106 protein-coding genes, 1 pseudogene and 1 riboswitch (1 of these 108 running past the window's edge) are annotated in these 114,302 nt (G+C 69.7%); of the genes and pseudogenes, 49 read left to right on the forward strand and 58 right to left on the reverse strand.

The window, feature by feature from the left end; genetic code table 11:
* Positions 1-253 precede the first annotated feature (253 nt).
* The 4 genes from AB0B90_RS34400 to AB0B90_RS34415 all read right to left on the reverse strand — a co-directional run bounded on the left by AB0B90_RS34400 (position 254) and on the right by AB0B90_RS34415 (position 3,226).
* A complete protein-coding gene (locus AB0B90_RS34400) occupies positions 254-775 on the reverse strand; it encodes a hypothetical protein (RefSeq protein WP_350945336.1) in 522 nt (173 codons plus the stop codon).
* A gap of 100 nt (positions 776-875) precedes the next feature.
* Positions 876-1,127, reverse strand: a complete 252-nt coding sequence (locus AB0B90_RS34405; protein WP_362899910.1) for a hypothetical protein — start codon at positions 1,125-1,127, stop codon at positions 876-878.
* Between the two features lie 41 nt (positions 1,128-1,168).
* Positions 1,169-2,203: a 1-acyl-sn-glycerol-3-phosphate acyltransferase gene (locus tag AB0B90_RS34410; protein ID WP_350945338.1), complete on the reverse strand. Its 1,035-nt coding sequence runs from the start codon at positions 2,201-2,203 to the stop codon at positions 1,169-1,171.
* 189 nt (positions 2,204-2,392) lie between these two features.
* On the reverse strand, positions 2,393-3,226 hold the full coding sequence (locus tag AB0B90_RS34415) for a patatin-like phospholipase family protein (RefSeq protein ID WP_350945339.1): 834 nt from the start codon (positions 3,224-3,226) through the stop codon (positions 2,393-2,395).
* A gap of 176 nt (positions 3,227-3,402) precedes the next feature.
* Between AB0B90_RS34415 and AB0B90_RS34420 the strand changes: the two genes are divergently transcribed.
* Genes AB0B90_RS34420 through AB0B90_RS34430 form a run of 3 tightly spaced genes read left to right on the forward strand, consistent with a single transcriptional unit; the run spans position 3,403 to position 6,216 of the window.
* Positions 3,403-4,335 carry an ABC transporter ATP-binding protein gene (locus tag AB0B90_RS34420; protein WP_362926385.1) on the forward strand — a complete coding sequence of 311 codons (933 nt, stop codon included), beginning with the start codon at positions 3,403-3,405 and terminating at the stop codon, positions 4,333-4,335.
* Positions 4,304-5,107 (forward strand): ABC transporter permease subunit, encoded by an 804-nt coding sequence (locus AB0B90_RS34425; RefSeq protein ID WP_362926386.1) that lies wholly within the window; start codon positions 4,304-4,306, stop codon positions 5,105-5,107. Before AB0B90_RS34420 ends, AB0B90_RS34425 begins: the two co-directional genes overlap by 32 nt.
* Entirely contained in the window at positions 5,107-6,216 is a 1,110-nt protein-coding gene (locus tag AB0B90_RS34430) for a helix-turn-helix domain-containing protein (protein ID WP_350945352.1), read from the forward strand. The genes AB0B90_RS34425 and AB0B90_RS34430 overlap by 1 nt, the downstream gene beginning before the upstream one ends.
* Before the next feature lie 159 nt (positions 6,217-6,375).
* Here AB0B90_RS34430 and AB0B90_RS34435 read toward each other — a convergent pair whose 3' ends face one another.
* The 7 genes from AB0B90_RS34435 to AB0B90_RS34465 all read right to left on the reverse strand — a co-directional run bounded on the left by AB0B90_RS34435 (position 6,376) and on the right by AB0B90_RS34465 (position 13,804).
* Positions 6,376-7,338 (reverse strand): quinone oxidoreductase, encoded by a 963-nt coding sequence (locus AB0B90_RS34435; protein WP_350945353.1) that lies wholly within the window; start codon positions 7,336-7,338, stop codon positions 6,376-6,378.
* 62 nt (positions 7,339-7,400) lie between these two features.
* Positions 7,401-9,149 carry a serine/threonine-protein kinase gene (locus tag AB0B90_RS34440; protein ID WP_350945354.1) on the reverse strand — a complete coding sequence of 583 codons (1,749 nt, stop codon included), beginning with the start codon at positions 9,147-9,149 and terminating at the stop codon, positions 7,401-7,403.
* A gap of 37 nt (positions 9,150-9,186) precedes the next feature.
* Entirely contained in the window at positions 9,187-9,849 is a 663-nt protein-coding gene (locus tag AB0B90_RS34445; protein ID WP_350945355.1) for an HAD family phosphatase, read from the reverse strand.
* Positions 9,839-10,975, reverse strand: coding sequence for an ABC transporter ATP-binding protein (locus AB0B90_RS34450; protein WP_362926387.1), 1,137 nt, complete (start codon positions 10,973-10,975; stop codon positions 9,839-9,841). Before AB0B90_RS34450 ends, AB0B90_RS34445 begins: the two co-directional genes overlap by 11 nt.
* Complete coding sequence (locus tag AB0B90_RS34455; RefSeq protein ID WP_350945357.1) at positions 10,972-11,826, reverse strand: ABC transporter permease subunit; 855 nt, start codon at positions 11,824-11,826, stop codon at positions 10,972-10,974. Before AB0B90_RS34455 ends, AB0B90_RS34450 begins: the two co-directional genes overlap by 4 nt.
* Positions 11,814-12,692, reverse strand: a complete 879-nt coding sequence (locus AB0B90_RS34460) for an ABC transporter permease (protein WP_350945358.1) — start codon at positions 12,690-12,692, stop codon at positions 11,814-11,816. Before AB0B90_RS34460 ends, AB0B90_RS34455 begins: the two co-directional genes overlap by 13 nt.
* Positions 12,689-13,804, reverse strand: coding sequence for an extracellular solute-binding protein (locus AB0B90_RS34465; RefSeq protein WP_350945359.1), 1,116 nt, complete (start codon positions 13,802-13,804; stop codon positions 12,689-12,691). The genes AB0B90_RS34460 and AB0B90_RS34465 overlap by 4 nt, the downstream gene beginning before the upstream one ends.
* A 387-nt stretch (positions 13,805-14,191) precedes the next feature.
* Here AB0B90_RS34465 and AB0B90_RS34470 point away from each other — a divergent pair, with 387 nt between their 5' ends.
* Positions 14,192-14,947: a GntR family transcriptional regulator gene (locus tag AB0B90_RS34470; protein ID WP_350945360.1), complete on the forward strand. Its 756-nt coding sequence runs from the start codon at positions 14,192-14,194 to the stop codon at positions 14,945-14,947.
* Positions 14,948-15,018: 71 nt separating this feature from the next.
* Positions 15,019-15,285, forward strand: coding sequence for a DUF6504 family protein (locus AB0B90_RS34475; RefSeq protein ID WP_350945361.1), 267 nt, complete (start codon positions 15,019-15,021; stop codon positions 15,283-15,285).
* 52 nt (positions 15,286-15,337) lie between these two features.
* On the opposite strand, the gene AB0B90_RS34480 is transcribed toward AB0B90_RS34475, so the two are convergent.
* Both AB0B90_RS34480 and AB0B90_RS34485 read right to left on the reverse strand, forming a co-directional pair.
* Complete coding sequence (locus AB0B90_RS34480; RefSeq protein ID WP_362926388.1) at positions 15,338-16,165, reverse strand: DUF4328 domain-containing protein; 828 nt, start codon at positions 16,163-16,165, stop codon at positions 15,338-15,340.
* A gap of 84 nt (positions 16,166-16,249) precedes the next feature.
* Positions 16,250-16,900: a response regulator transcription factor gene (locus AB0B90_RS34485; RefSeq protein ID WP_350945363.1), complete on the reverse strand. Its 651-nt coding sequence runs from the start codon at positions 16,898-16,900 to the stop codon at positions 16,250-16,252.
* A 214-nt stretch (positions 16,901-17,114) separates the two neighbouring features.
* Between AB0B90_RS34485 and AB0B90_RS34490 the strand changes: the two genes are divergently transcribed.
* Both AB0B90_RS34490 and AB0B90_RS34495 read left to right on the forward strand, forming a co-directional pair.
* Complete coding sequence (locus AB0B90_RS34490) at positions 17,115-17,633, forward strand: sigma-70 family RNA polymerase sigma factor (RefSeq protein ID WP_350945364.1); 519 nt, start codon at positions 17,115-17,117, stop codon at positions 17,631-17,633.
* Positions 17,630-18,739, forward strand: a complete 1,110-nt coding sequence (locus tag AB0B90_RS34495; protein WP_362926389.1) for a hypothetical protein — start codon at positions 17,630-17,632, stop codon at positions 18,737-18,739. Before AB0B90_RS34490 ends, AB0B90_RS34495 begins: the two co-directional genes overlap by 4 nt.
* 80 nt (positions 18,740-18,819) lie before the next feature.
* Here AB0B90_RS34495 and AB0B90_RS34500 read toward each other — a convergent pair whose 3' ends face one another.
* The gene (locus tag AB0B90_RS34500) at positions 18,820-19,839 is read right to left on the reverse strand and encodes an LLM class F420-dependent oxidoreductase (RefSeq protein WP_350945366.1); all 1,020 of its coding nucleotides are present in this window, start codon (positions 19,837-19,839) and stop codon (positions 18,820-18,822) included.
* A 111-nt stretch (positions 19,840-19,950) separates the two neighbouring features.
* Between AB0B90_RS34500 and AB0B90_RS34505 the strand changes: the two genes are divergently transcribed.
* Positions 19,951-21,444 (forward strand): sulfatase, encoded by a 1,494-nt coding sequence (locus tag AB0B90_RS34505; RefSeq protein WP_362926390.1) that lies wholly within the window; start codon positions 19,951-19,953, stop codon positions 21,442-21,444.
* Here the strand turns inward: AB0B90_RS34505 and AB0B90_RS34510 are convergent.
* The gene (locus tag AB0B90_RS34510; RefSeq protein WP_350945368.1) at positions 21,373-22,128 is read right to left on the reverse strand and encodes an FCD domain-containing protein; all 756 of its coding nucleotides are present in this window, start codon (positions 22,126-22,128) and stop codon (positions 21,373-21,375) included. The two genes, AB0B90_RS34505 and AB0B90_RS34510, sit on opposite strands and share 72 nt — an antisense overlap.
* A gap of 70 nt (positions 22,129-22,198) precedes the next feature.
* Here AB0B90_RS34510 and AB0B90_RS34515 point away from each other — a divergent pair, with 70 nt between their 5' ends.
* From AB0B90_RS34515 to AB0B90_RS34555, 9 genes are all read left to right on the forward strand, one after another.
* The gene (locus AB0B90_RS34515) at positions 22,199-23,119 is read left to right on the forward strand and encodes a heterodisulfide reductase-related iron-sulfur binding cluster (RefSeq protein ID WP_350945369.1); all 921 of its coding nucleotides are present in this window, start codon (positions 22,199-22,201) and stop codon (positions 23,117-23,119) included.
* A gap of 106 nt (positions 23,120-23,225) precedes the next feature.
* Positions 23,226-24,632, forward strand: a complete 1,407-nt coding sequence (locus tag AB0B90_RS34520) for a lactate utilization protein B (RefSeq protein WP_350945370.1) — start codon at positions 23,226-23,228, stop codon at positions 24,630-24,632.
* A complete protein-coding gene (locus AB0B90_RS34525; RefSeq protein WP_362926391.1) occupies positions 24,629-25,429 on the forward strand; it encodes an LUD domain-containing protein in 801 nt (266 codons plus the stop codon). The genes AB0B90_RS34520 and AB0B90_RS34525 overlap by 4 nt, the downstream gene beginning before the upstream one ends.
* A 232-nt stretch (positions 25,430-25,661) precedes the next feature.
* The gene (locus AB0B90_RS34530; protein ID WP_350945372.1) at positions 25,662-26,204 is read left to right on the forward strand and encodes a GNAT family protein; all 543 of its coding nucleotides are present in this window, start codon (positions 25,662-25,664) and stop codon (positions 26,202-26,204) included.
* A gap of 326 nt (positions 26,205-26,530) precedes the next feature.
* The gene (locus AB0B90_RS34535; protein ID WP_350945373.1) at positions 26,531-27,358 is read left to right on the forward strand and encodes a sirohydrochlorin chelatase; all 828 of its coding nucleotides are present in this window, start codon (positions 26,531-26,533) and stop codon (positions 27,356-27,358) included.
* Between the two features lie 75 nt (positions 27,359-27,433).
* Positions 27,434-28,516 carry a nicotinate-nucleotide--dimethylbenzimidazole phosphoribosyltransferase gene (gene cobT, locus AB0B90_RS34540; RefSeq protein WP_362926392.1) on the forward strand — a complete coding sequence of 361 codons (1,083 nt, stop codon included), beginning with the start codon at positions 27,434-27,436 and terminating at the stop codon, positions 28,514-28,516.
* 229 nt (positions 28,517-28,745) lie between these two features.
* Positions 28,746-29,978: a uroporphyrinogen-III C-methyltransferase gene (gene cobA, locus AB0B90_RS34545; RefSeq protein ID WP_350945375.1), complete on the forward strand. Its 1,233-nt coding sequence runs from the start codon at positions 28,746-28,748 to the stop codon at positions 29,976-29,978.
* A 1,247-nt stretch (positions 29,979-31,225) separates the two neighbouring features.
* Positions 31,226-33,697 carry a dynamin family protein gene (locus AB0B90_RS34550; protein WP_362926393.1) on the forward strand — a complete coding sequence of 824 codons (2,472 nt, stop codon included), beginning with the start codon at positions 31,226-31,228 and terminating at the stop codon, positions 33,695-33,697.
* Positions 33,694-35,331: a GTP-binding protein gene (locus AB0B90_RS34555; protein WP_362926394.1), complete on the forward strand. Its 1,638-nt coding sequence runs from the start codon at positions 33,694-33,696 to the stop codon at positions 35,329-35,331. The genes AB0B90_RS34550 and AB0B90_RS34555 overlap by 4 nt, the downstream gene beginning before the upstream one ends.
* 26 nt (positions 35,332-35,357) lie before the next feature.
* On the opposite strand, the gene AB0B90_RS34560 is transcribed toward AB0B90_RS34555, so the two are convergent.
* Positions 35,358-36,725: an acyltransferase gene (locus AB0B90_RS34560; RefSeq protein ID WP_362926395.1), complete on the reverse strand. Its 1,368-nt coding sequence runs from the start codon at positions 36,723-36,725 to the stop codon at positions 35,358-35,360.
* A 336-nt stretch (positions 36,726-37,061) separates the two neighbouring features.
* Between AB0B90_RS34560 and ssb the strand changes: the two genes are divergently transcribed.
* Positions 37,062-37,943 carry a single-stranded DNA-binding protein gene (gene ssb / locus AB0B90_RS34565; protein ID WP_362926396.1) on the forward strand — a complete coding sequence of 294 codons (882 nt, stop codon included), beginning with the start codon at positions 37,062-37,064 and terminating at the stop codon, positions 37,941-37,943.
* Positions 37,944-38,070: 127 nt separating this feature from the next.
* On the opposite strand, the gene AB0B90_RS34570 is transcribed toward ssb, so the two are convergent.
* The 5 genes and pseudogenes from AB0B90_RS34570 to AB0B90_RS34590 form a co-directional block, all read right to left on the reverse strand.
* Positions 38,071-38,643, reverse strand: a complete 573-nt coding sequence (locus AB0B90_RS34570) for a hypothetical protein (RefSeq protein WP_362926397.1) — start codon at positions 38,641-38,643, stop codon at positions 38,071-38,073.
* A 437-nt stretch (positions 38,644-39,080) separates the two neighbouring features.
* A complete protein-coding gene (locus AB0B90_RS34575) occupies positions 39,081-39,686 on the reverse strand; it encodes a hypothetical protein (protein WP_362926398.1) in 606 nt (201 codons plus the stop codon).
* A 66-nt stretch (positions 39,687-39,752) separates the two neighbouring features.
* Positions 39,753-39,986 (reverse strand): annotated as a pseudogene (locus AB0B90_RS34580) (hypothetical protein); the annotation flags it as partial.
* Between the two features lie 40 nt (positions 39,987-40,026).
* Positions 40,027-41,091: a DUF6461 domain-containing protein gene (locus AB0B90_RS34585; protein ID WP_362926399.1), complete on the reverse strand. Its 1,065-nt coding sequence runs from the start codon at positions 41,089-41,091 to the stop codon at positions 40,027-40,029.
* 683 nt (positions 41,092-41,774) lie between these two features.
* The gene (locus tag AB0B90_RS34590) at positions 41,775-42,302 is read right to left on the reverse strand and encodes an ATP-binding protein (RefSeq protein ID WP_362926400.1); all 528 of its coding nucleotides are present in this window, start codon (positions 42,300-42,302) and stop codon (positions 41,775-41,777) included.
* A gap of 322 nt (positions 42,303-42,624) precedes the next feature.
* Here AB0B90_RS34590 and AB0B90_RS34595 point away from each other — a divergent pair, with 322 nt between their 5' ends.
* From AB0B90_RS34595 to AB0B90_RS34610, 4 genes are all read left to right on the forward strand, one after another.
* Positions 42,625-43,968, forward strand: coding sequence for a hypothetical protein (locus AB0B90_RS34595; RefSeq protein WP_350949452.1), 1,344 nt, complete (start codon positions 42,625-42,627; stop codon positions 43,966-43,968).
* Between the two features lie 680 nt (positions 43,969-44,648).
* On the forward strand, positions 44,649-45,947 hold the full coding sequence (locus AB0B90_RS34600; RefSeq protein ID WP_362926401.1) for a GGDEF domain-containing protein: 1,299 nt from the start codon (positions 44,649-44,651) through the stop codon (positions 45,945-45,947).
* Between the two features lie 220 nt (positions 45,948-46,167).
* On the forward strand, positions 46,168-47,832 hold the full coding sequence (gene ettA, locus AB0B90_RS34605; RefSeq protein WP_350949454.1) for an energy-dependent translational throttle protein EttA: 1,665 nt from the start codon (positions 46,168-46,170) through the stop codon (positions 47,830-47,832).
* Between the two features lie 159 nt (positions 47,833-47,991).
* Positions 47,992-48,432: a thioesterase family protein gene (locus tag AB0B90_RS34610; RefSeq protein WP_350949455.1), complete on the forward strand. Its 441-nt coding sequence runs from the start codon at positions 47,992-47,994 to the stop codon at positions 48,430-48,432.
* A 41-nt stretch (positions 48,433-48,473) separates the two neighbouring features.
* Here the strand turns inward: AB0B90_RS34610 and AB0B90_RS34615 are convergent, their stop codons facing one another.
* From AB0B90_RS34615 to AB0B90_RS34630, 4 genes are all read right to left on the reverse strand, one after another.
* Positions 48,474-50,015 carry a glycoside hydrolase family 13 protein gene (locus AB0B90_RS34615; protein WP_362926402.1) on the reverse strand — a complete coding sequence of 514 codons (1,542 nt, stop codon included), beginning with the start codon at positions 50,013-50,015 and terminating at the stop codon, positions 48,474-48,476.
* A gap of 55 nt (positions 50,016-50,070) precedes the next feature.
* Positions 50,071-50,469 (reverse strand): globin, encoded by a 399-nt coding sequence (locus tag AB0B90_RS34620; protein WP_350949457.1) that lies wholly within the window; start codon positions 50,467-50,469, stop codon positions 50,071-50,073.
* 20 nt (positions 50,470-50,489) lie between these two features.
* Positions 50,490-51,365 (reverse strand): mechanosensitive ion channel family protein, encoded by an 876-nt coding sequence (locus tag AB0B90_RS34625; RefSeq protein WP_350949525.1) that lies wholly within the window; start codon positions 51,363-51,365, stop codon positions 50,490-50,492.
* 652 nt (positions 51,366-52,017) lie between these two features.
* Entirely contained in the window at positions 52,018-52,302 is a 285-nt protein-coding gene (locus AB0B90_RS34630) for a hypothetical protein (RefSeq protein WP_350949458.1), read from the reverse strand.
* Positions 52,303-52,674: 372 nt separating this feature from the next.
* Here AB0B90_RS34630 and AB0B90_RS34635 point away from each other — a divergent pair, with 372 nt between their 5' ends.
* Both AB0B90_RS34635 and AB0B90_RS34640 read left to right on the forward strand, forming a co-directional pair.
* Positions 52,675-54,216, forward strand: a complete 1,542-nt coding sequence (locus AB0B90_RS34635; protein WP_350949459.1) for an XRE family transcriptional regulator — start codon at positions 52,675-52,677, stop codon at positions 54,214-54,216.
* A complete protein-coding gene (locus AB0B90_RS34640) occupies positions 54,213-54,707 on the forward strand; it encodes a GNAT family N-acetyltransferase (protein ID WP_350949460.1) in 495 nt (164 codons plus the stop codon). Before AB0B90_RS34635 ends, AB0B90_RS34640 begins: the two co-directional genes overlap by 4 nt.
* Before the next feature lie 289 nt (positions 54,708-54,996).
* Here the strand turns inward: AB0B90_RS34640 and AB0B90_RS34645 are convergent, their stop codons facing one another.
* Positions 54,997-55,500 (reverse strand): NUDIX domain-containing protein, encoded by a 504-nt coding sequence (locus tag AB0B90_RS34645; protein ID WP_362926403.1) that lies wholly within the window; start codon positions 55,498-55,500, stop codon positions 54,997-54,999.
* A 294-nt stretch (positions 55,501-55,794) separates the two neighbouring features.
* Here AB0B90_RS34645 and purU point away from each other — a divergent pair, with 294 nt between their 5' ends.
* A complete protein-coding gene (gene purU / locus AB0B90_RS34650) occupies positions 55,795-56,649 on the forward strand; it encodes a formyltetrahydrofolate deformylase (RefSeq protein WP_350949462.1) in 855 nt (284 codons plus the stop codon).
* Positions 56,650-56,665: 16 nt separating this feature from the next.
* Here the strand turns inward: purU and hypE are convergent, their stop codons facing one another.
* From hypE to AB0B90_RS34720, 14 genes are all read right to left on the reverse strand, one after another.
* Complete coding sequence (hypE, locus tag AB0B90_RS34655; protein ID WP_362926404.1) at positions 56,666-57,946, reverse strand: hydrogenase expression/formation protein HypE; 1,281 nt, start codon at positions 57,944-57,946, stop codon at positions 56,666-56,668.
* Positions 57,943-59,070 carry a hydrogenase formation protein HypD gene (hypD, locus tag AB0B90_RS34660; protein WP_350949464.1) on the reverse strand — a complete coding sequence of 376 codons (1,128 nt, stop codon included), beginning with the start codon at positions 59,068-59,070 and terminating at the stop codon, positions 57,943-57,945. The genes hypE and hypD overlap by 4 nt, the downstream gene beginning before the upstream one ends.
* 6 nt (positions 59,071-59,076) lie before the next feature.
* Positions 59,077-59,328, reverse strand: coding sequence for a HypC/HybG/HupF family hydrogenase formation chaperone (locus AB0B90_RS34665; protein WP_350949465.1), 252 nt, complete (start codon positions 59,326-59,328; stop codon positions 59,077-59,079).
* Entirely contained in the window at positions 59,303-59,695 is a 393-nt protein-coding gene (locus AB0B90_RS34670; protein WP_350949466.1) for a hydrogenase maturation nickel metallochaperone HypA, read from the reverse strand. The genes AB0B90_RS34665 and AB0B90_RS34670 overlap by 26 nt, the downstream gene beginning before the upstream one ends.
* A gap of 335 nt (positions 59,696-60,030) precedes the next feature.
* On the reverse strand, positions 60,031-60,534 hold the full coding sequence (locus tag AB0B90_RS34675) for a hydrogenase maturation protease (protein ID WP_350949467.1): 504 nt from the start codon (positions 60,532-60,534) through the stop codon (positions 60,031-60,033).
* Positions 60,531-62,063: a hypothetical protein gene (locus AB0B90_RS34680; protein WP_350949468.1), complete on the reverse strand. Its 1,533-nt coding sequence runs from the start codon at positions 62,061-62,063 to the stop codon at positions 60,531-60,533. Before AB0B90_RS34680 ends, AB0B90_RS34675 begins: the two co-directional genes overlap by 4 nt.
* Entirely contained in the window at positions 62,060-62,692 is a 633-nt protein-coding gene (locus AB0B90_RS34685) for a DUF6084 family protein (protein ID WP_350949469.1), read from the reverse strand. Before AB0B90_RS34685 ends, AB0B90_RS34680 begins: the two co-directional genes overlap by 4 nt.
* Positions 62,685-63,374, reverse strand: a complete 690-nt coding sequence (locus tag AB0B90_RS34690) for a DUF5947 family protein (protein ID WP_362926405.1) — start codon at positions 63,372-63,374, stop codon at positions 62,685-62,687. The genes AB0B90_RS34685 and AB0B90_RS34690 overlap by 8 nt, the downstream gene beginning before the upstream one ends.
* The gene (locus AB0B90_RS34695) at positions 63,371-64,099 is read right to left on the reverse strand and encodes a NifU family protein (protein ID WP_362926406.1); all 729 of its coding nucleotides are present in this window, start codon (positions 64,097-64,099) and stop codon (positions 63,371-63,373) included. Before AB0B90_RS34695 ends, AB0B90_RS34690 begins: the two co-directional genes overlap by 4 nt.
* 39 nt (positions 64,100-64,138) lie before the next feature.
* Positions 64,139-65,920, reverse strand: a complete 1,782-nt coding sequence (locus AB0B90_RS34700) for a nickel-dependent hydrogenase large subunit (protein WP_350949472.1) — start codon at positions 65,918-65,920, stop codon at positions 64,139-64,141.
* A 1-nt stretch (position 65,921) separates the two neighbouring features.
* Entirely contained in the window at positions 65,922-66,998 is a 1,077-nt protein-coding gene (locus tag AB0B90_RS34705) for a hydrogenase expression protein HypE (RefSeq protein ID WP_362926407.1), read from the reverse strand.
* 98 nt (positions 66,999-67,096) lie between these two features.
* Entirely contained in the window at positions 67,097-67,831 is a 735-nt protein-coding gene (locus AB0B90_RS34710; protein ID WP_362926408.1) for an SIS domain-containing protein, read from the reverse strand.
* On the reverse strand, positions 67,818-68,111 hold the full coding sequence (locus AB0B90_RS34715) for a HypC/HybG/HupF family hydrogenase formation chaperone (RefSeq protein ID WP_362926409.1): 294 nt from the start codon (positions 68,109-68,111) through the stop codon (positions 67,818-67,820). The genes AB0B90_RS34710 and AB0B90_RS34715 overlap by 14 nt, the downstream gene beginning before the upstream one ends.
* Positions 68,108-68,785: a phosphoheptose isomerase gene (locus AB0B90_RS34720; protein ID WP_362926410.1), complete on the reverse strand. Its 678-nt coding sequence runs from the start codon at positions 68,783-68,785 to the stop codon at positions 68,108-68,110. The genes AB0B90_RS34715 and AB0B90_RS34720 overlap by 4 nt, the downstream gene beginning before the upstream one ends.
* Before the next feature lie 325 nt (positions 68,786-69,110).
* Here AB0B90_RS34720 and hypF point away from each other — a divergent pair, with 325 nt between their 5' ends.
* A complete protein-coding gene (gene hypF, locus AB0B90_RS34725) occupies positions 69,111-71,534 on the forward strand; it encodes a carbamoyltransferase HypF (RefSeq protein WP_362926411.1) in 2,424 nt (807 codons plus the stop codon).
* Positions 71,535-71,699: 165 nt separating this feature from the next.
* Here the strand turns inward: hypF and AB0B90_RS34730 are convergent, their stop codons facing one another.
* From AB0B90_RS34730 to AB0B90_RS34740, 3 genes are all read right to left on the reverse strand, one after another.
* A complete protein-coding gene (locus tag AB0B90_RS34730; RefSeq protein ID WP_362926412.1) occupies positions 71,700-72,047 on the reverse strand; it encodes a VOC family protein in 348 nt (115 codons plus the stop codon).
* A gap of 114 nt (positions 72,048-72,161) precedes the next feature.
* Complete coding sequence (locus AB0B90_RS34735; RefSeq protein WP_362926413.1) at positions 72,162-72,968, reverse strand: helix-turn-helix domain-containing protein; 807 nt, start codon at positions 72,966-72,968, stop codon at positions 72,162-72,164.
* A gap of 250 nt (positions 72,969-73,218) precedes the next feature.
* Positions 73,219-75,306: a prolyl oligopeptidase family serine peptidase gene (locus tag AB0B90_RS34740; RefSeq protein WP_350949480.1), complete on the reverse strand. Its 2,088-nt coding sequence runs from the start codon at positions 75,304-75,306 to the stop codon at positions 73,219-73,221.
* A 318-nt stretch (positions 75,307-75,624) separates the two neighbouring features.
* Here AB0B90_RS34740 and AB0B90_RS34745 point away from each other — a divergent pair, with 318 nt between their 5' ends.
* The 3 genes from AB0B90_RS34745 to AB0B90_RS34755 all read left to right on the forward strand — a co-directional run bounded on the left by AB0B90_RS34745 (position 75,625) and on the right by AB0B90_RS34755 (position 77,339).
* Positions 75,625-76,134 (forward strand): HNH endonuclease, encoded by a 510-nt coding sequence (locus AB0B90_RS34745; protein WP_329084484.1) that lies wholly within the window; start codon positions 75,625-75,627, stop codon positions 76,132-76,134.
* Positions 76,135-76,254: 120 nt separating this feature from the next.
* Positions 76,255-77,076, forward strand: coding sequence for a GNAT family N-acetyltransferase (locus AB0B90_RS34750; RefSeq protein WP_350949481.1), 822 nt, complete (start codon positions 76,255-76,257; stop codon positions 77,074-77,076).
* A 32-nt stretch (positions 77,077-77,108) separates the two neighbouring features.
* On the forward strand, positions 77,109-77,339 hold the full coding sequence (locus AB0B90_RS34755; RefSeq protein WP_350949482.1) for a zinc ribbon domain-containing protein: 231 nt from the start codon (positions 77,109-77,111) through the stop codon (positions 77,337-77,339).
* A 144-nt stretch (positions 77,340-77,483) separates the two neighbouring features.
* On the opposite strand, the gene AB0B90_RS34760 is transcribed toward AB0B90_RS34755, so the two are convergent.
* The 3 genes from AB0B90_RS34760 to AB0B90_RS34770 all read right to left on the reverse strand — a co-directional run bounded on the left by AB0B90_RS34760 (position 77,484) and on the right by AB0B90_RS34770 (position 81,043).
* A complete protein-coding gene (locus tag AB0B90_RS34760; protein WP_350949483.1) occupies positions 77,484-77,969 on the reverse strand; it encodes a WYL domain-containing protein in 486 nt (161 codons plus the stop codon).
* Between the two features lie 81 nt (positions 77,970-78,050).
* Positions 78,051-79,889, reverse strand: a complete 1,839-nt coding sequence (gene ilvD, locus AB0B90_RS34765; RefSeq protein WP_350949484.1) for a dihydroxy-acid dehydratase — start codon at positions 79,887-79,889, stop codon at positions 78,051-78,053.
* A gap of 536 nt (positions 79,890-80,425) precedes the next feature.
* Positions 80,426-81,043 carry a nuclease-related domain-containing protein gene (locus AB0B90_RS34770; RefSeq protein WP_362926414.1) on the reverse strand — a complete coding sequence of 206 codons (618 nt, stop codon included), beginning with the start codon at positions 81,041-81,043 and terminating at the stop codon, positions 80,426-80,428.
* A 489-nt stretch (positions 81,044-81,532) separates the two neighbouring features.
* On the opposite strand from AB0B90_RS34770, the gene AB0B90_RS34775 reads away from it, so the two are divergent.
* The 3 genes from AB0B90_RS34775 to AB0B90_RS34785 all read left to right on the forward strand — a co-directional run bounded on the left by AB0B90_RS34775 (position 81,533) and on the right by AB0B90_RS34785 (position 82,975).
* Complete coding sequence (locus AB0B90_RS34775) at positions 81,533-81,832, forward strand: hypothetical protein (RefSeq protein ID WP_350949486.1); 300 nt, start codon at positions 81,533-81,535, stop codon at positions 81,830-81,832.
* 61 nt (positions 81,833-81,893) lie between these two features.
* On the forward strand, positions 81,894-82,256 hold the full coding sequence (locus AB0B90_RS34780) for a DUF5130 family protein (RefSeq protein WP_350949487.1): 363 nt from the start codon (positions 81,894-81,896) through the stop codon (positions 82,254-82,256).
* Between the two features lie 89 nt (positions 82,257-82,345).
* Positions 82,346-82,975 (forward strand): hypothetical protein, encoded by a 630-nt coding sequence (locus tag AB0B90_RS34785; RefSeq protein WP_350949488.1) that lies wholly within the window; start codon positions 82,346-82,348, stop codon positions 82,973-82,975.
* A gap of 18 nt (positions 82,976-82,993) precedes the next feature.
* Here AB0B90_RS34785 and AB0B90_RS34790 read toward each other — a convergent pair whose 3' ends face one another.
* Both AB0B90_RS34790 and pepN read right to left on the reverse strand, forming a co-directional pair.
* On the reverse strand, positions 82,994-83,956 hold the full coding sequence (locus AB0B90_RS34790) for a hypothetical protein (RefSeq protein ID WP_350949489.1): 963 nt from the start codon (positions 83,954-83,956) through the stop codon (positions 82,994-82,996).
* Positions 83,957-84,209: 253 nt separating this feature from the next.
* Positions 84,210-86,777, reverse strand: a complete 2,568-nt coding sequence (gene pepN / locus AB0B90_RS34795) for an aminopeptidase N (protein ID WP_362926415.1) — start codon at positions 86,775-86,777, stop codon at positions 84,210-84,212.
* A gap of 221 nt (positions 86,778-86,998) precedes the next feature.
* Here pepN and AB0B90_RS34800 point away from each other — a divergent pair, with 221 nt between their 5' ends.
* Both AB0B90_RS34800 and AB0B90_RS34805 read left to right on the forward strand, forming a co-directional pair.
* On the forward strand, positions 86,999-87,619 hold the full coding sequence (locus tag AB0B90_RS34800; protein ID WP_350949491.1) for a disulfide bond formation protein DsbA: 621 nt from the start codon (positions 86,999-87,001) through the stop codon (positions 87,617-87,619).
* A 153-nt stretch (positions 87,620-87,772) separates the two neighbouring features.
* Positions 87,773-89,182 (forward strand): aldehyde dehydrogenase family protein, encoded by a 1,410-nt coding sequence (locus AB0B90_RS34805; protein WP_362926416.1) that lies wholly within the window; start codon positions 87,773-87,775, stop codon positions 89,180-89,182.
* 72 nt (positions 89,183-89,254) lie between these two features.
* Here the strand turns inward: AB0B90_RS34805 and def are convergent, their stop codons facing one another.
* Positions 89,255-89,743: a peptide deformylase gene (gene def, locus AB0B90_RS34810; RefSeq protein WP_350949493.1), complete on the reverse strand. Its 489-nt coding sequence runs from the start codon at positions 89,741-89,743 to the stop codon at positions 89,255-89,257.
* Positions 89,744-89,842: 99 nt separating this feature from the next.
* Here def and AB0B90_RS34815 point away from each other — a divergent pair, with 99 nt between their 5' ends.
* On the forward strand, positions 89,843-90,310 hold the full coding sequence (locus tag AB0B90_RS34815; RefSeq protein ID WP_350949494.1) for a ribose-5-phosphate isomerase: 468 nt from the start codon (positions 89,843-89,845) through the stop codon (positions 90,308-90,310).
* Positions 90,311-90,313: 3 nt separating this feature from the next.
* Here AB0B90_RS34815 and AB0B90_RS34820 read toward each other — a convergent pair whose 3' ends face one another.
* Complete coding sequence (locus tag AB0B90_RS34820) at positions 90,314-90,514, reverse strand: hypothetical protein (protein ID WP_350949495.1); 201 nt, start codon at positions 90,512-90,514, stop codon at positions 90,314-90,316.
* 67 nt (positions 90,515-90,581) lie between these two features.
* Positions 90,582-91,811 carry a GNAT family N-acetyltransferase gene (locus AB0B90_RS34825; protein ID WP_362900042.1) on the reverse strand — a complete coding sequence of 410 codons (1,230 nt, stop codon included), beginning with the start codon at positions 91,809-91,811 and terminating at the stop codon, positions 90,582-90,584.
* 119 nt (positions 91,812-91,930) lie between these two features.
* Here AB0B90_RS34825 and AB0B90_RS34830 point away from each other — a divergent pair, with 119 nt between their 5' ends.
* Entirely contained in the window at positions 91,931-93,046 is a 1,116-nt protein-coding gene (locus AB0B90_RS34830) for a PP2C family protein-serine/threonine phosphatase (RefSeq protein WP_350949497.1), read from the forward strand.
* A gap of 36 nt (positions 93,047-93,082) precedes the next feature.
* On the opposite strand, the gene AB0B90_RS34835 is transcribed toward AB0B90_RS34830, so the two are convergent.
* Complete coding sequence (locus AB0B90_RS34835; protein ID WP_350949498.1) at positions 93,083-93,688, reverse strand: response regulator transcription factor; 606 nt, start codon at positions 93,686-93,688, stop codon at positions 93,083-93,085.
* Positions 93,689-93,941: 253 nt separating this feature from the next.
* Between AB0B90_RS34835 and AB0B90_RS34840 the strand changes: the two genes are divergently transcribed.
* The 11 genes from AB0B90_RS34840 to AB0B90_RS34890 all read left to right on the forward strand — a co-directional run bounded on the left by AB0B90_RS34840 (position 93,942) and on the right by AB0B90_RS34890 (position 106,493).
* Complete coding sequence (locus tag AB0B90_RS34840) at positions 93,942-95,210, forward strand: site-2 protease family protein (protein ID WP_362926417.1); 1,269 nt, start codon at positions 93,942-93,944, stop codon at positions 95,208-95,210.
* A gap of 127 nt (positions 95,211-95,337) precedes the next feature.
* Positions 95,338-95,859 (forward strand): MarR family transcriptional regulator, encoded by a 522-nt coding sequence (locus tag AB0B90_RS34845; RefSeq protein ID WP_350949500.1) that lies wholly within the window; start codon positions 95,338-95,340, stop codon positions 95,857-95,859.
* Between the two features lie 557 nt (positions 95,860-96,416).
* Complete coding sequence (locus AB0B90_RS34850; RefSeq protein ID WP_362926418.1) at positions 96,417-97,562, forward strand: FAD-dependent oxidoreductase; 1,146 nt, start codon at positions 96,417-96,419, stop codon at positions 97,560-97,562.
* Between the two features lie 33 nt (positions 97,563-97,595).
* On the forward strand, positions 97,596-98,483 hold the full coding sequence (locus AB0B90_RS34855) for a L,D-transpeptidase family protein (protein WP_350949502.1): 888 nt from the start codon (positions 97,596-97,598) through the stop codon (positions 98,481-98,483).
* Positions 98,484-98,970: 487 nt separating this feature from the next.
* Positions 98,971-100,197, forward strand: a complete 1,227-nt coding sequence (locus tag AB0B90_RS34860; protein ID WP_362926419.1) for a hypothetical protein — start codon at positions 98,971-98,973, stop codon at positions 100,195-100,197.
* A complete protein-coding gene (locus tag AB0B90_RS34865) occupies positions 100,194-101,555 on the forward strand; it encodes an MFS transporter (RefSeq protein ID WP_362926420.1) in 1,362 nt (453 codons plus the stop codon). The genes AB0B90_RS34860 and AB0B90_RS34865 overlap by 4 nt, the downstream gene beginning before the upstream one ends.
* A 69-nt stretch (positions 101,556-101,624) precedes the next feature.
* On the forward strand, positions 101,625-102,329 hold the full coding sequence (locus AB0B90_RS34870; protein WP_362926421.1) for an SRPBCC domain-containing protein: 705 nt from the start codon (positions 101,625-101,627) through the stop codon (positions 102,327-102,329).
* A 10-nt stretch (positions 102,330-102,339) separates the two neighbouring features.
* Positions 102,340-102,921, forward strand: coding sequence for a flavin reductase family protein (locus AB0B90_RS34875; RefSeq protein ID WP_350949506.1), 582 nt, complete (start codon positions 102,340-102,342; stop codon positions 102,919-102,921).
* Between the two features lie 129 nt (positions 102,922-103,050).
* Positions 103,051-104,088 carry an aldo/keto reductase family protein gene (locus AB0B90_RS34880; RefSeq protein WP_362926422.1) on the forward strand — a complete coding sequence of 346 codons (1,038 nt, stop codon included), beginning with the start codon at positions 103,051-103,053 and terminating at the stop codon, positions 104,086-104,088.
* A gap of 1,029 nt (positions 104,089-105,117) precedes the next feature.
* The gene (locus tag AB0B90_RS34885; RefSeq protein ID WP_350949526.1) at positions 105,118-105,855 is read left to right on the forward strand and encodes an AfsR/SARP family transcriptional regulator; all 738 of its coding nucleotides are present in this window, start codon (positions 105,118-105,120) and stop codon (positions 105,853-105,855) included.
* Between the two features lie 209 nt (positions 105,856-106,064).
* Complete coding sequence (locus AB0B90_RS34890) at positions 106,065-106,493, forward strand: nuclear transport factor 2 family protein (protein ID WP_350949508.1); 429 nt, start codon at positions 106,065-106,067, stop codon at positions 106,491-106,493.
* 36 nt (positions 106,494-106,529) lie between these two features.
* Here the strand turns inward: AB0B90_RS34890 and AB0B90_RS34895 are convergent, their stop codons facing one another.
* The 4 genes from AB0B90_RS34895 to AB0B90_RS34910 all read right to left on the reverse strand — a co-directional run bounded on the left by AB0B90_RS34895 (position 106,530) and on the right by AB0B90_RS34910 (position 110,274).
* On the reverse strand, positions 106,530-107,504 hold the full coding sequence (locus tag AB0B90_RS34895) for a hypothetical protein (RefSeq protein ID WP_350949509.1): 975 nt from the start codon (positions 107,502-107,504) through the stop codon (positions 106,530-106,532).
* A gap of 3 nt (positions 107,505-107,507) precedes the next feature.
* Positions 107,508-107,644, reverse strand: a riboswitch (cyclic di-AMP (ydaO/yuaA leader).
* 72 nt (positions 107,645-107,716) lie between these two features.
* Positions 107,717-108,796 (reverse strand): galactose-1-phosphate uridylyltransferase, encoded by a 1,080-nt coding sequence (gene galT / locus AB0B90_RS34900; RefSeq protein WP_362926423.1) that lies wholly within the window; start codon positions 108,794-108,796, stop codon positions 107,717-107,719.
* Positions 108,793-109,593: a DeoR/GlpR family DNA-binding transcription regulator gene (locus AB0B90_RS34905; RefSeq protein WP_350949511.1), complete on the reverse strand. Its 801-nt coding sequence runs from the start codon at positions 109,591-109,593 to the stop codon at positions 108,793-108,795. Before AB0B90_RS34905 ends, galT begins: the two co-directional genes overlap by 4 nt.
* Positions 109,594-109,677: 84 nt before the next feature.
* Positions 109,678-110,274: a metal-dependent phosphohydrolase gene (locus AB0B90_RS34910; RefSeq protein ID WP_362926424.1), complete on the reverse strand. Its 597-nt coding sequence runs from the start codon at positions 110,272-110,274 to the stop codon at positions 109,678-109,680.
* A 198-nt stretch (positions 110,275-110,472) separates the two neighbouring features.
* Between AB0B90_RS34910 and AB0B90_RS34915 the strand changes: the two genes are divergently transcribed.
* Positions 110,473-110,604 carry a hypothetical protein gene (locus AB0B90_RS34915; protein WP_350949513.1) on the forward strand — a complete coding sequence of 44 codons (132 nt, stop codon included), beginning with the start codon at positions 110,473-110,475 and terminating at the stop codon, positions 110,602-110,604.
* A gap of 18 nt (positions 110,605-110,622) precedes the next feature.
* Here the strand turns inward: AB0B90_RS34915 and AB0B90_RS34920 are convergent, their stop codons facing one another.
* Positions 110,623-111,192, reverse strand: coding sequence for a TIGR03086 family metal-binding protein (locus AB0B90_RS34920; protein ID WP_362926425.1), 570 nt, complete (start codon positions 111,190-111,192; stop codon positions 110,623-110,625).
* Positions 111,193-111,403: 211 nt separating this feature from the next.
* Here AB0B90_RS34920 and AB0B90_RS34925 point away from each other — a divergent pair, with 211 nt between their 5' ends.
* Complete coding sequence (locus tag AB0B90_RS34925) at positions 111,404-112,942, forward strand: choice-of-anchor I family protein (RefSeq protein WP_362926426.1); 1,539 nt, start codon at positions 111,404-111,406, stop codon at positions 112,940-112,942.
* Positions 112,943-113,036: 94 nt separating this feature from the next.
* On the opposite strand, the gene AB0B90_RS34930 is transcribed toward AB0B90_RS34925, so the two are convergent.
* Positions 113,037-114,302 carry the 3' portion of a SpoIIE family protein phosphatase gene (locus AB0B90_RS34930; RefSeq protein WP_350949516.1) on the reverse strand. Its footprint extends 408 nt past the window's final position, so 1,266 of the gene's 1,674 nt are visible here — the last part of the coding sequence; its start codon lies beyond the right edge, outside the window; the stop codon is at positions 113,037-113,039.

Genomic DNA, 114,302 nt, shown 5'->3' on the forward strand with positions numbered 1-114,302 from the left:
CCTTCTACCGGAGCTCCGCTCCTTCGTTCATGCCCCGTTCACTCTGTGAGACGCCCTTGCGCCGCAGCTCCAGGCTCTAACTACCCGGCCTTGGGGGAGCGCCCAAAAGCTGCGGTGATGGAGCCGGCGACGAAGCGGAGGTGGGTGGCCCCATGTGGGATTGCCGCTTGGTGGCCTTGGGCTCCGGTGAGGGCACGGCGCAAGGTCGCAGAGTCTGCGGCCGGGATGGTCGCGATGTTGGCGGAAACAGGGGTCAGTGACCGGGAGCTGTCAGGCAACCGCCGTCGTTGATGTAGCCCCCTACCTCCACCTTCGACTCACGCTCGTCGTAGAAGCCGGTGAGGCATCCTCCCGACAATTCGATAGCGAACACCACAGCGGAGCGAGCCCCTCCTGCCCTGATGATGACGTTCGTCCCTGGTGGGGCGACCGCCCGTACCGCTTTCGCGACGTGGGCCTCGCCGTGCAGTGCCCGCTCGCGCAGGTCGGCGAATTTGCCCCGCAGGGCCTCGGCCACCGGCTCAGCCTTCGCAGCCACCTCCGGAGGAACCGCGCCGCGCTGGCGGTACGCCTCGTTGTCCGCGTGCTTTTGCTCCCAGGAGGGCATCGTGATGCAAGGGGCAGGCGTCAGCGACTCAACGGCTTCCGGGCAAGGAAGTAAGGCTGACGGCGACGCCGACGGCCCGCCTCCCTGTGTCCGCGCCACACCACAGCCATTCAGGATGGTCAACAACAGCATGGCGACAAGGGCAATTAAGATCTTCATGCTCTTCATGCCTCAACGATCGGGCAGGGCGAACCGGGGGCACAAGTCACGTCGGTGGCAGTGGGGTGATCGCGTGGTGTTCGCCGGCTCACAAGGATCAGGTGGCCCTTCAATCCGGGAGTCTCAGGGTTTCGGGCGTTTCCCAGACTGTCGGCTGCCGCTCGGGGTTGGTTTCCTGGTGTACGAACTGGCTGATCAGCTCGGTGAGGGCTTGCCGGTCCTGCTCGGGAAGGTCCTGTAGGAGGGCGATCGCCGGTTGAAGCACCTCCACCGTGGCCTCGGGTGTGATGGCGTCGTTGTCGCTGTGATCAAGTTTGATGACGATCTCTCTCAGGCCCTTAGGTGGTCGGACCGGCGTCACGAGCCGACGTGGTCGGACGCACATCGTGACGCCGACGTGTGTCAGGTCGCGGGGGCGGGGGCCGGCTGGTTCTCGGTGATCCAGGCGTCGATCTCCTCCCAGTGCTCGAAGAGCCAGCGGATCTGCTCCTCGCGCTCGCGGGGCACGTCGGCGGCCTGGACCCGCCACCACTTGGCCTTGATCTGGGCGCTGAGCGGCAGACGGGTCCAGATGTCCCCGAAGGTGATCAGGTCGTCGAGGCCGGTGTGCGCGACGAAGATCACGTCCGCCTCGGGGCAGGCGTCGATGGCGGCGATCGCCCCGTTGGGGCGGGGGGCCATCAGGTGCTCCAGCCTGCGGGCCCGTGCGGCCTCCTCGGCCAGGCCCTTCTGCTCCAGCCTCAGGATGGCCCGCCAGCGGCGCTTCGGGGTGAAGTTGCCGCCCTCGGGGAAGATCACCAGGGCGTCGTCGGCGTCCATGCCGGCCGACAGGCGGCGGATCTCGGCGAGGATGCCGCTCTCCGCGGTCTTGCGGTGGACGAAGGCGTTGGGGAGCCGGTTGATCACCACGTCCAGCGAGGGGACGAACTGCAGGGCCGCCTTCATCACGATCCTCGGGCGCCTGTGGTATCGGGCGAGAAGGTGGTGCACGAGCAGGAAGGAGTCGCCGGGGCCCGCGTGGCGGGACAGGACGATGACGGGGCGGGTGAGGCGCCGGGAGGTCTCCTCGGAGGTCGGCGGAGGCTCGTCGACCTCGACGCTCAGGCGGAAGATCCGCACCGCGGCCTCGTAGATCTTGGACAGGAACCACTGGATCAGCTCGTAGTGCTGCTCCTGGTACTCGTCGCGGCTGAGCCGGCCGCCCAGGCCGTTCGTCACCCACAGCCACAGGCAGGCGCACAGTGCCATCGACTCCAGCGTCAGCCACGCCATCGCGAACCAGACCAGCCGGGTGCCGCGCCGCTGCGGGGGTGGCAGGCGCAGCGAGGCCGCGGTCACCACCAGCAGCCAGATCGGGAGCGTGAGCACCGCGAGGACGGTGAGCACGATGACGAGAGGTGCGAGGACCAGGCGGCGGATGATGCGAGGAGGCAGCACGAGCGGCTCCTGCCTGTGTGGATGTGCGGTGTGTAGGTCGTGCGGGTGCCGTGTGACTCATACCGGTGTGACTCAGGCCGGTGTGACTCGGATGGACGTTGATGCGGACATGTCCCTGTGAGGTACCCCGATGTATACGTACAACGCGGTGTGGCGCACATCGATGCCGGGGTGGACGGGTGACGTGGCTCAGGAGGGCGACTGCCGGGCCAGGTAGTCGGCCGAGGCCCGATAGGCGCGATCGATGTATTTAGATATATGCGAAATATCCCGGTATCGCAGCTGGGAGAAGTCCATTCCCGGCCGGGACTCACCCCCCGAAGGCATCACGTGGACCTCGATGTCGTCCGGCAGGGTGGCCATCTCCTCGGTGAAGCGGTGCCGCCGGGCGATCTCGAAGGCGGTCATGCCGACCTCCCACGGGCGCCGGGGCACCGTCAGGGGACGCTCGATCCTGCCCACGTGCAGCACGTAGACCCGCCGGGCGCCGAGCGCGACGGCCCGGCCGACCGGGATGCTGTGCACCAGCCCGCCGTCGAGATAGTGGCCCTCGCCGACGCGGACCGGCGGCAGCAGCCCCGGAACGGCGCAGGAGGCGAGGACCGCGTCGACGAGCGGCCCCTCGGTGAACCAGTGCGCGGCGGCACGCTCGACGGAGGCGGCCACGCACTGGAACGACACGGGAAGATCCTCGATGCGGGAGACCGGGAGCGTCCTGGCGAGCAGGTCGCGCAGCGGCTCGGAGGAGTGCAGGTGGGTACCGCTTCTGGCGAGGGTGGACAGCCGGGTCACCCAGGACCCGGCGAACGCCGTACGGACGATGTCGGAACTCCACAGCGTGTTCAGGCGCTCGACCGCGTCGCCGGGGGAGGCGGCGAACACGACGCCGTTCAGCGCGCCCACGGACGTGCCGACGATCAGGTCGGGCTTGATGCCCGCCTCGTCGAGCGCGCGCAGCATGCCCACCTCGTGAGCGCCGAGAACGCCCCCGCCACCCAGTACGAAGGCAGTGTCCAGGCTCATGGGCTCACCATATCCCCGCCCCGGAGCACCGGATTCCCGCCGAGGCCGCGCCGGTTCCGGATCCACGGGAAGAAGCCGAGGAACCGGGCGGTTCCGGATCCCCGCAAAGAAAAGGCGGCCAGTTGTCCGGGTCCTGACATGACCTCAGGCGCCGGCGAGAGGGCACGATCTGACGCATGACAAGTGTGGTGGAGACCGAAGGGCTCACCAAGTTCTACGGCGGACGCCGAGGACTTGAGGATCTCGACCTGGAGATCCGGCCGGGGGAGGTGTTCGGGTATCTCGGCCCGAACGGAGCGGGAAAGACAACGACCATCAGGCTGCTCCTGGACGTCATCCGTCCCACCAGGGGCCGGATGACGGTCCTGGGCAGAGATCCCCGCGAGGCGGATGTGCGGAGCCGGATCGGTTACCTGCCCGGCGAGCTGGCTCTGGAGGGCAGGGAGAAGGCGGGGGAGTTCCTCGCCTTCCTCGGCGCGATGCGCGACGGCGTGCCCAAGGGGCGGATCGAGGAGCTGGCCGAGAGGCTGGAGGCCGACCTGTCGGTGCCGATGGGCAAACTCTCCAAGGGCAACAGGCAGAAGGTCGGGCTCATCCAGGCGTTCATGCACGAGCCGGAGTTCCTGATCCTCGACGAGCCGACCAGCGGCCTGGATCCGCTGATGCAGCAGGAGTTCCTCGCGATGGTCCGCGAGGTCCGCGCCTCGGGCCGTACCGTGCTGATGTCCTCCCACGTGCTGGCCGAGGTCGAGGACGTCTCCGACCGGGTGGGCATCGTGCGCGGCGGCAGGCTGGTCGCGGTGGAGGACGTCTCCGCGCTCAGGGAGAAGGCGGTGCGCCGGGTGGAGTTCCACTTCGACGCCCCGGTGCCCCGGGAGGCGTTCGAGAACCTGCCCGGCGTACGGGACCTGCGGGTCGAGGGGGCCGGGGTGCGCTGCACCATCGACGGCCGCCCGGACGCGCTGATCAAGGCGGCGGCGAGGTTCACGGTGGTGCACATGGTCAGCGCCCGGCCCGACCTGGAGGAGATCTTCCTCACCTACTACAGCCGGCACGAAGAGGAAGAGGAGGCGCGCGATGCCCGCACTGGTGTCGAAAAGCCTGCGTGACTACCGCAGGCCGCTGCTCGGCTGGACCATCGGGATCAGCGCCTTCTTCGCGCTGTACCTGGCCTTCTACCCGAACATCCAGAGCAACCCCGACCTTTACGGGGAAGTGGCGCTGACCAAGTTCCCCGGGGCGATGCGCGACCTCATGGGCGGCCTGGAGGATGGATTCACCAGCGGCTCCGGCTATCTGCAGACCCTGGTCTACCAGCTGTTCGGGCCGCTGCTGTTCATCATGTGCGCCGCGGTGATCGGCAACCGGGCGATCGCCCAGCCCGAGGAGTCGGGCACGCTGGAGCTCGTCCTCACCCTTCCGGTCGACCGCAGGCGACTGGTCCTGGAGCGCTTCGCCGCCCTCGCCCTCGCACTGTTCGGCGTGGCGGCGGCCACCTTCCTCGCCGTCCTCGGCCTGGCGGTCGCCGTCGACATGGGCGTACCCGCCGGCAGGATCCTCGCCGGTCACGTCGGCGTCTTCCTGCTCGCCCTCTTCTTCGGGACGCTCTGCCTGACGGTCGGCGCCGCGACGGGTCGCAGGGGGATCGCCCTCGCGGTGGTCGGGGTGGTCGCCGTGGCCGGATACGTGGTCGAGACCATGGGCAAGGACGTGGCCGGTGTGTCCTGGCTGCGCTGGATCTCGCCGTTCCACTACTACCTCGACGGTCGGCCGATCCAGCTGGGGCTCCCGGTAGCGGACTATCTCGTGCTGGCCGGGGCGACCGTCGTGCTGCTCCTGATCGCGATGCCGGCCTTCGACAGGCGTGACGTGGGAGTCTGATGGACGAGCTGCTCGGCGGCCATCTCCGGATGTTGCGGGAGGCGGCCGCCACCGGCAGGCTGCCGGGGCGGGCCGAGCTCGACGACTGCCGCGCCGCCGGCGCGCTGGCCGCCGAGCGGGGCGTGTCCGTGCGGGCACTGGTCGAGGCCGCGCTGGCGACGGCCGAGTCGGTGACCCCCACCCCGCTCCCGGCCCTGCGGCGTACGGTCTCCGCCCTGATGGAGGGGTACGAGAACGCCCAGCGGGCGGCGTTGCGCCGGGAGGAGACGGAGCGCAGGAAGTTCGTCGACGACCTGCTCCAGGGCCGTGCCGACAGGCTCGCCGAACGGGCCGAGCACTTCGGGCTCCGCATGGCCGAGACGTACGTGGTCGCCGTCGCCCGCCCTGCCACCGGAGCCGCCGCGGCCGTCGCTTCGGAGGACGGCGGGTTCGAGAGGCGCGACGGGTTCGAGAGGCACGGTGGGAAGGAAGAGGTCCGCGGGCTCGCGGGCGAGACCGAGGGGACGGCCAGGAGGATCGAGGAGGCGCTGGTCGCCCGGTTCGGCTCGCACAACGTGCTGGTCACGGTACGCGACGGGATGCTCGTGTGCGTGGCGCCGGGCAGCCTCGGCGTCGTGACCGGAGAGTTCACCCATCACGTGCGCCAGATGTTCGCGCCCGGCTGGCGGGTCGGGCTCGGCAGGGCGCACCGGGGCCCCGGCGGGGTGGTCACCTCCTATCGGGAGGGTGTCAACGCCATCGGGTTCGGCGACAGGCTGGGGCTGCGCGCCCCGGTGCTCAAGGCCGCCGACCTGCTGGTCTTCCCGGTGCTGCTGCGGGACCGTACGGCGATCGAGGACCTGGTGACGAGCGTCCTCAGCCCGCTGCTCGAGGCGCGGGGCGGCCCCGAGCCGCTGCTCGCCACGCTGGAGGCCGTCTTCGCCTCCCAGGGCAACCAGACCGCCGCCGCGCGCAGGCTCGACATCAGCACCCGGGCGGTGACCTACCGGCTGGAGCGGATCCGCCGCCTCACCGGGTTCTCGCCGGACGATCCCACCCAGCGTTTCACCCTGGAGACGGCGGTCCTGGGCGCCCGGCTCCTGGACTGGCCAGCCCAGCCGACGCACTGACCGGGCCTCCCGTCCGCGGTGCCGGCGGGTGCCGACCGGCTCACTTCTTCGCCGCGCCGGTCTGGCCGGTCCGCCCCGCGGGCCTGGCGGGTCCGCTTCTCCGTCGTACCGGCCGGGCCGGGGCGTCCGCCCGCCGCACCGGCCCGCCTCTCCGCGCCGTTACGGGATCAGGAGCAGCTTGCCGGTCGTCCGGCGGGCTTCGAGATCCTCGTGGGCACGGGCGGCCTCGGCGAGCGGGTAGCGCTCGGAGACGTGCACCCGCAGCTGCCCGGAGGCGACCCAGCCGTAGAGGTCGGAGGCGCGCCAGGCGAGCTCGTCGCGGGTGGCGATGTAGGAGCCCAGCGTCGGACGGGTGAGGAAGAGCGAGCCGTTCTTGGCGAGGACCTGCGGGTCGAACGGCGGGACCGGGCCGCTCGCCTGGCCGTACAGCGCCATCATGCCGCGCGGTCGCAGCGAGGCGATGCTCTCGTCGAAGGTGGCCGCGCCCACGCCGTCGTAGACGACGTGCACGCCGGAACCGGTCAGCTCGCGGACCGCGTCGGCGAAGCCCTTGTAGCGGAACACCTCGTCGGCGCCCGCCTGGCGGGCCAGGGTCTCCTTCTCGTCGGTGGAGACCGTGCCGATGACCCGGGCGCCGCGCAGCTTGGCGATCTGGGTGAGCAGCAGGCCCATCCCCCCGGCGGCGGCGTGCACCAGGACGTCGTCGCCCTCCTTCACCTCGTACGTGGAGTGCGTCAGGTAGTGGGCGGTCAGTCCCTGGAGGGTGACGGCCGCCGCGGCCTCGGCCGTCACCCCTTCGGGGACGGCGAGCACCTTGGAGGCGGGCACCACGTTCCTGGAGGCGTAGCTGCCCGGCACGTTCGCCCACGCCACGGTGTCGCCGACGGCGACGTCGCGCACGTCCTCGCCGACCGCGACGACGGTGCCCCCGCCCTCCTCGCCGGGAACGAAGGGCAGGGAGAGCGGGTAGCGGCCCATCCGGTGGTAGACGTCGATGAAGTTCACCCCGGAGGCGGCGACGTCGACCAGGACGTCACCGGGGTTCATCTCGGGGTCCGGGTGATCGTCGGTGTAGGTGAGAACCTCGGGTCCACCGGTGGCGGAGACGACTATGGCGCGCATCGTGCTGAACTCCTTCGGTCGGTCGGATGCCCCGTTCCCCGCAGGGTGCGGATCACTCGCCGTCAGGGCTGTGTGGTGGGGGCGGGGCCGTGCAGGGTGAAGTTGTCGAACGCGGTCCGCAGGACGGCGTCGCTGTTCTCGCCCACCCGGGCGATCACGCCGACGAGTCCGTTGGGCAGCGGGTTGGTGTCGAGGAACGACTGGGTCTGTTCGTCGTTGACCCACATGGTGAGCCGAACGCCCTCCTTCACGCCGGCGCACTCCGCCGTGAGCCGGACGGCCTCGCCCTTGGGCAGGTCGACCTTGACGGGCTTGGTGAGCTCGCCCCCGGCGCTCTTGACGGTCTTGCGGATGCGGGCGTTGCCCGAGGTGTCGAGCAGAAACTCGTACCGCGTCGCCTTGTTGTCGTCCTCGCCCCGACAGAACAGCCCGTACTCGCCCATACCGACGGTGCCGGAGCGGATCGTGATGTCGGAGCCGAGCAGGATACGGCTCGGGGTGATCGGCATGGGACTGGCCGTGGGGTCGGGGGTGGCCGGGGGGGCGGAGACGAAGGGGATCGGGGCCTGCTCCCGCCTGATGGGGGAGTAACCGCTGACGTCGACGGCGTAGTAGCCGTTGGGGGAGTAGCCGTACGTGCCGGTCAACGGGCTGTAGGTGCCGCCGCTCCAGCCGGTGCCGCTCTGGGTGAAGTCGTCCTGGTAGAGCAGGGGGAGGTCCTCCGGAGGGCCGCCGGGAGCGAGGGCGAGGCGCAGCCCGATCCCCGCTGCCGCCACCAGCAGGGCCGCCACCGCCGCCCCGACGGCGAGGTTTCGCCGCCCGCCCGCGAGGCCGCGTGGGAAGGGACCGGTGCCGCCCTCCGGTGGCCCGGTGAGGGTGTGGCCGGGGCTGGAAGGCGTACCCGTGGGTCCACCGGGACCGGTTCCGCTCCAGGGGACGCCGTCAGGCGTCTCCCCGAGTTCCTGCCAGGAGGCCTGGACCGAGTGGGCGGCCTGTTCCGGCGCGGCGGAGCGGCCCACCAGGTGGTCGAGGAGCTGCTGCGAGGTGGGCCGGTTGTGCGGGTCCTTGGTCAGGGCGTAGGTGACGAGCTCGCGCAGCGCGGGCTCCATGCCCTCCAGGGAGGGTTCGGTGTTGAGCACCTGGTACAGCACGGCGGGCAGCGCCTCGCCGCCGAACGGCGCCCGCCCGCTCGCGGCGAAGGCCATCAGGCAGCCCCACGAGAACACGTCGCAGGCGGCGGAGACCGGCTCACCGCGCAGCACCTCGGGCGCCATGTATCGGGGGGTGCCGAGGATCTCGCCGGTCCCGGTCATCCCGCCGAGGGTGTCCAGCGCGCGGGCGATACCGAAGTCGATCACGCGGGGGCCGACGGGGGAGAGCAGCACGTTGGAAGGCTTGAGGTCGCGGTGCACGACTCCGGCGCCGTGGATGGCGGTCAGCGCGGTCGCCACCCCGACGGCGAGCGCGTCGAGGCTGGAGCCGCGGAGCGGCCCGTCCGTGTCGACGGCCTCCTCAAGGCTGGGGCCGGCGACGTACTCGGTGACGACGTAGAGCTGGTCGCCGTCGAGCGCGGCCTCGACGACCGCGGCCGTGCAGAACCTGCGGACCCGCTGCGCCGCGTCGGCCTCCCTGCGGAAGCGCATCCGGAACCGTTCGTGCCGGCTGTACTCCGGATTGATGACCTTGATGGCGACCTGCTGCCCGTCAGGGGACTCGCCGAGATAGACCGTGCCCATCCCGCCCCTGCCCAGCCGACTGAGCACGCGGTATCGGCCTATCTGCAGGGGTTCGTCGGGACTGAGGTCGCTCACCTTTGTGCCTAACCGCCTACGCCGTCACATGGGTGTTTCAGCCTATCGATCTTCTGCCGCTCACCAGCAGACGCAACAGCGGCACGCCGACTTTTTCCAGGCCGTCCACGGTCAGCACGTCCTCGGGCGCCGGACCGCCGGAGACCGACACCACCCGGCACCCCGCCGCGCGGGCCGCGGCGAGCCCGGTCGGGCTGTCCTCCACGGCCACGCAGTCGGCGGGGTCGAGGCCCAGCACGGAGGCCGCCCGCAGGTACGGGTCGGGCAGCGGCTTGCCGCGAACGGTGTCCTCGGCGGCCACGACCAGGGCGAAGCGCTCCGCCCCGACGGTACGCAGCACCATCTCCACGACGAGTCGCGGTGAGGCGCTGACCAGTGCCGCGGGTACGCCTTCCGCCCTCAGCTCGTCCAGCAGCCGGATCGCGCCGGGCAGCGGTGTCACCCCGCCGGAGATCCGTCCGGCGAAGGCCTCGGTGAGTCGCGCCCCGATCCGTTCCACGCCGGGCGGGGACGGTGCGCGTCGCGCGAGATGGCCGGCCACGTCCTCGACCATGCGGCCCAGGACGTGGCCGGCGTCGGCCTCCGTCAGCTCCAGGTCCAGCTCGGCGGCGACCGCCACGCACGCCTGCCACCACATCCCCTCGGTGTCGACGAGCGTGCCGTCCATGTCGAACAGAACGGCCTTGAGCTCACCCGACACCCGCGACGTCCTCGGACTCGGATGCCCCGGACGCCCTCGACGACGCGGCGGGCGTCGCGGAGTCCGGGGAGCCCTCAGGGGTGAGGACGGGGGCGGGGGCGGTGCGCGCGGCGACGAGCACGGGCCGCTGCACGAGGGAGACGTCCACCCGTGTGCCCGGCGCCAGGCGTACCGCGTCGTGTCCCGGCACGTCGCTGAGGACCTCCAGCTCGCCCACCCGCACCCGCAGCCGCGCGGTGGAGCCGCGGAAGGACGACGCCACGACCGTGGCGTTGCCTTCCGGGGAGGGCGTGACCAGCACGGCCTCCGGTCGCACCAGCACGTCGACGTCGGGTGAGGACGGCACGGAGCCGTCCACCGGCATGAGTTTCCCCATCACGGTCACCTCCCGGCCGGACAGCCGGCCGGGGACGTGGTTCATCGCGCCGACGAACTCCGCCACGAACGGGGTGGCGGGCCGGTCGTAGACCTCGGCCGGTGGGCCGCACTGCTCCAGCCGTCCGGCACGCAGCACCGCGACCTTGTCGGCGACCGAGAGGGCCTCCTCCTGGTCGTGGGTGACGAAGATGGTGGTGATGCCCAGTTCGAGCTGGAGGCGCCGGATCTCCTCGCGCAGCGAGACGCGGACCTTGGCGTCCAGCGCGGACAGCGGCTCGTCGAGCAGCAGTACGCGTGGTTCCAGTGCGAGTGCCCTGGCCAGGGCGACACGCTGCTGCTGGCCGCCCGACAGCTCGTGCGGGTAGCGCTGGGCGTGCGTCGGCAGGCCGACCAGCTCCAGCAGCTCGTCCGCCCGCGCGTGCCGTTTCGCGGTCGGCACCTTGCGCACCCGCAGCCCGAAGGCCACGTTGTCCCGCGCGTTGAGGTTGGGGAACAGGCTGTAGGACTGGAAGACCATGCCCGCGTCCCGCCGGTTGGCGGGCACCCGGGTGATGTCCTTGCCGTCCACGAGCACCGCTCCGGCGTCGGGGTGCTCGAAACCGGCGACGCAGCGCAGCGCGGTGGTCTTCCCGCAGCCGGAGGGGCCGAGCAGGGCCATCAGCTCGCCCTGTTCGACGGTGAGGTCCAGGCCGTCCAGGGCCACCGTGCGGCCGAACGCGCGACGCAGCCCCCGGAACTCGACGGTCATCGGCGTTTCCTTCCCGCACCCGAGAGGGTGAGCAGCAGCAGCCAGATGAGGAGCAGGCTGATGATCGACAGGGCGACGGAGAGCTGTCCGTCGTTCCCGGAGATGGTGACGATCCAGACGGGGAACGTCTGGTAGCCGAGCAGGGCGGCGACGGTGTACTCGCCGAGCACCAGCGCGAGGGCGAGGAACGAGGCGCTCGCGATGGAGGAGCGGATGTTGGGGATGATCACGCGGAACAACACGTACGGCCACGAGGCGCCCAGGTTGCGTGCCGCCTCCACCAGCGTCCGCACGTCGATCGCGCGGAGCCCGGCGTCCAGCGACCGGTAGACGAACGGCAGCGTCAGCATCACGTACGCGAGCACGAGGACGAAGGGGAACCTCTCGTTCTGGATGGCGATGAGCGTCGCCCAGAACGGTGTGGCGGCCAGCGCCTCGACGCCGTCACGCAGCGCCGTGCTGATGCCGACCACGTAGGTGATCGGCGGTACGACCAGCGGGAGCGTGGAGAGCACCTCCAGCACGGGCCGCAGCCGGGGCGCGCCGAGCCGTACGGCGAGCATGGCGGGAAGGGTGAGCAGCAGCACCGCGACGATGGTCGCCGCGGCCAGTGCCAGGGAGAGCAGCAGGCTGGGAACGAAGCCGGGCGCCGACAGGATCCGCCCGTAGGCGGCGAGCGAGAAGCCCTGGCCCTCGGAGTAGACGGTGAACCAGAAGGACACCGCCATCGGCACGACGAAGTAGACCGCCGCGACGACCAGCACGATCCCACGCCAGGCCCGCCGCGCTCCGGGGCGGGCGGTGGCGGCGGGACCCGGGGTGACGTCGGGCAGGGTCGCTACCGCAACCATCGGGAGCTCCTCTTCTGCAGCGGCAGGTAGACCGCCATCACCAGCAGCGCGACGACGATCATGTCGAGGCTCAGGGCGAGCGCGACGTTCTCGTACCCGATGAGGACGTCCCCGGTGAGTGCCTCGGCGATCTGCAGGGTGACCAGGGGGACCGTGCTGCCGACCATGGCGTAGGCGGTGGCGTAGGCGGCGAAGGCGCCGCCGAACAGCAGGACGACGCCGCCGAGCAGGGCCGGGGTGAGCACCGGGACGCCGACGTAGCGCCAGAACTGCCAGGTGGTGGCGCCGTTGTTCTGCGCCGCCTCCCGCCACTGCGGGCGCAGGCCGTCCAGCGCCGGGGTCACGACGAGCACCATCAGCGGCACCGAGAAGTACATGTAGACCAGGGCGAGGCCCCAGAAGTTGTACAGCACGCCGGGGCCGAGGCCCAGCGCGGTGGTGATCACCCCCGAGTTGCCCAGGGTGGCGATCCAGATGAAGGCGAGTGGCACGCCGCCGAAGTTGGCCAGCACCCCGGAGAAGGTGAGTACGGCCTCGCGCAGGGCGGTGAACCGGGAGGTGACGACGGCCTGGGCGAGGAACGTCCCGGCGACCGCGGCGGCGACCGCCACCACGGCCGACAGCTGAACGCTGCTGATCAGGGCGTTCAGGTAGGCGCCCTGCAGGCTTCTGGACAGGTTGGCGGTGCCGAGGGAGGAGACCTTGGTCACCGGGTCCTTGACGGTGAACGCGCCGACCAGCAGCGTGAGCGCCGGGATCCCGAAGGCCACCGCCGTCACGACGAGCAGCGGCAGGGCTCCCACCCAGTTCTTGGAGCGAGGACGGCCGCCGCGCGGGGCGGCGGCCGTGACAGCCGGGACCGTCATCCCGAGACCGCGGCGCCCCAGCCGTCGGCCAGGACCTCCTTGGCCTTGTTGACCTGGGCCTCCGTCGGGAAGGTGGGGTCACCCTCGACCGGCGGGAGGTTGGCCTCGGCCGTCGCGTCGACCGTGCCGTCGGCCTTCATCGCGGGCAGCAGCACCGGGCGGGCGAAGCCGCCGAGGTAGAGGTTCTGGCCCTCGGCGCTGTAGAGGAACTCCTGCCACAGGCGCGCGGCGGCCGGGTGCGGGGCGTCCTTGTTGATGGCCTGGGCATAAAGCTGGAAGTACTTGCCGTCGTCGGGGATGACGGTCTTCCAGTCGATGCCCTTCTCGGCCATCTTGGGGGCGTAGGCGGCGTTGTTGTAGTCCCAGTCGATGCTGATCTGGGTCTCGCCCTTCTCGATGGTGGCCGGGGTGGTCTCCACCGGGTTGAAGTTCCCGGTCTCCTTCAGCTTCTTGAAGAAGTCGAGGCCGGGCTGGATGTCGTCGAAGGACCCGCCGTTGGCGAGGGCCGCCGCGTACACGCCCGCGAACGCCGAGCCCGACTTGGTGGGGTTGCCGTTCAGCGCGACCTTGCCCTTGTACTCGGGCTTGAGCAGGTCGGCGTAGGTCTCCGGGCACTTGTCGATCTTCTTGGCGTCGCAGCCGATGGAGATGTAGCCGCCGTAGTCGTTGAACCAGAGGCCGCTCGGCTCCTTCTGGTTGTCGGGGATCTTGTCCCAGCTCTCGACCTTGTACGGCGCGAACAGGCCCTCGGCGGCGCCGCTGATCGCGAAGGACTGGCCGATGTCGAGCACGTCGGGGGCGCGGTCCTGGCCCTTGCGGGTCTTCACCGCGTTGATCTCGTCGGCGCTGGAGGCGTCGGGGGTCTCGCTCTCGATCTCGATGCCGTACTTCGCCGTGAAGGCCTCGATGATCTTTCCGTAGTTGGCCCAGTCGGGCGGGAGGGCGATGACGTGGAGCTTGCCCTCCTTCTTGGCGGCCTCGACGAGCTTGTCCAGCCCGCCGAAGTCGGCGGCGGAGGTGGCGGTTCTGGCGTCCACTCCGGCCGCGGAGCCGTCGGCGCCCGCCGTGGGGGCCGCTGTGGTGGGGGCGGCTCCGCACGCTGTGGCGCTCATCAGGAGGAAGGCGGCCAGGCCTGCAAAGCGAACTCGGGATGCGATCACTGTGTCTCCCAAGGGGGTGTCGCGCAATATTTCACGAAAGTAGACGAACTTGTACAAACAAGCTAGACCCCCTATGTCGTGAATCAGTTGCTGTTTGGTGAACGGGCGAAGTACAAGGGTGAAATGCGGAAACTCGGGCTATGTGCGGCGATAATGCTTGTTTAGGGTGGGGTTCATCCGGACATATGGTGCGCGCAGCGAGGGGTTCCGTTGACGCCTGACGGGCCGGACGCGAGTGGGCGGTTCGAGAGGCGAGGCGAGATTGCACGGTCACCGGGTGTACGGGGGTGCGTGGGAGAGAGCCGTGGGGTTCGCGGGTACGCCGGAAGGGGGGCGGAGGTGACGGCCCGGTACATGGGCATCGCGGAGGAACTGCGCGACGCGATCATGCGAGGCGAGCACCCCGTGGGTGCCCAGCTCCCCTCGGAGGCCGAGCTGGCCGCCCGCTTCGCGGCCTCGCGCGGCACGATCCGCCAGGCGGTCGCCGTACTCGCCACCGAGGGCCTGGTCGGGTCCCGCCAGGGCGCCAGACGCATCGTGCTCGGCCGTGAGCGCAGCCAGAGCTTCGCCGAGCTGCACAGCTTCGCCCAGTGGGCGCGGGCGATGGGCTACCGGGTGAGCGGGCGGATGCTGGAGCAGCGCCGCAGGGGCGCCGACGTCACCGAGGCCGCCAGGCTCGCCCTCCAGCCGGGCGATCCGGTGCTTTTCGTGCTGCGGCTGCGCTCCCTGGAGGGTGAGCCGGTGATGCTGGAACGCACGGTCTACGCCGGGTGGATCGCCCCGGCCGTCGAGCGCATCGAACCCGGCTGCGAGTCGGTCACCCAGGCCCTCTACGAGAGCGTCGGCCTCGTCTTCGCCTACGGCGAGCACCTCATCGACGCGGTCGCCGCGGGCGTCGAGGACTCCAGGCTGCTCGCCGTGCGCAGGGGCAGCCCGCTGCTGCGCCAGCGCCGGGTCACCACCACCCACGAGGGGCGGCCCGTCGAGTGGTCCGACGACCGCTACCGCGCGGGCAGCGTCACCTTCAGTATCCGCAACTCGGTGGACGCCAATCCGCTCGTACGGCAGATGGGGGACTTGCGCCCGGCCCCGTGAGAACGTATGTTCGATACGCCAGACCCGTCTTCCCCCGGGTGCTCATCGGAAAGCCGTGGGAGAAGAGCGTCTTGAGCAGACTTTACGGCGACCCCGTCGAAGTGTGGATCCGCGACGGGCAGCCCGTCCAGTTCGTCTGGGGCGATCGCCTCCACGCCGTCGGCAGGGTTCTCGACCACTGGGTCGTCGCACGCGAGTGGTGGAAGACCTCCGCCGGTGATCCCGGCGAGCGCCGGTTCTGGCGGGTCGAGGCCGCCTCGGGAGGCCGGGCCGGCACCTACGAGCTCAGGTTCGACACCGCGGGCGAGGGCTGGCTGCTGATCAGGGCCTGGGAGTGACGCCCCGCCCCGGGCACGCCTCCGGCGTGCCTTCCATCGGGCGGGGCGGTGCTCACTGCCCGGCGGGATGGACCTCCTGGGGCTGCTCCTGCCCGGAGACCTCCGGTGAGAGTGTCTCGGAGGGTGTGGGGTCCTCCACGGGCGGGGTCGGGACCGATCTCACCGGGTTTCGCTGCCCCCGGTCCTGCCGCACCGAGGTCGGTTTCACCGGGGCCGTCTCCGTCGCCTGCGCCGGGAGGCGGCGCTCCGGCCTGGTCCGCCGCCGGTGCCCGGCGCCCGCGGCCTGGATGCCGGTGATCTGCCGCACGGTCGTCGCGCACAGCAGGGAGGCGGTCGCGACGGCGATCAGCTCGGTCAGGCCGAACCCGGTCAGGCTCGTGCCTCCCTGGGGCGCCCCCGGCCACAACCGTGCAAACACCAGCGCGGAGGCGACGAGCCAGCTCAGCCACCAGGCGGTGAGCAGAGCCTTCCAGCGCAGGCGGCGATCCAGCGGCGGCCGGGAGGCTCGCCACAGCCGGTCGACCAGCACGGGGGGTGCGGCCAGGTTGACCACCGGCACGAACCAGCTCACCAGCACCGGCGCCACCGCGGGCCGGTCGGCGCCCTGCCGGGCGCGGAGCAGCCAGTTCAGGTACGCGGCGACGGCGGCGATCGCGGATGCGGCGAAGAACATGATCAGAATGGCGAAGACGGTGACCGCGCCGAAGACCGCGTCGGCTCCGGGGGCGTGGGGGTCGCCGTTGAGCTCGGATATCTCCAGGACGAGGCGCCGGCCGCGGACCTGTTCGAACACCGCCAGGGCGGCGACCGCGACCACCAGTGCGGTGAGCGTGACATAGACGGCCGAGGCCGATTTTTGTAGAGATGGGATAGAGCGCATGTATATCTCCCCCCGCCATGCGCTGAGGACCTGCCCCTTTTCCTATCCCGTCAACGCTCCCGCTAATCAGCGCGGATGCCCTGCTCAGCCGACGATGCCGGACTCCCACGCCCAGGCGGCGATCTCCACCCGATTCCTCGCGCCCAGCTTCGCCTGGATGCTCCCCAGGTGGGTCTTCACGGTCGACAGCGAGACGAACAACTCGGCGGCGACCTCCTGGTTGGTCCGCCCCCTCGCGACCAGCCGCACGACGTCCAGTTCGCGCTCGGTGAGGGGCTCGCTGGGCGGGCGTACGCCACCGGCCCGAGGGTGGGAGAGGTGTTCGAGCAGGCGCACGGTCACCGAGGGCGACACCAGCGCGTCCCCGGCCGCCGCGGCCCGGATCGCCTCGATGAGCAGCGTCGGCCCGCTGTCCTTGAGCAGGAAACCGGTCGCCCCCGCGCGCAGCGCGCCGTAGACGTACTCGTCGAGGTCGAAGGTGGTGACGATCACCACCCTCATCGGGTCCGCCACCCCCGGCCCCGCGAGGATGCGGGTGGCCTCCAGACCGTCCAGCTTGGGCATGCGGATGTCGAGCAGGCACACGTCCGGTCGTAACCGTCGTGCCAGCTCGACGGCCTCGGCCCCGTTGGCGGCCGTCGCCACGACCTCCATGTCCTGCTGGGCGTCCAGAATCATCTGGAACCCGGTCCGTACCAGTTCCTGGTCATCGGCGATGAGCACCCGAATCGTCACCTGTTGGATTGTGCCAGCCCACGGGCGGTTCCGGATCGGGCATCCGGCCGATGTGCTGGTAAGCAACGGCGAATCGCCCTTTCGGGCGATCCATGCGGGCGAGGGCGTGGAGAAGTCAGGGGCAGGCCGAGGCGGGTGGGTGGGGAAACAGGGCGCCGGATAAATTTTCTCCTCCCGGCCGGTGATCGGGGGGCCGGGAAAGGCACTCCTTGGTGTGGATGATCCAGAAGCGCGATTCACCGCGCTGTACGACCAGCACTATCGCAGCGTGCTCGGCTACACGCTGCTGCGCGCGGAGCGGCAGGCGGCCGAGGACATCGCGAGCGAGACGTTCCTGATCGCCTGGCGGCAGCTGGAGGAGCTGCCGGAGCCGCCGCTGCCCTGGCTGCTCGGCGTCGCCCGGAACCTGCTGCGCGGGCAGCGGCGTTCCGGGCTGCGACGGCGGGCACTGGTGGAACGGCTGGCGGAGCTGTCCTCGGAGGGCGACGTGACCGAGCGGGTGGCCGAGCAGGTCGCCGAGCGCGAGGCGGCCCTCGCGGCGCTCGCCGGGCTGTCCGAGCTGGACGCCGAGGCGGTGATCCTGGCCAGCTGGTACGGGCTGGCTCCGGCCGACGCCGCCAAGCTCGCCGGCTGTTCCGCCCGGGCCTTCACCGTCCGCCTGTATCGCGCACGCCGCCGCCTGTCCCAGGCACTCGACCTCACCCCGACCACCACCCTTCAGGAGCAGTCTTGAACGACGTCGACGAACGTCTCCGTACTCTGCGCCCGGACGCACTCACCGAGGACGCCTACCGGCGGCGCCGAGATGCCGACCTCGCCCGAGCCTTCGCGACGACCGTGTCCCGATCCGGCCAGACGTCCGGCTCCGTGTCCTCCGACGCGTCTCCCCGCAGGTTCCGCCTCACTCCCAAGCTCGCGCTGACCGGTGCCCTGGTCGGGCTGGCCGCCGCCGTGACGGTGCCCGCCGTCATGACGGGGACGATCGGGCTTCGGGGGCCGGGGGGCGGCCGGACCGCGGCGATCACCTCCCCGGACCCGGCCTCGGGCACCTCTCAGGTACGGCCCCCCGCGACACCCGGCACGCCGACGGTCACGCTCGACGCCCGGTCGTTCCTGCTGGCGGGCGCGGAGACGGTGGCGCGCGTGACCTCCCCGGAGGGCCGGTACTGGTTCGAGCGCACCAGGACCTTCGAACCCGTCGGGTCCGGCGCGACCGTCGCCCACACCGACGAGTCCTGGTACGACGGCCAGGCCGGACGGACCGTGTCCAACCAGGACGTCAAAATCACTTTCGCCACCGAGGCCGCGAAGGCGGAATGGAGGGCGAAGGGGGCCCCGGCACTGTGGCCGGGGCCGCGTACCGAGGACTTCTCCCGGCTCTCGCTGAGCTGGCGGGTCGGGAGCGAGACGCTGACCCTGGACGAGGCGCGGGACCTGCCCGGCGACGCAGGGGAACTGGAACGGTGGCTCCGTTCGGCCCACCAAGACGGGCCGTTCCCGGCCTTCGTCTTCGACGCCGCGCGTTACCTGCTCTCCTCACCCGCGAGCCCGGCCACGCGCGCCGCGATGCTGCGCGTCCTCGCGGCCCAGCCAGGGATCGTCCTGGAGAAGAACGTCCTCGACCCGCTCGGGCGCACCGGCTTCGCCGTCACCACGGCCGAAGGCCACCACACCCTGGTCGTCGACGAGTCGGGGGCGCGCCTGCTGGCCTTCGCCTACACGGGCCCGGACGAGAGCCCCCGTACCGGTGACCGTTCCGTGCACCTCCCCTTCCGTAAGGGCCTCAAGATCGCCTACGAGGACTCCGGCTGGGTCGGGAAGGTCGGCGTCCGGAGGTGACGTCCGCCCCGCCGCCCGGCGAGACCGGCGGGCGGCGGGGCGGTCCTCGCGCGAGGAGGAGCGGCGTCGCCCGGGACGGTTCAGCCCAGGACGAGGTCCCTGACGGTCTTCAGGGATGCCTCGTCGCGAGGGCCCATCACCAGGAGGTTGCTCACCGGGCTCTCGCGCCACAGCTGCAGGCGCTCGCGGATGCGGCCCACCGGGCCGACCAGGGAGATGCCGTCGGCCAGCTCGTCGGGGATCGCGTTGAACGCCTCGTCCCTGCGTCCGGCCAGGTAGAGGGCCTGGATCTCCTCGGCGGCCTCGGCGTAGCCCATCCTGGCGATGATGTCGGCGTGGAAGTTGCGGCTCTTGGCCCCCATGCCGCCGATGTAGAGGGTGAGCATCATCTTCACCCCGTCCAGCGCCGCCCGGACGTCGTCGGTGATGAGGGTCATGACCATGGCGGCGATGTCGAAGCCGGGGTCGGCGCCGGCGAGCGAGGGGCCGTACATCCGCTCGATCTTCTCGGGGAACACGAACAGCGGCAGCCAGCCGTCGGCGATCTCGGCGGCGAGCGCGACGTTCTTCGGCCCCTCCGCGCCCAGGTAGAGGGGGATCTCGGCGCGCAGCGGGTGGGTGATCAGCTTCAGCGGCTTGCCGAGGTTCGCGCCTCCCGGGTAGGGGAGGGGGTAGTGCTCGCCGTCGCTGGTCACCGGCTCCTCGCGGCGCCACACCTTGCGCATGATCTCGACGTACTCGCGGGTGCGGGCGAGCGGCCTGGGGAACGGGTTCCCGTACCAGCCCTCGACGACCTGGGGCCCCGACGCGCCGATACCGAGCAGCAGCCGCCCGCCGGTGAGATGATCCAGGGTCATCGCGGTCATCGCGGTCGCCGCCGGGGTTCTGGCGGAGATCTGCACCACGGATGTGCCGAGTTTGATGCGGGATGTCCGCGCGCCGTACCAGGCCAGGGGAGTGAAGGCGTCGCTACCGTAGGCTTCCGCGGTCCAGACGGACTCATAGCCCAATCGCTCCGCGGTCTGGACGAGTTCGGTGGCGTCGTCGGCGTTCCGTTGCCAGTAGCCGAGGTTCAGGCCGAGCTTCAGGTCGGTGCTCACGGGGTTCTCCTCGCGACGCGGCGCCGGACGGATCCCGCAATTAGAACACGTTCTATATTGGTCGGTCGAGTGTGAGGTGTCGAGATTCTGTCTTCCGGGAAGCGTGCTTCTGTGCTCAACGCCGCTCGCAAACTCCTCTCCCTGGTGTCGCTCCTCGCCCTCGCCGCCATGGGAACGATCCCGGCCGTGGCGCACGCGCAGGGACGGCCCAACATCCTGTTCGTCCTCGTCGACGACCTGGAGGCGGGTGATCTACGGAGATTTCCCAACATCTGGAACCTCCTCGCGCAGGGCGGCACCGGCTTCGACAGGTTCTTCGTGCCGAACTCCTGGTGCTGCCCCTCCCGCGCGTCGATCATGCGCTGCCAGTACGTGCACAGCCACGGCGTGCTGACCAACACCGCCCCCGAAGGGGGGTTCACCAAGTACTACACATCCGGTCTGGAACGTTCCAACCTCGGGACCTGGATGAAGTCGGCCGGATACCGCACCGGGCTGATGGGCAAATACCTCAACCACTATCCCGGCGGCGCCACCTCCGCCACCCACGTGCCTCCCGGCTGGGACGAGTGGGACGTGCCGGTGCGCAGGCTGTACGAGGAGTACGGCTACACGCTCAACGAGAACGGCCTGCTGCGGAAATACGGCTTCGCGCCGCAGGACTACCTGACCGACGTGCTCAGCGCGAAGGCGAGGGCGTTCGTCTCCCAGCCGAGCCGGGATCCGTTCTTCCTGTATCTCGCCCCGGTCGCCCCGCACAACCCGGCCAACTACGCCCCCCGGCACGAGGCCGCCTTCGCCGGGGTGGTGGCCCCGCGCACCCCGTCCTTCGACCAGGCGGACGTCAGCGCCGAGCCACTCTGGCTCAGGTCGCTCCCGCCGTTCGACGCCGCGAGGGTCCGCAAGATCGACCGGCACTACCGGGACCGGCTCCGGGCGATGCTCGGCGTGGACGACATGGTCGGCGCCCTCGTCGAATCGCTCAGGGCCTCCGGCAAGCTCGATGAAACGTATATCTTTTTCTCCTCCGATAACGGGTTCCACCTGGGCCAGCACCGGCTCGCCCAGGGCAAGACCACACCCTTCGACGAGTCGATCAAGGTGCCGCTGCTGGTGAGGGGACCCGGCGTGCAGGCGGGCCGCGTCGTCGGCGACATGGCCGCGAGCATTGACCTCGCCCCGACGTTCGCGCAGCTCGCCGGGGTCACCCTCCCCGACTTCGCCGAGGGGCGCTCCCTGCTGCCGCTCCTGCGGGGCGAGACGCCGCCCTCGTGGCGGCAGAACGTGCTGCTGGAGTTCTACCGCCCGACCAGCCCGGATTCGGCCCGCCAGACCCCGGTCCCCGCCTACCAGGGGATGCGGACCGCCCAGAGCGCCTTCGTCCGCTACTCCACCGGCGAGTACCAGATCTACGACGTCGTCAGGGACCCCTACCAGCTCCACAACCTCGCCGCGGAGATCCCGCTCCCGGTGATCGCCGAGTTCAACCGGCAACTCGACGCCCTGGTCTCCTGCTCGGGCGCCTCCTGTCGCTCAGCCGACTCGGTCAGACCGCCCCTGCTGCCCTTCAAGCCCCTCGTCATTCTCAGCCCGTGGGGGACGTGAGATGCCGGGGTAGGCCCGTCGCAGGTGGTCCTCGACGGCGGAGGCGGCCTCCGCCGCGTCCCCGGCGGCGATGGCCCGGTGGATCCGGCGGTGGTCGGCCATGAGCCCCGCGGTGTCGCCCAGGCGCTCGACAGCCTCGACCGCGTAGCGGCGGAGCGAGTCGCGCAGGGAGAGCATCATCGCGGTGGTCAGCCTGTTGCCCGAGGCCTCGGCGATGGCGACGTGGAAGGCCGTGTCGTGCTCGACGAACTCCTCGGCCGTCGTGGTGGCGTCCATGCGCTCCAGCGCGGCGGTCAGGGCGGACAGGTCGGCCCCGTGGACGGCGGCGTGCGAGACCGACCACTTCTCGATCATCAACCGGGCGTCGACGACCTCCTCCAGCGACAGGTTCGCCAGCCCGAGGTGCAGCCTGAGCAGGTCGCTCAGGGCCTCGGCGGGCCTGGAGATGAGGAGGGCCCCCGCGTCGGGACCTCGCCCGACCTGCGAGGAGACCACTCCCAGCGTCTCCAGCACCCGCATCGCCTCACGTACCGACGACCGGCTCACCCGTAGCTGCTCGGCGAGTTGCCGCTCGCCGGGCAGGCGATCCCCGACCCTGAGGCCGTCGTCCGCGATACGGCGCTCGATCTGGGCGATCACCTCCTCGAACGTCCGGGTGCGCCGGACCGGCTGCCAACCGCTCAAGAGGACCTCCTCTTGTGGAGAAATATGGTCAGACCATACTGTGGTCAGGCCATTGAAAGGAAGGAGCGCCGTGCGCGTCGCCCTCTTCGTCACCTGCGTGAACGACACGCTGTTTCCCGGCACCGGGCGGGCGGTCGTCACGCTGCTGCGCCGCCTAGGATGCGACGTCGACTTCCCCGGCGCCCAGACCTGCTGCGGCCAGATGCACGTCAACACGGGATATCCCGAGGAGGGCCGGCGGCTCGCGCGGCACTTCGTGGACGTCTTCGCCCCCTACGACGCGGTCGTCGCACCGTCGGGATCGTGCGCCGCGATGGTCCGCGAGCAGTATCCCCGGCTCGCCCGCACCGCCGTCGCCCCCGCCCGGGTCAGGACCGGGAGCCCCGGAGGGCTGATCACCGGGACCGTCGGGACCTCGGCGCCCCGGGCGGTTCCGCCGAGAGGCTCGGGTCCCGCTCCGGCGCCTCTCGCGGGCGGGTCGGAGTCGCCTGCTCCGCCGAGGGACCCGCGCCCCGGCCCGGCGCCCCGCGAGGGTGAGTCAGGGTCCTTCGCCGCCGAGGTGGCCGAGCTGGTGCCCAAGGTCTACGACCTCTCCGAGTTCCTCGTCGACGTCCTCGGCGTCACCGACGTGGGCGCCTACTTCCCGCACCGGGTGACCTACCACCCGACCTGCCACTCGATGCGGATCCTGCGCGTGGGAGACCGGCCCACCCGGCTGCTGGAGCAGGTCAGGGGGCTGGAACTGGTCCCGCTCCCCGGTGCCGACGAGTGCTGCGGCTTCGGCGGCACCTTCGCGGTGAAGAACCCGGCGATCTCCGCGGCGATGTGCGCCGACAAGGTGCACAACGTCGCGACCACCGGTGCCGAGGTGCTGTGCGCCGCCGACAACTCCTGCCTGATGCACATCGGCGGCACCCTGAGACGCCAGCGCACCGGTGTGCGGATCATGCATCTCGCCGAGATCCTCGCCGCCACGGAGACCACCCGATGAGCGGCCCGGCCACCGGTGAGAGAGCCGTCGGCGAGAGGAGCGTCGGTGAGAGGGGCGTTGACGAGGAGAGCGTCGACGAGAGGACTCACGTGAGGGAGGTCCACCGGTGAGCGGCACGTTCCTGGGCATGCCCGCCTTCCCGGCGAACGCCGCGGTCGCCGTGCGGGACTCGCAGCTCAGATACAACCTCCGCAGGGCCACCCGCACGATCCGCGGCAAGCGGGCCTTCGTGGTCGACGAGCTGCCCGACTGGGCCGAGCTCCGCCGGGCGGGCAAGGAGATCAAGGACCACACCCTGCGCAACCTGGAGCACTACCTGCTCCGCATGGAGGAGGCCGTCACCGCCGCGGGCGGTCACGTCCACTGGGCGGCCGACGCCGAGGAGGCGAACAGGATCGTCGCCGACCTGGTCAAGGCCACCGGCGAGACCACCGTGGTCAAGGTCAAGTCGATGGCCACCCAGGAGATCGGCCTCAACGAGGCACTCCAGGCGGAGGGCATCACCGCCTACGAGACCGACCTGGCCGAGCTGATCGTCCAGCTCGGTGACGACTGGCCCTCGCACATCCTGGTCCCGGCGATCCACCGCAACCGTTCGGAGATCCGCGAGATCTTCCAGGAGAAGATGGCCGACTGGGGCCGTGCGGCGCCCGAGGACCTGACCGACGAGCCCCGCGCCCTCGCCGAGGCCGCCAGGCTCCACCTGCGCGAACGTTTCCTGTCGACCAAGGTCGCCGTCTCCGGCGCCAACTTCATGATCGCCGAGACCGGCACGCTGGTGGTGCTGGAGTCCGAGGGCAACGGGCGGATGTGTCTCACCCTGCCCGAGACGCTGATCAGCGTGGTCGGCATCGAGAAACTGCTGCCGAGCTGGCGGGACCTGGAGGTCTTCCTCCAGCTGCTGCCCAGGAGCTCCACCGGCGAGCGGATGAACCCCTACACCTCCACCTGGACGGGCGCGACCGAGGGCCAGGAGTTCCACCTGGTGCTGCTCGACAACGGCCGCACGAACGTGCTCGCCGACGAGGTGGGCCGCCAGGCGTTGCGTTGCATCCGCTGCTCCGCCTGCCTCAACGTCTGCCCGGTCTACGAGCGCGCCGGAGGCCACGCGTACGGGTCGGTCTATCCGGGACCGATCGGCGCGATCCTCACCCCGCAGCTGCGCGGGACCGCCTCGGAGCTGGACGCGTCGCTGCCTTACGCCTCGACCCTCTGCGGCGCCTGCTTCGACGCCTGCCCGGTCGCGATCGACATCCCCGAGGTCCTGGTCCACCTGCGCGGCAAGGTCCGCCACGCGCGCGCCGAGCGCCTGGGCATGCGCGCCGCAGGGTGGGTGTTCGACCGCCCCACGCGGCTGGCGCGCGCCCAGCGGTTCGGCGGGCGCCTGCGCAGGTTCGTCCCCGGCCGCCTGCCGGGGCCGCTCTCCGCCTGGACCGACACCCGTGACATTCCCGACATCCCCGCCGAGTCCTTCCGCGACTGGTGGAACCGTACCGACGGAGGTGCCCGATGACCGCCGGAGCAGCGTCCCCCGCGCCTGGTCCCGGGCGGCCGTCCGGTGCCTCCTCGGGGGCGGGTGCCCTCTCCGGCAAGAGCGGTTCCTCGGCCACGGGTGGTCTTTCCGGTACGGGTGGCTCCTCGGCTACGGGTGGTTTCTCCGGTACGGGTGGCTCCTCGGGTTCGGGTGGTTTCTCCGGTACGGGGGCCAAGGAGCGGATTCTGGCGAGGATCCGCTCCGCCGTGGCAGGAGCGCCCGACGTCGAGATCACCCGCGCCTACCGCACGTCACCGGAGTCGGTGGCCCCGGAGGGCGTGGTGGAGTTGTTCGCCGAGCGTGTGGCCGACTACCGGGCCGTCGTGCACGTGGTGGACGAGGCGGAGGTCGCCGCGACGGTCGCGGCGGCGCTGGCCCGGCGGGGCGCCGGCCGACTGGTCGTCCCCGAAGGGCTGCCGCCGGAGTGGGCTCCGGACGACCCGGTCACCGACGACCCTCCGCTGAGCGCGGTGGAACTGGACGGGGTGGACGGGGTCGTCACCGGATGCGCGGTCGCGATCGCGGTGACCGGCACCATCGTGCTGGACGCCGGACCCGGCCAGGGGCGGCGGGCACTCACCCTGGTCCCCGACTACCACCTGTGCGTGGTGCGGGCCGGGCAGATCGTGGCCGGGGTCCCCGAGGCCGTCGGCAGGCTCGACCCCACCAGGCCGCTGACCTGGATCAGCGGCCCCTCCGCGACCAGCGACATCGAGCTGAACCGGGTGGAGGGCGTGCACGGCCCACGCACGCTGGAGGTCGTCATCGTCCGCTGAGCCGTCGTACCCCCAGCCGGTTCGGCGGGGACGATCCTCGCCGACGGGAGGTCGTCGCCCGCTGAGCCGTACCCCGAGCCGACTCGGTCCGGATGATCGCCACCGGCTCGTCGTCCGTCGAGGCGTTCCCTTCGGATCCCGATCCGGCCCGTCCGGGCCGGATCGGGATCTTGCGCGGGCGGGGTTCGCCGGGGTGAGGTTGGGACCACACATCTCCCGGCAAGGAGGGCGCGTGACCGCCTTCGTCCCCGATCCGCCGATCCTGACCGGCCGGCTCGTGATCCGGCCTTTTCGCCTGGGTGACGCCCCCCGCGTCCGCTCGGTGATCAGGGCGCGTGACAGGTTCCTGCCGCCAGGCGCCCCTGGGCACCCGTCGGGCATCTCCCAGTGGCTCTCCCACGGGGTGCACGAACTGCGCCGCTCCGGCCAGGGCGTGCACCTGGCGATGGAGGCCGACGGGCTGATCGTGGGCGCGATCAGCTTCTTCAGGACCCTCTGGGGTGCGGGGACCACCGAGGTCGGGTACGGGGTGCATCCGCTGCACCGGGACCGGGGCTACGCCACCGAAGCCCTGCTCGGTGTGGCGCGCTGGGTGTTCGAGACCACGGAGATACGCAGGATCGAGCTTCGCGCCGGCCTGGACAACACGGCCTCCCTCCGGGTCGCGGAGAAGGCCGGTTTCGTCAGGGAGGGCGTACTTCGCGCCGCCGAGCTGGGGGAGGACGGTCCGCGCGACATCGTGGTGTTCGGAATGCTCAGAAGTGATCTGTCCTGATCCACGCGGGATTTTCGTGTCGCGGGTGGCGCGATGGACGTCATGCCTGGCCGGGAAGGGGGAGGGGTGCGCGGGGTGTGGAACGGCGGCGTGGCCATGCTGGACGTCTCCCGCGAGCCGGGCTAGCGTGCCAGGGCGTGTGATCCAGATGGCCCGGAGGGTGAGGGAGTGTCGCCACCACCGGTCCAATCCGCACCACCCGTCACACCCGTGTGAGAAAAGACGTATTTACCGATCCGTTACCTGTCCATGGAGTGGCTTTATCGGATATTGTCGCGAGTCGCCACTGCGTAACCCCAGGTCAAGGTCATTGGAGTCCCCGTTCCATGAAACCGCCGCTGCTGCTCATCGGGCAGGGCTCGCACGACGACAATGGATCTGCTGAATTCGGTAGGTTCGTCCATCGGCTGCGTTGCCGCCTGGATCAGAAGGCCGTGGACGTCTCCGGTGGCTACATCGCCAGGGCCAGGCCGCGCCTCAGCGACTCCGTCGCCTCGTTGGTCGCTCGCGGGCACCACCGGATGGTGGCCCAGCCGATGAGCCTGGCCGGAGACGTGTGGCTCGGCGCGGACATCCCCTCGGCGATGGCCCGCGAGCAGGAGAGGCACCCCATGCTGACCTGCGACTACGGCCGTCCCCTCGGCTCGGACCCGCGCATCCTCGCGCTGCTCGCCGAGCGTCTGGCCGACGCGGCGGCCGAGGTCGCCAGCCTCCGGCTCGTCCCGGCCGCCGCCGGGGTGTTCGACGACGAGCCCGAGCACATCGAGATCGGCGAGACCGCCGTGGTCCTGGTCGGCGACGGCTCCACCAGTCCCGAGACGAACGCCGACGTGCACCGGGTCTCCCGCCTCTTCTGGGAGACCCACGCCCACGAGTACATGACGGTGGAGACGGCCTTCGTCTCCCTCACCCCGCCCGGCGTGCCCGGCGGCATCGAGCGCTGCCGCCGCCTCGGCGCCAAGCGCGTGATCGTCGTCCCCTACCTGCTGTTCGCCGGTGGCCTGCTCGACCGCGTCTGGGCGCAGGCGATGGCCTACGCGGCCGGGCACCCGAATCTGGACGTCCGCTGCGCCGACGTCATCGGCGACTGCGAGGGCCTGGCCGACGTGGTCATCGAGCGCTACGAGGAGGCGCTCAGCGGCATCGCCTGGTGATCCGTCGGTTCTCGGCGGGTCGGTATGACTTTTCGGTATTTTCCCGAAAATCCGGATTCAAGGGAGAATGATCACATGACCACCCTTGAGGAGACCATCGCGGCGATTCGTCCCGCGGACCCGGCGGCCGTCGCGGAGGCCCGCGCCCACCAGGACCGCCTGACCAAGCCCCGTGGCGCGCTGGGCGCCCTGGAGGACGTGGCGGTACGGCTGGCGGGAGCCGCGGCGGTGAGTCCTCCGCCCCTCCCCGCTCCCGCGGCTCTGGCGATCTTCGCGGCCGACCACGGCGTCCACGCCAGAGGCGTGAGCCCGTGGCCGAGGGAGGTCACGCTGCAGATGGTCGGCAACTTCCTCGCGGGCGGCGCCGTGGCCAACGCCTTCGCCGTCCAGGCCGGCGTCTCGGTGACGGTCGTCGACGTCGGCGTGGCCGCCGACCTCGACCCCGCGCCCGGCCTGACGATCAGCAAGGTCGCGTACGGCACCGCAGACCTGTCCGCCGGACCCGCGATGACCCCCGAGCAGGCGGTTGCGGCACTGGAGGCCGGCATCGCCGCGGCCCGCGACCTCGTCGAGGGAGGCGCCCGCTGCCTGATCACCGGCGACATGGGCATCGCCAACACCACCGCCTCGGCCGCGCTGATCTGCGCGTTCACCGGGCACGACGCGGCCGTGGTGACCGGCAGGGGCACCGGTGTCGACGACGAGACCCTCGCGCGCAAGGTCGAGGTGGTCCGCGAGGCCCTGCGGGCGAACGGCCTGGAGCACGGACGGGACAGTGCCTCGGAGATGTCCGCGCTGCGGACGCTGGCCGCGGTCGGCGGCCTGGAGCACGCGGCGATCGCCGGATTCGTCCTCGCCGGGGCCGCCCTTCGCGTACCGGTCATCCTGGACGGTGTCATCGCCGGGGCGGCGGCGCTGGCGGCGGCGGCCCTCGCCCCCGACGTCGTCGACCACTGTGTGGCGGGGCACCGTTCGGCCGAGCCCGGACACGCCGTCGCGCTGGATCACCTCGGACTGCGGCCCCTGGTCGAGCTGGAACTCCGGCTCGGCGAGGGTACGGGTGGCCTGCTCGCCCACCCCATCGTCTGCGCGGCCGTCAGGGTGATGCACGAGGTCGCGACCTTCGACTCCGCCGGTGTGACGGACAAGGAAACCTGATCCAACCGTCACGGTCGCGGCTTGTCCGCAGATCAGCCGCGCGAATCCTCCGGCTTCGGTCGCGGGGAGGAAGCCAAGTACGGAAGGCTTGGAGGGACAGGTTGACAGCGGTCAGCCCAGTCTTGACAGCTGTTAACACGGGCGCAGTGAAGCGGGCGCCATTAGCCGGTAGGTTTACCTCCTAGCACGCCATGCTTCGCAATTCCTCGTGAATGGGAGATCGGTCGCCATGTCGCCCTACCTGCTTGGCTTGCGCCTTTCCGGGCGGCGAGTGCTCGTCGTGGGTGGAGGACGCGTCGCCCAGCGGCGGGTGCCGGCGCTGCTCGACGCGGGCGCCCTGGTCACCGTCGTCTCGACGAGCGTCACGCACGCCCTCGACGACCTCATCGCCACGGGTCGCGTGACCTGGGAGGCGAGGCGCTACCAGGTCGGCGACGTCGACGGGGCCTGGCTGGTGCAGGCCTGCACCAACGACCGCGCGGTGAACGCCGCGGTGGCCGCGGAGGCGGAGGCCAAGCGCATCTGGTGCGTACGCGCCGACGACAAGGACGCCTCGGCGGCCTGGACCCCGGCCAGCGGCAAGGTGGACGAGATCAGCGTGGCGATCACCGCCGGAGGCGACCCCCGCCGCGCCGCCGGGATCAGGGACGCCGTCGTCGGAGCCCTCAGGGACGGCACGGTCGACGCCAGGCGCAACCGTACCAAGCCGGTGGGCGTCGCCCTGGTCGGCGGAGGACCCGGCGACCCCGGCCTGATCACGGTCCGCGGGCGGCAGTTGCTTGCCCAGGCCGACGTGGTCGTCGCCGACCGCCTCGCCCCGCAGCCCCTGCTCGACGAGCTCTCGCCGGACGTCGAGCTGATCGACGCGGCCAAGATCCCCTATGGTCGTTACATGGCCCAGGAGCGGATCAACGAACTGCTGATCGAGCACGCCAAACAGGGCAAATTCGTGGTCAGGCTCAAGGGCGGCGACCCGTTCGTCTTCGGTCGCGGTGGCGAGGAGATGCTCGCCTGCGCCCGCGAGGGCATCCCGGTCATCGTGGTTCCCGGTATCACCAGTCCGATCGCGGTGCCCGCCGCGGCGAACGTCCCCGTGACCCATCGCGGAGTGAGCCAGGAATTTCACGTGATTTCCGTACATGTTCCGCCCGGCGATGAGAGATCCACCGTCGACTGGCCTAATCTGGCAAGATCCGGCGGAACACTGGTGCTTATGATGGCGGTCGAACGAATCGGCGCGATAACCGAAGCGCTGATTCGTGACGGCCGTTCGCCGGAAACTCCCGTAATGGTGGTACAGGACGGTACCCTTCCCACCCAACGTGCTCTTTACGCCACGCTGTCCACCGTGGCGGAGCGCGTGAGCGCGGCTGGGATTCGACCACCTGCGATCGTGATCGTCGGGGATGTCGTGAAGGTCGGCCAGGAGGTCGAGATGGTTCGAGCGGAGCGAGTACCGTGAAATCGGCGTCCAACAGGCCCCCCCAACCGGGTGGTGGCCGTGACCCTCGCCTCGCCGGCACCCCCCAGGAGCCGCCTGACGACACCTCGTCGGACGACAGGGAATCCCCCGGCGAGCAGACGGTGACCTTCGGCGCCATCCGTGCCGACGACGACGCGGCCTCCATCCGCGCCCGCACCCGGCCTCCGGGTGCCCAGCCACCGGGGACAGCCGTTCCCAGGGCGGCCGGCGGCCCCGCCGTGCCCCGGGGCAGGACACCGGGTCCCGCGACCCCGGCCGGAGGAGGCGGCACCGCCGCGCCCTCGGGCAGGACGGCGGGTCCGGCGGGAGGCGGTCCCGCGACCTCCGCCGAGGCGAGCGACCCCGCGGCCCCACCCGCCTCCAAGGAGACGATGGAGGCATTCCACGCCGCGGCCGCCGCCGCACAGGCCAAGATCGAAGCCATCACCGCCTCCCGCGCCCGCGAAGCGGCCGCCAAGCCCGCCTCCCAGGGCACTCAGGGCAACCGTCCGACGGGCACCCAGGGCAACCGCCCGACGAGTCCCTCCCGAGGCGGCCCCGCCACGGCCCCCGGTCAGGGCGGCGGTCAGGGCGGCCCCGCTGCCCCCGGTGTCCCTCGCGGAGGCGCTCCCTCCGCGCCCGGCACGACTCCTGGTCAGGGGGTTCGTCCTTCCGCGGGTGTCCCCCGTGGAGGTGCTCCCGCCTCGCCCGGCGCGGCCCCCCGCCCCGGGACCCCCGCTCCCCGTGGCGTCCCCGCCTCGCCGGGTGCTCCTGCTTCTCCGGGCGCTCCCCGTGGGGGCACACCCCCGGCTGCTCCTCGTGGGGGCACGCCTACGGCTCCTCAGGGCACTCCCCGAGGGCAGGGCGCCCCCGGTGGCCCTCCGGGGGCCTCTCGCGGAGGCGCCGCAGCCGGCTCTCCCGGCGCCGCCTTCCGCCCGGGTGCACCCGTTCCTCCGAGCGCTCCGGGCGGTGCCGACGCCGCTCCCGGCGCGGCCTTCCGTTCGGGTGCACCTGTGCCTCCGAGCGCACGTGCCGGCGCGGACGTCGCCCCCGGTGCGGCCTTCCGTCCCGGTGCTCCTGTCCCTCCATCCGCACCCGCTGATGCGGATGCCGCTCCCGGTGCGCTTTTCCGTCCGGGTGCACCCGTTCCTCCGAACGTCCCTCGCACCGGTGGCCCCGCCAGGCCCTCGTCCGGTGCTCCCGCACCCCCGGCCGAACCCGGCGCGATCTTCCGTCCGGGTGCTCCGGTGCCTCCGAGCGCGCCTGCCGGTGGGGATGCCGCTCCCGGTGCGCTTTTCCGTCCCGGTGCACCCGTTCCTCCGACGAACGTCCCTCGCACCGCCGGCCCCGCCACCTCCCCGTCCGGAACCGACACCGAGGCTCCCGCCTCCCAGGAAGTCCCGGACCCTGCGCGGGAGACAGGGGTCTCCGCCTCCGGCACCGCTGTTGAGGAAGCCCTCTCCCGGTCCGAGGGCGGCGCCCCCGGCAGCGACTCCGGCACCGGAGGCGCTCCGCCCCTTCGCGCGAGCAGGGCGGAGGAGAAGCAGGAACGATCCGACAAGGACGCGGAGCCGGACGAGGTCGTTCCCGGCACGACTTCGCAGGAACGTCGGAACGACTCCGAGGACGGCGCGGAGAGCGACGGCGGCACACCGGGCACCACCGGCCTCGTCGAGGACGACGAGGCCGAGAGCGGTGAGGGCCGGCGCGACGCCACGGTCGCCACCGCAGACACCGGCATCGCCGACGAAACCGCGAGTGACGCCGAGCCCTCCGCGACCGCCGACGAGACGCCGGGCGAGAACGAGGACGGGGGCGACGACGCGGCCGGTGACGATGTCCGGGACGAGGCCGGAACCGTCGACGGCGGCGAGGAGATCAAGAACGAGGAGACCCAGGGCGAGGAAACCCAGGGCGAGACCGACGAACTCCGAAGTGAGGACGGCGAACGTCGAGGCGAGGACGAGGAACCCCGGGACGAGGACGAAGAGCGCCGAGGCGAGGGCGAGGAGGCGGCGCCGGACGGGACGCGGGAGACCGCGCTTCCCGAGGCCGTCTCCGAGGCACTGAGCAACGCGCTCACCGCCGTACGCGCCGGCGTCACCGACCTCACCTTCGGCCTTGACCTCCCCGGCGCGGAGGAGGCGAGGCGGGTCCAGGGCGAGATCCTCGCCCAGCTCGACGACTACGTGATCCCGCGCGTCCACACGAGCACCGCGCCCGCGCTCGTCGTGGTCGCGGGTTCCACCGGCGCGGGCAAGTCCACGCTTCTCAACACCCTGGCCAAAGCCAAGATCAGCGCGACCGGAGTACGCCGCCCGACGACCGGCACGCCCATCCTGGCCTGCCACCCCGACGACCACGAGTGGTTCACCGAGAGCGACCTGCTCGGCAGCCTGCGGCGGCTCAGCGAGCCCGACCCCGAGGCCGCCTCGGGGAGCCTCGTGCTCGTCTCCACCGAGCACCTTCCCTCCGGTGTCGCCCTGCTCGACACCCCCGACATCGACTCGGTCGTCGAGGAGCACCACGAGATCGCCCACCGCATGCTCGACGCGGCCGATCTGTGGATCTTCGTCACCACCGCCGCCCGGTACGCCGACGCCCCGGCCTGGCGGCTGCTGCGCCTGGCCAAGGAGCGTGGAGCCCGCCTGGCCATCGTGCTCTCCCGGGTGCCGCCCAGGTCCCGAGAAGTGATCACCAAGCACTTCGTCAGGATGCTCACCGAGTACGGCCTCGGCGAGGTCGAGCGGTTCGTCATCAACGAGACCAGGGTCACCGACGGGATGCTCCCCGACGCCGAGGTGAGCGAACTGCGCCAGTGGCTCACGGATCTCTCGGTCGACGACCGGCGCCGCGCGCAGGCCGTACGGGCGACCCTGGACGGGGTGCTGAACAGCTTCCGCACCCGCGTTCCCGCCCTCGCCAAGCACCTGGAGATTCAGGTCGCCTTCCGGAGGGACCTGCGCGGCGACGTGGACGGCGCCTACGCCCGCGCGATGGCCGACGTCGACAAGAGCACCGAGGACGGTTCGCTGCTCAGGGGTGAGGTGCTCGCCCGCTGGCAGGACTTCGCCGGGTCCGGCGACCTCATGCGTACCCTCCACCTGCGCAAGCCGAGCCGCTTCGGCGGCAAGGCGAACCAGCAGGCGCCCGAGCGGATCAGCGCGCTGAAGTCCGCGTTGCGTGCGGGGCTGGAGTCGGTGGTCGTCTCGGCGGCGCAGCGGGCCTCTGAGGAGGCCGCCTCGCGCTGGCTGAACCGCCCCGGCGCGCAGGAGGCCCTGGCCGCGTCCCCCGATCTCGGCCGTCCTTCCGACGACTTCGCGCGCAGGACCGGCCGGGCCGTCGCGGCCTGGCAGGAGCACATCATCGAGCTGATACGCACCGAGGGGGTGACCAAACGGGCGGTGGCGAGGGTGATCTCGTTCGACGACGAGTCCCTCTCGCTGATCCTGACCATCGGGCTGCTCGGTTACGGTTCCTCGGACGAGCGGAACGGCGCCGGGGCACTGCCGCAACGGCTGGTGCACGCGCTGCTCGGCGCGGAGTCGCTGCGCAACCTCGGCGTGAAGGCCCGGAGCGATCTCCGAGCCCGGATCGGCATGCTCTTCGACGACGAGATGGCGCGTTACGCCCAGGCTCTCGACGGTGCGGGCATCCCTGACGAATCCGCCGCCACCCGCCTTTACCAGGCAACGTACAACCTTGAGGTCGCCCGATGAGTGTTGGCACCACCCAGTCAGGCCAGGGTCTCGGCAGCCGGCTCGCCGCGCTGGCTCGGATCGTGGAGCTGGGGCCGGGCAAGGTCGAGCCCAAGCTCCTCACCGAGTCGGGTCAGCTGCTGCTGCGCGCCGGTGACAGGCTGAAGCTCTCCTCCGAGCACACCGTGGTCGCGCTCGCGGGAGGTACGGGCAGCGGCAAGTCGACGCTCTTCAACTCGATCTCCGGCCTGGAACTGTCGCCGACGGGGGTGCGCCGCCCGACCACGGCCCGTACGCACGCCTGCGTCTGGGGCCTGGACGGGGCGGGTCCGCTGCTCGACTGGCTGCAGATCCAGTGGCGGCACCGCTTCGCGCGGGCCAGCGCCCTGGACAAGGACGAGGGCCAGCTTCACGGGCTGATCCTGCTCGACCTGCCCGACCACGACTCCATCCGGGCGCTGACCGACACCGAGGCCGACCGGCTCATCCAGATCGCCGACCTCGTCGTCTGGGTGCTCGACCCGCAGAAGTACGCCGACGCCTCCACGCACCGGCGCTACGTGACCGATCTGGCCGGGCACGAGGCCGTGACGATCTTCGTACTCAACCAGGCCGACAAGCTCGACCAGGAAGAACTGGCCGAGTGCGTCGAGGACCTGGACGGCCTGCTCCGCCGCGAGGGGGTCGAGAACCCCGTGATCGTAACCACCTCGGCGATCATGGGCAGGGGCGTCGACGAGCTCAAGGCCGTCCTCGCCGAGACCGTCTCCAAGCGCAGGGCCGCGACCCAGCGGCTGGAGGCCGATCTCGACCGGCTGACGCTCCGCCTTGCGAAGGTCATGCCCGCGGACGGTGCCTCCCCGCCCTCCGCCATCGACGACGCCCGCAGGATCGGTCTCACCGACGCGCTCTGCGACGCGGTCGGCGTCCCCGCGGTCGGCGAGGCGATGGAGAACGTGTACGCGGCGCGGTCCGGCGAGTGGGTCGGCTGGCCCTACACCCGCTGGGCCGCCAAGCTCCGCCCCGACCCGCTGAAGAGCCTGCGCCTGGGCAAACTGCGAGACGAGATCCGCGGCCTGAGCGGCGGTTCGGTCAGCGCGCAGCCCGCCGAGGTGGACACCGCGGTCCAGGCGCTCACCGACGGCCTGACCTCGGGCATGCACGAGGCGTGGCAGAACGGGATCAGGGACGCCGCGCGCTCCCGCTCCGCGCAGCTGCCCGAGGTGCTCTCCGAGGAGCTGTCGGAGGTCGCGCCGAGGCTGGACAGGGTTCCCGGCTGGTGGCGGTTGCTGCTGGCCTGGCAGTACTTCCTGGTCCTGCTCTTCGTCGCGGGCCTGGCCTGGGTCGGTACGGCCCTCGCCTACGGCGTCTTCGGGCTGGGAACCCTGCCGGATGGGCTGGAGGTGTTCGCCGACGCGGCCTCACTGCCGTGGGTCGGGTTGATGATCTTGTCCGTGCTGGGGCTCGGGGCGCTCACCGCGACGGCGAGCCGCAACTTCGTCGTGCTCGGCGCGGGCAACGAACGTGACGCGCTGGAGCGCGAGATGCGCCGCAGGGTCGCCGGGATCGCCGAGAACATGGTGATCGAGCCGGTGGAGCGGGAGCTGACCCGTTACAACGAGTTCAACTCGGCGATGCGGAGCCTGCGGGACTGATTCCTCCCTCGACGCCCCGGCCTCGATCACTCCCGCATGGGGTGCGAATATCTCCAGCGGACGAAACCCAGGACGGCGACGCCGCCGAAGTAGGCGATCAACACCCCGGCGGGCATCCCCATCGGGCCGTGCTCTTCCCCCGGGCCGACCAGGGCGATGGACAGAAGCGCGGCGACTACGGCACCGACCCCGACGATCGTGAGTGCCGTTGGCCATCCGCCCTTCACGGTGTTCCCGGATGAGGCCCATCGCCCCGCGCGCCGCTCGAAACCCCCGAACACCATGACGAGGAAAGTGAGAATCAGAGCCAGGCAGGCGAGCCAGGGAACGCGCAGGAGCAACCAGAATGCCGACCCGGGCGCGGCGTCGGGCATCACCCCCGTTCCGTAGAGCGCAAGGACACCGACGACGGCGGCGGTCATGTGCCAGAGGAAGAGCGTCATGATCACCGAGTTGATCGCCACGACGACGGTCCACGGTCTCAATCGCCGCAGCCACCGGTTTCCCGGGCCACGCGCGCACAGAGCGATTCCCGTCTGCGTGACGGCCAGCGCTAGAAGGGCGAGCGTAGGGGGAGAGGTGTTCTGTACGCCCTCCCCTCCGAACCCCACCATGCTGACCGGATAGGGGCCGACCACCGTGAGAAGTACGAGGGCGGTGAACCCGACCGCCGCCATCGACAGAGCCACGCTCCGCCGACCCGGCAGGCGCCCGTCCTGCCAGGCGAAGCCGAGCTGATGCACGGCCAACCAGGCGAACAGGAAGTTCGCCTGACCCCCGCGGGGAACGTCCAGCGCCAGACCTGCCAGGTCGCCCGCACCGACCAGCGCCGCCAGGATGATCGGCACGACCAGGCCCACACGCCGATGCAAGGCGTGCATCGGCGGGGTGAGGGCCGTCACGGCGATGTAGACGACCAGGAACCACAACGGGATCGAGGCCAGCCAGACCGCCATACCGATCAGAGCGGGCTCGGCACCCAGCCCTCTGGCCGTCAGAGCCGCCACCACCAGTCCGCCCAGCAGTATCGTCGTCGGGCCCAGAAGCCGAGCCGTCCGGCCCAGCATCCAGCTCACGGCGTTGCCGCCCCGCTTGAGATGGGAGGTGAGGGACGCGGCGTTCGCGAAGCCGCCGACCAGGAAGAACAGGGGCATCACCTGGAACAGCCACGTCAGCGGATGGGTCCACGGGACGACCTGGAGGATGCTGCCACCTTGGAACTCCCCGCCGTCGTGGGTCACATAGATCGCCAGCCAGTGTCCGATCACAACCGCGGTGATCGCGACGGCGCGCAGCAGGTCGACGTAGCGCTCCCGATGCGGCGGTGTCCGCTCGGCCAGCAGCCGCACCCGCCGCCTCATCCTCTGGACGGCCAGAAAGGGGCGCGCTGCCATGTCACCGATGTTTCCCACGCTGGGGGTATTCCTCTGTTTCCCACGATGGGGACATTCCTCCATCCACGCCATACCAAGCGATCTTTCTTCCTGCCCCTCGCCGCCTGATCGGCTCCCACGGATTTCCGCTGGAGTGGAACCGATAGGAAACATGGGACCGGCGCACACATGGGATCGATGCACGCTGCTCGGGGTCGGTAAGACCGGGTCGTCCACAGCTTTCTCGCGCCTCCCGGGTTTTCCCCAGAGCGTGATTCGGTAACCCGTGCGGGGGGCGGGCGAGGCGATCGTGTCCTTCATGCCGCCGGCGCTCGGCCGGCTCTCATGGGAGGCACGATGAACGACATCTACGTCACGCTGACCGGTAACGTCGCGGCCCCGCCGCGCCAGCACACCTTCCCCGACGGCTCCCGGGTGACCTCACTCAAGATCGCCTCAACGAGCCGTTACTACGATCGGGAGAACCAGCAGTGGCGCAACGGTGAGACGACCTACTTCGGTGTCCGCTGCTTCCGGGGGCTCGCCGACAACGTCGCCCAGTCGGTCCAGATGGGCCAGCCGGTCGTGGTCCAGGGGCGGTTGCGGATCCGCGAGTTCGCCCATGAGGGAGAGCGCCGGTTCATGCCCGAGGTGGAGGCCAACTCGCTCGGCCACGACCTGCGCTGGGGGCTCGGGAGCTTCACCAAGCCGCAGCGCGGCGGGCCGGTCGCGGCTCTGGGCAGCGCGGAGCGGATCGAGCTTGACCGTGAGACCTCCGACTGGGCCATGAGCGGCGGCGCCCCCGTCGCGGCCGGGGCTCTCGGCGCCCCGTCTCCGCTGAAGACCGGCTCCGACACCGAGCCCTCCGCGCCGCACGAGGTGGAGATCACGCCGGACGGTGAGGCGACCCACGACGCGATTTCCGCAGGCTCCACCGCTCACCCGGAGCAGGCCACCACTCATGTCTGGGAGGCCGTCGAGGTCCCGCCGCGTCCGGCCGACCCCGGGCTCACCGGACAGGGCCACGGTCCCGCCAGGGAGGAAGCGGCGGAGGGACAGGCCGTGGCCGGAAGGGCGAAGGCGGCGAGAAGCACGACGACGAAGCGGCGAGGCACGACGGGGACACGAGGCCCGAACGCCGGCGAGGCACCCGTCGGGAGCGGACCGGGCGCGCTGAAGACCCACCCAGATACGGGCGACGAGACGCCCTGGCCGACCCGGGCACCCATCGCGGCCTGAGCCGCTTCAGGCGGGGAGGTCTGGACCGCGGACCTCCCCGCCGACCGGGAGCTCAAAGCCGGAGTGCGGGGTGGTGGGCGATGGTCGCGGTCCGCGCTTCTTCAGTGACGCGAGAGGGCAGGTTCGCTCAGCGTGGCCAGGCGTCGCGGGGTACGCGGTAAAGGACGCGTGAGGTCGCGAACCAGTCCCGGTCGAGGAATCTGCCGGTGATCCGCCCCGCCAGGATGAGGTAATACTCCACCTGCTCCCGGAACCCGGCATCATCCGGATCCAGGTCCAGCGCGTAACCCTGGAACGCCTCCTCGCCCACCCTGCCCACATACTCTCCGTCGTGGTAGTAGACCATCCCTTCGTCGGCAAGTTCATACAGGCCGGCCATGTGCCAATGAGCGAGGATGCCCCTTCCTCCGGTGCTCGATTCTTCGGACAGCGTGAAACCCCTGTTCATGGTGACCGAGACAGACCAGCCCGGGGAATGCGTCCCGATCCAGACCAGAGTCTCCTGCTCGTCACTCTCAATCAGGTCGAACGCGGTATCGAGATCGCAGAAAACCCCAGAGCCCGAATCCACCTGGAAACGCTTCGCGGCTTCATCGACATCCTCCGTATCGATCCAGGCCACATCGAAGCGGCTGTTGAGGAGATACTCCTCCAGGAGATCCCACTGGCTCTCCGCAGGCATCGCTCGTACCAGGTTCAACGGACAACTCCTTGCGAAGTTCGAGCAAGTCTGTGAGTGGAGGCGGTTAAACCGCCTCCACTCACAGGCATTCAGCTGGACAATCTGATCATTGTTTGGATCAGCTTACGATCCTGACCAAGAACTGATTGCCGGGCGCGACGCGATAGTCGGCGCAAAAGCCGAGAAGTTCCGCGAGCTGTGCCCCGGCTGCCGCCGCAGCTCGGCGTTCTCGATCCCGAGTTGGGCGTTTTCGCGTTTCAATGCGCTCAATTTTGATGCTAGTGCTTCGATTAAAGTCACAAGCTCGTCGTGCAGTGGTTGCTTTTCCTTGGCGGGAATCGCTCAAGGATAACTCTATGGGGCCGATATTTGTGGCCGTGCCACGCCAGTCGTACGAGGTCGGCGAGTGGTCTGTTGGGAATCTCCAGGGCATTTCACCGCCTACATCTGAGTCTTCAATCCTCCCATGCCCCGTCAGGGATGCGATAGAAAGTACGAGTCGACGTCCACCATGCCCGGTCGGCGAAGCGTCCGGTGATGCGGCCCATCATGCAGAAGAAGAGATGCACGTCCCAGGGCGTTCCTTTGTTGTCGAGTTCTAGCCCTGCCGTGTAGGGCAGGTAGTCGGGGAGGTCCATTGGTCCGCCTTCTACTAATGGCGGGGTGATATCACCAATTTGTTCCCCGTCGTAGTTGAGGTACAGCGGCTCAAGCCCTTCACCAATTTCTCCCGAGAAGTATATTTCGAAGACGCGTCGCTTTCCCAAGTTGCGAATCGCGGGGTGGTACGAGTACATGCCGAAGGCGAAGGTGTGTGTCCAACCAGGTGCATGTTGGCCCATCCAGATAGCCTTTTCCGGCAGGCCCTCGTAAGTCTCAAACACGGTTTTTAGGTCGCACTCCAGGCGCGATCCTGGATCCACTCTGAGAAGCCGGGCCAGTTCCGCCTGGTCGTCGCTTTCCATCCAGAGGGCGTGGAATCCCTGATCGAGCCACTGCCCATACTCGACCAGTAGGTCCCACTGGTTTTCCGTGGGAAGCCCCTGTTCTGCATTTGTCATTCTCTGCGTCCTCATGTAGAAGAGGGAATGCGGGGCTGCGCTCGGCAGTCATGCATTTAACGGCGGTCAATTCACGATCTTCACCCAGAAAGGGCTGTCGCTGACCTTGGTGATGGTGTTGACAGGGTCATAGGTGAGGATCCGGTAATGGCCATAGAATGTCTTAAGTGCGTCTCCGCATAGCAGGTTGTGGGTCTTCTGGACGCCACGAACGGAGTAGTTCATCTTGCCCTTGGCTACTCCTTCTTGAGTGGAGGCAAGGGGGTATTCGTCACACTGCGTGTTTTTATGGCCGTATTCTACGTAAACACGGGTGACCGCGAAGTGCGTGTTTGGTGACTCACACCCGCTTCTTCATCTCCTCGTAGGAGTGGCGCAGGATGCTGAGACGGATGTTGTTCTCGCTGTCCAGCCAGATCATGCCGATCCGCCAGATCGTGTCCATAGCTGCCGTGAAGGCGTCCTCGTTCAATGCCGCCAGCAGCACGTTGGCCGCGAAGACCTGCCGCTGCAGCCCATCGGCGTCCACGGGAGCCGTGGGCAGAGCCGCCGAGACCTGGGTGAGCAGGTCGTGCTGGAGTTCTTCAAGTGCCTCCCGAATTCGCCACGCCGGCGTATCGGCCCGCCAGGTGTTCAGCGCCGCGAAGGCTTCATCGATCAGTGGGCCGGCCAACCCGGTCTGCGCGCAGGCCGTTTCGGCGGTCAGAATGGCGATCTCACGGAGCCGGTCCGGCGTGGGATCGGCGAAGAGCTCCGCGAGTCTCGGTTCCCGCAGCAGTAGCTCGTCTCGCATCCGGATGAACTCGCGCCGCTCGTCGGTCGGTGCCGGGGTATCGCTGTCGGGCACGACCACGGTCAGTGCGCTGAGATGGTCGGCGGTGAGCCAGTCGTTGCCGAGACGCTGTCCGGTGAGCAGTTCGCCCATGGCCAACGCCGCGACCTTCCAGTCATCATCGAAGGGCAGGGCCTCGATCCAGGCGGTGAGGCGCTCCGGCTCCTCACCCTCGACACCCTCCGGGTCGAACGGGTCGACGGTCGCGAGGACCCGCCCCTGTTCGGCATAGGCGATCTGGGCATCGCCGCTGGCATTCCAGAACACGCTCAGCGCCCGCCCGTCGCGGGACAGGTTGGCCAGCACGTTGAGGCGTGACCCCTGGAAGCCGTTCGGCTCGATGGCCAGGACCCAGTCGCCTAATCGTCCGGCCAGCACAGCACCGGCGTACTGGGGCATCGCGTCGTAGGCGGCCTCGGTGGTCTGCCGGAAGCTCCGTCGCACAACCGTTTGCGACTGCCCGCCGACCCCGGAGAGCACCTCGTCCACACCGATCCCGGCACACCAGATGAGGCACATCGGCTGGTCGAGGATGCCTGCCAGTAGTGAACGGTAGTGCTGGGGATCGTCCATGCGATGTTCCTCATTCTCACGGGATGGGGGTGCCCGGTCTGCCGATCACCTCCGCCCTGGCACGGCAGGACCGACGGATTCCGATCACGAATATGTCGACAGCGGGGACCTGCGCATCGCATGGTCCCCGCTATCGACATTCAGCAGACCGAGCCAAGTAGCTCAGCTTCGCATCTTTTCGCATTTCGCCCGGCACCGATGATTCTCTGTGTACCGGCCTCCGAAGCGGGCTCGGTCTTGGCATCACACGAGCGGATCTAGGGCGCCTCCCAGTCCGGCACGAGCGACTCGTCGGGTTCGCAGGTGGTGACCATGGGCGGCTAAGTGTAGTTAATTCCCTGATTCTGGGTGTTGATGACCGTAACGATGAATTTCTGCTTCTCCAACACGCGATTCCGCTCGAACCACCAGCCAGGCCAGGATCCTGAGGTGCAGTTGTCAGTGGCGAGGATCGAGCCGTGCCGCGATGAGAGAGGGGGCGTTTGCTGGATGACCACGGAGGCCATTGCTTTTTTCTTCGTGGTGCAGGTACAGGGTGGGGAGGCCGGCGTCACGGACGGGGGTGGGATCGGGTCCGTGGACGCCGGCCTCTGGGTGCGGTCCACGCCCGGTGTGGGGGAGTGGTGGGCGTGGACCGGCTCCGGGGTCAGGGGGATCGGGGGACGATCCTGGCTGCCCGGAGGTCAGGGGTGGTGTCGTTGGGTGGTGAGGTCGAGCCGGTATCGCTCGGTCGGTAGGTCGAACCAGACGGCGGTGCCGAGTTGGCCGGTGCCGCACAGGCGGGTCCACTGGGTGCCGCAGTGGCCGTGGGTGAGTTCGGTGACGATGCGCAGGCCCCGGCCGCCGAGTTCGAGGTCGTCGAGGTGTTCGGGGACGGCCGGTGGGCGGCGTAGGAGGTGGTCGATGAGGGTGGTGCCCGCTCCGGCGTCGACGACCTCGGCGCGGACGGGCAGGTTGTGGTCGTGCAGGAGGCGTAGTTCGTAGGGGGCGGGGGCGTAGCGGGTGGCGTTGGTGACGAGTTCGGAGACGACGATCTCCAGGTCGTCGAGCACGTCGGGGGCCGGGAGCTGTTTGGTCAACTGGTCGCGGAACAACTCCCGGGCACGGCGGGCCGCGTTGCCGGGAGGCAGGCACCAGGCGGTCATCCGGAAGCGGTTGGGGAGTCTGCCGTGCCCGTCGGGGTCCGGGACGGGCACGTGCTCGATGAGCATCGTCGCTCCTAACGGGTGGGATGTGGAGACGTTTCATCGGTGGTTGGAAACCGGTTTTGGGAAAGTCGACTATCGCGGGATGGAGCGCTGCTCATTAGGGCTTTCATGAAATTCTTGCCCTGATTATCCGTTGTAATGAGACGACTGCGGAGCGTAGTGTTGTGAGAGCGGAACGAACCAGACGGGCTCAAGAAAACCTGCTCGCACCCCTCTCGAACAGGCAGATCTCGTCGTCCGGGGTTGTCCCCCCATCAGGGGAAGCCTCTCGTGGCCTGTCCGGGTGGATTAATCAGATTTACAGTCGGAGAAAGGGGAGTGGCGAATGTCCGGACCAGTCTCTATGCAGCCCGGAGAGGTCTTCGTCCATCCGTTGAGTTATGTCCGCGCCGAGCGCGGCTGGACCTACCAGGACCTGGTGACCGTCATCGCCCGACGTGTCGGGAACATGGCACGAAGGAGGGAGAAGGCATGGCGCTGGGAGCACTGGGGGGTCGTGCCCGACCGTGACACCCAACTCGCTCTCGCCGCCGAGCTCGGCGTCTCCCCGGAGACCGTCCACGCCCGGCCCTGGCCCGGCTGGCTGCCAGTCGGCGACCCCATCCGAGTCGACTTCTCCTGGGACCAGACGGGCAGTCGGCTCGCTCTCAACCACGCATTGGAGAAGGCGATGATGGACCGGCGAGGTTTCGTACGGCTGACCGGAATGAGCCTGACCGCGTTCGCGACCGACTGGCTCAACGTCGAACCGGCCCGGCTCACCTCCGTGCTGGGCGGAGGCCAGATCGGCGAGGAGTTCGTTGAGCAGATCGAGGCGAGCCTGCCTCGTCTGCATACGCTGCAGGGCAGCCACGGTGGGCAGTACGTCCGCAAGCTGCTCGACGCCGAGCTCGGCATGGTCACCGGGGTGCTGGAGAAGTCCTCCTACAGCGAGGCCATCGCCCGGCGTCTTCACACACTGGCCGCAGAGCTCGGGCAATTGGCGGGTTTCGCCTCCTTCGACACGGGATTGCATTCCGCGGCTCAGCGATACTGGGTCGCTGCCGTCCATTCCGCGCAGGCAGCCGGTGACCGCGCCGTAGGGGCGGACATCCTCAAGTCGATGGCTCTGCAATGCAGGGATGTAGGGGACTTTCCCGGTTCCTTGACCCTTGCCCGTGCCGCCTACGAGGGCGCCGGAAAGGTCACACCGCGTATCGCCAGCGTGCTGGCCATGCGCCTGGCGTGGGCCCACGCGAGTGTCGGCGAAAAGGCTGAGGCTCATCGCTTTCTGGGTATCGCCGACACCCAGTTCGGGCGCGGTACCAGCGCGAACGACCCCCGATGGATCCGATGGTTCGACGAGGGGGAATTCCACAACCATGTCGCCACCTGCCAGCTCGACCTGGGCGACCCGCGACGCGCGGAGCTCCATCTGGACAGGGCCAGAAACGGGTACGCCCCGACCCGGCGCAGAGACTACGTCGGTTACCTGGCCAAGCATGCCCACGTCCAGAATGACCTCGGTAACGCCGATCAGGCCGCTGACCTGCTCCACCAGGCGGTTCCGCTGATCGAGCAGGCCCCCTCCAAGCGCAACGTCGGCAAGCTGCTCGCCGTTCGCGATCGCCTGCCCGACGACACCCGCAGGAGCGACCTCGACCAGAGACTGTCCCCCCTGACCGGGTGACCGTGCCCGGATCTCGACGCGTCGCCGTCGTCACCTGAGTCGACCTCCGCGGCCCTGGCGGAGCCATCGCCGCGGAACCGGCCGAACGTTCTCTCGGAGACGACTCTCTTGACAGCTCTTCGACGTTGAGGGGGAAGCGCCCTCTTGGCGCCTTCCCCCTCTACGGTTCGTTTTCGATCCCACGACCTGCGTGTCCGGGCACCGGATGACGATGCCGGACGTCGAACGGTCGTGATCGGGCCACGAAGCCATGAAAGGGAGGGGAGGCGCTGCAGGATTCAACGAAGGGAGAGAGGGGGGATCCAAGAAGGTTCGAGTGAGCGGGGTGTCTGGTGGGGGGCGGCAGGCTCGGATGGAACACGGAGAGAGCCTGGGTGCGGGCGAGGTGAGGGGGCACCGGCCGGGCGCGGTCGGGGTCTCGCCGTGACTGCGCGGTGACGCCGAGATAACCGGCCGATGGTCTTGCCCGTGTCAGATGCTCAAGACACCTGTTAGGTCCAGGTCACGCCCCGCAGCATGGCTTGCTCCTTTCCCACCACGGCCCGCTCGCGAGCGAGCGGTTTCCAAGTCGTGAGCCGGCCGGTGGGCTGACTCACTCCGCCAAAGGTAGCGGTTGCCATCGCGCGTCGCACACTCCGCAACTATTGTGTTACACATCGTTAGTCGGAGAGGGGGACGACATGGTGGCTCCCAGTCACTCACCGGTCAAACCACGCGACGGCATGACGCCTTTGGTCGATCGATGGCCCCTGCTGGGGCAGCGTCGTCCGCTGGTCGGCTACCTCTGCGGGATAGTAGCGCTGGATCTCGCCGCGATCGTGTTCTTCTCGATTTCCGGTGTTTTCCGCTGGTCCGATGTGCTGACGTTCACCGCGTTGATGATGTGCGGGGCCGTGTGCATCGAGGCGACCCGGAGACTCGGCATGCCCGCGGGCGTCTACCGCGATCTGCTGTCCGCCTGGTGGTTACCCGCCGCCCTGCTCCTCCCGCCGATCTACGCGCTTCTGGCGCCCATCCCGCTCCAGTTCCTGCTGCAGAAGCGGGTGCGCGCGACGGTGGTCTACCGGCGGGTCGTCAGTTCGGCGGCGATCGGACTGGCCGGATGCGCGGCCTCGCTGCTCTTCCACGCCGTGGTCGGCGATCTGGGGGCGCTGACCAGGGGTGAAGGATGGCCGATCCTCGTCGCGATCGGCTGCGCGATCTTATTCACAGTGATCAACACCGCGCTGATCGCCGTCGCCGCGCACACCGCCGACCCCGAGAGCCGCTGGCGGGAGGTCCTGTGGAACCGGGAGAACCTGCTCCTCGACTTCGTCGAGCTCTGTCTCGGCGTCCTCGTCTCCATCACCTGCGGGCTCAACCCGGCCCTGCTGGTCCTCGCGCTGCCCCCGGTCGTGCTGCTCCAGCGCAGCCTGCTGCACGCCCAGCTCCAGGCGGCGGCCCGCACCGACCTCAAGACCGGCCTGCTGAACGCCGCGGCCTGGCAGCGGGAGGCCGACACCGAGATCGTCAGGGCTCGGCGCACCGGGGAGACGCTCGCGTTGCTGATCGTCGACATCGACCACTTCAAGAAGGTGAACGACACCTACGGTCACCTGATCGGCGATCAGGTCCTCGTCGGGGTGGCCGACACCATCCGCAGCCAGCTGCGTGACTACGACGTGGTGGGCCGGTTCGGCGGTGAGGAGTTCGTCGTCCTGCTGCCCAGGGCCGACGTGACCGAGGCGCGCAGGGTCGCGGAGCGGCTGCGCCTACGGGTGGGGCGGATGGCCGTCCCGGCCGACGACAACATGATCACTGTGACCATCTCGGTCGGTGTCGCGATCATGAGTGTGCACGGGGACGACCTGATCGAGCTGCTCGCGGCGGCCGACCTCGCGCTTTACCGGGCCAAGGAGCTCGGCCGCGACCAGATCTGCCTGTCGGCCACCATCGTGCCCCCGGCCCGCAGGCCCGGATCCGAGGCCGCTCCCGGCTGAACCACGCCCTGTCCGGGGGGCCGCCCTCGACCGGATCGGGGTCCTGGCAGAAATCATCCCGGCTGAACTTCTCGGGCTCCATCAGGGGCCGCTCCCGGCCGAACCGGCCTTCCTCCGGGGGCGCCCTCAGCCGAATCGGCCTTCGTTCAGGGCGGAATCCCCAACGGCCCCTGTCCAGGGCCGCCCATAGCTGAACTCCCCAGGCCCTAAACTAAAAGGCATGCCGGAGTACATCTACACGCTGCAGCGCGTGCGCAAGGCGCACGGTGACAAGGTCGTCCTCGACGACGTGACGCTGTCGTTCCTGCCGGGCGCCAAGATCGGTGTCCTGGGCCCCAACGGCACCGGGAAGTCGACGCTGCTGAAGATGATGGCGGGCCTGGAGCAGCCGTCCAACGGCGACGCCCGGCTCATGCCCGGCTTCACCGTCGGCATGCTTCAGCAGGAGCCCCCCCTCAACGAATCCAAGACCGTCCTCGGCAACGTCGAAGAGGGTGTCGCCGAGACCAAGGCGATGCTCGACCGCTTCAACGAGATCGCCGAGCTGATGGCCACCGACTACAGCGACGATCTGCTCAACGAGATGGGCAAGCTTCAGGACGCCCTCGACCACCGCAACGGCTGGGATCTCGACAGCCAGCTGGAGCAGGCGATGGACGCCCTTCGCTGTCCTCCGCCGGACGCCGAGGTCACCCAGCTCTCCGGTGGAGAGCGCCGCAGGGTCGCCCTGTGCAAGCTGCTTCTGGAGCAGCCCGACCTGCTGCTGCTCGACGAGCCCACCAACCACCTCGACGCCGAGAGTGTCCAGTGGCTCGAATCCCACCTGGAGAAATACCCGGGCACCGTTCTGGCCGTCACCCACGACCGCTACTTCCTGGACAACGTGGCCACATGGATCCTGGAGCTCGACCGGGGCCGCTGCCACCCCTACGAGGGCAACTACTCCACCTACCTGGAGGCGAAGGCGGCGCGGCTCAAGCTTGAGGGCCAAAAAGACGCCAAGCGCAAGAAGCGCCTGGAGGAGGAGCTGGAGTGGGTCCGCTCCAACGCCAGGGCCCGCCAGACCAAGAGCCGGGCGCGTCTGCAGCGCTACGAGGAGATGGCCGCCGAGGCCGACAAGCACCGCAAGCTCGACTTCGAGGAGATCCAGATCCCGCCGGGCCCGCGCCTGGGGACCACGGTGATCCGGGCCGAGAAGCTCACCAAGGGCTTCGAGGAGCGGGTCCTGATGGAGAGCCTCTCCTTCGACCTCCCGCGTAACGGCATCGTCGGTGTGATCGGCCCGAACGGTGTGGGAAAGACCACCCTGTTCCGGATGATCACCGGCAGCGAGACGCCCGACAGCGGCGAGATCGTGATCGGCGACACGGTCAAGATCTCTTACGCCGACCAGAGCAGGGGCGGGATCGACCCTTCCAAGAACGTCTGGGAGGTCGTCTCCGACGGGCTCGACTACATCAAGGTCGGCCAGGTCGAGATGCCGTCCCGCGCCTACATCGCCGCGTTCGGGTTCAAGGGCCCTGACCAGCAGAAGAAGTCGGGCATCCTGTCCGGCGGAGAGCGCAACCGGCTCAACCTGGCGCTCACCCTCAAGCAGGGCGGCAACGTGCTGCTGCTCGACGAGCCCACCAACGACCTCGACACCGAGACGCTCTCCAGCCTGGAGAACGCGTTGCTGGAATTCCCCGGTTGCGCGGTCATCACCTCGCACGACCGGTGGTTCCTCGACCGCATCGCGACCCACATCCTCGCCTGGGAAGAGGGTTCGAACTGGTTCTGGTTCGAGGGCAACTTCGCCGACTACGAGAAGAACAAGATCGAGCGCCTGGGTGCCGACGCGGCCAGGCCGCACCGGGTCACCTACCGCAAGCTCACCCGCGACTGATCCCCTTTCCCGGAGGCCGGCCCGCAGACCGGCCGGCCTCCGGGCAGGGGTGTCGCACCTGGCGCGGGCCCGCCCGCGACGGATGCGGTGTCGCCGTGCCGACGGGCTTCCGACGTACCGCCGTAAGCCGGCGCGTCGGGGCCCGCTACGGTTTCGGGTGTGTTTGGACAGAGCATCGTGGACGGCGTCGGCCGTGGCCACCGGCATGTGTTCCCCAGGGCCGTGAGGTTCGCCGACATCGACTCGCTGGGACACGTCAACAACGTACGGTTTCTCGACTACCTGGAGGACGCGCGGCTCGCGCTGTTCCATGTCGATCCCCGGCGTGAGGGCCGCGAGCCCTTCAATGGGCTCGTGATCGCCAGACACGAGGTCGACTATGTGCGGCCCCTCACCTTCCGCCCCGATCCGGTCCGGGTGGAGTCATGGGTGACGGAGATCCGGCCGGTGCGGTTCACCCTCGTGTACGAGATCCGCGACGACGAGGAGATCTTCGTCAGGGCCCGCTCGGTGATCGTGGCCTACGACGTGGAGAAGGCCTCCCCCCGGCGGCTGAACCAGGACGAACTCGCCTACCTGGACAGGTTCGTCACGGGCTGAGGGCGCCTGCCACCGGGCGTCCGCCGGTGGCAGGCGGTCTTTCAGGCCTCGGGAGTGTGCAGCCAGGCCGCGGTGTCCGGCAGGAGAAGGTGACCTTCCACCGGGGCGCTGCCGATCAGGACACGGTCGTGCGGAGGCAGTTGCACCGGCTCGGAACCGCAGTTGACGACGCAGGTGAGCGGACCCCGGCTGAAGATGAGGGCGTCCTCGGGGGAGTCCAGCCAGGTGATCTCGTCCGGCAGCGTGCCGCGCAGCTCGCGGCGGGCGCGCAGGGCCTCCTGATAGAAGTGGAGCGTCGAGCCCGGGTCGTTCGACTGGCGCTCGGCGGAGAGTGCGGCCCACTCGACCGGCTGTGGCAGCCAGGGCCGTGTTCCGTCGGGGGAGAAGCCGTAGGGCTCGGCCGCACCGGACCAGGGGATGGGGACCCGGCAGCCGTCGCGGCCGGCCAGCTCGCCCTTGGAGCGGGCGAAGATCGGGTCCTGGCGGGCCTCCGGGGGAAGATCCTTCACCTCGGGGAGGCCGAGTTCCTCCCCCTGGTAGAGATATGCCGATCCCGGCAGGGCGAGCATCGCGAGCAGGGCCGCGCGGGCACGGGCGAGGCCCGTCGTGGAGTTGGCGAGGCCGTCGCCGTACCGGGTCACGTGGCGGATCACGTCGTGGTTCGAAAGGACCCAGGTGGGGGCGGTCACCGCGGCGAGCGTGTCATCGATGATCTTCTTGAACGCGGGCCCTGACCAGGGCGCTTCCAGCCAGGCGAAGTTGAAGCTCTGGTGCAGCTCGTCGGGGCGGACGTACAGGGCGAGATCCTCGGCGGAGTCGGTCCAGACCTCGCCGATCGCCATCCGCTCGCCCTCGTAGGAGTCGAGGACCTTGCGCCAGTCGCGGTAGACCTCGTGCACCTCGGGCCGCCCCCAGATCGGCGACTCGGCCTTGAACGCCTGGTCCTCCGGCGGGGTGTCCGGCAGCCCTTCGGCCTTGTACAGGCCCATCGCGACGTCGATCCTGAACCCGTCCACCCCGCGGTCGAGCCAGAACCGCAGCACGTCGAGGAACTCGGAGTGGACCTCGGGATTGCGCCAGTTGAAGTCGGGCTGTTCGGGGGCGAAGAGGTGGAGATACCACTGCCCGTCGGGAGACTTGCTCCAGGCGGGGCCGCTGAAGGTCGACTGCCAGTTGTTCGGAGGGGACTCCCCGCCGTCCTGGAAGATGTAGCGGTCGCGCCCCTCGCCTCGCAGGGCGGCCTGGAACCACTCGTGGGCGGAGGAGCTGTGGTTCGGGACGATGTCGACGATCACCCGCAGCCCGAGCCGGTGCGCCTCGGAGACGAGTTCGTCGAAGTCGGAGAGCGTGCCGAAGAGCGGGTCGACGTCGCGGTAGTCGGCCACGTCGTAACCGCCGTCGGCCATCGGGGAGCGGTAGAAGGGGGTCAACCAGATCGCGTCCACGCCGAGCTCGGCGAGATACGGCAGGCGCTGCCGGATGCCGGGCAGATCGCCGACGCCGTCTCCGGAGGCGTCGGCGAAGCTGCGAACGTAGATCTCGTAGACGACGGCATCACGCCACCAGGGGGTTTCCATGTGCATGGGTTGCCCCAGGCCGGTGGGGTTTATGCGTGGCAGACCCCGACCTTACGGTGGTTTATACGTCGGGGGTGTTTACCATGCTGTGCGCCGCGTACACGAGATAGTCCCAGAGGCGTTTCTCCAGCTCGTCGGGGAGCTGCAGGGAGACCACCGCGTCGTGCATGTGGCGGAGCCAGGCGTCGCGCTCGGCCGAGCGGATGACGAACGGGTTGTGCCGCATCCGCAGCCGGGGGTGGCCCCGCTGCATGCCGTACGTGTTGGGACCGCCCCAGTATTGGATGAGGAAGAGCCTGAGCCGCTCCTCGGCGCCTTCGAGGTCTTCCTCGGGGTACAGCGGCAGGAGGATCGGGTCGGTGACCACTCCCTGGTAGAAGCGGTGCACCAGACGCCTGAAGGCCTCCTCACCGCCAACGGCGTCGTAGAAGGACTGGGATTCCTCGGGGGTAGCGGACACGTCATCCAGCCTAATTGACGTCAGGAGGCGATCGTGATGCCGGCGCGGTCGAGGGCGAACTTGATCCGCAGGCGGAGCTCGCGGGCGACCTCGCCCTGCCGGGAGGGGAGGGTCTTGGCGCTGACCCGGAAGATGACCGCGGTGTCGGAGATCTGCTCGATGCCCCAGACCTGGGGCTCCTCGACGATGACGGCGTCGCGGAAGGCGGGCTCGTTCCACATCTCGTCGGCGACCTCCTTGAGGAGGTCGCGGACCACGGGGATCTCCGAGGCGTACGCCACCGGCACGTCGACCGTGGCGCGCGCCCAGCCCTGGGACTCGTTGCCGACGCGGGTGATCGTGCCGTTGCGGATGTACCAGACGCGGCCGTCGCTGTCGCGCAGGCGGGTGATGCGCAGGGTGACCGCCTCCACGGTGCCGACCGCGGTGCCCGTGTCGATCACGTCACCCACGCCGTACTGGTCCTCCAGGAGCATGAACATGCCGGCGATGAAGTCCTTGACGAGCTCCTGGGCGCCGAAGCCGATCGCGACGCCCAGGATGCCGACGCTGGTCAGCAGGGGGGCGATGGGGATGGAGAGGCGTTCGAGGATGGTGAGCGCGGCGGTGCCCAGGATGATGATCGAGGCGATGTGCCTGAGCACCGAGCCGATGGTCTCGGCCCGCTGCCTGCGCCGTTCGGCCACGATCGCGTCGAGGCCCTCGGGGGCGACCGTCTCCCTGCCGCGCAGCCGTCCCGCCAGAGAGGTGCGCTCGGCGGACGCCCGGCGCACGATCCGGCCGATCAGCCGGTGCGACAGGTTGCGCAGGATGAGCGCGATGGCCACGACCAGTGTGATGGCGATCAGCCACGCGATCACGGGGGCCACCCAGTCGACGGACGCGGGGATGAGCATCTTCACAAAGTCGCAGATTACTCCCCCGCCGTCTCCGCACCCTTTTGTCAGGCCCGCACTCGCGTCGAGGAGGTCCTCAACGACGGCCTCCGCCCCGGATGTCGGGGTGACGCTGGGAGTGGGGGTGACGCTGGGGATGGGAGTAGGGACGGGCGTGGGGGAGAGCAGGAACACGGAGTGGATCCCTTTCGGATCGGATCGACAGGCTGACCGAGTGAGTCATGACCCACTCATCTTGCCGATCGAACCGGCCTCCGTCACATTACGCCGGGGAAGACGGGGACATCCTGGTCTGGAGCCGCGGAGGCGGACCCGGATGCCCCGGTGACGGGGTGACCCGGCACGGGGCACGCACCCGGAAGCGTGTCCCGTGCCGTTCCCGAAAGGGATCCCTCCTATTCACCGCCCGGACGAGAGACCGGACGGCAGCCTGTGCTTTGCAGCGGTTCGTGGGCTTCGGCTCACGGGGAGCCTCCGCGTTCTTCGTGGAAGTTCTCGTGGAACGGCGGCCCGCGGGTGCGGGCCTGACGATTCGGAGCCGGCGGGGTGTCCAGCGTCCGAAGACGCTCCGCACCGGATCACCCCGCCGGCTCCGTCGGGCCGCGGTAGGCGCGGCACACCGGGCGGATGAACGCCCGTTGTGCCGCTCACCTCACTCTCCTACCGCGGCTAGTACGCGTGCGACCTTGGTCGCGGCACCGGCGGGGTCCTCCACCGTGTGCATTCGTTCGCCCCAGGACCACCAGTAGTACCAGTCCCGCTGGCTGGGGGTGGCCTGCGCCCTGCAGGTGACGTTCTCCGCCAGGCTGGTCGCCTTCGGATTGATCACACGCACGAACGCACGGCCCGAGTGGGTCCGCACCAGGCGGGCGTGCAGCCCGCGACAGTCAAGCTCCGTCACCAGCCGCTCAAGGTGCTGGAAATCGTCTTCACCCACCTCGTCCCTCCTCGTGCTCTCGGATGGCCGGCACCGAATCGTGTTCGTTCGATCACGCTTCCGGTGCTGCCCGCCAAAGATGACTCACAGCGGCCCTACGGGTCAATTCAGGGAAAACCCTGTTCAGGGTGGGCGATGTGCCAAGTGGGTTGAAAGAAACAGTCCTTCGGAGGACGATTCTTAGCCAGCGGCTTTATTAGCGCGTTCCGGATGAGTCAAACGTGGTCCATCATTCTCGGTAGGCGCAGTGCGACCAAAAGATCACACTGCGTCAAGGGAGATGGGGATCCGGTCGGGACCAGTGTGCCAGCCAGCCCAGCTGGTCACGAGAGAGGGGCCGGTATGTCCGGCAGGCAGCACAGGGAGACAGAGTTGGCGAGGCAGGTCCGGGCCCGTGGCCTGGCGGCCGGGAAGTCCTCGGCGCAGATAGCCGAGGAAATATATGAAAAGTGTAGTTCGCAATTCGGGACCACTCGGATAAAAGGTCACCGCCTCGCGCACGGCGTCGCTCTCGCGGACGTCATCGAACAGATACGGGCGCTGTTCGAACGCGACGGTAAGGCGGCTCCCGGCATCGGTGAGACGCTCCTGTCCGCGTACGAGAGCGGGCTGAAGCGGCCCGGTCCCGAATACCTGCACTACCTGTGCTCCGCCTACCGGGTCGAGCCCCCCTCCCTCGGGTACGACGGCCCGTGCATCTGTGGTCACGGCCACAAGATGCCCGGTGTCGTGCGAGGTGATCTCCAGGATGGAAGACCCGACACTTCCCCTGGTCCGCGTGAGCTGCTGATCCAGCCGATCGGCGCCGATCCTCCCGCGGACGGGGGTGAGGAGGACGAGAACGTGCTACGGAGGACGCTCTTACAGCTTCTGGCCGGCAGCGGCATCGCGCTGGACGGGCAGGTGCTCGGATCGGTGGAAAGCATGCGTCGGCGGATGGACGACACGCTGGTTTCGGCCACCGTCTCGCCCGCGATGCTCGATCAGTGGGAGGAATCCACCATCGGCTTCGGCCGCCAGTACATGAACACCCCCCCGCTCAGGCTGCTGTGCGACGTGATGCTCGAATTCGCCGCGGTGCGCAAGGCGATGGAGCGGCGCCAGCCGGTCGACCTGCAAGAACGACTGTGCCGCATGGCGGCGCAACTCGCCGGTCTGAGTGGCATGATCATGGTCAATCTCGGTGACCACAGGCTCGCGCGGTCCTTCTTCAGGACGGGCAGGACCGCGGCGGACGAGACCGGCGACCGGGCGCTGAGGGCGTGGGTCACGGCGAGGGAGGCTCTGGTCCCCCTCTACTACGGCGACCCGCGCGAGGCCCTCAACCTCGCCAAGAAGAGCAGGGACCTGGCCGGGCAGACGCCCTGTGCGGCCCAGGTCATGGCCCCGGTGGTCGAGGCCCGCGCGCTGGCGATGATGTCGGGCTCGGGCAAGAAGGACGTGGTCGACCAGGCGAAGCGGGCGCTGTCGAGGGCGAGGGCCGCCTTCTCCCAGATGTCCGCCACGGAGCAGGACGACTCGACCTTCGGCTACACCGAGCGCCAGCTCTACTTCCACCAGGGAGACGCGCTCGTCAAGCTCGGGCAGGCGATGGAGGCCGATCTCATCCTGGAGCAGGCGCTCACCAAGTACGGCCCGACCGACTGGCTCGACCCGACCTTCATCAAGTTCGACCGGGCCCAGTGCAAGATCCTTGAGGGTGACGTGGACGAGGCGCTGGAGATCGCCCACCGTACGGTCCTGGGCCTCGACGAGAGTTGCCGGCCCGACATCCTCATGCAACGCGCCCACGAGGTGGGCAAGCAGGTCGAGGTGAAGGTCCCCGGCCATCCCAAGCTCAAGACCTACATGGAGTCGCTGCGCAGCCGCGGCACGTCGACGGAGGATCCGGTGACCGACAGGAGTGGCACTTGAAGCCGAGGCTTCGGCGTTATCGCTGGTCCGACCTGGAGTCCGTATGGGCGCTTCACCAGATCTGCCTCGCGCAGGTCGGTCTCGCGCCGGGAGACGGCGTCTACTACGAGGACGACTTCCCGAGGATCCACGAGATCTATCTCGCCGACCGGGGTGAGTTCCTCGTGGGCGAGACGCCCGAGGGGCGCGTCATCACGATGGGCGGTCTGCGTCGTGTCGACGACCAGACCGCCGAGATGTGCCGCATGCGGGTCCATCCGGAGTTCCAGCGTCGCGGATTCGGTGCCCAGATGGTGCTCGCGCTGGAGACGCGGGCCACCGAACTCGGTTATGTACGTCTTCGCGGTGACACCACCATGAATCAACTCGCGGCGATGGAGCTCTATCGCAAGTTCGGCTGGCGCGAGGTCCGCCGGGAAGAGCGAGGGGGGTGTGTGGTGATTTACGGAGAAAAAGACCTAATAGCCGCTATGTCCTCTTTAACTAAGTGATCTATATTTAGGGATATCTTTCGGTTTGGTATTGCCTATTTCGGAAATATCCGAATAATTATTTTTGTACCTACCGCCATTCCCTGGTGAGTGCGATGAAAAAGATCATTGTCCACAAAGCCGGCGTGTCGCGACTGGGTGGCGCTGCCGGCACCATCCACAAGGGATGAGATTCTTCCCCACCGAGAGAATCATCCTCCAACGGTCGCGGCCCCCGATCCGAGAGATCGAGGGCCGCGCGGGCTTTTCTTGTCCGGCTGTTCGTTCCCTTTTCCGGCTGATGACCGGTTCACCCCAGCAGCGTGAGGCGGGAGACGACCTCCGGCAGGTCGGGGGGTTCCAGGGAGCCGGGGAGATCGACCATCTCCGCCGGTGAGAACCAGTCGCAGCCGAGGTAGGTGATGTGCTCCTCGGCGGTGAACGCCCCGGCGCTCACCTCGGGGGTGCCCTCGAACCTCGCCAGATAGAACCGCTCCGTCTTGGCGTAGTCGACCCCGATCCAGCGGAACTCCCTGCGTACCGGCACCCACAGGTTCAGCACCGCCTCGCCCGGCAGCCCCGTCTCCTCGGTGAGTTCGCGCCGCGCGGCCTGCAGGGGGGTCTCGCCCGGGTCGATCCCGCCGCCCGGCGGTTCCCAGAGGGTCTGGCCGCCGACGGGGTCGCGCCAGTGCATGAGAAGCACCCGGCCTGCCCCGTCCACACAGATCACCCGGGTCGCGGGCCTGTCGTTCGGCTGAGGGATGTCCGCGATGTCCGTGGTATCCGGGGTGTCCGCGGGGTCTGGGGTCTCCATAGGGTGGGGGTCCATAGGGTGGGGACGATAGCACCCCGTTCGCCCAGCGGATCAGCGCCTCGGACGGTTCCGGATGGCTTTCCTGACTCCGGGCGATGTCGGCCGATCCCGGGTCCTCCGACGGCCAGAACGAGATCGCGTGGTTGTGGTGGTTCCGGGGGTCTGTGGTGGCCTTGGGATCTCGTGGCCCGCCACGTGCCGGACGGCCGGATGCGGTGGCAGGATTCGCTGTACCCTGCCCAGGTCAGATGGAAGCACCGTACGATCCGACCTCTCAAGCTCAAGGGTGAAGGCATGAGTTCCAGGGCCGAGTTTGTGTTGACGCTGTCCTGCCCGGACCGTCCGGGAGTGGTGGCCGCGGTCTCCGGCCTCCTCGCCGGGCGGGGATGCAACATCATCGAGAGCCAGCAGTTCGGTGACGCCGTGGCCGAGCGGTTCTTCATGCGGGTGCAGTTCGCCTCTCCGCTGTCCGACGGCGAGCTGCGCGAGGCCTTCGCCGCGCTCGCCCCCGAGTTCGGCATGGATTTCAAGCTGCGCGACGTCTCCGTCAAGCCGCGCGTGCTGGTGATGGTGAGCAAGTTCGGCCACTGCCTGAACGATCTTCTGTACCGGACGCGCTCGGGCCTGCTCGACATCGAGATCGTCGCGGTCGTCTCCAACCACCCGGACCTGCGGCCGCTGACCCAGTCGTACGGCATCGACTACCACCACCTGCCGGTCACCCCCGAGACCAAGCCCAGGCAGGAGGCGGAGGTCCTCACCCTGGTCGACCACTACCGGGCCGACCTGGTGGTGCTCGCCCGCTACATGCAGGTGCTGTCGGAAGACCTCTGCGTCAAGCTCGCGGGCAATGTGATCAACATTCACCACTCGTTCCTGCCGTCGTTCAAGGGCGCCAAGCCCTACCACCAGGCGCACTCCCGCGGCGTGAAGCTGATCGGCGCGACCGCGCACTACGTGACCGCCGACCTTGACGAGGGCCCGATCATCGAGCAGGAGGTCGCCCGGGTCAACCACACCCACTCCGCGGACGACCTCGCCGCCATCGGCCGTGACGTCGAGTGCCAGGCCCTGGCGCGGGCCGTCCGCTGGCACACCCAGCAGCGCGTCCTGCTCGACGGTCACAAGACGATCGTCTTTCCCCGCTAGCCACGACCGCTCCCGGTCAGCAGATTCTCGGTAGCGGGTCGCCGACCAGCAGGTCGACGATGCGGGTGCCGCCGAAGGCGGTCCTGAGCAGGACCAGCCCCGGCGGATCGTCGGCGATCCGCCCGATGATCGCCGCGTCGGAGCCGAGCGGGTGGGAACGAAGGGCGGCCAGGGCCGTCTCCGCGGAATCCCCGGCCACCACCGCGACCATCCGGCCCTCGCAGGCGACGTAGAGCGGGTCGATCCCCAGCAGTTCGCACGCCCCCCGTACGACGGGGCGGACCGGCACCGCGTCCTCGTCGAGGACGACGGCGACCCGCGAGGACTCCGCTATCTCGTTGACGATCGTCGCGACCCCGCCCCTGGTCGCGTCGCGCAGGCAGCGCACCGCGCCGCCCCCGTCGCCGTCGCAGGCGTCCAGCAGCTTCTCGACGAGGGCGTTGAGCGGAGCGGTGTCGGAACACAGGTCGGCCTCGATGTCGAGTTCTCCCCGGGCGAGCATGATGGTGATCCCGTGCTCGCCGATCGGCCCGGACACGATGACCGCGTCTCCCGGCCGCGCGGAGGCGGCACTCAGCCGGACGGGCCGCTCAAGCGTCCCGATGCCGGAGGTGGTGATGTAGCAGCCGTCCGCCTTGCCCCTCTCCACGACCTTGGTGTCACCGGTGACGATCCACACGCCCGCCGCCCGCGCCGCCTCGGCCATCGAGGCGGTGACGCGCCGCAGGTCGGCCACCGGAAATCCCTCTTCCAGGATGAATCCGGCCGACAGGTAGCGGGGGCGGGCCCCGCACATGGCCAGGTCGTTGACGGTGCCGTTGACCGCGAGGTCGCCGATGTCGCCGCCGGGGAAGAACAGCGGTGTGACCACGAACGCGTCGGTGGTGAGGGCGAGCCCGTCGGTGACCGCGCCGTCCTCCAGGGTCTCCAGCATCGGGTTGCGGAACGACTCCAGGAACACCGCCTCGATCAGGGTCCTGGTGGCCTTGCCGCCCGCGCCGTGCGCCAGGGTGACGAGGTTCTCCCGGACGCGCGCCCCGCGTCGCCGTACCCGCTCGATCCGGTCCAGCACCCGCTGCTCCCGGACGCGCGCCTCCTCCCTCGGGTCACTCCGGTCCGGTACGTGTCCGAGCACGCGCGTCTCCTCCTTCGGGTCCTTCAGGTCCGGTACGTCTCCGCGGCCGGGTGTCTCCTCCCGCAGGCCCGGCACCTGCCACCCGTCGGGTGATCCCGGGGGATCCATCTCCCGTACGGCGTACTCCTCGGTCCGCCCGTCGCCGCCCGCTGCGCCGTTCACGTCCGGGTCGCCTCCCTGACGCGCTCGCGCGAGAACCGGCCGAAGTTGTAGTACGCCGCGCAGGCGCCCTCGGACGACACCATGCACGTGCCGATCGGCGTCTCCGGAGTGCACGCGGTGCCGAAGACCTTGCACTCCCAGGGCTTGAGCACCCCCTTGAGCACCTCGCCGCACTGGCACGCCTTCGGATCGGCCACCCTCCCGCCCGGAATCCGGAAGATCCGCTCGGCGTCGAAGGCGGCGTACCGCTCGGTGACCCTGAGCGCCGACTGCGAGATGAAGCCGAGCCCGCGCCATTCGAAGTACGGCCGCAGCTCCATCACCTGGCCGATGACGCGCAGGGCCTTGAGGTTGCCCTCCCACGGGACCACCCGGGAGTACTGGTTCTCCACCTCGGAACGGCCTTCCGACAGTTGCAGAAGGATGCGGTAGACCGTGTGCAGTACGTCCAACGGCTCGAAACCGGCGACCACCATGGGCTTTCCGTAGGCACGCGCGACGAACTCGTACGGCCGGCAGCCGATCACGGTCGAGACGTGGCCCGGCCCGATGAACCCGTCGAGGCGCAGGTCGGGAGAATCCAGGATCGCCTTGATGGCGGGGATGATCGTCACGTGGTTGCAGAAGATCGAGAAGTTCTCGATCCCCTCGGCCTCGGCACGCAGGACCGTCATCGCCGTCGAGGGCGCGGTGGTCTCGAACCCGATGGCCATGAAGACCACACGCCGTTCCGGGTTCTGCCGGGCGATCTTCAGGGCGTCCAGCGGGGAGTACACCATCCGGATGTCGGCCCCCCGCGCCTTGGCGTCGAGGAACGAGCCGTTCCCGCCCGGCACCCGCATCATGTCGCCGAACGACGTCATGATCACGTCCGGCTGTCCGGCGATGTGGACGGCGTCGTCCACCCTTCCCATCGGGATGACACAGACCGGGCAGCCGGGACCGTGCACCAGGGTGACGGCCTCGGGCAGGTAGTCCTCCAGGCCGTGCTTGTAGATCGTGTGGGTGTGCCCGCCGCACACCTCCATGAACTTGTAGTCGCGGCCGGGCTCGCACAGCGCGGCGATCCGCGCGGCGAGCATCCGGGCCTTCTCGGCGTCGCGGTACTCGTCGACGAAACGCATCAGCCCTCACCCCTCTTCGATCGTGGATTCTCGGAGGGCCGCGATCTCGTCCTCGTACGCCTGGCCGATGCTTTCGAGGAAGTCGAGCGCGGCCCTCGCCTCCACCTCGTCGATCTTCGACAGCGCGAACCCGACGTGGATGAGGATCCAGTCGCCGGGCGCGACGCACTCGTCCTCAAGCAGGCCGATGTTGATCGCGCGCTTGACGCCGCAGACGTCGACCATGGCCAGATCAGGACGATCCGACAGGATTTCCACGATCTCGCCGGGAATTCCCAGGCACATGAGAGGCCTCCGCCAGCTGGATGGACTCGAGAACGAGGTCTTCGCCGCCCTCGGTGTCGATATCGGTGTCGCCGCACCCCGCGCAGAGGGCGAAGGGCTCGACGGAGGTGGACGTGCTCCCGCAGGAACGGCAGGTCATCCTCACCGGGACGATGACCAGTTCCACGTGGGCGCCCTCGGCCACGGAACCCTCGGAGATCGAGGAGAACGCCAGGTTGACGGCCGGTTCCGTGAGGCGGAGCAGGGCGCCCGCGCGGACTCGCGCCCGTCGCACCCGCCTGCCGTCCGCCCGGTTCTCCACCGCCGTGAGGATCGCCTCGGCGATCCCGAACTCGTGCATGATCGTTTCCTCTCATTCTGACGCGAGCGTGCCCTGACCCTCCTGGTTTTGCCGTCAGGTCGGGACACGCTCCGGTAGTGTGTTCGAGTCGCCGCTGGACGGGCGGAGACGTTAAACGCCTGCGGAGCTGAGGTAAGACCTGGACTCGTCCAGGCTCCTGGCTGTGAAACAGGAACCCACCAAGATGTCGCGTGAGCGACATGGCAGGAATCTTCGGCGTTCACGCCGAGGAGGACGTCAAATGTTCCGCATCCTCAGGTAGCGCTTGATGTCGGGGAGCGACTGGTAGACCAGTACGGCCACCCCCACCAGCACCGCCCCGGCCAGCAGGCGTTTCAGCATGTCCGTTCCTCCTCGTGGCCCGCGGTGGCGAGCGCCATCGCGATCTGTTGTCCCGCGAGCTCGACGACCAGGTCCGCCGCCCTGGCGACGGCGTCCGCGACCGGAGGGCTGAGCCGCATGCCCGGCGAGATGTCGGCAGGCTGGCAGCCGACGAGCAGGACGCGACCGGCCTCGCCGCCGAGCACGCCCACCAGCGAGAGCACGGTCTCCGGCGTCATCGAGTGCGCGTCGGCGAAGGATCGCGGTACGTCGCCCGCCGACGGTTCGAGGACGTACAGGGTGCCGGGCGGCCCGTCGCGGGAGACCGCGTCGACCAGGATCGTGACGTCGTACCCGCCGCCGGTCAGCTCGTACGCCAGGTGGACGCCCCGGATGCCGAAGTCCCTGACCTCGACCCCGCCGGGCAGGTCGGTGCGGGCCAGGTGTCCGGCCACCGCCACCCCGAAGCCGTCGTCGCCGAGGAAGACGTTTCCCACACCGGCCACCAGGATCCTCACGCGCCCACCTCCCCGTCGCCGGGCGGGAGATCGCGCCGCGGACCTCCGGCCGAACTCTCCGCTGACCTCTCGGTCGCCGGTCGCGTCGGGGATCCCGTCGCCGGGCCCGTGGGCGAGCCGTCCGTGAGCGGCTCGACCTCGTCGGGGGCGAAGTAGAGGAAGCGGCCGTGCGATCGGTGCAGGTCGGCGCCCGGATCCTCCTCCAGGGTGACGGCCAGGTGGTGGGCGCCGTCGAGGTCGAGGAGCACGGCCTCGACGTGCGCGGTCCTGCCGGCGAGGAACATGTCGTGGGCGTCGGCGCGTCGCCGGCCGGGAACCAGCCTGACCCTGCTGCCCCTGGAGACGGCCACCCCGGAAATCGTCACGCTGTCGGCCTCCGGGGAGACCGCAGCCTCAGCCCACTGAGGGGCGGACCTCTCCTCCAGGGCCCAGGACGACTCCTCACTCGCCGGAGACATCGGTGAGGACGTGCACGAGGACATCTCCGGAGACGTCCGGGAGCGCGGGTCGGTGGTCTCCTCCACCGAACGGATCGCGCCGTGGAGTCGTTCCAGCAGTTCAGGTGGCATGTGGCCGACCATGTCGATGAGCTCGGCCACCCGGGGGTCGGTCTCCCGGGCCTCCCGTGCTTCGGAGTCGGTGAGGGTGAGGGTGCGCAGGTGGAGCATCTCGTCGATCTCCGTGGAGTCGAACAGCGGCCCGGGGCTCTCCGGCGCGATGTCCGGGTGGTCGTAGAGGATGATCGGAGAGGACAGCACCACGTCCCGATGGCCCGGCTCGCCCACGAGTACCGGCCAGGTGTGCTCGTTGCGGCAGGTCTCCACGGCGGGCCGGGCCCAGTTCGGCGGGTCGAGCAGGGAGACGAAGGCTCCGGCGGTCACCGCGATGAGCAGGTGCGCCGAGATCAGCGAGTGCCGCAGCGCCTGCTCGCGCGGCGCGCCCAGCGGTTTCCAGGGGTCGGTGTTCTCCACCCGGACGCGCAGCTTGACCAGGTCGTAGGGGCCCGGTACCAACTCGGCGGAGACCCTGAGCGCCGCGTTCAGCGGCAGGTGCTCGGAGACGAGGCGCCCTATCACCTCTCCGGACGGCGCCACGATCGGCTCGACCACGCGGTCTCCGGGAATCCGTACCTCGATGACCCGCTCCGGGGCGTCGAGCAGACCGGCGATGGGGAGTGTCACCTCCGTCTCCCGCTCGGTCGCCTCGTCGAAGGCGAGGTAGGTCCGGTGGCCGTTCCGCAACTGCTGGACCGGCCAGTAGCCGTCGTCCTCGGCACGCTCGACGCCGCGTGTCCTCAGGTGCAGGAAGCGCAGGTTCAGGTGCGCGACGGCGTACGCGGCCCCTTCGAGGAGGCATTCGGTCACGTTGTACGGATACTCGGCGGTCGCGGTGAACCCCGGGGGGACGAGCACCCCGAACTGCCAGCGCACCTGGTTCTTGGGCGCCGAGGCGCGATAGGGGTAGAGAAGGTAGCCCTCGTACAGCACCGCGTCCGCCACCCGCCGCGCGATGTCCATCGGAAAGCTCATCGCCGCGTCTCCTTGAGCAGTAGTTCCAGGGTCTCGTCCCAGGTCGCCAGGGCGCGCCCGGACTTGAACCTGCTGAGTTCCCGCAGCGTGCCGCGACGCAGCCGCAGCCACCCCGAGTCCGGGAAGTAGCGGTCCATCAGCTCCCGCCACACCGCCACCGGCAACCGGCAGCGGGCCTCGCGATGCCACGGCACCTGGCTCACCGAGAAGCCGTCTCGTGCCCTGGCGAACACCGTGCCGTGGAAAAGCATGAGCATCGGGATATCGCCGTCCTCCAGGGCGGCGAAATACCGGCCCGCCGACACCTCCAGGTCGTAGCCGCACGGCACCGGCACGTCGATCTCGGTGCTCCCGGTGAACGCCGGGACCATGACGGAGACGTCGGCGAACCGCAGGGGCTTCAGCGTGTCGCCCCAGCGCGCCGGGTCACCGAACAGGTCGCCGAGCAACTCCGCCTCGTCGGCGCCGTGGCGCCGCAGGTGGGGCTCCACCCGGATCTGGCAGCCCAGCGCGACGGTGTGCACCCCCGAGGGAGCGGGGGCGGTGACGCGCAACCGGAAAACGAGCGTCGGGAAGGCCGCGTACGCCTCCGCCCGCACGCCCACGCAGTCGAACGTGAGCTCATCCACCGCCCTCACCACCTCGGAGGGGCGGTACGGTGCGGCCGCGTCCGCGCAGGTCGGCGAAGAAACCGTCGATCGCCTCCCGCGCCGCCTCGCCGCCGTCGAAGCCCTTCCAGTGCATCCGCACCAGGCCGACCAACGCGTAGCAGGTGTCGATCGGCACCAGATGGCAGGCGAAACCGCCGTCGGGACGGCGGTCCACCAGGAGTGCCTCCACGTCGGGCCGGACGTCGGCCATCTCCGGGTTGTTCGCCAGGACGCGCCGCCACGTCTCCAACGGCAGCAGCGACTCGGTGGCTCCGGCCGGGCTCGGATAGAACGCCACGGTCCGGTCCATCGCGGAGTTGTGGAAGAAGAAGGCCGTGCGGACCGGGATCTGCATCTCGTCCCAGTCGGCCGCGCTCAACAGGAAACGCGGGGCGTGGAGGTAGCGTCGCGGGACGGCCCGGTAGCGTGCCCGGCCGTCCGTGTCGCGGGTGAACAGCAGGTAGCAGGCCCGGCAGGCGCACAGCAGCGCTCGGCTCTCGACATTCACGAGGTGGCCGTGCTCCTCGCCCGCGGGGGTCGCGCACAACTCGCACAGCGTCGTCGATGTCGGTGTCGTCGGTGTCGTCGGTGTCGTCGGCGACCCGGCGGACCGGTCCGTCCGGGGCGGCTCGCGGAACCTGCGCAGCCCGGTGGCCGTCACGACACCGGCTCCGGCTTCGCCGTCTGCGGTGCCCCTGGTCCTGGCTCCCGCCCCGGATCGGCGGCCGGTCCCGGCCCTGACCTCGGCGCCGCTCCCGGTCCTCGCGCCGTTCCCGGTCCTAGCGCTGCTCCTGGCCCTAGCGCTGCTCCCGGGGCCGGTGCGGAGTCCGGAGCCCGCTCCGGAACCGGGCACGGGCCGGGCGCGCGGCGCTGGATCTGCAGCAGCCCCTGCCGCCCGTCGCTCACCCCCTCGACCTCCACCCCCGACACCTCGGGCGCCGCCTGGGCGATGGCTCGTTCGATGGCGTCGGTCACTGTGACCAGCGAGGACGGGCAGCCGTGGCAGGCGCCCTCCAGACGGAGCCGCACGATCCCGTCCTCGCCCACGCCGAGCAGTTCCACACCACCCTCGTGCGACCCCAGGTGGGGCCGTACGCTCTCCAGCGCGTCGCGGACGCGTTCGGCCGTGCTCAGCGGGTGCAGGTCGTGCAGCACCAGCAGCCCGGACACGAGCGGGTCGCCGACCATGCGGCCCAGCACCTCGGCGGCCCCGGTCTCGGTGACGATCTCGACGACGCGTTCCAGACCGGCGCCGTACAACTCGACGAGGGCACGTACGAGGTCCTCGGCCTTGGCGCGCGTCACGGCGTCGCCCAGCGCGCCGAGGTCGGCGATGAGCGCCTCGACACGATCGCCCGTCGCCTGGACGTCATGGGTTCGCGGCATCTGCCAGGGCCCCCTTTCCTGCGCTGGGAAGCGGTCGGTTCACTGGGTGTCGAAGGCGTGGGGGGTGTGCACCCTGCGAAGCTCCTCGCCGCCGCCGAGGTACATGTGCACCCCGCACGGCAGGCACGGATCGAAGCTCCGCACGGTGCGCATGATGTCGATGCCCTTGAAGTCCTCGGGCGGGTTCTCCTCGAAGATCGGCGTGTTCTGCACCGCGTCCTCGTACGGTCCCGGCGTGCCGTGCACGTCGCGGACGCTGGCGTTCCAGGGCGTCGGCGGGTACGGGTGGTAGTTGGCGATCTTCCCGTTCCTGATCACCATGTGGTGGGAGAGCACGCCCCGCACGGCCTCGGTGAAACCGCAGCTGATCGCCTCGTCGGGAACCGTGAACGGCTCCCAGGTCTGGGTACGGCCCGCCCGTACCTCGGCCAGGCCCTGCTCGACGAAGTAGAGCGCGCACGCCGCCGCGTAGGCCTGGAAGTAGGTGCGGGCCCGGTTGCGCTCCAGGGCGTTGGACAGCGGCTGCCCCTTGAACTCGGGGATCTTCCACTCGAACGTCTTCTCCGGCCTCAGCGCCGTCCGAGGCAGATTGATTTGCACGCTGTGGCCGGTCGCCCTGACGTAGCCGATGTCGACCCTGCCGGACAGCGCCGTCGACCAGAGCCTGGCGATGGGCCCGCCGCCGGTGTCGAGCGCGAGCGCGTCCTCCCCGTCGAACCAGCGGGGCGACATGACCCAGCTGTACCTGTCGCTGAAGTCGCGTTTCTGCGGGTGTGGGATGGTGTGCTGGTTCCACGGGTGCCGGATGTCGACCGGGTTGCCCAGCGGGTCGTGGGTGACGAACGGCTCCTGGTCCTGCCAGTCGTCGTAGTAGGAGCTGCCCAGCAGGATCCGGATGCCGAGGTTGATGTCGACCAGGTCGTTGGTGACCAGCTTGCCGTCGACGATCACCCCCGGCGTGACGTACATCTCGCGACCCCAGTCGCTCATGTTCCGGTAGGTGAAGTCGCAGTGCTCGGGGTTCTGGAAGCTTCCCCAGCAGCCGAGCAGCACCCGCCTGCGGCCGACCTCCTCGTAGCCGGGCAGCGCCTGGTAGAAGAAGTCGAACAGGTCGTCGTGCATGGGCACGACCCGCTTCATGAACTCGACGTAGCGCATCAGCCGGGACAGGTAGTCGGTGAACAGCTGCACCGTCGCGACCGTGCCCACCCCGCCCGGATAGAGCGTCGAGGGGTGTACGTGCCTGCCCTCCATGAGGCAGAACATCTCGCGGGTGAGGCGGCTCACCGCGAGCGCCTCGCGGTAGAACTCGCCCTCCAGCGGGTTCAGCGACCGCATGATGTCGGCGATGGTGCGGTAGCCGTGGTCGCCCGCGTGCGGGGCCTCGGTGCGCTCGGCCATCGCCAGCACCCCGGGATTGGTCTCGCGGACCATCTTCTCGCAGTAGTCGACCCCCACCAGGTTCTCCTGGTAGAGGTTGTGGTCGAACATGTACTCGGCGGCCTCGCCCAGGTTGACGATCCACTCGGCCAGGGCGGGAGGCCGCACCCCGTACGCCATGTTCTGCGCGTAGACCGAGCAGGTGGCGTGGTTGTCGCCGCAGATCCCGCAGATGCGGCTGGTGATGAAGTGGGCGTCGCGCGGATCCTTGCCCTTCATGAAGATGCTGTAGCCACGGAAGATCGACGAAGTGCTGTGGCACTCGGCGATCCGCCGGTTCTTGAAATCGATCTTGCAGTAGATGCCGAGACTCCCGACGATCCTGGTGATGGGGTCCCAGGCCATCTCCACGAGGTCGGGGTTCTGCTCCGAGGTCGTCATGTCAGCTCCAGGGCGCCTTGTAGCCGGTCAGCAACTCGCGCCCCTTGCGGCGCCATTTGGGTTCCTTGTCGACGGTTCGCAGGGTGACGCCGCGCAGCGCGCGGACGACGGTCCCGTACGCGCCGCTCACCGTCGAGGAGATGTGCGCGCCGGGCGGTTCGTCCATGAAGGGCATGAACTTGTCGGGGAAACCCGGCATCGTGCAGGCGATACAGATGCCCCCGACGTTCGGGCAGCCGCCGATCCCGTTCATCCAGCCGCGCTTGGGGACGTTGCACCGGACGACCGGCCCCCAGCAGCCGATCTTGACCAGGCACCTCGGGGAGCCGTACTCGGTGGTGAACTGGCCCTGCTCGTAGTAGCCCGCCCGGTCGCACCCCTCGTGGACGGTCTGGGTGAACAGCCACGTCGGGCGCAACGCCTCGTCGAGCGGGATCATCGGTGCCTGCCCGGCGACCTGGTAGAGCAGGTAGAGGAGCGTCTCGGAGAGGTTGTCCGGCTGCACCGGGCAGCCCGGCACGTTGACGATCGGCAGTCCCGCCTTGGACCTCCAGTCCCAGCCCAGGTAGTCGGCGACGCCCATGGCCCCGGTCGGGTTCCCCGCCATGGCGTGGATGCCGCCGTACGCCGAGCAGGTGCCCGCGCACACGATCGCGGTCGCCTTGGGCGCGAGCAGGTCCAGCCACTCGCTGGTCGTGATGGGCTGGCCGGTCTCGGGGTCGTTGCCGAACCCGGACCAGTAGCCCTCCTGCTTGATCGTCTCGTTCGGGATCGAGCCCTCGACGACCAGGACGAACGGGTCCAGCTCGCCACGCCTGGCCTTGAAGAACCACTCGATGAAGACATCGGCGCCCTGCGTCGGCCCGGACTCGAAGTCGATGAGCGGCCAGTGCACGGCCACCTTGGGAAGCCCGGGAAGCGCGCCGAGCACGATCTCCTCGATGCTCGGCTGGGTCGCCGCGGTGAGCGAGACCGAGTCGCCGTCGCAGCTCAGCCCGGCGTTGATCCACAGTATGTGGACGACGGGCTCCTCTTGCTCCCGAGCTCTGCCGCTCGCTGTGTCCGTCGGCGCTGCCATGACGCCTCCCACTCCTCGTGATGTCTGCGGAACGTGAAGGGGGAGGGGGCGGGGTTCTCGGGTTCTCCTCACCCGGGTGTGCGCCCGGGCTGCCGGGCTCACCCCGGGCTGTGCGCTCGCGGTATCGGCGCCGATCCGAGCGCGTGCCAGGTCAGTTCCCGAAGGACGTGGTAGAGGGTGGTCTGCGCCTCCTGGATCCGGTGCACCGAGGAGGAGGGGACGACGAACAGGTGGTCCAGGACGCCCCGCTCGGACAGTTCGGCCAGCCTCCCGCCCCCGCCTCCGGCCAGCCCGACGGTGAGCATGCCCCGGTGGGCCGCCTCCTCGAACGCCCGGACGACGTTGGCCGACCCGCCGCTCGTGGACAGTCCGACGACGATGTCCCCCGGACGGCCCAGCGCCGCGAGCTGCCTGGCGAAGACCACCTCGAAGCCGACGTCGTTGGAGAGCGCGGTGACCACGGCGACGTCGGCGGTCAGGCAGAGGGCGGGCAGGGCCGGGCCGCGGCAGGGCCGTAGGAAGGCGGTGGCGACCTCCTGGGCGTCGGTGCTGCTCCCGCCGTTGCCGAAGCTGAACAGCCGCCCGCCCGCGACGAACCGCGCGGCCATCTCCTCGGCGCACGCCGCGAGCTCCGCCGCCGACTCCGCGCCCATCCGCTCGCGCAGCCGTACGATCTCGCCGGTCTTCTCCACGGCCGATCGCATCGCCTCCGCCTGCACCTCCGTCGTGCCGAGATCGGCCCGGCCGAGGTGCTCGTCGTGCTCGGGGTGGTCGTAAAGGAAGGGGTACAGGTCGCGCACGCCCTCCGCGGGCGTTTCGTCAAGCGCGCTCATCGCCGTCCTCCTCCTCGACGCCGTCGTCGCTTTCCTCGGGGCTCTCCTCGTCGCTCTTCCTGGCGCTTCCGCGCGCGACGACGGCGATGGCCTCCCTGGCGTGGACGAGAACGGTGTCGCCCACCGCGGGGTCGACCAGTGCCACGCTCACCTCTTCGAGGACCCCGCCCGCGTCGACGATCGCCAGGTCCCCCTCAAGCAGCCTGACCACGCTCATCGGCAGTGCCTGGTCGGAACAGGTGACGCAGACACCGTCGGTGCAGTCCTCGGGCCCGTTCACCGGTCCGCCCCTCGCGCGGGCGGACCGAGCCGGTCGAGGAACACATGAACCAGCTCCCACAGCAGGTGATAGGTGGTGACGTGGACCTCCTTGACCACGGCCGGCTCGTCGGACGCGGCGACCAGGATGTGGTCGGCCGGAAGGCGACCGGTCGTGGCGCGCCCGCCCGGGGTGTGCTCGCCTGTGATGGGCCCGGTCGGGAAGTGGCCCGTCGCCCCGCGCCCCGGAGTGTCGCCCTCACCGCCGCCGGCCAGGGCTCCGGCCAGGGCGATGGTCAGCAGGCCGAGCTCCCCGGCGGCCTCCAGACCTCGCAGAACGCTCGGACACCGGCCGTCGCGGAAGATCCCCAGGGCTGTGTCGGCGGGGTCCGCCCAGTGGCGCACCTGGTGGGCGAAGACCTCGTCGCCGCCCCCGCCTTTCCGGCCGTCCCCGCTCTGCCGGTGGTCTCCGTCCTCCCCGCCTCCGGCCACGCCGTTCCCGCGATCTCCGTCGCTCTCGCGGCCCGCGTCGTTCATCGGGTCGGCCGTCGCGATGTCGCCGCTCAGCGCCACGGCGGGGAGTGCCCTCTTGCCCACGATGACCGGGTGCATGAACTCGACCGCGATGTGCGCGGCGTCCGCGCTCGCGTCGCCGAACACGATCAGCTTGCCGCCGAGACGAAACCTCGAGGCCATGGCGCGAGCGGCGCACGCGACACGTTCCACCTCACCCGTCAGAGCGCGCCCGGCGTGACCCCGTCGCGCGAAGGCGGCGATCACCGTCGACTCCGTAACCGGTATGACCACCGGTGGTGAGAGAGGCGTTGTTCGCGTACTCGGTGTGCCAGGCATGTCGACGCTCCGTATTTCTCACGGTAGTCGCCACATTACGATTGGCCGTTTCAGCCCCGACACCCCCGGCTCGACAACCAACGGCAAAGCTCTGATCATCCACGTAACCTTCCCGTCCAGATCATGCGGGCCCCGGAGGCATTCCCGTGGGGACGGGAAGGATGGCGGGATGGGCGTGGGGCGGGGAACACGGGTCAGGGTCAGGATCAGGATCGAGGGAATCGTGCAGGGGGTGGGATTTCGCCCCCACGTCCACCTCCTCGCCCGGCGCCTGAACCTGTCCGGGTGGGTGGGCAACGACGACCGGGGTGTGTTCGTCGAGGTCGAGGGGGAGCCCGGTGACCTCGAGCGCTTCCGGAAGGGCCTGCGGGACCAGGCCCCGCCGCTGGCGGCGATCGACCGTCTGACGGCCACCGAGATACCGGTACGCGGGGACCGGGGGTTTCGCATCGTGGCCAGCCGAGAGGGGAACCACCGGTTCACCCTTGTCTCACCTGATGTCGCGACATGTGATGACTGCCTGTCCGAACTGTTCGACCCCGCCGACCGGCGTCACCGCCACCCCTTCGTCAACTGCACCAACTGCGGGCCGAGGTTCACCATCATCCGGGACGTCCCCTACGACCGAGCCGCCACCACGATGGCCGGGTTCGCCATGTGCGGGGAGTGCGAGAGGGAGTACCTCGACCCGTCGGACCGCCGGTTCCACGCCCAGCCGATCTGCTGCCCGGCCTGCGGCCCGGTCCTCCGCCTCCTGGACGGCGGTCTTCGCGGCGCCTCGCACGCTCGTGATCCGGGCGGCGGTGATTTCGGTGACGGCCCGGATCCCCCTGGTCCGAACGGCGGCTCGCATGTCCACGGACCGGGTACCGGGCATCCCGGTAAGAGGCCGGACGACGGCGTCGATCCGATCGTGGCGGCGGTGCGGGTGCTGCGAGCGGGAGGCGTCCTGGCCGTCAAAGGACTCGGCGGGTATCACCTGGCGGTCGACGCCACCGACGAGGAGGCCACCCGGACCCTGCGCTCCCGTAAGCGCCGCGAGGAGAGGCCGTTCGCGGTCATGGTCCCCGACCTGCGCACCGCGCGGGCGCTGTGCGAGCTGGACGCCGAGGGCGAGCGGCTGCTCACCGGCTCCCGGCGTCCGATCGTGCTGCTGCCCCGCCGCCCAGGAGGCGCGATGGCCGAAGCGATCGCGCCGGGCGACCGCCGCCTCGGCCTCATGCTGCCGTACACGCCGGTACACCACCTGCTCGCCGCCGAACTCGCCCGCCCGTACGTTCTCACCAGCGGAAACCTCTCCGACGAGCCCATCGCCTACCGCGACGGCGACGCGCTCACCCGGCTCGCCGGGGTCGCGGACGCCTTCCTCACCCACGACCGGCCGATCCACGCCCGCGCCGACGACTCGGTGCTGCTCGCCGTAGGAGGGGGCGCGGTGCCGCTGCGCAGGTCCCGGGGGTACGCCCCGGAGCCCCTGCGGCTCTCACCGCCCGCCCACCGGGCGGTACTCGCCTGTGGCGCCGAGCTGAAAAGCACGTTCTGCCTCGCGCGGCAGGAGCACGCCTTCGTCTCCCACCACATCGGCGACCTGGAGAACTACGAGACGCTGTGCTCCTTCACCGAGGGGATCGAGCACCTCCGGCGCCTGCTCGGCATCACCCCGGCGCTCGTCGCCCACGACCTGCATCCCGAGTACCTGTCCACGAAGTACGCCCTCGACCTGGAGGTGCCCGGGTCGGTGGACCTGACCGGCGTGCAGCACCACCACGCGCACATCGCCTCCTGCCTGGCCGACAACGGGGAGCGCGGCCCGGTCATCGGGGTGGCCTTCGACGGTCTCGGCTACGGCACCGACGGCACCATCTGGGGCGGTGAGTTCCTGGTGGCCGACCTGACGGGCTTCACCCGTGCCGGGCGCCTGGCGCCGGTGCCGATGCCCGGTGGCACCGCGGCGATCAGGCAGCCCTGGCGGATGGCGGCCGCGCACCTGCGCGCGGCCTACGGTGACGCGCTCCCCGAGGACCTGCCGGTCAGGGTCCGCCACGGCCCGCGCTGGGACGAGGTGGTCGCGGTGGCCGAGTCCGGGACGAACTCCCCCCTCACCTCCAGCGCCGGACGCCTGTTCGACGCGGTGGCGGCGATCCTCGGGCTCCGCGACACCGCCGGATACGAGGGGCAGGCCGCGATCGCCCTGGAGCAGTGTGCCGACCCCGTGGAGAAGGGCACCTACCGGGCCAGGATCGTCGACGACGGGCCGCTTCTGACGATCCTGGCCGCGGACCTCGTCCGCGCGGTCGTGGAGGACACGCGCGCCGGGGCGGTTCCGGCGCTCGTCGCGGCCCGTTTCCACAACGGCCTCGCCGCCGCTGCCGCACGGGTGTGCGCGCGGCTGCGCGAGGACACGGGCATCGGTACGGTCGCCCTGTCGGGTGGGGTCTTCCAGAACCGGCTGCTGCTGGACGGTCTCGTCACCGCCCTCCGGCTACGCGGGCTGCGGGTCCTGACCCACCGAACCGTCCCTCCGAACGACGGCGGCATCAGCTTCGGCCAGGCCGCCGTGGCCGCGGCCCGCGACACCCTCGGCCTTTTTTGAGCGGGCACGCCGCCACCAGGCCCGGACCACCGGGCGCGCCGTCACCGGGCCTGGACAGCCCGGTACGCCGTTACCGGGCCTGGACAGCCGGGGCACGCCGCTACCGGGCCCGGACCGCCGGGCGCGCGGTCGTGGGGCCTGGACCGCCGCGCCGGGATCGTCGTATCAGGGCCGGTACGTGCCGAAGTACCAGATGTTGCCCTCCAGATCCTTGCAGGCGTAATCGCGGGAGCCGTAGTCCTTGTCGGCCAGCTCCATGGTGACCTCCGCCCCGGCCGCGACGGCCCTGGCGTGGTGGGCGTCGGGGTCGTCCACGGCGACGTAGACTCCCGGCCCTCCCGGTTCGCCCGGACTCGTCATGATCATTCCGGTGCCGGCGATCAGCTCCCCGTGACCGACGCCCCCGTCGGCGGTCGTGTGGAGCTCGTGGACCTCGAAACCGAACGCCTGGACCAGCCACTCGACGGCCTTGCCCGCGTCGCGGTAACGGACCAGTGGATACACCGTTCGCATGTTCTCTCCTCTCATGTAGTGATCACCACGATGTCACCGGCGGGAGCGTCAGGGCTTGGAAAAATCTGACCTGTGGACCTCCTCCCCGAGGGAGGTCGCGCCCAAGGTTCTTGATCACCCGATGGCGCGAGGGGGAGACGCCAGACCGCGGGGAGTGACGCCCGCCATGGCCCTGAACTCGCGGTTCATGTGAGCCTGGTCGTAGTAGCCGCAGACGGCGGCGGTGTCGGCCGGCGACATGCCGGACCTCAGGCGGCCGGAGGCGTGCTCGAAGCGCAGCACCCTGGCCGCGGCCTTCGGCGCCAGCCCGATCTGGTCGTGGAAGCGGGAGACGAGGTGGCGGTGGCTCCATCCCAGCTCGGCGGCTATCGAGGCCACGGACATGGTGCCCCGGGTGGCGACCAGCCGCTGCCACGCCCAGCCGACGCGGCGGTCGGGCAGCGGTGCGTCGCCGATGCGCGTGCTGAGCGCCTCGTCCAGCAGAGCGATCCTGACGGCCCCGTCGGGAGCCTCCGCCAGTCGCGCGACCGTGGCCGTGGCCCACCCCCCGAGAACCTCCTCCAGCGGAACCACCCGGTTGGCCAGCTCCCGCAGGGGCATCCCGAGCAGCCGCCTGGCCCCGAGCGGTGTGAGGTTGACCTGCACCCCCTCGGAGATCCCGGTCGTGGTGGTGTCGACGTAGGTGTCATGCAGGCCACCGGCGAACGAGGCCAGCCGCTGGGCGCCCTCCGGGCCGTCCAGCGTCAGCGGCGCACCGAACCCGAAGATCATGACGACCCCGGCGAACGGCGGCTGCCGCCGGGGCATGGGATCGGCGTAACGCTCGGTGTAGGCCGACAGGTGCGTGACGTAGGGCCGCAGGAAGGCTCCCGGCTCACTCTCGGTGAAGGTCAGGCCCTCGGTCACCGCCGCGTCGTTCACGCCCCGACCATAGCCGCCGCCCCCGACAGTCCGGCAGCCCTGATCATGGCCGCCGCCCCGGCGGTCCAGCCGAGCCGTCCATACGGCCCCATCCGTGCGGCCCCATCCGTGCGGCCCTGACTGCGCGGTCCTCGGCCGTGCGGCCCTGACCGTGCCCCGACCATGGCCACAGCCCTCGACGGTCCGGCCCCCGCGGACGTGGAGAGGGCGCGCCCGGACCCCCGGACGCGCCCTTTTCCGCCGATGGCTCTCAGGCCCGCACCCTTGAGGAGGTCAGGCCGGTGTGGTAGGCGAGGAAGCTGAGCTGGTCGGAGGCGAGCTCGACGGTCTTGCTCACCGCGCGGGCCCCGTGACCGGCCTCCGCCTCGTTGCGGAGCAGGATCGGCCGCTCCGAGGCCTGTGCGTGCTGCAGGGCGGCGCACATCTTCCAGGCGTGCAGCGGATGGACCCGGGTGTCGGACTGGAAGACGGTGAACAGCGTCGCAGGGTAGGACACGCCCTCCCGAACGTGGTGATAGGGGGAGTAGGAGTGCAGCCAGGCGAACTCGTCGGGCTTCTCGGCGGAGCCGTACTCGACGTTCCACGTCGCGCCCAGGCCGAACAGCTCGTAGCGGATCATGTCGAGCAGCGGCGCCGAGCAGACCACCGCGGCGTAAAGCTCCGGGCGCTGGGTCAGGGCCGCGCCGACCAGCAGGCCGCCGTTCGAACCACCGGAGATGGCCAGCTGCGAGGACGTGGTCACTCCGGTGTCGATGAGGTGCTCGGCCGCCGCGTGCAGGTCGTCGAACACGTTCTGCTTGTTGGCGAGCATCCCGGCCCTGTGCCACTCCTCGCCCTGCTCGCCGCCGCCGCGCAACTGGGCGATGGCGTACGTACCCCCCGCCTCGACCCAGCTCAGGACGGACGCCGAGTAGCCGGGGGTCATCGAGATGCCGAAGCCGCCGTAGCCGTACAGGACGGTGGGGCGCGGCCCCTCGACACCGGGAGGGGAGATCACCAGCATGTGGACCTCGCTGCCGTCCGCCGAGAGGTAGGTCACCTGCTCGGTGGTGATGGCGGGCACCTCGATCGCGCCGGGGGAGGACGCCCAGAGCGTCGTCTCACCGGTGCGGGCGTCGTAACGCTGGATGCTCGGCGGCGTGGTGTTGTCGGTGTAGCCGAACCAGGCCTCGTGGCCACCCTCGGGGCGCTCGCTGATGCCGCCGATGGTGCCGAGACCCGGGGTCGGCACCTCGCCGACGCGCTCGCCGGTGACCAGGTCGTGGACCGAGATCTCGCTGATCGCGTGACGGGTCCAGCCCACGAGCATCACCGGCCGGTCGAGATCGTCGAGGATCGCGAAGTCGGTGAGCACGGCCTCGGGATCCTGCGGGATCAGGTCACGCCAGTTCTCGAACCGGGGATCGGACGGATCGGTCACGCAGACGCGGGCGCGCGGGGCCTCCCGGTCGGTGAAGACGTACAGGCGGCCGTCGCGGCCGAAGTGCAGGGCGCTCTGGGCGTCGACCCCCTCCTGGACGACGACCAGCTCGGGTGAGGAGGGCGAGGACGCCTGGAGGTCGGCCACCCACAGGTCGTTGCGCGGCGCCGTGCCCCTGGAGGCGGAGATCTGCAGCCAGCGGCCGTCGCGGGAGACCGCCACCCCGTAGTAGTTGGTCTTCTCCAGGCCCTCACCGAAGATCAGGACGTCCTTCTCGGTGGAGGTGCCGACCCTGTGCAGGTAGACCCGGCGGTGGAACTGCTCCTCGCCCTCGGGTACCTCGGTGGAGGGCAGTCTGCGCACGTAGTAGAAGGCCTCGCCGCCCGGCAGCCACGCCACGGGGGAGTAGCGGCACCGGTCGATCGGCCCCTCGATCCGGTCGCCGTACGCGATGTCCATCAGGTAGAGGCTCGATTCCTCGTCACCGCCCACCGAGACCTGGTAGGCGAGCAGGCGGCCCTCCTTGTCGGGCTGCCAGGAGTCGAGGGTCGTCAGCCCGGTCGGGTCGAGCGCCATCGGATCGAGCAGCGCCCGCTCGGAGCCATCGGGGTCCACGGTGTAGAGGACGGCGTGCTCCTGCCCGGGAGCGCGCCGCATGAAGAACCGCCGCTCCCCGCGCCACGTCGGTGCGCCGATCGACCCGGAGCCGAGCAACTCGGCGATCCGGGTCTTGAAGCCCTCACGTCCGGGAAGGGCGTCCAGCTCGGTCTCCAGCAGTCTCTCCTGCCCCACCAGCCAGTCCTTCGTCGCCGGATCGTCCGGGTCCTCAAGCCACCGGTAGGGGTCGGGAACAGGAACACCGTGGAGCTCGTCGACGAGCTCAAGACGGCTGGCTGGAGGATACGGCTGTCTCGTCATGGCTGGAACCCTACGACCTAAAGGCCGCGAGACGCGGCCATTGCGCGGGCGGCGTATCCGATCTGCGGCAGGAGGAGTTAAGAACTGGTAATGCGGGCATAAAACGTATCAGGTGTCTCTCCAGTCATTTATGGGTGGCGAGAACCAGGTAGCAGCAGCCAAACTTGGTGAAGGACGGTGCCGTGGTGAGCATCCGCTGGGCCGTCCGGCGGAGGTCCTCGTGACGGAAGCGCCCGGGCCCCAGGAGGGGCCGCCAGCCGGGGCACGCAGTGGCGTGCCCCCTCATGTGACATGTCGTGCGGCGGGAGAGGCCCGCTGATGCGCCAGGTCCTGCTCTTGAACGCCACCTACGAACCCCTGACCACCCTCTCCCTGCACCGGGCCGTCGTGCTCGTGCTCAGGGAGAAGGCCGATGTCGTGCACCGTGACGGGCGGGGCGCCGTGTTCCGCTCGGCGAGCCGTACGCTCGACGTCCCCTCGGTGATCAGGCTTCGGAGATATGTCCGGATCCCATATCGGTCACGGATCCCGCTGACCCGGACCGCGCTGATGCGCCGGGACGACTACCGGTGCGCCTACTGCGGCCAGCGGGCCGAGACCATCGACCATGTCATCCCGCGCTCGCGAGGCGGCCCCCACACCTGGGAGAACTGTGTCGCCTCGTGCACGACGTGCAACCACCGCAAGGCCGACCGCATGCTGGAGGAACTGGGGTGGACGCTCAACGTCGCCCCGGTGGTGCCACGCGGCGTCCACTGGCGGTTGATCGGCGCGCACATCGTCGGCGATCCCCAGTGGGCGCCCTATCTCGCGGAGAGTGCGGCCTGAGGTCCGGCACCCGATGACGAGGTCGCCGCGCCACCCGGTGGAGCGCGGCGGCCCCGTCATGCCCGGTGAGCCGGACCTTATCCGCTGGCACGGAAGATCCCCGATGGGCACAATCACCTCATGACGTGGATCTTCACCTCCGATGTCGAGGCGTATACGGGCGTGGCGGAGCCGTGGCTGCTACAGGATCCGGTTCGCAACACCCTCCTCCTCACGGTCCTGCGTGCCATACGCAACGGCCTGTGGGGTGACGACCCGCTGCTGGGACGGCTGGAGCGTGACGGCCGGGTCGTGGCCACGGCGATCCAGACGTCGCCCCACGCCCTCATGCTCCCCGCGATGCCCGCCGACACGGTGCCCGAGCTCGCCACCCGCCTGATCGAGACCGAGAGGGCGATCTCCGGTGTGAGCGGTCCGCTCTCACCGGCCGAGACGTTCGCCGCCTCCTGGTGGCGGCCCGAGGCGAGTCGCCGTGCCGAGCGCCTCTACCGGCTCGACGCGCTCGTCCCCCCGAAATCCCACGTGGCAGGGGCCTCCCGGGTCGCCGTCGCGGCCGATCTCCGCCTCCTGGTCCGGTGGAGCGAGGAGTTTCAGGCCGAGGCGAAAGGTGTCGGCGACATCGACCTGACCGCGCTGGTGGCGAGCAGGATCGCGAGACGGGAACTGGTCGTGTGGGAGGCGGGCGGGCGGCCCGTCGCGTTCGCCGGGGTCTCCGCGCCCATCGGCGGGATGAGCCGGGTCGGCCCGGTCTACACGCCTCCCGAGTCTCGCGGAAAGGGCTACGGCACCGCGGTCTCCCACGCGGCGAGTGCCAAGGTGCGGGCCGAGGGCGCCACGGAGGTGTTGCTCTTCACCGACCTGTCCAACCCCACGTCCAACTCGATCTATCAGGCGATCGGTTATCGGCCGGTGAGCGACCACGTCTCCATCACCTTCACGTGAGCGAGCGCGGCGAGCTGGGTAACCTGGGTGCCATGCCCAGATACGACTTCCGCTGCCGCGCCTGCGGGTCCACCTTCGAGATCTCCCGCCCGATGGCCCGCTCCGACGATCCGGCGCCCTGCCCCGAGGGACATGACGACACCGTCAAGCTGCTCTCCACGGTCGCCGTGACCGGGGGCTCCGCGAGCTCCGCGGGTTCCGCCGCCGCGCCCCGCCCTTCCGGAGGCGGCGGCGGGTGTTGCGGAGGCGGCTGCTGCGGTTAGGAGCCGAGGTCCGCGCGGTGGGGAGCCGGAGCCGTCACGGCGGCAGGGCTCCCGTCGCGGACTGTCACCCGGATCGGCTCGCGCCTCCGGGTGACAGCTCGAATCGAAACGGCCGGTCCGCAGCCGACAGCGTGCGACCGTGGGCTATGCGGCGGCGCGCTTTCCCTGGAAGGGCAGGAACGCCTCGGCCCGGTGCGGGCGGGCCGGCACGAAGGTGGGCTCGGTGGCGATGATCCGGTCGAACCTGAACGCCCGGATCGCGCCGCGCAGGCGGCACATCCCGACGAGATACCAGTGTTCGCGGTGAACCATGCAGGTCACCGGGTCGACATCGCGGACGGTGACCCGCCCGGAGACGTCCTGGTAGTGGAGACGGATGACGAGGTTTGAGGTGATGGCGTTGGCGATCGTCCGGGCGCGGTCGGCGGTCTCGGCGGGCATCGGCTCGGTGAGGGTCGCCAGGGTGGTGGCGACGATGTCGTCGTCGAGCTCCATCTGCTCGAAGGCGTGACGCAGGCCGCTGCGGGCGGCGTTGGCCTGCGGACCCGACCCCAGATGCGCCATCGACAGGGCGAGGGCGGCGATCTCGGCAGTCGTGAGCGGGGCGGTGAGCTTCATGACGTTAGTCATACCCAGATAATACGTCCGAGCACTGACATTTTTTCGAACTTCCTGTCGGGTAAGGCATCTCTACCCGACAGGAAGCCCAGGTCAGCGGGACAGCTGTGACAGGTCGCGCGAGGCACCGGTGGAGGCCGAGGTGGTGAGCGCGGCGTACGCCTGCAGGGCGGCGCTCACCTGGCGCCGGCGGTCGCGCGGCCGGTAACCGCCCAGGTCGGCGAGGAGCTTCTCGCGGCGGGCGGCCAGCTCCTCCTCGGGGACCTTCAGGTCGATCGAACGGGCGGGGATGTCGATCGCGACGAGATCGCCGTCCTCGACGAGGGCGATGGTGCCGCCCTCGGCGGCCTCGGGGGAGGCGTGGCCGATGGACAGCCCGCTCGTGCCGCCGGAGAAGCGGCCGTCGGTGACCAGCGCGCAGTCCTTGCCCAGCCCCTTGCCCTTGAGGAACGAGGTGGGGTAGAGCATCTCCTGCATGCCGGGCCCGCCCTTGGGGCCCTCGTAGCGGATCACCACGACGTCGCCGGCCTTGACCTTGTTGTTGAGGATGCCCTCGACCGCGTCGTCCTGCGACTCGAAGACGACGGCCGGACCCTCGAACCGCCAGATCGACTCGTCGACCCCGGCGGTCTTGACGATGCAGCCCTCGGTGGCGATGTTGCCGTACAGGACGGCGAGGCCGCCGTCGCGGGTGTAGGCGTGCTCGGCGTCGCGGACGCAGCCCTCGGAGCGGTCGAGGTCCAGCTCCTCCCAGCGGGCGCCCTGGGAGAAGGGCTTGACGGTGCGGGCGTTGCCGGGGGCCGCGTGCCACAGCTCCAGCGCCTCGGGCAGCACCTGCGGTGACTTCGGGTCCCAGCGGTCGAGGTAGTCGCCCAGGGTGCCGCCGTTGACGGTGTAGGCGTCGCGGTGGAGCAGTCCGGCCCGGTCGAGCTCGCCCAGGATCGCCGGGATGCCCCCCGCGCGGTGGACGTCCTCGACGTGGTACTTCGCCGTGGCGGGCGCGACCTTGCACAGGCAGGGCACCCGCAGCGAGATCTCGTTGATCTCCTTCAGCCCGAAGTCGACCTGGGCCTCGCGGGCCGCGGCGAGGATGTGCAGGATCGTGTTGGTCGAGCCGCCCATCGCCACGTCCAGCGCCATGGCGTTCTCGAACGCGTTCTTGGTCGCGACGGCGCGCGGCAGGACCGTCTCGTCGTCCTGCTCGTAGTAGCGGCGGGTGATCTCCACCAGCCGGCGCCCGGCGTCCTCGAACAGCTTCCTGCGCGCCTTGTGGGTGGCGAGGATCGTGCCGTTGCCGGGGAGCGCGAGTCCGATGGCCTCGGCGAGGCAGTTCATCGAGTTGGCGGTGAACATCCCGCTGCACGAACCGCAGGTGGGGCAGGCGTTCTCCTCCATCTCCAGCAGCTCGGCGTCGGAGACGGAGTCGTCGGCGGCGGCGATCATCGGGTCGATCAGGTCGAGCTTGCCGTTGGGGGTCTTGCCCGCCTCCATCGGCCCGCCCGAGACGAAGACGGTGGGGATGTTGAGCCTGAAGGCGGCGAGCAGCATGCCCGGGGTGATCTTGTCGCAGTTGGAGACGCAGATCAGCGCGTCGGCGCAGTGCGCGTTGACCATGTACTCGACCGCGTCCGCGATCAGCTCCCGGCTGGGCAGCGAGTAGAGCATGCCGCCGTGGCCCATCGCGATGCCGTCGTCGACCGCGATCGTGTTGAACTCGCGCGGGATCGCGCCCGCCTCGCGGATCGCGCCGGCGACGACGTCGCCGACCTCGCGGAGGTGGACGTGCCCGGGGACGAACTGGGTGAAGCTGTTGGCCACGGCGATGATCGGTTTCCCGAAGTCCTCGCCGGCTACGCCCGTCGCCCGGAGAAGGGCCCGGGCCCCGGCCATGTTCCTGCCGTGCGTGACCGTACGAGACCTGAGGGCGGGCATGAGGCTTCTCCCATCATCGAAACCGTGTCTACAAATGGTACGGCTACCGCCCGGTGCGTGAGACGCCTGTCCAGGCCACGAGACATCCGGCTTCTCGCCACATGTTCCGCGAACACCGTACGAGCGTGATCGACGTACGGGGCCGGGGCGGCGAGGCGGGCGCGCCGGTCGCCGGGAGGGTTCCGGGACGACGACGGGGCACGGGGTGGGCACCGGGGCGACGGCCGGCGGGCCCGATACGGGCCCAGGGTGTTCTTCGACACTACCGAAGGTCTCCGCGCCCGGCGAACCCGGGGCGAACGGCAGCCGCGGAGAGCCCTCGATCACCTGCCGCGACGTCCACACGAAGACGTCCACACGAAAGGGAACGCGCGCTGGAGCGCGACCGGGCCCGCACTCGCGGGAACCGGGAGGGGAGGAGGACGGGAGCCGCCTGGCCGGCGCGTCGTGGCGGGGCGGGCTCCCGTCGGTCCCCGAAGGGAGAGATACGGCGGAGGTACGGGCGTGCCGGAAAGGGCTCGCGGGACAACCCGAAATCAGTTCTCCGGGTAGCGTGCGGGCAGGACCCGCTCGGCGGCCTCGAAGATCCTGTCGATCTCGGCGTCGGTGAGTGAGCGTTCCCGCTTGGTGATCCATTTACGGACACGACTGCCGTCGAATACGTCCACCTCGCGGACGTTGAGGACCTTCCAGGGGATGGCGGGGCCGTAGATCGCGAGGGACGGCACGATCGCGACCTCGTGGCCCAGCTCGGCACCGATCAGCTCGCCGGCCTGGGATGCCTCCCAGCGGGCCTCGTCGAGGCGGGGTTTCTGGTTGAACGGGCCGTGGAACAGCTTGCGGTGCGACTGGACGCGGACCGGCAGGCGCTTGTCCCACTTCTCGGAGTCGACCGCGTAGACGCCGGTGGGGCCCACGACCAGGTGGTCGATCTGCGCCTCGCTGCCGGGGATCGCGCGGGCGTGCAGGGTGCGGTAACCCCCGCGCTCCAGCCGTTTGAGCTGCATCTCCGTGCGCCGCTCCGCGACCGAGGCGCGCCGCCAGGCGGGCACGGAGGAGTTGGAGCGGGCGCGGAGCACCGTGTCGACGATCGCGGCCACCACGGCGGCGGTGAAGCCCAGCGGCCAGCTGGCCAGCAGGACGCCCGCGAGCACGCCGACGCCGACCGCGATGATGGCGCGGCGGCGCAGGTGGCGGTATTTGGGGTCGTCGAGCAGGTCGCGTAGCGAGGCGCGCTCAACAGGTGCGTACGTAGACGCTGGCGCGGCGGGTCGAGACGTCGGCCGATCTTCGGCCTGTCGGTCACTGACCCAAATCGGTGACGTAGTGTTACCGTCTTCTGGTACCTGACCGGAATCCACGTAACTCACGGTAGCTGACGTCCTCGGGGGTGCCTAGTATTGCGTATCTCATACTTTTGTGACCGCCGTCACCCGCTTGGCACTGCTATGAACCGGGTACCTTAGGGACTTTTCGCTCTGGATCACCGGGTGCCGCGCGGGGTGTGGATCACGTTCACGATCTTAACGTCCCGGGCGGCCGGCGGTCGCGGATCGAGGCCGCCACGGGGGTCTCCCCGGCCGGCGTGCCCCGCCACCCGGTGGCCCTCGACGGGTGATTCCGCGCCGGGTTACTTTTGAGGTGTGGACAGTGCGATCGAGGTCTTCGGCTTTCTCGTCGCAGTCTCCGGCGGTCTGTTCCTGCTCATCGCCCTGCTCGTGACGATGCCGGGCAGGATGCGCGACAGGGCCGCGAGGAGCACCTCGGCGGGCGCGGTCTGGCTGGGAGGCCCGCACGGCAGTGAACGGGGGATCACCGACTCGGTCCTCGTGCTCACCGAACGGCGTCCGGCGAGGGCTCCGGCGCCAGAGATCGACTGGGTATCGCTCGCGGTGACCTCCGAGCCGGGACGGCACACCGGCGGGGCGTCGGCGGCCTGGTGAACCCGGTGGTCCGGCGGATCGCCGGACCACCGCCAAACCGACAAAGGCGAGGTGACGAAGGATGCTCACCCTGACCTCGACACAGGGCGACGACGTCCGCGGGGCACTGCGCACCGCGGAACGGCGCACCGGGCTGCGTTTCGCCGCCTACCTCGGTCCGGCGATCGGACCGCGCCGCCACTTCTCCGAGCGGCTGCACGCCGCGCTGGGAGCCGACGCCGACAGGGCCGTGCTCGTCTTCGTGGACCAGCGGGGCAGGGCCCTGGAGATCGTCACGGGCTCCCTGGCCAGGGAGCGGCTGCCCGACGCGGAATGCCGCGCGGTCGCGACGTCGATGGCCGCGGTGCTCGGCCTGGGCGACCTGGTGGGCGGGCTGGTCACCGGGGTCCTGCTGCTCGCGGACCAGGCGTCGCGGCGCAGGTGATCCCGCCGGCCGGTCACGCCGGGGTGGAAGTGATCTTCCCGAAGGTCCGTCCGGGCGGAACGAGGTCGGTTTTCCCGGATAATCGGCTCGTGCTGAGGATCACGAGGGACGCGCCGCCGGGTCACTTCGTGCTGAGGATCACGCGGGACGCGTCGCCGGGTCACTTTCGCAGGCGCCCCACGGCGGAACGGGAGCCGGACGGGATCCTCGACTACGTCCAGGCGACGCTCGCGGACGCCCGCAGGAAGGTCAGGGGGGAGGACGAGACGGCGGCCACCCTGCTGCTCACGACGGGCGCCGCCGCCGGTGCCGTCGTCGTCGGGCTGCTGAACGGCCACTGGAGGCCCGGCGAGCTGTCCGGCAAGGTCGAGTGGCTCTGGTGGACGAGCGTGTTCTTCTGGCTGTTGGGGATCCTCGTGCTCACCGGAGCCCTCTGCGGCCGTACCTCCGGGCTCGCGGGCAGGGTCCTGGAGCGGCGCCGTTTCTACCCCGGCACCTTCGCCCGGGACGCGCCGCCGGAGCCGGACCCCCGGCTGGGGTACGGGGTGGGGCGGCAGGGCCGTGGCGCCGAGGTCAGGGTCGACCTGCTCGTCCTGGAGATCAGGAGACTCAACGCCGTCGGGGACGCCAAGCGGCGCTTCATCCGCCGCGGCGTCCTGCTCATGATGGTCTCCATCGCCTGCTGCGCGCTGGCGGTGTTCGTCGACGGCGGGCTCTGAGCTCCTCGGGCCGCACGATCAGTGCCGCAGAAGCCTCACCAGGTGCGCGCTGGTGTCCTCCAGCAGTGTCGAGGGCTTAAGCGCCGCGCCCGCGACGGCGGAGAACAGGGAGGGCAACCCCGGCAGCGGGAAGCCGTCGTCGCTGGAGGCCTCCCCGCCCACACCGTTCTTGGCCAGGGTGGTCCGGCTGCGCTCCCATGCCTCGATGACCTCCTCGGGGGAGGGCACGCCGAATCCGTGGCCCACCGGGGCGGCGTGGCGCAACCGCACCAGCGGGGTCTCGGCGAAGGCGAGAGCCACCTGGGAGCGCAGCGCGAGGTCCTCACGGAGGTCCGGATCGACCCAGTCCATCGCGGTGCAGGGGTTGCGGCAGTCGGCCACGCAGGTGGCCAGAGCCCCGGCCACCTGGCTGTGCTGGCGGTCGAAGTAGGCGCGCCATCCCTCGGGCGGCTCCCCGGCCACGCGCAGGGTCCGGTTCGCGGCCGACTGCTCGGCCCTGGTGTGGTCGCAGTCGCGGTCGCCGATCACCCCGAACCTGCTGTCCGGCGCGGTGAGCCCCTCCGGCCAGCGCGCCGGGTCTCCGGCGTTGCCGAGCACCGGTTCGAAGGCGAGCAGCGGGAGATACTCGCTGGCGATGTGGAGGGCGGCGACCATGGGGCTCAGCTCGCGGCGGTGCCACCTGACCGCGATGACCTCCAGCAGCAGCCCGTACGCGGGCCGCAGCGACTCCAGCGCGCCGCGCGGCTGCTCGCGGGGCGTCTGCGGCATCGTGCAGGCCCGCGCTCGCCGCCGAAGGTCGTTCGGCACGGACCGTGCCTCGACGGCGAAGTCCTCCGCGTCGAGGGAGAGCAGCCGCTGGCCGAACTCGCAGACCGCCTCGATCTCGTCCGCGTCGCGTACGACACCCGAGGCGAGGGCTCCGATGTCACCGAAGGCGTATCTCCGGGCCAGGGAGATGAGCAGGTCACGCGCTGATTCCACGTGATTTACCCTCTCATGCCCCAGGGACGACGGGACAGGTGTCCACACACGGCGAGATGCGGGGTACCTCCCGCGCTTACCGGCATTCCTTCCAGTGTCCGTCAGGAACCACTTAAAACTTCACCGGGGGTCGACCCGGGCGGTGCGGGACGGCTCCGCCCGGGTCTCGCGGCCGGGTCAGGCCGCCGAGGCGTCCTTGGCGCGGGTTGTCCCGGGCGGTGTGTGATGGCTCCGCCCGGGTCTCGCGGCCGGGTCAGGCTGCCGAGGCGTCCTTGGCCTGGGCGCGCAGGGCGCGGCCGATGCCGTCGGCGCCCTCGAGCAGCAGGCGCTTGAGGGCGTGCGGCGGCTGGGTGGACGAGATGAGGTCCTGGGTCCTGGCGACCGTCTCGGGAGAGATGCTCAGCGCCGGGTAGCAGCCGTTCGCGAAGTTCTGGGCGCTGTCGGAACTCCAGGACGCCCAGATCCCGCCGATCTCCTCGAAGTACTTCGCCCCGTACGGCTCCAGCAGCTCCGGGTGGCGCGGGTCCATGAAACCGGCGATCGTCGAACGGAGCAGCGCCCCGCTCAGCTTGCCCTCGGTGATCGTGGTCCAGGCGTTCGCCTTGCCCTCGGCGGTCGGGATCGCGGCGCCGCAGAGCGCGGCGGAACGCTCGCCCGTCGCGGTGGCGTCGCGCAGCAGCTCCTGGGCGATGTCCTCCTCGCCGAGCAGGCCGCCGGAGACCAGGGCGCCGGTCAGCGTCCAGCGCAGGTCGGCGTCGACGGTGAGGCCGTCGAGCACCGTCTCCCCGTCCAGCAGCCCCTTCAGGAACGCCAGGTCCTCGGTGGAGGTGGCCACGGCCGACAGCGCGTTCAGGTAGGCGAGCTGGTGGTCGGAGCCGGGCGCGGCCTCGCCGACCAGGCGGCGCAGCGCGGAGGCGAGCCTGGCCAGGCCCTCGGGGCGCCAGGCGGGGTCGCCGTACTGCTGGACGGCGAGGCGGGCCTGGCGGAGCAGGGTCTGGGCGACGGTGATGTCGGTGACCGACTCGATGTTGGAGACGACCAGGGTGAGGTAGTCGCGGGTGGCCATCTCCGCGTCGCGGGTCATGTCCCAGGCGGCCGACCAGCACAGCGCGCGGGGCAGCGACTCGGTGAACCTGGCGATGCCGCCCTCCGTCAGGGTCCGCAGCGACCGCTCGTCGAGCCTGACCTTGGCGTACGTCAGGTCGTCGTCGTTGATCAGGATCAGGTCCGGCTGGACCTCGCCGACCAGCTCGGCCACGGCCGTGCGCGCGCCGACGACGTCCAGCTCGACCCGCCTGACGCGGACCAGCTCGCCGTCTCGCAGGGAGTACAGGCCGATGGCGACGCGGTGCGAGCGCAGCGTCGGGTAGTCGGCCGGGGCCTCCTGGAGGACGTCGAACTCCAGGAAACGGCCCTCGGGGTCGACGGTGAACGAGGGGCGCAGCGTGTTGACCCAGGAGGTCTCCAGCCACTCCTTCGACCAGGAGGACAGGTCGCGTCCCGAGGTGCGCTCCAGCGCGCCGAGCAGGTCCGCGAGCGTGGTGTTCTCCCAGGCGTGCTCGTTGAAGTAGTCGCGGACCCCGGCGAGGAAGTTGTCCAGGCCCACGTAGGCGACGAGCTGCTTGAGGACCGAGGCGCCCTTGGCGTACGTGATCCCGTCGAAGTTGACCTCGACCGCGTGCATGTCGACGATGTCGGCGGCGATCGGGTGGGTCGAGGGCAGCTGGTCCTGACGGTAGGCCCAGGCCTTCTCGACGTTGGCGAAGGTCGTCCAGGCACCCTGGCCCCAGCGGGTGGCCTCGGCCTGGCAGAGCACCGAGGCGTAGGTGGCGAACGACTCGTTCAGCCACAGGTCGTCCCACCAGCGCATGGTGACCAGGTCACCGAACCACATGTGCGCCATCTCGTGCAGGATCGTCTCCGCGCGGCGCTCGATCACCGCGTCCGTGACGCGCGAGCGGAAGACGTAGTCCTCCAGGAAGGTCACGCAGCCCGCGTTCTCCATCGCCCCGGCGTTGAACTCGGGGACGAAGAGCTGGTCGTACTTCCCGAACGGGTAGCGGACGCCGAAGATCCGGTGGAAGAAGTCGAAGCCCTGCCTGGTGACCTCGAAGATGTTCTCCGGGTCGAGGTGCTCGGCGAGCGAGGCCCGGCAGTACAGGCCCAGCGGGATGCCGTCGTGCTCGGAGGTCACCTTGTGGTAGGGCCCGGCGCACAGCGCGGTGATGTAGGTCGACATCACCGGTGAGGGCGGGAAGTGCCAGCGCTTGGCGGCCTGGAGCGCGCCGTGCCTGCCGTGGTGCTCCGGCAGCTCGTCGGCCGCGTCGGGCGCCGTGTTGGAGATGACCTCCCAGTGGGAGGGCGCGAGCACGGTCAGCTCGAAGGAGGCCTTGAGGTCGGGCTGGTCGAAGCACGCGTACATCCGGTGCGCGTCGGCCGTCTCGAACTGGCTGTACAGATAGACGCTCTTGTCCACCGGGTCGACGAAGCGGTGCAGGCCCTCGCCGGTGCGGCTGTAGGAACAGTCGGCGTCCACCCGCAGCTCGTTGGTCTCGGCCAGGCCAGGCAGCGGCAGCCGTCCGGTCTCCAGGTCGTAGCCGCTCACGTCCAGCTCGACGCCGTTCAACACCGCCGTGCGCACCTTGGCGCCGGCCAGGTCGACGAACGTCTCCGCACCCGGCCGGGTGCTGGTGAAGCGAACCGTGGTGACGCTCTCGAAGCGCTCCTCACCCTCGGTCAGGTCGAGCTCCACCGCATAGGACTGCACACTGAGCAGCCGTGCGCGCTCGCGCGCCTCGTCACGGGTCAGATTGCCTGCCACTACCGCTCCCTCTTCACAACTTCCCCCGCTCCATTGCTAAGGGGTGACTGAATCCTGCCACGTAAGGCCGCGGGCCGCCGCTTCACCTCGGACTGCGGACTGGTACCCCAGATCCGAGAATAAAGAGGCATGTCAAGGTATTAATCCACCTGTGGAATAGGGGACTCCGCTCTCCGGGTTGTCGCTACCGAAGAAGCCTCACGACCAGGAAGCCGGAAAAGATGACTGAGCGAACCCCTGTCGATCTCTGGTTCGATCCCTTCTGCCCGTTCGCGTGGATGACCTCCCGCTGGTTGCTGGAGGTTGAGAAGGTACGGCCGATCGAGCCGCGCTGGCACATCATGAGCCTCAACGTGCTGAACGAGGACAAGGACGTCCCGGACAGCTACCGTGAGTTGATCGCCAAGGCCATCGGCCCGGTCCGGGTGGTCACCGCCGTGCAGGAGAAGTACGACTCCGAGACGGTCGGCCGCCTCTACACCGAGCTCGGCACCCGTCTGCACAACCAGGGCAGGGCCAGGGAGCTCGACACGCTCCGTGAGACGGTCGAGGAGGCGCTGGAGGCCGCGGGGCTCGACCGCGCCTTCGCCGACGCGATGGACTCGACGGAGTTCGACGAGGCACTGCGCGCCTCGCACAACGACGGCATCGACCGGGTCGGCCAGGAGGTCGGCACTCCGGTGATCTCCGTCGAGGGCGTCGCCTTCTTCGGCCCGGTCATCTCGCCCGCTCCCAAGGGCGAGGAGGCGGGCAGGCTCTGGGACGGCGTGCGCCTGGTGGCGGGCACCGACGGCTTCTTCGAGCTCAAGCGCTCCAGGACCCGGGAACCGATCTTCGACTGATCCGCCTCTCCGATGTTTCCGCCCGCCGTGCGCGACCGCGGCGGGCGGACTCGCCCGCATGGGACGCCCTGCTCCCATACCAAGGTCGTCTTTGTGTGAGGGCGCGTTTCGGGTGCCCTCGCGTAACAACGGGACGCACGCCAGGATGAGGGCATGCGTCACCTTTATCTGAATGGAGCCTGGCAGGCGTCCGCGTCGGGCGAGAGCATCGACGTGATCAACCCCGCCACCGAGGAGCGGATCGACAGGGTTCCCGCAGGGGCGCCCGCCGACGTCGAGGCCGCGGTGGCCGCCGCCCGCGCCGCCTTCCCCTCCTGGTCCGCGACGCCTCCCGCCGAGCGGGGCAGGATCCTCGCCTCGGCCGCCGACCTGATACGCGAACGCTCCGACCAGATAGCCAGGATCATCGCCACGGACATGGGCGCGCCGTACGGCGTGGCGATGAGGGTGCACACGCTGATGCCGGCCGGTGTGCTGGCCTCGTACGCCCAGCTGGCCGAGACCTACGACTTCGAGGGCGGGCAGGTCGGCAACTCCCGCGTCTTCAGGGAGCCGGTCGGGGTGGTCGCCGCGATCACCCCCTGGAACTACCCGCTCCACCAGGTCGTCTGCAAGGTGGGCGCCGCGCTCGCCGCGGGCTGCACGATCGTGCTGAAGCCCAGCGAGGTGGCACCGCTGGCGGCCTTCGCGCTCGCCGGGATCCTCGACGAGGTCGGACTGCCCGCCGGGGTCTTCAACATGGTCAGCGGTCACGGCCCGGTGGTGGGTGAGGCGCTGGCCGCGCATCCCGAGGTGGACATGGTGTCGTTCACCGGCTCCACCCGGGCCGGACGCCGGGTCGCCGCGCTCGCGGCCGAGACGATCAAGCGGGTGGCCATGGAACTCGGCGGCAAGTCCGCCAGCCTGATCCTGCCGGACGCCGACCTGGCGGCGGCGGCGAAGGCGACGGTGGCCAACGCCTTCGTCAACTCCGGCCAGACCTGTTCGGCATGGACCCGCATGATCGTCCATCGCGACCGGTACGACGAGGCCGTCGGTCTCGCCGTCGAGGCCGCGGGGAGATACACCGTCGGCGACCCCTTCGACGAGGCGACCAGGCTCGGCCCCCTGGTGTCGGCGGCCCAGCGTGACCGGGTCGTCCGTTACATCAACAGGGGCGAGGAGGAAGGTGCCCGGCTGGTCGCGGGAGGCACCGACCGGCCCCTGGAGCGCGGCTTCTACGTCGAGCCGACGGTGTTCGCCGGGGTGGAGCCGGGGATGGTGATCGAGCAGGAGGAGATCTTCGGCCCGGTCCTCACGATCATCCCCTACACCCGGGGGGAGGACGAGGCGGTCGCGATCGCGAACGGCACGCCGTACGGCCTGGCGGGCGCGGTGTGGGCGGGCAGTGAGCAGCGTGCGGTCGAGGTCGCCAGGCGGCTGCGCACCGGCCAGGTGGCGGTCAACGGCGGCCGGTTCAACCCGCGGGCGCCCTTCGGCGGCTACAAGCAGTCGGGTATCGGCCGCGAGCTGGGCGAGTTCGGGCTCGAGGAGTATCTGGAGATCAAGGCCGTCCAGCTCTGACGGCCGCCCGGCGACCACCGGGGATCGGCCCGAGGTCGCCCTCACGTGACGGCCGCCCGGCGACCACGGAGGTCAGGGGGCCTGGAGCAGGACCTTCCTGGCGGCGTCCCTGGCGAGCCTGTCCACATACAGCCTGCCGTCGAGGTGGTCGGTCTCGTGCTGGAAGCAGCGCGCCAGCATGCCGCGGGCCCTGATCCGGATCGGCCGCCCCAGCCGGTCCAGGCCGCTCACGGTGACTCCCGCGGCCCGGGGCGTCCTGGCGTAGATCGGGGTGCCGGTCTCGCGGCCGGGAACGGACAGGCAGCCCTCCTCGTCGAGGACCTCGGCGTCGTCGTCCACGGTCAGTTCCGGGTTGATCACATGGCCCTTGCGGTTGCTGCAGTCGTAGACGAAGATCCGCTTCGACACGCCGATCTGCGGACCGGCCAGGCCGACACCCTGAGCGGCGTACATCACGGCGAACATCTCGTCGATCATGCGCCGCAGGTCGCGGTCGAATTCGGTGATCGGTTCGGCGGGTGTGCGCAGGACAGGGTCACCGACCACTCGGATGTCACGCATGTGGGAACTCTCTCTTGTAAGGGGCGGGGAAGTGCTGCGGCCATTACTCTAGTCGGGGGCCGGGTGGAGTCGCCCGCGCACACCTGCGAAACTGTGCGGGTGCGCGTCTACATCGGTGCCGACCATGCCGGCTATGAGCTCAAGAACCACGTCGTCTCCTGGCTGAAGGAGAACGGCCACGAGGTCGAGGACTGCGGTCCCTTCGTCTACGACGCGGAGGACGACTACCCGCCGTTCGTGCTGCGCGCGGCCGAGGGCGTCGTGGGCGACCCGGGCAGCCTGGGTGTCGTCATCGGTGGCTCGGGGAACGGCGAGCAGATCGCGGCCAACAAGGTGCGCGGCGTCCGGGCCGCCCTGGCCTGGAGCGAGGAGACCGCGAGGCTCGCCCGCGAACACAACAACGCCAACGTCGTCAGCGTCGGCGCGCGGATGCACGAGCCGGAGGAGGCGATCCGGTTCGTCGAGACCTTCCTCGGCACCGCCTACTCAGGGGCCGAGCGGCACAACCGGAGGATCGCGCAGCTCGACTCGTACGAGACCATCGGCCAGCTCCCGCCGCTGCCGTAGTCCTCACCGGTGGCGCTCGCGGGGCGGTGACTCCCCGCGCGGCGCCTCCCGGCGCGGCCCGCTCCGCGCGGGCTCCTTGCGGGGTGGCGTCTCGTCGCGCAGGGGGCGGCGATCCGCGGCCTCCTGCTGCTCGCGCGACGGGCGTGAGACGTCTCGCGCCCGCATCGCGGTGATCGCGGTGATCTGCAAGCTCTGCAGTGCCATGCCGGTCACCATAACCCGCTCGGGCCCACCCTCAGAAGAGCCCCCGGAAGGGTCCTCGGAAGAGCCGTCAGAAGACCAGGCCGGCCCAGGGAGCGGGGCCCCACGACATGGCGGTGGACAGCTCTCGCAGGGCACCCGCACGCGACTCCCGCACCACGCCCGCCGCGAGCAGCGCCGCCAGCGGGCGCCCGCCCAGGTAGGCGGCGCCCAGTACGGAGACGGGCAGGGTCAGGTCGGCGGGGTCCTCCGAGGGGGCGCAGCGGGCGCCGGAGGTGTCGGCCGTGAGCCGCCAGCGGCGCGCGTTCCACGGGCACACCGTGTCCTCGACCTCGATCACCACATCCACCGGCGCGCTGTATCGGCGGGCGGGAAGGGCACGATCGACGTCCACGACGCGGATCCACAGGTCGTCCAGCCAGAGCGCGTGAAGTGCGCGCGGCTCGGCGAGCAGGTGGATCAGCGGGTCGTCCGCGGGCCGGCTCGGGGCGAAGACGTGGGAGACCAGGTCGCGGTCCAGGACGTGGCGCCAGAGCAACGCGTAGGCGGCGGGATCGAGGCCGAACAGCTCCTTGAGCCGCAACTCGCCCGCGGGAAGGTCGTGGTCGTCGAAGGATGCCTTGATCCGGAAGAGCGCGTAGCCGCGCGGGCCGCCGTCGTCCTCGGCGACCACGGCGCGCAGCGGACCGGCGCCGCCCTGGTCGGACTCGTGGTCGCTCAGCACCGCGTCCCAACGCGCGGCCGGGCGGTCGTACAGCCCGGGGCGCTCCTCGAACGCGGACTCGTAGATCTTCTCGAAGACGGACCTGGCGTCCGCCGGTTTGACGATGCGCAACCGCAGGGTGGGATCGACCGGGGCGTTCCGGGTGAAGGCCGCTTTCGCCGTGGGGATACGGAAGAGCAGGTTGTCGGCGGCCCTGCCGTAGCCGTAACGACCGTAGATCGCGGCCTCGGCCGCGTAGAGCGCGGCGACGGCCTCACCTCGCTCGTGGAGATCCGACAGCTGGCGGGTCATCAGCGAGGAGAGGATGCCCCGGCGCCGGTGCGAGGGCAGCACGCCGACCGCGGTGACGCCGCCGACGGGGATCGGGCCGCCGGGCACGTTCATGCTGAAGCTGAGCGCCGCGGCGGTGCCCACGAGCAGGTCGCCGTCGAACACGCCGAGCGAGCGGTCGAACTCGGCGATGCGCCTGAAGAGCTCCTGCCGGTGTTCGGGGACGGCGATGCCGAACGCCTCCTCGTCCAGGGTGTTCCAGGAGGACCATTCGGCTTTGCTGATCGGGCGCATGCTGAGAGTCATCTGTCAAACGGTAGTAGGGGACAAACGGGTCTGGCCATCTAATATCCCTGCTTAATGATCAAGGCGTTGGTCAAGTGGGCTGCCCAAAGGGGGGATAGCCCGATACAGTCGAGCGCATCATGAGTTCCCGTCCGGTGCCGCTGCTCCCTCCGGCGCTCCGCGCGTTCCTGGTCCGCATCCCGCTTCTCGTCCCCATCGTGCGATTCCTGCGGCGCGGCCCTCTGGCACGTGACCGGAACCTGCTCATCACCCTGATTCTGCTCACCCTGCTGATCGGCGGGCTGGCCGCCAGGGTCTCCATGGAGTGGTTCTCGCCGGCGTTGATGATCCCGATCACCCTCGTGGCGGGGCTCCAGCTCCGGCTGAACAGTCTCGTCAAGCTGCTGTGCGCGGTCGCGGTCTCCCTGATCTACGTGGCCGTGGTGCGGGGAGTGGGACACATCGGCCCCGGCCTGCTGGTCACCTTCGGCTTCACCGCGGTGCTGGCCGCGCTGATGGCCCGCACCCGCGGCAAGCTCGGTGTGCAGGGCCTGCGCGGCGACGCGATGCTGCTGGAGTTGCGCGACCGTCTCAAGAGCCAGAGCGACCTGCCCCCGCTGCCCAAGGAGTGGGGTTCCAAGGTCGTTCTCAAGCAGGCCGGAGGCTCCTCCTTCGGAGGCGACTTCCTGGTCTCCATGCGCGAGGGCGACATGATGGATCTCGCCCTGGTCGACGTGTCGGGCAAGGGCGTCGACGCGGGCACCCGGGCACTGCTGCTGTCGGGCACCTTCGGCGGGCTGCTCGGCTCGGCCACCGACTTCCTGCCCGCCTGCAACACCTATCTGCACCGCCAGCGCGAGGCCGAGGGCTTCGTCACCGCGGTCCACCTCCGGCTCAACCTCGTGACGGGCGAGTACGTCATCACCTCGGCCGGCCATCCTCCGGTGGTCAAGTTCGAGTCGGGGACCGGGACGTGGCGGGTCTCCACGGCAAAGGGGGTCGTCCTCGGTGTCGTGCCCGACCTGCACTGCGAGGTCGACCGGGGGATGCTGCGCAAGGGCGACGCGCTCATGCTCTACACCGACGGCCTGATCGAGCAGCCGGGGCGCGACATCGACGCCGGTCTCGACCGCCTGCTCGGAGAGGCCGAGCGCCTGATGCCCTCGGGGTTCCGCGACGGTGCCCGCAACCTGGTCGCCTCCATGTCGTCGGGCCACAACGACGACTGCGCCCTCATCCTCATCTGGCGCCCCTGAATCCGGCGTCGCCGGGGGAAGGCCGTCGGGGGAAGGTCAGAGCCACCCCGAGTCGCCGGCGATGCGTACGGCGTCGAGGCGGTTGCGCGCCTGTGTCTTGCACATGATCCGCGACAGGTGGTTGCGGACCGTTCCCACGGAGAGGAACAGCTGGTCGGCGATCTCGCCGGACCTGGCCCCCTGCGCGACCAGCCTGAGCACGTCGAGCTCCCGGCGGGTCAGGGGGTTCTCCGCCGATCTGAGGGCGGCCACCGCGAGCTCGGAGTCGACCGCGCGGCGGCCGGCCGCGACCTGGCGGACGCCGTCGGCCAGCTGCTCGGGGCCGACCTCCAGGCTCATGAACCCGAGCGCGTGGACGGCGAAGGCCCGGCGGACCTGGACCGGACGGGGAGTGCGCGACAACAGGAGGACCCGGCAGCCGGGAGCCCTCTCGTGCAGCCGGAGCGCGACGGTGAAACCGCAGACGTCCGGCAGTTCGAGATCGATGACCGCAGTCTCCGGGGTGTGCCGCAGGACGGCGGGAAGCACGTCCTCCCCGGTGGAGACGTCGGCCACCACTTTCATGTCGTTCTCGTTCTCCAGCGTCGCCACCAGTCCGCGCCGGACCAGGGGAAGATGCTCGGCCACCAGGATCCCGATCAAAACGCCCCTCTCTCCCGCCCTCACCCTCATCAAAGAGTGTTCGTGCGATCGCTGAATGTCAACGGAGTGTGTCCGATCGGCGAAGGATGGGCAATGGCCCGGACCGGCCAGGAACAGCCGGTGACGCCGCGCTCCGCGTCGGCGTGGGGGACGGATACTTGGGCTAACCTCTTATGGGGCATTGTCGGTGAAACCGCGATGGGAGTACGAACCTGTGAGCTGGCTCTCCGTGGTCGGGGTCATTGTCTTTCTCGTGGGGCTGATGGTGTCCATCGGGCTGCACGAAATCGGTCACCTGGTGCCGGCCAAACTGTTCGGTGTCAGGGTCACCCAGTACATGGTCGGGTTCGGTCCGACCATGTGGTCACGTCACAAGGGCGAGACCGAGTACGGCATCAAATGGCTCCCGCTCGGCGGATACATCCGCATGATCGGCATGCTGCCGCCCCGGCCCAACGACGCCCCCGGCAAGGTGCGCTCGGTCTCCACGGGTCCCTGGCAGGGCCTGATCGAGAACGCCCGCGACGTCGCCCTCGAGGACGTACGACCGGGCGACGAGGACCGGGTGTTCTACCGCAAGCCCTGGTGGCAGAAGGTCATCATCATGTCCGGCGGCCCGGCGATGAACTTCGTGCTGGCGTTCATCCTGTTCGGCGTCGTGCTCATGGGGTTCGGCATTCCCACGCAGAAGACCGAGATCGCCTCGATCCCGCAGTGCGTGAAGACCGCCGCCGACTACGCCAAGAACCCCGAGTGCACCGCGGCCGACATGCCCAGCCCGGCCAGCGTGGCGGGGTTGCGGCCGGGGGACGTCATCGTGTCCGTGGCGGGTATGCCCGCCACGAGCTGGGACGTCGCGACGCGGGCCATCCGCGACCACGGCGCGGGTCCGGTCGAGATCGGTATCAGGCGGGCCGGTCAGGAGCTGACCGTGACCGCCGGCCTCATCGCGCAGGACCGTGAGTCGCTGGACGAGCCCGGCAAGATCGAAAAGGGTGTCGGCTATCTCGGGGTGAGCCCGAAGATCGTCATCGAGCAGCAGAGCTTCGGCGCCGTCGCCGAGCACATGGGGGACCTCACCTCGGCCACCGCCGCCGCGCTGCTCAGGTTCCCCGAGAAGATGGTCGGCGTCTGGCACGCCGCCTTCTCCGGCGACGAACGCGACAAGAACGGCCCGATCGGTGTCATCGGCGTGAGCCGTATCGGCGGTGAGATCGCCGCGGCCGCGATCCCGCTGGAGAACAAGGTCGTCGTCTTCATCAACCTGCTGGCGGGCTTCAATCTGGCGATCGGCCTGTTCAACCTGATCCCGCTGCTTCCCCTGGACGGCGGCCACATCGCGGGCGGCCTGTGGGAGGGGCTCAAGCGCGGTTTCGCCCGTGTGACGCGCCGCCCCGCGCCCGGCCACGTCGACATCGCCAAGGCGCTTCCCCTCACCTACGCGATCGCCTTCCTGATGATCATCATGGCGGGCCTGCTGATGTACGCCGACCTGGTCAATCCGGTCCGCCTGTCCGGCTGAGCGTCTCCCGCCCAGGCGTCCCGTGCGCGCCGATCTTCCCGGTCCCGGCCCGAGGCGGCGTCGTGCGCGCCGTCGCCGCAGGGCCGGAACACGCGGCACATCCGTCCGCAGCGGCTAGGGTGGCGCCGTGAACGAGGGGACGCCTGGAGCGGTGATCGACGTGGCCCTGTTCCGGCTGCGTCGAATCTGGTCGCGGCCGTTGCGGCCGCGCAACGCCGGGGAGCCGCAGCGGCCGGTGCACATGTCGAACGTGATGGTCGTGCACGCCGTGCACAAGCTGAGCCTGGACGTGCCCGAGGTGACCGTGGGCGCCGTCGCCGAGCAACTGGGCGTCGATCCGTCGACCGCCAGCAGGTTGGTCAACGACGCGGTCGGCGCGGGGTTCGTGGAGCGTGAGGAGTCGGCCGTGGACGCCAGGCGGGCCAGGCTCGTGCTGAGCGAGCGGGGCCGCCGCGTGCTGGAGGTGGTGGTCCGTCACCGGCGCACCTACCTGGACGGCCTGATGGCCGACTGGGACGAGCCGGACCGCGAGGCGTTCGCCCGGCTGCTCGGCCGTTTCGCCGAGGCCGCCGTGGCCCGTCCGGCGAACCTGGCCAACCTCGACCGGCTGATCGCCGAGACCCTCGCGGAGACCTCCGCCCCGGGCTGAACCGCACCCTCTCGGGTCCGGTGTCTTCGCGGGGCCTGTGCGGCCTCCTGGTCGCGTAGGCTCCCGCCGGGCGGCGTCGGAGGTGAGCGGACGGGGGGCGCGCCTCTCGGTATATGTGTTTAGTCATCATGTTCTCCAACAAGTGAGACTTGGCCCGCTACCTGCCCCTTAACAATCCCACCGAGGGCATATAGGCGAGTCCACGAGTAAAGTCGGCAATTCGCCCTGCGATCGCTTCGATCGACCCTTCGCGACAGCCGGGACCGGATCAAGAAGTGTCAATATTCGCCCGGGTCGACCGGTGGATCGGTGATGAAAATCCGGCACGCGGCCAAAGGTTTGTCATCGGATCATTCGGGCCGAGTGTGGCTTTTCGCCGCTCGATCCAGATTCTTTCTTCAAGCGGTCATGCTTTCCCATCGCCCGAGACCGGTGTTCTCCGATGCCGGGTTCGCCGCCATTCGGGGATTCGCCGGTGCTCGAATTACTGTGGAGGGGTTTCGGCGTTCGTCGTGACGGCCCCCCACGTCGGTCGCGCCGAAAAGTGATCGAGCTGGATGGATCAGGAAAGAAGGCGTTCCCAGGTGCGCGCGAATTCAGAGAGAATACTTGTCGTCGGGGCCGGGGTAAGCGGGTTGACCAGCGCGCTGTGCCTGGCCAGGGAAGGGTTCCGCGTCACCGTCGTCGCGGAGCGATTCGCCCCCGACATCGTCTCGGTCGTCGCGGGCGCGCTGTGGGAGTGGCCACCCGCGGTGTGCGGCTACCACCACGACCAGATCTCGCTCGCCCGCTCCAAGGACTGGTGCGTCACCTCGTACGAGATGTTCGAGAGGCTGGCCAGGGCGAAGGTTCCCGGGGTGGCGATGCGAAGGTCCAACTTCTATTTCAAGCACCCCGTCGAGGAGAACCCGCACGACCTCCACAAGATGCGGGAACTCGCGGGGAAGGTGCGCGGCTTCGTCCGCGACCGGACCCTCGCCGAACGCAACGGCGTCAGCCCCGACTACGGCGTGGTCGACGCGTACTCGCACCTGGCGCCCATGATCGACACCGATCAGTACATGGCGTGGCTGATGCGGCAGGTCAAGATCCACGGTGTGCGGGTCGAACGGTACCGGGTCGAGGGCCTGCTGGCCGAGCGGAGGGAGGAACTCCTCGACCGCTTCGACGCCGAGGTGATCGTCTGCTGCGCAGGCCTGGGCACCGCCGCACTCCGCGGCATCGGCATGTATCCGCTGCGCGGCGCGCTGGTGCGGGTACGCAACGACGGGCTTCGCGGACGCCGGATCCGCGAGGCCCACTGCGTCTCCCACGACGAGGAGAACAAGGACGAGCAGGACATCGTCTTCATCGTGCCGCGCAATCCGAGACTCCTCGTTCTCGGCGGGCTGGCGGAAAAGGACGAGTGGGACACCGGAATCAATCTGGAGAACCACGCTCCGGTACGGGAGATGTACGAGCGATGCCTCGCCTTCATGCCCGCGCTGCGACACGCCAGGCTGGATCCCGACGAGCCGGTACGGGCGGGACTGCGGCCGTTCCGGGCCGAGAACGTCTGCCTTGAGTGGGACGACGAGGAAAAGGTCGTCTACAACTTCGCGCACGGCGGGGCCGGATTCAGTTTTTCCTGGGGCTGCGCCCAGGAGGCCGTCGGTCTGGTGCGCGCGGCGATAGAGGACCGCAAGTACTCGTATTCCTTCTAGTGGACCTCGCCAGAGAGCGGATAGGCGTCAAAAATGCGGAGAACCGTCAAGTGCTTCCTGGCCGCGAACTCGGCCCTCGTGCTCACCGCGTGCCTGCCATTCGGTGTCGTGAACACCGGTGTCATGTCGTCGCGGCATTCAGGACCGCCCGTTCCCCATGAAAGCCCTTCGCCCACGCCTCGTTCCGAGCACACCCCGCCGGCCCGGTTCCCCCTCCTTCGCGTCGGCGACAGGGGAGCCCAGGTCCAGCAGATCCACCGGCGCCTCGACCGGCTGGGGTTCGGGCCGGGAGACGTCGGCGACGAGTACCGTCCCGCGCTGCGCGCGGCCGTGTGGGCCTTCCAGAAGGCGAACGGACTGCCTGCCACCGACCAGATCGACCCGCGGACCTGGCGAGCGCTCTCCCGCCCGGCGCGCCTCAAGCCGCTGGTGCCGTACGGGGAGCCCACGAGGGTGGAGATCGACCTGCGCCGCCAGTTGCTCACCGCGTGGAAGGACGGCAGGCCCGCGCTGGTCTCCCACATCTCAACCGGAAACGGCGAACACTACTGCAAGAAGGGCCACTGCGGGGTCGCGGTCACGCCCACCGGTGACTTCCGCGCCTGGTACCGGACGCCCGGATGGACGAGCGGGCCGCTGGGCGACCAGTTCTACACCATCTATTTCAACCAGGGCATCGGCTTCCACGGCTCGGAGCGGGTCCCGCGGCACCCCGCGTCCCACGGATGCATCCGGGTGCCGCTGCACAACGCCAAGGCGCTCTACGACATGACCCCGATCGGCACTCCCGTCCACGTCCGCCGTCCCGAGGCTCCCGAGCGCTCGAAGTCCTCCGAGCGCCCTGTGTCTCCGGCGTCTCCGGCGTCTCCGGCGTCTCCGGCATCTCCCGGGCGGGACACGGACCGGCCGAAGACGCTTTGAGAACGCCGCCGCACAGTCCGCCCCCGGCCGTTCGGGCCGGGGGCGGACTCATGTCCGGCACCTCGGGCCCTCCCGGTCCGAACGACCCCCGGCACCGGGTCGAACCACCGGGGCCGACGGGTCACGGGAAAAGATTCGAACCCCGGCCACCAGGCAGGACAACCATATTCAAGAACTGTCAAGGGTGCCGTGAAACCGGCGCGAAACCATCGTGAAACTGCACTCGGAAAAGCTGACTCCGCCAGCAAGGAACAACCCCGAAAGGAGGTGTTTCAGATGCGGAGTGAGGTCTACGCCCCGAGCGAGGTGTACGCCCCCAGCGAGGTCTACGCGCCGAGCGAGGTGTACGCGCCCAGCGAGGTCTACTAATTCGGTGAATTGAACGCCGATATCTGGCGGGAGAGGATTTCATAAGTCTTCTCCCGCCTTTTAACCATACTTGACCATGTGATCGGCTGATCCGGAAAAGAGTGGGGCATTGGCGGGCTTGCACACGTATACGCGCGCGGACGACGTCGCGTGGGGGGATCTGGAGTTCCCGCCCGTGGTCGAGTTGGACACCGTCGGACTGCGGCGCAACTGGAGCGCCTGGTTCACGCTGACCTCCACGGTGGACGGGCCGCTCTGCGCCGAGAGCACCCCCCTGTTGCTCGCCCTGCTGCGCGACGAGAACCAGGACGAACTGCTTCCGCACTGCTCCCTCATCCTGCAGGGAGACTCGCGGTCCTGGCTGGCGAGGCAGGCGAGGCAGGACGTGTTCCTGGGGGACTCGCCGGCGGACGTGGCGGCGAACACCGGCCTGGAACCGTGGCTGTTCCTCAGCCGCCAGATCGCCGAGTGGCCGCATCAGTCCGTACCACGGCGCGCGGTGCTCGTCAGGATCCTCACGCAGCTCGGGTTCTACCGGCTCGCGGCGGAGCTGACCGCCGACGGCGCCGAGGGCACCCACCCCGCGGGCGACCACCTCGCCTACGAGACCGCGCGGGCGCTGCGCCAGCATCTGCGCGACTCCGCGGTGACGGACGCCTTCGCCAGGCTCGCCACAGAGGGAGAACTGCCGGTACCGCGCGTGCTCTCGTGCACCCAGCTGATCTCGATCCTGTTGCGGGACAGGGGAGGCGAGCGCGGGAGCGACTACTGGATGGCGTACGGCCAGGAGCTGTTGCCCACCCTGAACGAGGTCGAGCCCTGGTCGCGCGCGCTCACGGTGAGCAGGTTCTGGCGGGCCGCGGCCTTTCACCGGATCACGGAGAAGGACGAGTACGGGGCGCGGGAGGCGATGGACGCGGCGTACGAGGCGGGTGCCGAGGCCGAGAGCCTCGCCGCCGACTCGCAGCAGTGGCACAGCGCCCGGGAGAACACCAGGCTGCTCCTGGACGTGACCGTGAAGGCGGGCACCATGCTCCACCCCGCGGAACACGTGGAACGGGCGGCCGAGCAGCTGTTGCGGCTGGACGGCAACGAGCCCTCCGCACGCTACTTCGCCGGCGCCTGGTTCCAGCGCGAAGGCGACCTCAAGCGGGCGGCCGTGGAGTTCGAGCTCGGTGCCCAGGCGGGTGGTCTTCGAGGAGCCGGCGCGGCCTACAAGGCGGTGCTCTGCCGGCGGCGGCTGGGAGACGCGGACGGAGTCGCGCGCACCACTCGCCTGCTCTTCGAACTCGACCCCGCCGCGCTGCTCCCCGAGGACTCCGTCCCGGAGGGCGTGAGCGCATGACGACGAGGGAGGTCCCGGGCGCCGGAGACCTGCGGACCACGGCGGAACCGAAGGTCTCCGGCGCGCCACCGGGCGGGCACGGAGGGCGGCGCCTGGACTCGAAGATCTCCAGCGGCCTCGGCCGCAACTTCTGGCTGCTCTGGGGAGGCTGGTCGGTCTCGAGCGTGGGAAACGGCCTGACCGTCACCGCGCTGCCGCTGCTGGCCGCCGACCTCACCAGCGATCCGGCGACGCTCTCCCTCGTCGGGATGGCGGACAAGCTTCCCTGGCTGCTGCTCGCCCTGATGGGAGGCGCGCTCGCCGACCGCTGGGACCGGCGCCGGGCGATGTGGGTGTCGGACGCCGTCCGGTGCGCGATCCTCATCGTCCTGTTCGTCGCGGTGCTCGGCGGCTGGGCCTCGATCCCGCTCCTCATGGTGATCGCCTTCAGCATCACGTCGATCGAGACCGTCTACGACAGCTCGCGCTCGGCGATCCTGCCGATGGCCGTCTCGCAGGACCGGGAGGCGCTTGAGCGGGCCAACAGCAGGCTGATGACCGCGAACACGGTCGCGCTGAAGTTCCTGGGACCGGCGCTCGGCGGTGTGCTCTACACCGTGGGCCGGGCCGTACCTGTGGGCGTGGACGCCGTCAGCTTCGCCCTGAGCTCCCTCTTCTCGTTCCTCATGCGCGGCGATTTCCGCACCGACGGTGTCCGGGCGGCGACGACGTCCGGCGCGAAACCCCGGCGCGCGATGCGCGAGGAGATCGGCGAGGGGGTGCGCTGGCTGGCCCGCCATCGCGTGCTCCGGGTGTTCACCCTGGTCGCGGGTCTCACCAACATGTGCACGGTCGGCCAGTTGGCGATGCTGGTGCTGTACGCCCGCCAGGTCATGCTGATCAGCGACGTGGCGTACGGTCTGCTGCTCGCCTCGGTCGCGGTCGGCAGCGTGACGGCGGGTTTCACGTGCCGGATGTTCACCCGCCGGCTGGGACCGGCGAGGTCCGCGCTCGGCGGGGCGATGCTGGGCGCGCTGGGCTTCACGATCCTGGGGTTCACCGGTGAGGTCGCCTTCGTCGCCCTCGGCCTCGCCGTCACCGGCTACACCGCGATGACCTGGAACGTCACGACCGTTTCGATCCGGCAGGCGATCGTCCCCAAGGAGCTGACCGGACGGGTGAGCAGCGTGAACAGGCTCGTGGCCTTCGGGCTGATGCCGGTCGGCATATTCCTGGCCGGTCAGATCGCGACCCACGCCGACCTGGAGACCGTTTACCGGGTGGGTGGCCTGTTCGGGGCGGCCGTGTCGCTCATCGGACTGTTGACGCTTTCCAACGCCGCAGTCGAGAGGGCCCTGCACGAGGCGGGGGCCAAGTAGGCGATCGACCGGTGTACGGCTGAGCCCGTGCCCTCGTCGGCGCGAATCCCAAGAATGGAGAACGGTGGCATGGCACTCGAAACATCGACGGCACGCGAGATCAAGGTGAGCCGGGAGCGCGTCTGGCAGGCCTGGACCGACCCCAAGGAGGTCCGCGCCTGGCTGAACCTGCACGACGCGAGCGTCCCGGTCGAGACGGGTGATCCGCTTCGCTGGCACTTCAACCGGGGAGGGAGGGTCGACCTCGTCTTCACGGCGACGCTGCGCGAGGTCGACCCCGGTTTCTCGTGCTCCTACGACTGGGACGTGCCGGGGAACGACGAGCCGACCTCCGTGGAGGTGGAGTTCGTCCAGGTCGACGAGGACAGCACCGAGGTGAAGGTACGCCACTCGGGTTTCAGTGACTCGGTCCGCTCCCGGGTGGAGTTCGACGCCTACGACCACCACTGGTGGCACTACCTGGAGCGGCTCGCGGCCTACCTGGAGCACCGCCCGTTCCAGTTCCACAAGACGCTGACGCCGCCCAAGACGGGCATCATCCCGCTGGGGGTCACCCCGGAGACCGGGATGGTCGTGCAGGACGTGGCGATCAACTCCGCCGCCGAGTTCGTCGGGATCCAGCCCGGCGACGAGATCCACGCCATCGACGGCGTCACGCTCAAGGAGATGGAGGACTTCCACCGTTGGCTCGACGACGCGGTACCCGGGCAGAAGGCGACGTTCACCCTCCAGGACCGCACGGTCGAACTGGTGCTGCGTCCGTTCACGGCATGACGTCCCGACGATGATCAGCGTGGACGGCTTCCGGGCCGCACTCGCCCGGTTTCCCAGCGGCGTCACGGTCGTCACGGCCCGGGGGGAGCGGGAAGGCTCGCACGGTCTGACCGTGAGCGCCTTCTGCTCCGTCTCCGCCGAACCTCCGCTCGTCCTGGTCTGCCTGGCGCGGTCCGCACGCACGCTGCCCGCCATACGGGAGTCGGGACGCTTCGCGGTGAGCATGCTCCGCCAGCACCACGACGACGTGGCGCGCCTGTTCGCGACGACGGCCCTGGACAAGGTCAAGGGTGGGTGGGGAGCACTCACCCCGGACGGCCCGCCGGTCGTCCCCGACGCGCTCTTCTCACTGGAGTGCACCGTGCACAGTGTGCTCACCGCGGGTGACCACGAGGTCGTCATCGGCGCGGTACAGGCGTACAGCGTGCGTGACGGTGCTCCGCTGATCTACTACAGGAGGGCCTTTCACCCTCTCGCCACCGTCTTTCCCGGAGGTCGCCCAGGCGACCCGTCCATCCCTCGGGACGACGCGCGTCCGGGCGAGGCGGGCGAGTTCAGGGATGGGAACGCACACCGGAGTCGCGCGTCCTGACACGTCGGCGGATCGGCGCCCGCGCGACCGATCCGCCGTGCCGCGCGCGGAGCAGTATCGTGACCTTCATCTGAAAGGAGGATCGGGAAGACGGGCTCCTCGAAGGAGGGCGCCGCATCCTGACGACCAATGGAATATCGCCACCTCGGGCAGAGCGGCCTGATGATCAGTGAAGTCACCTTCGGAAACTGGCTCACCCACGGCGAACTGGTGGATCGGGACCAGGCGGTCGCGTGCATCCGGGCGGCACTCGACGCGGGCGTCACCACCTTCGACACCGCCGACGTCTACGCGCGGGGAGCGGCCGAGGAGGTGCTGGGCGCCGCGCTCGACGGGGTGAGACGATCGTCGCTGGTCCTCGCCTCGAAGGTCTGCCTGCCCACCGGCGAGGGACCGAACGATCGTGGCCTGAGCCGCAAGCACGTCGTGGAATCCTGCGAGGCGTCCCTGCGCCGGCTGCGTACCGACTACCTCGACCTGTACCAGGCACACCGTTTCGACGAGACGACCCCGTTGGAGGAGACGCTGATCGCCTTCGACGACCTGGTACGCCAGGGCAAGGTCCTCTACCTCGGCGTCTCCGAGTGGACGGCCCCGCAGATCGCGTCGGCGCTGGCCATCGCCGGCGAGCTCGGGCTGCGCAGCCGCATCGTCTCCAACCAGCCGCAGTACAACATGTTGTGGCGGGTCGTCGAACCGGAGATCGTCCCGCTGTGCCTGCGCGAGGGCATCGGCCAGCTGGCCTTCCAGCCGCTCGCGCAGGGGGTGCTGACCGGCAAGTACCGGCCGGGCCAGGAGCCGCCGGACGGGTCGCGGGGAACGGCCGGCGGGCGGGCTCCCACCTTCATCAGGAGGGTTCTGGGCACGACGCTCCTCGAACGTGTGCAGGCCCTGCTCCCGCTCGCGGGGGAGTGTGGCCTCTCGGCGGCCCAGCTCGCGATCGCCTGGGTGCTTCGGCAGCCGGGGGTCTCCTCGGTGGTCGCCGGTGCCACCAGGCCCGAACAGGTGACCGAGAACGCCTCGGCGTCCGGCAGGACGATCGACGACGCCGTCCTGAAGCGGGTGGACGAGGTGCTCGGGGACCTCGTCGACCGGGATCCCGCCAAGACCGCGAAAATGATGGCGGTGAAGCCGAGCTGGATGAAGGCCGACGCGGAGAACGGCTAACCGCGGGCGTCCGCGTGATCTCACCTCGTGACCTCACCGCGGTTCGCCGAGCCGGGGCGCGGGGGCAGCTCGAAGGCAGCTCGGGGCAGCTCGGGGCAGCTCGGTGTCCGCCGGAAACGCCGGTTACGGACATGACGTTATGAAGACATAACGTCATGTCCGTAACTCATGCGAGATATATCCGCTTATGACAACTTTTCAGCTTGAGGTAAAAGCCACAACTGTGTCCAGCATTTACGTATAATGGCCGGAAGCAGACAAGAGGTATGGGGGCTACCGGATGGCTGTGCGTTTTCATGTTCTCAGGCACGTTGAAATCACCGTGGACAGGCACATGGTCGGCTTGGGGCGCCGCCGGTGCGAGCGGTTCACGTTCATGTCGCCGCGCGTCCAGGAAGGGCACGCCACAGGGCGGCCGCGCGCGATCAATCGGGAGGATCGCCGCGCGAAGGGCGGTCACATCCCGCTCGTACGGACCTTGACCGGGAGCACAGGGCGGGATCCGGCCTTCGGCTGAAGCGGCCGCGCTCGCCGGAGTGGTGTGACCTGAGCCGCGCCGGAGCGCGCCCGCGATGGTCTCCCCGGGACCGTACGCGCTGTCAGAGGGCTCGCAGCGGGTCCCGTCCCGTCGCCCATGGGGCGAAGGCGGTTCACGACCTCTTTCTGGTCCCCTTTCCGGGCCTTCCCATCGGGTGCGAGACCGGTGAGATCCGCGATTCACGTTTCCGGCCGAGCCACCGGCCACCCGTTCCGAGCGCGGCGGCACAGTTCCGCCCTGATCGAGGTAGCGCTTCGTCGAGACGTCGTACGCGCCTGTCATCGACCGGCACCTCACGTTCCCGATCCGTGCGCGACCGTCGTTCCGTGACGGCATGCACGGCGGAGAAGACGACATTCCCATGAAGAGGCCGACGTCCCTTTCCCACCCGCGAAGGAAAACACATGTCGCCTAACACCCTCCCGGAGGGCGAGGTACAGTTCCACGTTCTCGGGGATCTGGCGGTTACCGTGAACGGCGTCGAAGTGCCGATGCCGGCCCAGAAACCGCGAAAGTTGTTGAGCATACTGCTCAGCAGAGCGGGGCAGTCGGTGCCCGTCGGGATCTTGTCGGATATTTTGTGGACCGAACAGCCCAAGAATCCGCGGAAGGCGATGCAGGTCTACGTGTTCCGCCTCCGGCATGTTCTCGGCCACGACCGGATCCAGCAGCGGGGTGAGGGCTACGCGCTGGTCACGCATCCCGACGAACTCGATGTCCACAGGTTCGAGGCGCTCGCCAAACAGGCGCTGAACGCCATGCTCTCCTCCGACATAAAGGATCTGGCGCGCTGTTCGGCGGAGGCGCTCGACATGTGGCGCGGCAGGCCGTACGCGGACCTGGCGGAGAGCGCCGTCGCGGACCACGAGGTCAGCCGGCTGGAGGAACTGCGAACCTCACTGCTGGAGCTGCGCATCGGCGCGGACATCGGCCTCGGGAACCACTTCGAGACCATACCCGAGCTGCGCGGCCTGATCATGCGTTTCCCGTTCCACGAACGGTTCCGCACCCTGCTGATGCTCGCCCTCTACCGGACCGGTCGCCAAGGGGAGGCGCTGGAGGTGTTTCAGGAGACCATCGTGCTGCTCGACCGGGAGCTGGGAATCCTGCCGGGTCAGGAAATGAGCACGATGCACACGCGAATTCTGCAGTCCGACCCGTTCCTGATGTCCGTCGACGCCGTACTGGAATGTCTGGGAGAGGTCGGCCTGAAGGCCGCGCATCGGTGAACCAGGGGCCGGTGCCGTTGACGAGGGGTGCGGAGGGCTGGACGCGCCGCGATCCGGCGCGGTGCGCAGACCTGGCCGTCGCACCCCGGTTCCGCAGACCTTCGGTGTGCCTTCGGGCGACGGGACACCTACCCCGGCGATAGTTGTGCCTCGTCCCTCGCCCCGTATCGTCCCCACCAGTGATCCCGACGGTGTGAGGAAGGATCGGCATGAGCGACGACGCGGTGCGACGCGTTTTCCGGACGGTCGACTCGTTCGACCCCGACGAGTTCGTGCGGTTGCTGGCCGAGGACGCCACGTTGGTGTTCGGCAACGCCGAGCCGATGGCGGGACGCGAGGCCATCGCCGCCGGGTTGCGGGACTTCTTCTCCACCATCGGCGGCCTGCGGCACAGGATCGTGCGGAACTGGCAGGTGGACGCCGACATCATCGCCGAGACCGAGGTGACCTACCGGCGGCTCGACGGCACGGACGTCGGCGTCGTGGCCGTATCGATCTGGCGCACCCGCGACGACGGCCTGATCTCCGACTACCGCATATTCGTCGACCTCGCCCCCCTCCAGGCGGGCGGGGGCGCCGCCCGGCCCGCGTCCACGGGCGCGGCGCCCACCTTCGCCCACGGGGGCGCCCAGGGGTGAGCCGCCGCTCACGCGACCGGGCGCCGCTCCCGGAGATCAGTACATCGAGATGTGCGGATGGTCGAAGTGGTTGGCCGTGATGCCGCCTCGGTTCGACATGAACCTCCAGCCGGAGCCGTGGTTGATGCGCTGGCGCCAGATCACGTACTTCACGCCGAGTTTGGCCTTGTTCTTGATGGCCCAGGCGGCGATCTCGTCGCCGAGCGCGAGGTTGGCGGCCGTGGGCATCGCGCCACCGGCGCTCATCATGAAGTCGCAGGCACGGCCCAGAGGATGCTCGCCGCCGTCGTTGACGGCCCGGTAGCAGCCGACCGAGTACGGCAGGTTGAAGCGCCTCATGACGGCGTCGCGCATGATCCGGGTGCGGTCGGTGATGTTGTCGGCGCCGGTGGGCAGCTGCGGCGCCCAGCTGCCGTCGGCGCGACGGCCGGAACCGGTGGGGGCGAGCCGGTCGAGCTTGTTCTTCATGTCGCGGATCAGCTTCTCGGCCTTCTCGCGCTGCGCCTGCACCTCCTTGGCCTCGTCGCCGATCTCGTCGGTGAGCGTGGCGGCCGTCTCGGCCGCCCGCTTCCTGCGTTCGATGCTGTTGACGAAGCCCTCCAGGTGGGCGGCCTGCTGGGCGGTGAGCTGCTCCATCACCGCGGCGGCGCCCATGTCGCCGGAGAACATCAGCGCGGGCAGCCCTCCGCCGCTGCTCTGGTAGCGCAACTGGACGATGGAGTCGACCTCCCGCTTGGCCTCGACGTAGGTCTTCTCGGCCTTTTCCAGGTTCTGCTTGGCGACGATCTCGGCCTTCTGCGCCATCTTGAGCGACTCGCGGGTGGCCGCGTAGGTCTCGATCAGCTTGTCGACCTGCTTGCCGAGCTTGGCCAGCTCGGCGCGGAGCTTGGCCTCGGTGGGCTTGGGGTCCGCGCTTCCGGCGGTGGGGGCGCCGATGGTGAACACGACGATCGAGCTCAGGCAGAGGGCCAGAGACGCACGCCGACGGAACGTGGGGGACGGGGCCGCCACGCACTCTCCTCTCCTTACGCCTACCGGGTTAGCTGACGGGTTCGGGCTGGAGGAAGCCCTTCCACCGAAGTGGTTTCACCCCAGGTGCGGTGGTTCCCCGGCTCCCGGGCAAGGTGCCCGGGATTAGGCAAATCAGCGTTTACAGCCGATGTGGGAAGGATAGTAGTGGTAAACAGCAGGTCATGCGACCTCAAGACGAGACCAAGCGGTAATCAGTTCGTGACAACAGAGCGCAGCAGTTGTGCTGTCGCCTCGGGCGACACGTCGTTCACGAAGGCGCCCATCGCCGACTCCGACCCGGCGAGGTATTTCAGCTTGTCCGGCGCGCGGCGGATGCTGAACAGCTCCATGTGCGCGTACGACAGATCGCGGCCGGTGGAGACCGGTGCCTGGTGCCAGGCCGCGACGTACGGCATGGGCACGCCGAAGATCCCGTCGAGGCGGCGGAGCACGTCGGTGTAGAGGGGGCCGAACGCCGCGCGTTCCCCGGCGTCCAGCGCGACCAGGTCGGGGACCCTGCGGTGCGGGTAGAGGTGGACCTCCACGGGCCAGCGCGCCGCGGCGGGGACGAAGGCCGTCCAGTGCTCGTTCGAGCCCACCACCCGGATCTCGGCCGCACGCTCCGCGGCCAGGACGTCGGCGAACAGGTTGCCGCCCGTCCGCTCCCTGTGGCGCTCGGCCGCCCCGAGGGTGAGCCTGGTGCGCGGGGTCACGTAGGGGTACGCGTAGATCTGGCCGTGCGGGTGGGCCAGGGTGATGCCGATCTCCGCCCCCCGGTTCTCGAAGCAGAAGACCTGCTCCACGCCGGGCGTCGCCGACAGCTCCGCCGTACGGTCGACCCAGGCCTCCATGACCAGTTCGACCTGCTCGGGGGAGAGCCGCGAGAACGCGGAGTCGTGCTCGGAGGTGAAGCAGACCACCTCGCACCTGCCGACCCCCGGACGGACCTCGCTCAACCCTCCGATCGGCCGGTGGTCGCCCGGCTGGGCGGAGAACGAGGGGAACCGGTTCTCGAAGACCACCACCTCGTAGTCGGAGGAGGGGACCTCGGTGAGATTGCCCGGAGTCGAGGGACAGAGCGGGCACTCGTTGGCGGGGGGCAGGAAGGTGCGGCCCTGGCGGTGCCCGGCCACCGCGATCCACTCCTCGGTGAGCGGGTCGTAGCGCAGCTCGGAGGCGGCGGGACGGGGCGGCAGGTCGCGTCGGTCGGGTGCCGTGCGGTCGGCGTCGTCGCGCCGGTCGAAGTAGAAAAGCTCCCGGCCGTCGGCCAGGTGGGTGATCGTACGCTTCATCGGCCGGCGATCTCGCTCTCGCGCTGGGGTTCGGTGATGATCATCTCGCCCACCGAGGCGGCGAGCTCCTCGCGGGCCTTCTCGGTCATGCCGGAGTCGGTGACCACGATGTGGGCCTCGGCCAGCTCGGCGATCGTGCTGATGCCGACCGTGCCCCACTTGGTGTGGTCGGCGAGCACCACCAGGCGGTGCGCGGAGGCGACCAGTTCGCGGTTGGTCTCGGCTTCGAGCAGGTTGGGGGTGGTGAACCCGGCGCGGGTGCTCATACCGTGCACGCCGAGGAAGAGGGTGTCGACGTGCAGGCCGCGGATCGCCGAGACCGCGACCGGACCGACCAGCGCGTCGGAGGGGGTGCGGACCCCGCCGGTCAGCACGACCGTGTGGTCGGCCCTGGGGGAGCGGTGGAAGACGTCGGCGACCCGGATCGAGTTGGTGATCACGGTCAGCTCGGGCACGTCGACGAGCTGGTGGGCGAGCGTCCAGGTCGTGGTGCCCGCGGAGAGCGCGACGGCGGTGGCCGGCCGGACGAGCCGGGCGGCGTGCCGGGCGATCGTCTCCTTCTCCGCCTGCTGGCGCACCGACTTGGCGGCGAAACCCGGCTCTTCGGTCGAGCCGGGCCCGGTGGCGGTGGCGCCACCGTGGACCTTCTCCACCAGACCGCGTTCGGAGAGCACCTCAAGGTCGCGCCGGATCGTCATGTCGGACACGCCGAGCTCCCGGACGAGATCGGCGACCCTGACCCCGCCGCTGCCGCGCACCCTTTCCAGGATCGCCTGCTGTCGCTGCTGGGCGAGCATCGCCTCACTCCCCTTAATCCATCAGATTCCACCAAAATACCACGAGCAGGTGGGGGAGGTTGTTGGATTGTGGTGGCCGGCCGCTCACAGTCGATCAAGCTCCGCCGCGATGTTCGCCCTCGCCGCCCCCTCCAGATCGGCGATGTGGAAGATCACAGGAAGATCGAGCAGCGAGCGCAGCACCGTGGCCCTTCCCGCCCTGAACACGTCGTCGGGGACGAAGTCGTACTCCTCGCGCACGGCCGCCGCGTAGGCGGCGTAGACGTCGGGGGAGGAGCCCAGGATCGCCAGGTCCGCGTCGGACAGCACGGCCCCGTCCGCGTCGCCGGACGCGGGTGCGTGCGTGACGGTCATCCTGACCAGCCGGGCGACCGTCGCCACATCCTCCGCGGGCACCCCCAGCTCCGGCAGCGCGCGCTCGGCCAGCCTCGCGCTCCGCTCCTCGTTGTCCGCACGCCGCGGGTCGTAGACGGCGTCGTGGAACCAGGCAGCCATCCGTACCAGGTCCGGGCGCCTCGCGTGGTCGGCGAGGGCGTCGACATGGGTGAGCACCGCCTCCAGATGGGCGGTCGTGTGATATCTGCGGTGCGGCTCGTCGTACCGGGTGATCAGTTCGCGGCCGAGGGGGTCGGCCCCCGCGCCGGCGAGGGATCGCCAGCGGGCCATCAGCTTCTCGCTCATGTGACGGAGCCTAGAGTCCGGTGACGGAGCCGGGAGTCCGGCCTGACGGGTGAGGAGCCCGGTCACGCGTCCATCCAACGGGTGGGGAACGTCAAGACGGGGGAAACGCCGGGGAAATACGGTCCGCCGGAGCCGGACGGATCGCCGTCCAGGCCTTGTGCGACGGACGTTCCAGGAGGAATGTGAAGGTCTGGGCGAGTGAGATCGAGTCCCGTACGGATCCGGAGGAACCTCGGCGAAGGGGTGGTCGGCATGGGCAGACGAGCACGCAAGGCCAGGGCGCGCAAGAAGCGCAGGGCCAACCACGGCCGGCGGCCGGCGGCGGGCTGACGGCACGCGCTCCGATGGTCAGGCGCGGCGGCCCCAGGAGGCGAGCAGCAGGATCTGCGGGTCGGTGCCCGAGTGAGGCTGCGGGTGCTCCCCGGTGGCCGCGGCCTGCCGGTAGCCGGGCTCGGCGTCGCTGAACCAGGTGGCGCAGGCCTCGACCAACTCGGGATCGAGACGCTCGTCGGCACCGATGGCGCGGGCCAGGTCCCACGTGTGGATGAGCGCGTCGGCGAACAGTTCGGTGATGTACTCCCGGCCGGACACGTCGCCGAACGGCAGGTGGACGAGGCGGCCGAGGGCGTGAACGCCTGTCGCCGCCTGGATGGCGGGTACGGCCGAGGTGTCGAAGGCCTTGATGGGATCGTCGCCCAGCAGGTCTCCGTCGAAGGCGTCGCCGACGTCCGCGGAGGTCCCCCCGGCCAGCAGCACGGGAGCCCACAGGTTCTCGCCGACCACGTGGTTGACGAGAGCACGCACGTCCCAGTCGACGCACGGGGTCGGGTTCTCCCACTGCTCGGGGCCGATCCGGTGGACAAGAGCGCCGAAGTCGTCCAGTGCGCGGTGGTAAGCCTCGGGTACGTCGATGGTCATCATGCCCCTCCCGATGCCCTCCCGGGTCTCCTCCCGGCTCTCATCTTGACCGTAACCCCTGAACAGCCAGTAGTCATCGCGTCAACGGACATGACCGGCATGCCCGAGGTGCCCAAGGAATTCCGTAGGGTGCACACCTGACCGGGGGACTTCATTCCACGGTCAGATCGACGTCAGCAGTAAGTCACGATATTTTGCGAAACTTCATCTCATGCGCACCATGACTTTCACCAGGGCGACCGCCGCGGCGGTCACCGGTCTGCTCCTCCTGCCCCTCTCCGTGGTTCCGGCCACCGCCGAATCCGGCCACCGGGGCATCACGCTGACCTTCCTCGGCCGTCACACCGCCGGAACCGCCGGGGCCTCGGAGATCACCGCGTACGACGCCTCCACCCGCAGGGTCTTCGTGGTGAACGCGCAGGCCGGTACCGTCGACGTGCTCGACATCCGCGACCCGCGCAAGCCGCGCAAGGTCGCCACCCTGGCCACCCCCGGAGCCAACAGCGTCGCGGTGCGCCGCGGCCTGGTCGCCGTGGCCCAGCAGGCCGCGGTCAAGACCGACCCGGGCACCGTCGCCTTCTTCGACGCCGCGAGCGGCAAGAAGCTCAGGCAGGTGACCGTGGGCGCGCTGCCCGACATGCTGACCTTCACTCCGGACGGGACCCGGGTGGTCGTGGCCAACGAGGGCGAGCCGTCCTCCTACTGCGAGGGTGAGGCGGCCGACCCCGAGGGTTCGGTGAGCGTCGTCGACCTGCGCCGCTGGACGGTGCGGACCGCGGGGTTCGCGAAGTTCGACGCCGAGCGGCTGCGGGCCAGGGGAGTGCGGATCACCGGCCCCGGCGCCACCGCGGCCCAGGATCTGGAGCCGGAGTACGTCACCGTCGACGGCGACACCGCTTATGTGACCCTTCAGGAGAACAACGCGCTCGCGATCGTCGACCTGAACCGGGTCGTGGTTCGCGACGTCGTCCCGCTGGGACTGAAGGACTGGTCGAAGAGCGGGTTCGACGCGTCGGACAGGGACGGGAAGATCGACATCAGGCCCCGGCCGGTGAAGGGCATGTACCAGCCCGACGCGATCGCGCACTTCCGCGACCGCGGGCGGACCTACCTGGTCACCGCCAACGAGGGCGACGGGCGCGAGTGGGGCTGCCACGCCGACGAGGTCAGGGTCAAGTCGCTGAACCTCGCGCTGCCCGACGCGGAGAACCTCAAGAAGGACGCCGAGCTCGGCCGGCTGAACGTGGCCGTCGACTCGCCCAGGGACGCGAACGGCGCCTACACCGAACTGCACGCGTTCGGCGCCCGCTCGATCTCGGTCAGGTCCACCTCGGGAGCGCTCGTCTGGGACTCCGGCGACCAGTTGGAGCGGCTCGTCGCCAGGGAACTGCCCGGCGCCTTCAACGCCGACAACGAGGAGAACGACTCCTTCGACAGCCGCAGCGACAACAAGGGCCCCGAGCCCGAGGGGATCACGGTCGGTGAGGTGCGTGGCCGGACCTACGCCTTCGCCGGGCTGGAGCGGGTCGGTGGGATCGTCGCCTACGACCTGGGCGACCCGCGCGCCCCGCGTCTGGCCGGCTACGTCAACACCCGTGACTTCACCGGCTCGGTCGAGGACGGCACCGCCGGGGACGTCGGTCCCGAGGGCGTGCTGTTCATCCCCGCCTCCGACAGTCCCACCCGCCACCCACTTCTGGTGGTCGGCAACGAGGTCAGCGGCACCACCGCCCTCTACGAGATCCGCTGAGGGCTCGCCGGGCCCCGTTCCGGCACCGCGAGGCCCCGTCCGTCGCAGGATCGTTCGATCGTGTCGCCGTCACCGGCGTCCGTGGTCAAGACGGCTATGGCAGCCTCTGCTCGATCCAGACGATCTTGCCCTTCGGGGTGAGGCGTGATCCCCAGCGGTGGGCGAGCCAGTTGATGAGGTGCAGGCCGCGGCCGGTGTCGCTGGTGGTGGACGCCTCCCGCATGACCGGCTCGGACACCGATCCGTCGGACACCTCGCAGACCAGGGTGGGCCCGCGCAGCAGACGCAGCTCGACCTCGCCCCGGCCGTGCTCGACCGCGTTGGCGACCAGCTCGCTCACCATGAGCTCGGTGTTGTCACTGAGCGAGGACAGTCCCCACTCGTCGAGCGTGGCCCGGACGAAACGGCGGGCCTGGGAGGCGGAGCGGGGGTCGGAGGGCAGTGACCTCTCCGCGAAGTCCTTCTCCGTCAGCTCCGACACCCTGGCGAGCAGGAGGGCGATGTCGTCCCGCTCGTGTCCGGGCCGCTGTGCCCTGATCGTGAGGTCGCAGACCTCCTCCAGGTCGTGGTCGGGGCCGGAGAGCAGACCGCGCAACGCGTTGATGCCCTCCTCGATGTCCCGGTTGCGGCTCTCCACCAGGCCGTCGGTGTAGAAGGCGAGCACGGTCCCGCCGGGAAGCGTGAACTCCCGCATCTCGGCGGGCTCGTTGCCGATGCCCAGGGGGAGCCCCGGCGGCAGCTCCAGCAGTTCGGTCTCGCCGTCGGGCTGTACCAGGATCGGCGGCACGTGTCCCGCACAGGCGATCGCGCACCGCCGCGTGACGGGATCGTAGGTGGCGTACACACACGTGGCGATCTGGCTGGCGTCCAGGTCCTGGCTCATCAGGTTGAGCCGGAACAGCACGTCGGCCGGGCTCAGGTCCAGGCTGGCCAGCGTGCGCGCGGCCGTACGGAGCTGGCCCATGGTGGCGGCCGCCCTGATGCCGTGCCCCATCACGTCGCCGACGACGAGGGCGACCCGGCAGCCGGGCAGCGGGATCACGTCGTACCAGTCGCCGCCCACCCCGACCAGGTCGCTGGCCGGCAGGTAACGGGAGGCGATCGTCAGGCCCAGAGGCTGGGAGAGGTCGACGGGCAGCAGGCTGCTCTGCAGGGTCAGCGCGGTGCGGCGCTCGCGGTTGTAGAGGCGCGCGTTGTCGAGGCAGACCCCGGTCCTGGCCGCAAGTTCCTCGGCCAGGTTGACGTCCTGCTCGTCGAAGGGCTGGCTGGTGGGTCTGCGGGTGAAGATGACGAAGCCCAGCACCCGGCCACGCGCCTTCAGCGGTACCACCAGGAACGAACTGTCCTCCAGCACCTTCGA

The sequence above is a fragment of the Streptosporangium sp. NPDC049078 genome (assembly GCF_040648855.1).
Taxonomy (GTDB): Bacteria; Actinomycetota; Actinomycetes; order Streptosporangiales; family Streptosporangiaceae; genus Streptosporangium.

Coding starts and splice junctions, on each gene's coding strand:
- AB0B90_RS34705 (WP_362926407.1), bottom strand. CDS start 66,998: ATGGCAGCGCCGACGGACACAGCGAGCGGCAGAGCTCGGGAGCAAGAG.
- cobA (WP_350945375.1), top strand. CDS start 28,746: ATGTCGCCCTACCTGCTTGGCTTGCGCCTTTCCGGGCGGCGAGTGCTC.
- AB0B90_RS34480 (WP_362926388.1), bottom strand. CDS start 16,165: ATGCGCTCTATCCCATCTCTACAAAAATCGGCCTCGGCCGTCTATGTC.
- AB0B90_RS34925 (WP_362926426.1), top strand. CDS start 111,404: ATGCGCACCATGACTTTCACCAGGGCGACCGCCGCGGCGGTCACCGGT.
- AB0B90_RS34885 (WP_350949526.1), top strand. CDS start 105,118: ATGCCGGCCCAGAAACCGCGAAAGTTGTTGAGCATACTGCTCAGCAGA.
- AB0B90_RS34430 (WP_350945352.1), top strand. CDS start 5,107: ATGGACGAGCTGCTCGGCGGCCATCTCCGGATGTTGCGGGAGGCGGCC.
- AB0B90_RS34400 (WP_350945336.1), bottom strand. CDS start 775: ATGAAGAGCATGAAGATCTTAATTGCCCTTGTCGCCATGCTGTTGTTG.
- hypF (WP_362926411.1), top strand. CDS start 69,111: ATGGGCGTGGGGCGGGGAACACGGGTCAGGGTCAGGATCAGGATCGAG.
- AB0B90_RS34600 (WP_362926401.1), top strand. CDS start 44,649: ATGGTGGCTCCCAGTCACTCACCGGTCAAACCACGCGACGGCATGACG.
- AB0B90_RS34825 (WP_362900042.1), bottom strand. CDS start 91,811: ATGACTCTCAGCATGCGCCCGATCAGCAAAGCCGAATGGTCCTCCTGG.
- AB0B90_RS34455 (WP_350945357.1), bottom strand. CDS start 11,826: ATGGTTGCGGTAGCGACCCTGCCCGACGTCACCCCGGGTCCCGCCGCC.
- AB0B90_RS34760 (WP_350949483.1), bottom strand. CDS start 77,969: ATGACTAACGTCATGAAGCTCACCGCCCCGCTCACGACTGCCGAGATC.
- AB0B90_RS34435 (WP_350945353.1), bottom strand. CDS start 7,338: ATGCGCGCCATAGTCGTCTCCGCCACCGGTGGACCCGAGGTTCTCACC.
- ilvD (WP_350949484.1), bottom strand. CDS start 79,889: ATGCCCGCCCTCAGGTCTCGTACGGTCACGCACGGCAGGAACATGGCC.
- AB0B90_RS34645 (WP_362926403.1), bottom strand. CDS start 55,500: ATGGAGACCCCAGACCCCGCGGACACCCCGGATACCACGGACATCGCG.
- AB0B90_RS34730 (WP_362926412.1), bottom strand. CDS start 72,047: ATGCGAACGGTGTATCCACTGGTCCGTTACCGCGACGCGGGCAAGGCC.
- AB0B90_RS34800 (WP_350949491.1), top strand. CDS start 86,999: ATGACTGAGCGAACCCCTGTCGATCTCTGGTTCGATCCCTTCTGCCCG.
- AB0B90_RS34870 (WP_362926421.1), top strand. CDS start 101,625: ATGGCACTCGAAACATCGACGGCACGCGAGATCAAGGTGAGCCGGGAG.
- AB0B90_RS34560 (WP_362926395.1), bottom strand. CDS start 36,725: ATGGCAGCGCGCCCCTTTCTGGCCGTCCAGAGGATGAGGCGGCGGGTG.
- AB0B90_RS34875 (WP_350949506.1), top strand. CDS start 102,340: ATGATCAGCGTGGACGGCTTCCGGGCCGCACTCGCCCGGTTTCCCAGC.
- AB0B90_RS34850 (WP_362926418.1), top strand. CDS start 96,417: ATGGATCAGGAAAGAAGGCGTTCCCAGGTGCGCGCGAATTCAGAGAGA.
- AB0B90_RS34585 (WP_362926399.1), bottom strand. CDS start 41,091: ATGGACGATCCCCAGCACTACCGTTCACTACTGGCAGGCATCCTCGAC.
- AB0B90_RS34425 (WP_362926386.1), top strand. CDS start 4,304: ATGCCCGCACTGGTGTCGAAAAGCCTGCGTGACTACCGCAGGCCGCTG.
- hypD (WP_350949464.1), bottom strand. CDS start 59,070: ATGCGTTTCGTCGACGAGTACCGCGACGCCGAGAAGGCCCGGATGCTC.
- AB0B90_RS34555 (WP_362926394.1), top strand. CDS start 33,694: ATGAGTGTTGGCACCACCCAGTCAGGCCAGGGTCTCGGCAGCCGGCTC.
- AB0B90_RS34855 (WP_350949502.1), top strand. CDS start 97,596: ATGCGGAGAACCGTCAAGTGCTTCCTGGCCGCGAACTCGGCCCTCGTG.
- galT (WP_362926423.1), bottom strand. CDS start 108,796: ATGAAGCGTACGATCACCCACCTGGCCGACGGCCGGGAGCTTTTCTAC.
- AB0B90_RS34920 (WP_362926425.1), bottom strand. CDS start 111,192: ATGACCATCGACGTACCCGAGGCTTACCACCGCGCACTGGACGACTTC.
- AB0B90_RS34460 (WP_350945358.1), bottom strand. CDS start 12,692: ATGACGGTCCCGGCTGTCACGGCCGCCGCCCCGCGCGGCGGCCGTCCT.
- def (WP_350949493.1), bottom strand. CDS start 89,743: ATGCGTGACATCCGAGTGGTCGGTGACCCTGTCCTGCGCACACCCGCC.
- AB0B90_RS34465 (WP_350945359.1), bottom strand. CDS start 13,804: ATGAGCGCCACAGCGTGCGGAGCCGCCCCCACCACAGCGGCCCCCACG.
- AB0B90_RS34750 (WP_350949481.1), top strand. CDS start 76,255: ATGACGTGGATCTTCACCTCCGATGTCGAGGCGTATACGGGCGTGGCG.
- AB0B90_RS34710 (WP_362926408.1), bottom strand. CDS start 67,831: ATGAGCGCGCTTGACGAAACGCCCGCGGAGGGCGTGCGCGACCTGTAC.
- cobT (WP_362926392.1), top strand. CDS start 27,434: ATGACCACCCTTGAGGAGACCATCGCGGCGATTCGTCCCGCGGACCCG.
- ettA (WP_350949454.1), top strand. CDS start 46,168: ATGCCGGAGTACATCTACACGCTGCAGCGCGTGCGCAAGGCGCACGGT.
- AB0B90_RS34525 (WP_362926391.1), top strand. CDS start 24,629: ATGACCGCCGGAGCAGCGTCCCCCGCGCCTGGTCCCGGGCGGCCGTCC.
- AB0B90_RS34830 (WP_350949497.1), top strand. CDS start 91,931: ATGAGTTCCCGTCCGGTGCCGCTGCTCCCTCCGGCGCTCCGCGCGTTC.
- AB0B90_RS34890 (WP_350949508.1), top strand. CDS start 106,065: ATGAGCGACGACGCGGTGCGACGCGTTTTCCGGACGGTCGACTCGTTC.
- AB0B90_RS34865 (WP_362926420.1), top strand. CDS start 100,194: ATGACGACGAGGGAGGTCCCGGGCGCCGGAGACCTGCGGACCACGGCG.
- AB0B90_RS34755 (WP_350949482.1), top strand. CDS start 77,109: ATGCCCAGATACGACTTCCGCTGCCGCGCCTGCGGGTCCACCTTCGAG.
- AB0B90_RS34450 (WP_362926387.1), bottom strand. CDS start 10,975: ATGACCGTCGAGTTCCGGGGGCTGCGTCGCGCGTTCGGCCGCACGGTG.
- AB0B90_RS34575 (WP_362926398.1), bottom strand. CDS start 39,686: ATGACAAATGCAGAACAGGGGCTTCCCACGGAAAACCAGTGGGACCTA.
- AB0B90_RS34625 (WP_350949525.1), bottom strand. CDS start 51,365: ATGCTCATCCCCGCGTCCGTCGACTGGGTGGCCCCCGTGATCGCGTGG.
- AB0B90_RS34415 (WP_350945339.1), bottom strand. CDS start 3,226: ATGAGCCTGGACACTGCCTTCGTACTGGGTGGCGGGGGCGTTCTCGGC.
- AB0B90_RS34680 (WP_350949468.1), bottom strand. CDS start 62,063: ATGAGCTTTCCGATGGACATCGCGCGGCGGGTGGCGGACGCGGTGCTG.
- AB0B90_RS34670 (WP_350949466.1), bottom strand. CDS start 59,695: ATGCACGAGTTCGGGATCGCCGAGGCGATCCTCACGGCGGTGGAGAAC.
- AB0B90_RS34720 (WP_362926410.1), bottom strand. CDS start 68,785: ATGGCCTCGAGGTTTCGTCTCGGCGGCAAGCTGATCGTGTTCGGCGAC.
- AB0B90_RS34780 (WP_350949487.1), top strand. CDS start 81,894: ATGCTCACCCTGACCTCGACACAGGGCGACGACGTCCGCGGGGCACTG.
- AB0B90_RS34805 (WP_362926416.1), top strand. CDS start 87,773: ATGCGTCACCTTTATCTGAATGGAGCCTGGCAGGCGTCCGCGTCGGGC.
- AB0B90_RS34700 (WP_350949472.1), bottom strand. CDS start 65,920: ATGACGACCTCGGAGCAGAACCCCGACCTCGTGGAGATGGCCTGGGAC.
- AB0B90_RS34615 (WP_362926402.1), bottom strand. CDS start 50,015: ATGCACATGGAAACCCCCTGGTGGCGTGATGCCGTCGTCTACGAGATC.
- AB0B90_RS34820 (WP_350949495.1), bottom strand. CDS start 90,514: ATGGCACTGCAGAGCTTGCAGATCACCGCGATCACCGCGATGCGGGCG.
- AB0B90_RS34595 (WP_350949452.1), top strand. CDS start 42,625: ATGTCCGGACCAGTCTCTATGCAGCCCGGAGAGGTCTTCGTCCATCCG.
- AB0B90_RS34880 (WP_362926422.1), top strand. CDS start 103,051: ATGGAATATCGCCACCTCGGGCAGAGCGGCCTGATGATCAGTGAAGTC.
- AB0B90_RS34910 (WP_362926424.1), bottom strand. CDS start 110,274: ATGAGCGAGAAGCTGATGGCCCGCTGGCGATCCCTCGCCGGCGCGGGG.
- AB0B90_RS34420 (WP_362926385.1), top strand. CDS start 3,403: ATGACAAGTGTGGTGGAGACCGAAGGGCTCACCAAGTTCTACGGCGGA.
- AB0B90_RS34740 (WP_350949480.1), bottom strand. CDS start 75,306: ATGACGAGACAGCCGTATCCTCCAGCCAGCCGTCTTGAGCTCGTCGAC.
- AB0B90_RS34535 (WP_350945373.1), top strand. CDS start 26,531: ATGAAACCGCCGCTGCTGCTCATCGGGCAGGGCTCGCACGACGACAAT.
- purU (WP_350949462.1), top strand. CDS start 55,795: ATGAGTTCCAGGGCCGAGTTTGTGTTGACGCTGTCCTGCCCGGACCGT.
- AB0B90_RS34695 (WP_362926406.1), bottom strand. CDS start 64,099: ATGCCGCGAACCCATGACGTCCAGGCGACGGGCGATCGTGTCGAGGCG.
- ssb (WP_362926396.1), top strand. CDS start 37,062: ATGAACGACATCTACGTCACGCTGACCGGTAACGTCGCGGCCCCGCCG.
- AB0B90_RS34745 (WP_329084484.1), top strand. CDS start 75,625: ATGCGCCAGGTCCTGCTCTTGAACGCCACCTACGAACCCCTGACCACC.
- AB0B90_RS34590 (WP_362926400.1), bottom strand. CDS start 42,302: ATGCTCATCGAGCACGTGCCCGTCCCGGACCCCGACGGGCACGGCAGA.
- AB0B90_RS34905 (WP_350949511.1), bottom strand. CDS start 109,593: ATGCTCGCCCAGCAGCGACAGCAGGCGATCCTGGAAAGGGTGCGCGGC.